Source organism: Pseudoalteromonas xiamenensis, from assembly GCF_030994125.1.
GTDB lineage: Bacteria > Pseudomonadota > Gammaproteobacteria > Enterobacterales > Alteromonadaceae > Pseudoalteromonas > Pseudoalteromonas xiamenensis_B.
Genome location: NZ_CP099917.1, coordinates 1,557,129 through 1,672,471, shown reverse-complemented (window position 1 = coordinate 1,672,471; position 115,343 = coordinate 1,557,129). Strand labels below are relative to the sequence as shown.

Below are 115,343 nucleotides of genomic sequence, written 5' to 3'. Positions count from 1 at the left end.
CATTCTCAAGCTGGTGGTTTTTGAATGCGGAAAGACCGAAGAATGAAGAGGTTGTATCAACAGCTCAGTATTTTGACGCCAGAGATCCCAAAGACGTTAACCTCTCAGACGGTACACTCGTTAACTTAAATCGTCACGCGAAATTGCAGTTCAAAGAAAGCAGCGCACAACGTATGGCCACATTGAGTGAAGGTGAAGCTTATTTTGAGGTAAAACGCGATGAGAACCGCCCTTTTACCGTCTTTACGGGGAATGCGACCGTACAAGTGCTTGGTACAGCATTTAATATTGATAAAACATTAGTAGGAACTCAAGTTGATGTATTCCATGGCAAAGTGTCTGTAAGCACTCAACAAGGCAATAAACGAGTTGAATTAACGAAGGGGATGCGTGCATACGTAACATTAAATGACATCGAAGTCACTGCTTTCTCGGCGTCACAGCCAGATTGGCAAATGGGATGGCTCGAATTGGACGATGTGAGTATTCAAGATGCGATATTTCAGCTAAACCGTTACAGCGATATTCCTGTTGTATTGACGAGGGTGGACCCAAGTATTCGTGTTAGTGGTCGTTTTAAGGCAAATGATGTGCTAGGTACGACTCAATTGATTGCAGAATTACACCAGTTGAATGTGCGAAAGTTTCCCGACTCTATCGCGTTGGAACCTAGATAAGTACTTGTTGTTAAGGCAACTGAAATAGAATGATGTGATTTCTATTTAGTTGCTCTTATATCAATAATTAGTCATATTTTCTTCATCTGTTTTCGTCAAACTAGTCTTTTTCAAAGCAGGAAGGAACAAAGAGCAAATGTCGCCGTTTTGCCGAAATTTACTGTGTTTCGCGATAGTTTTGCCCTTTTCCTGCATTGCAAAGGAAGAAAGCTTAGGCTTTTGCTTAAATCATCTCGCCAAACATTACGATCTCCCGTTAGTGTATGACCAATCTAAGCTTGCCGATGTGTACGTAGACTGTGAACTATCTACTGATAATACGATAGAAAATACGCTTGCACATTGGCTCGAACCCCTTGGTTTACGTTGGCGACAATCGGAGGTGGGCATTGTGATCGATACCGTCGAGCCACTTCAAAGGCAAAACGCGCCGGCGACGCAAGCGACCATAGAGGAAGTGACGGTGGTTGCAGATCCCGTCCGCAACGCGTCAACTCAGCGTTTTCAACATAATTATCAACAAGCTGCGGAATACGCGAGAAAAAACAAACATAATGCCGTCGGCGAACAAGCGTCTTTAGTCGGCGCCATGTTGACTCAGCTTCCTGCCGAAAACTTGGCGGAAGCTTTACAAGTTGTACCAGGTGTTAGCGTCACACGAGATAGAGGCGAAGCTTTAAATGTTAATGCCATGGGGCTGGGGGCAGAATACCAAATGGTTTTACTGAACGGGCTAAGGGTGGCAAATACGGAGAATGTCCGCAACTCGAACCAGTATGGGCAACAATTTCGTTTCGATACGTTGAGCTCAGGGTTGTTCTCAAATGTGTTGGTATATAAAACATCCGATGCGCGTTTACCGCTTGGTGGAATTGGGGCAAACATTGATTTACGAAGTGCTCGTCCGCTAGAGTTTGAACACAGTGCAATGAACATCGGTTTAGATGTAGCTGCATTGGAAGGTGATCGCAACGTTCAGCCAAATATCTCAATGTCAGCCAATACCATGAGTTCAGATAGGGCCATCGCTGGGGTATTCAAAGTCTCGTATGAAAACCGATTACAGCGTCAGTACCAATTCGAGAGTTGGCATTGGGGTGAAAACCAAGGTGCGGCAACGGATTATCACTGGCCTGCATTACCTGATAGCACCTTAGTCCCTACTGACGGGTTGGCACTGACCATTGAAAACGAAGATAGAACGCGTACCTCTGGATTGGCTGAAATGACTTGGCAGTTAAATGACACTGTGCAACTGAATGGGTTGTGGTTTCACTCAAATACGGACTTCGCCTTTGATGAACATAGACTTGCTATCAATCCACTGAGTGCATATGGACAGGCAACGGTCGATGAATCAAGCGGCCAAATTAACCAATTCTATTTGTCGAATGTCGATGCAAAAACCTCTCGTGAAGAGTCGCAGCTGAACTATACCAATCAAACGATGCAGCTAACAGCGACACTCGATATGAAATCATGGCAGGTTTCGCCCTTTTTTAGCCATAGTGCTGCAACGAGCATCACTAAAAAGCCCATTTCGCGTGTACACGTCAAACTAGCGCCCGGAAATGCGTTGGTTGAGTTTCAAGGCAACGCAATCCATCGTTTTCAACTTTCACAATCGCTAGGGCTTGTGGAGAGCTATAGCCAGATTTCTCAGATGCGAAAACGTTTAACCGAAGTGCGAAATCGCGTTGATGAATGGGGGATAGATTCGCGGTGGCAAGCCACTGAACAAGATCAAACATGGTGGGTGGAGTTGGGATTTCTCCATTCTAAACAGCGCCACCAGTACCAACGTCAAGATGTGAGTCTAAGTGCCTCGGCGCTAAGCGCATTACCAAGTCTTGATGGTCGTTGGTTGGAGCCGCTGCCGGAGGCGTTTGAGGCAAAGTTTATAAGTAATACGCCTTATTGGCTAATTCCGAAAAGGGACTTATTCCAGTTGTTTGATATCGCACTTCCATTTAGCGACAAAACAGAAAGTGATTTACTCAACAGTTATGAGGTATCGTTTGAGTCGATAGAAAGTTACTTTAAATCAAACTGGCATTACGCGGAGTTCGAATGGCAAGTTGGAGCCAGATATTCTGACACACGCAGTGCTGCATTGGGCACTCGTCTTGGCGACGGTGGGGGTGCACGCTGACGAACAGGAGCAGCATTACGTAAAGTGGCTCCCCTCAGTCAATATTAAATGGCAAGCATCGGCGCATTGGCAATGGCGTAGCACCTATAGTTGGGCCTTGAATCGCCCCAACTATTCTGACATGAACCCAAAGTTGCACGTCAATTCAGGTGGACTCCCCTATGCAGAGCAAGGCAATCCAACCTTAAAGCCAGTGCTCGGAAAAAGTTATACGTTATCTCTTACGCGTAGCGCTGAAACAACGGATATTCAGGTGTTAGCATTTCAACATGAGATTGATGATTTCATCGTCGAAGACGTTACAACACTGGACTACCAAGGGCAATCCTTTAGCGTACTACAAAAAAACAATTCAGGTCAGGGTCACATCACTGGATTCACGAGCAGTATAGAGTGGCAATTACCTGCACTGACAAAGGTTTTGCGGCAAAATCGATTGTCAGCTAACGTTACTCAACTCGTTGAAGCTGATGTCTACACTGAACTTAACGAGAAGTTCAATCTTGAGGGCGTCTCCGATTGGATGGGAAATGTGCGATTTCTAACGGGCAATGAAGTTTGGCAATTCGCATTCAATTTAAATTATCGCAGTGCGTTTCTTGAACATCGAGACAGAAGCAATAATGCGGATATTTGGGTTGATGCATTCACGAGTTTAGATTTGGGCTTGCTGTGGCATTTATCGCCACGTTTCAGTGTACGATTTGATGTGTTTAATGCGACGAATCAAGTATTACGCCGATTGGCCGTTGTCGACCGTACTTCAAGCCTGATGAAAGTTGAGGAGTTTGGGCGGCGCTTCATGGTGGGATTGGAGTTTTCGTTGTAACAAAGGTGTTTGGTAACAATAAATTCACAAAAATTTCTGTCTCCTTTTTGCTTCAATAGGCGTTAGACATGTGACCTAATTAACTTTACTAAAGGAAAGTCACATGAAAATCCCTGCAACACTAAAGACTTCGGTTATCGCCATCGCGCTCATTTCAATTGCCCACAGCACGCACTCTCATGCTGATGAGCTCCCTCGCTTGGACGAAGCTGTGACGTGGTATAACCAAGCCGCGGTGAGGAACTTCGCACCGGTCTTTGATTTTGATTCGGATGGATGCTATCCCGCAACGCCGTTTAACAAAAATAATAACCTATCACAAAATAATGGATTGGATGCGGCATGGTCAACCCCTTGGGGAAATTGCCGTGATGCTGGCTGGGAACAATTTGCCAATACAATTCACCGCCAGATATGTCACACATCCTCAAATGGAGAGCCACTCAAGTGCGCACATTTTTATGAACTCTATTTTGAAAAAGATCAGGCTGTTCATTGGTCTTTTTTAGGTGGGCATCGTCATGATGTTGAAACCGTCATCGTTTGGACGATTAAACAAGGCAGCAGTGAAAGCATCACGCACGTAAGCACAAGCGCGCACGGTAACTATGACACCAGAGCTTTTGCAAATGTGTTGCAGCAAAACGGGCATCCCATGGTGGTGTATCATAAAGATGGTGCTGGAACACATGCGTTCCGGTTCGCCAATCAGCAAGATAAAGAGAATGTGGAGTTCCAAGGAAATTGGGGTGTGTTTTATACGCCGCAAATATTGAGTCATTATCGTGCAGCGGCAAGCTATCAATCGACGAGTTGGGATAGATATTGGGCAAATCGCCGCTATAGAGAAGCGCTGGCGCAAAGTAACTTTGGCTCAGCGAGTTTTAAAACTCGAAGTGATAACGTGCTAATAGACCAGGCGAACGCCGCTAAACCAACCGACGAGGTTTGGCAATCAATGCAATTCAACACAAATGATGTTGAGCAGACAAAGCGCGCGGAATTCAGTGCAAACTACGCGGATATAGCGAGTGAAATAAACGAATAATTTGATGTACGTATAGCTGGGTGAGTCGATTACCCAGTTATACAAAAGAATTGTACGCAAAAATAAAGCTCTATTAGCTTGCTTATTAGCCGTTTGGAACTTATCGCAGAGCATGCGACATCAACGAGCCGTATTTGGTCGAACGGACAGACAGAGATAGTCGTTGAGTTATTGTTGAGACTTAGACATTCTTTTACTGTGCTTGCGTCACTGTTCTTGATATCGCATAGTGGTTGAGCCATCTTAACGTTAAGGTAGTGCCATATTGCGGTATGGTTTTTTCTCCCGCTTACGAATATCAATCAAGGAAAGTCATTTTGAATTATCACGCATTGGCATGGGTTGGAATTGCAATTTTCGTTTATTCGCTTTCCGTTCGACAGTTACAGCGGGCTGAGTTAACTGGACCAATGTGGTTTGTACTGATAGGCATAAGTTTAGCGCTCGGCTTTGATCAAACGCTTTTATTGAATCAGTTAGACCGAGAAATTTGGCAACCGCTGGTGGAATTGACGTTGGCCATTTTCCTGTTTTCAGATGCAGCCAAAACTCGCTTGCGAGTGCTAATGGAAAGCGTTCATCTACCCGTGTTATTGTTGCTTGTTGGGCTACCTTTAACGGTCGTGTTTGCAACTATCATGGCTCACTTTTCTTTGGGTTTATCGTGGCTCGCTGCAGCCCTCTTAGCCATTATTATTGCACCGACTGATGCAGCGTTGTGTCGAGGGTTTATTACCGCCAAACAAGTACCCGCCAATTTACGTGAAGCTATCAATGTGGAAAGTGGGTTGAATGATGGCTTATGTGTGCCACTTTTCCTTCTGGCAATGAGTGCATTTAATAATCCTGAAGAACTCTCCGGTGCTAGTCTATTGGCTGTGTTTGTGCGTGAAATTGGGATCGCTGTATTGGTTGCTGTGACGTTTACCGCATTAGCGATATTTCTCATTTCAAAAGCAAAAGAGCGACATCTTTTTGCTCAAAGTACGAGCCCATTTTTGTTTGTTGGATTTGCCATTACGGTATACGCCCTTACTCAAAGCCTGCATGGCAGTGGCTTTATTGCGGCGTTCGTCAGTGGCTTGTTGTTCGATAAGTTTTATCATGATGCGTTCAAAGACCAATTGATCGAAGAGGGCGAAAACATTGCAGAATTGGCGTCGGTATTAATCTGGATATTGTTTGGTTTTGTTTCAGTATCTACAATAATGAGCTTGGGCTGGGAAACGATTTTTTATGCACTTTGTGCTGTTACGTTACTCCGTATTATACCGGTTGTATTGGCCTTATATTTTAGTCAGGAAAGCTGGAAAGCAAAGCTAACACTAGCGTGGTTTGGGCCGCGAGGGATGGCGTCTGTCGTCTTTACGATGATGTTGTTGGAGCTGGAACAGCCTGAGGTACAAGCGATCTCCCAAGTTGCGGTGTGTACTATCCTGTTAAGTGTGTTTTTACATGGACTTACCACACGACCTATTTCTTTGAGTTTTTCAAATAAATCATGATGTTGTGACTTTTAAATGTAATTTTCGTGAAATAAAATCGTCATTAAATGTCCCTAGACTGTGCCGCAATTTAGAACAAGAACTCTACTTTGGGGACAATAATGAAAAAATCCGTGCTTGCGCTCAGTATCTCTGCGCTCTTTCTAACCGCTTGTAATGACACTGATACAAAAACAGTTGAAGTGATTAAAGAAGTCGAAGTCATTAAAGAAGTACGAGTGACACCAACTCCCGTCACTTCCGTGAAAAACGTGATCTTAATGATCGGTGACGGAATGGGCGCTCAGCAAGTTGGTTTACTTGAAGAATACGCAAGACGTGCCCCAAACTCGACGTACAATTCAAAAAATAACAAGACAGCGTTGCAGAAGCTGGCAGAAGTAGGTCAATTAGGTCTATCGCTTAACCAACCTTATGGCGCAACGTCCGGTAAGTTGGTTGTCGATTCAGCGTGTTCAGCCACTCAACTGGCAACAGGTAAACCGGCCGGTTCTGAAATGATTGGTTTAGACGACCAAGGCTACGTTGTTGAAACCATCCTTGAAAAAGCAAAGAAAGCAGGTAAAGCAACGGGTCTAGTATCAGACACGCGCATCACACATGCGACACCTGCGGCGTTTGCATCTCACCAACCACATCGTTCACTTGAAGATAAAATCGCTGTTGATTTAGTGAGCTCAGGCATGGTGGACGTGTTGTTATCAGGTGGTGCTCGTGTGTTCATTCCATCCGATATCAAAACGAATACAGCAGCACAAGAAACATTGGCAGCCCTAGGTGTACCAGCCAGTGTTGTGAAAAAATCTAAGCGTAAAGATTCACGTAATCTTATCGTTGAAGCAAAAGAAGACTTTGGATACAGCCTTGCATTTGACAAGACACAACTAGCAAACGCGGATGCAACAAAGTTATTAGGTTTGTTTGCAAACTCGGGTATGGCGGATGCGATTGCGTACAAAGCATGTCAAGAAGCAAACAACTGTTCAGAGCCTTCACTGAAAGAGATGACAGTTAAGGCACTTGATATCCTTTCTAAAGATGAAGATGGTTTCTTCCTTATGATTGAAGGCGGTCAAATCGACTGGGCAGGCCATGCGAATGACGCGGGTTGGATGTTGAATGAACTTTTAAAATTTGATGAAGCTGTTGATGCTGTTTATGAGTGGGTAAAGGACCGAAATGACACGTTAGTCGTTGTTACGGCAGACCACGAAACAGGCAGTTTTGGCTTCAGCTATTCGCGTAAAGATATGCCTGAGGGTAAATCGTTGCCGGGTGATGGTATGGGTGGGCAAGATTACAAACCAAACTTTAATTTTGGGGATCTTGCAAACCTAGACATGCTTTACAAACAGACAGGTACATTCTTCAACATGATGGATGCTGCGAATGCGGATTGGGATTTTGCTTCTGCGACAGCAACAGATTGGATGAATGCAATCAATATGTACAGCGAATACAAAGTCACTATCGACCAAGCGGCAAAAGTAGGTGAGCGCGAAGTGAACGAATATTACGTGCCAGATCACAGCTACCAAAGTGCGACAATGGTGCCTAAATTTGAAGATTTCAAAGAGTTCTATGTTTACGCTGATGAAGACCACACAGGTAAAATTGCACGAGCGCTTGCCGCGGACCAAAACGTCGTATGGGGCACTGGTACGCACACAGCCGCGCCAGTTCCGGTATATGCATTTGGGCCAGAAGGTGTAACGCGTGCCTTCTCTACAATGCAACACCATATTGATATTGCGAATAAAATGATGGTTGCGTTAGGCGTGTCTGAATAACCGTAACGATCCCTAGATCAAAAGCCACTTCTCAATATTGAGGGTGGCTTTTTTGTTTTTAGCCTGCGACCAAAATATCGACTTCCGCGAATGTTTGTCCTCCCTGTAACATTTTTTACTCATCCCTTATTCTAGGTTATTCAATCGACTTTAAATGCTTTTTGGTGGTGTTTTATATCGTCGTATGGCGCTATTTTCGCCAGTTTACGCTGAAAAATAACACGAATTTAGTAGTTTTGTGTGACGTCCATTTCTAATCCCATTTTTGGGATTATTGTGATTTTTCTGTTATTGCACTGTTCATTTTTATGCATCGCCACATTTTCCCACCTAATTCATAGACTTCCTTGGAGGCCTTATTTTTTCTGGCTTTACAGGTGATATTCACCGGGCTATTTCCTTGACAACTAGGTGGTTCAAGCCCTAGACTGTTCCATTGTGGTAAAAAGTGGTTTTAAGTGGATCAAACTGGATCTTGGTATGAGTTTTTAGAGTCATCTGGTAGCAACAATGAATTTTCGCGGTGCAACATCACTGAGTTTGGATGAGAAAGGACGCTTCGCGGTACCAACAAAGTACCGTCATAGCCTGCTGTCTGAACACGAAGGTACCGTGATATGCACTGTGGCATTGAATGAACCGTGTTTGTGGCTCTATCCGCTAAGTGAGTGGCAATTGATTGAAGCCAAGCTTGCGAAACTCTCTAGTATGAATCCGCGAGCTAGACGTATGCAGCGGCTGTTACTTGGTCATGCAACGGAATACCAATTAGATAAAAATGGCCGAATCTTGTTAGCTCCTTCGCTTCGTGCTCACGCAGGGCTTGGGAAAAAACTAATGTTGGTTGGCTTGTTAAATAAATTTGAGATTTGGGACGAAGATCGCTGGGCTGCTCAGATGGAACAAGATGTTGAAATCGAGCGAAGTGGTGATTTCGAATTTGATCCGGATCTTGATTCGATATCGTTGTAAGCAACAATTTTAAGGCATACGCAAAGCACATGACTGCGCAATTTCAGCACATTTCGGTATTGATGGACGAAACCATTGATGCACTAGATATTAAACCGGATGGTATTTACGTCGACGGCACATTTGGTCGCGGTGGTCATTCGGGACAGATCTTAGCTCGTTTGGGAGATAAGGGTCGTTTACAAGCAATCGACCAAGACCCGACGGCAATTGCGGCTGCTGAAAAATTCGCGAACGATGCTCGTTTTTCGATTGCACACAACCGTTTTTCCAACATGCGCCAAGTGGCTACCGAAGCTGGTATTTTAGGCCAAGTTGACGGCATTCTACTGGATATTGGCGTATCGTCTCCACAATTGGATGATGCGGAGCGCGGTTTCAGTTTTATGAAAGATGGTCCGCTTGATATGCGTATGAATCCAACGTCTGGACGCAGCGCAGCGCAGTGGTTAGCCGAAGCCGATTTAGAAGACATTACGTTTGTAATTAAACAGTACGGTGAAGAGAAGTTCGGCCGTCGTATCGCGACGAAAATCATTGAAACGCGGGATCACACGCCAATAACGACGACTAAGCAACTAGCCGATTTAGTAGATGAAGCAGTACCGGTTAAAGATAAGCACAAGCATCCTGCTACACGCACTTTCCAAGCAATTCGTATTTACATCAACAGTGAGTTGGAAGAAATTCAAACGGCGCTGAGCGAAGCGTTGGATGTATTGAAACCGGGTGGCCGTCTTGTGGTGATTTCGTTCCATTCATTAGAAGACCGAATTGTTAAACAGTTTATTAAAAAACAAAGTAAGGGAGAGGCGATACCTAGGGGTCTGCCTTTAACGGATGCACAATTAAAACAAAACTTGACGTTGAAAGCGGTAGGTAAAGCCATAAAACCAAGCGCAGCAGAGATTGCGCAAAATCCACGGGCAAGAAGCTCGGTGTTGCGGGTGGCGCAGAAACTCTAATGAACCAAAAAGCGCAGTTGCGCCAACCCAATTTATTTAACGAAATTATCAAGGGCTTGTTCGCGAACAAGTTCATTGCGTTTTTATTGGTGTTGATTTTTTTTCGAGTTTAGTGCTTGTACAAATCACGCATTTAACTCGTCAGCAACTGATTGAACAAGACAAGCTATTACAACAACGCGACGAGTTGGATCTTGAATGGCGTTATTTGATTGTTGAGGAGGAGTTTTATTCTCAACATGCTCGCATTGAAGAAGTTGCTATCAGCCAGCTCGATATGAAAAGACCAACAAGCAAAGACGAACAGGTGGTGGTACTACCATGATTGCCCCGAAGAAGACCGTGAACAATTTGATCACATGGCGCTTCATTTTAGTATGTGTTGTGCTGGTTTTTGTGTTTGTCACGTTAATGGCAAGGGCTGCCTATTTGCAAGTTATTGAGCCTGACAAAGCGCGTGAAGAAAACGAGAAACGGACCGTCCGTGTTGAAAAGCTTAAAGTTCAGCGTGGAATGATTTTCGACCGCAATGGAAATGAGCTTGCAATCAGTGTTCCTGTAGTGAGTGTGTACGCGGATCCGCTTGCGCTTGATAAAGAATTGGCGAAACGAGTTTTAAAAACGGCAAAAAAATCGGGTGAGAATGTAGATGCACTCGAAAAAAATGAGGTGGAATTAACCCACCGAAAACGAGAACTCTATCAAAATGATCTGCGATGGCGAGAGCTCGCTGACGTATTACAAGAAGACAACACCGATATTAATGGAAAACTGCGCGCCAACACGAGTCGGCGCTTTGTGTATTTAAAACGTCAAGTAACTCCTGCTGTTGCAAACTACATTGACGATCTAAAGTTGCCTGGTATTCATCTTCTCGACGAATCAAAACGTTTTTACCCAAGTGGTGAAGTGTCTGCGCACGTTCTTGGTTTTACCAATATTGATGGTAAAGGGATTGAAGGTGTCGAAAAGCTTTATGACAAAGCACTTACGGGAGCCGAAGGACGACGTACCATCCGCAAAGATGCTCAAGGCCGCGAAATTCAAGTGCTTGATGAGCAACAACGCGTAGAACCAGAGAGCATCACATTATCTATTGATGAACGAATTCAAGCGATTGCCTATAAGGCGCTCAAGTCGGCGGTTTTATCCTACCAAGCGACCTCGGGTTCAGCCATGGTGGTTGATGTGACAACGGGTGAAATATTGGCAATGGTAAACAGTCCATCATTTAATCCCAACAATATGCGTGATGCCGCGCCACACAAAAGACGTAACCGTGCGATCACCGATTTATTTGAACCTGGCTCAACTGTTAAGCCTCTAGCCATATTAGCTGGTTTAGAGTACGGCGCTGTAAAGGCTACTGACACAATAAATACATACCCAGGCTGGATGCGCATCGGTGGGAGTCTTGTCACAGATCCTCGAAATCACGGTGAAATGACGCTACGCGAGATCTTGAAAGTATCGAGTAACATGGGCGTTGCTAAGATAAGCCAAATGATGCCAAAAGATTACTTCGTTGAAACCTACCAAAAAGTAGGGTTCGGTGAAGAGTCAGGCACGATGATGATTGGTGAAAGCAACGGGTTGTTTTACCCAAATCGTCGCTGGTCAGATTTTGAAATTGCAACGCTTGCGTATGGTTACGCGGTAAGCGTGTCGACCGCGCAAATGGCTCGGTTTTATTCGATATTAGGCGCAGGTGGTATTAAACGCCCGTTGACCATTATTAAGCAAGATTCGCCTCCACCGGGTGAGCGTATTTTTCAAGAAAGCAACGTAAAAGCGGTTGTTGAGATGATGGAAAGCGTGTTTGAAAGCGGCGGGACTGCATCCAAAGTGAATGTAGACGGTTACCGTGCTGCGGGTAAAACAGGGACTTCCATTAAGGCGGTCGCAGGCGGGTATGGTAATGAATATGTCGGTTACTTTGCAGGCATCGCACCAGTAAGTAATCCTCGTTTAGCGGTCGTTGTTATGGTTAACGAACCTGGCGGAGATGTTTATTATGGCGGTGCTACGGCGGGCCCTGCATTTGCCGAAATTATCTCAAATGCATTGCGTATATTGAATGTTGCGCCAGACAAAGAGCGTGTGGCGTATTTAACAGGAAAAGATAATGATGCGTGATTTAAAAGATGTACTTACGCATTTTGGGAAAACCATCAAAAGCTTGATGGTCAATGACTTGCGAATTGATAGCCGAGAAGTCAAAGAAGGGGACGTTTTTGTTGCCCTTGACGGCCATCAAACACATGGTGCACAGTTTATTGATACAGCATTTAGTGCTGGCGCAGTGTGCGCGCTAGTCAACACCGCGAACGTGTCGGAACGTCATGACGAACGTGTGATTGGCGTTGATAATTTAGAAGAGCAGATTGCGGCACTGGCGACGGAGTTTTATAGAAAACCGTCTTCAGCAATTAAGCTTATTGGTGTTACTGGGACTAATGGTAAATCCACCACAACGGCACTGATCGCGAATTTAGCAACGTTATGTGCACATGCCGGCGCGGTTGTTGGGACGTTAGGTTATGGTAAGCCGGATGCCCTCGTGCCTCTTGCAAATACGACGCCGAGTCATGTGGACCTCGCACGAATTTTGAACGAGTTGAAAGAAGGACATCAATTAGTTGCAATGGAAGTTTCTTCCCATGGCCTTTCTCAAGGTCGTGTCGCCGGACTTGAATTTGATGTTGGCGTTTTTACGAATTTAAGTCGCGACCATTTGGACTACCATGGCGACATGGCAAGTTACGCGGATGCAAAACTGCAACTATTTAAAAAGCACCAGCCTACTTTTTCCGTCATCAATGTTGATGATGCGATTGGACAAACTTGGATCAAAAACGATCAAGTACAGTCAATCGTTGGATTTGGGCGTATGAGTGCACAATTGAGTGCGCTACCACATTTCGTTGCGTTTCAGCATGAAGAATACACACCGGATGGGATCCATTGTGAATTTGTAACCAGTTGGGGAACGTGCCAAATTGTCACTTCGTTATACGGTGAATTCAATCTTTACAATCTTGCCGCAGCATTTGCCACTTTATTAAGTCTTGGCTTTGAGTTTGATGCACTGGCAAGAGCGGTTAGTAGCTTACAGACAGTCGCAGGTCGCATGCAGCCTTTTAGTGCTGCAGGCAAACCAACCTGTATCGTCGATTACGCACACACCCCAGATGCACTTGAACAAGCGCTCAAAGCGTTGCAACAACACGTACCAGGTAAAGTTACGTGTGTTTTTGGCTGCGGTGGTGATCGTGACAAAGGTAAGCGCCCACAGATGGCTGCAATCGCTCAAAAATATGCGGATAAAGTAATAGTCACAAGCGACAATCCTCGAACGGAATCACCGATAGCGATTATTGACGATATTCTCACCGGCTTTACCTCTTTGCAAGGTGTGCACGTTGAGTCAGACCGAGCTCGTGCGATTGAGTCCGCAATAGCAATGTCTACGCCAGATAGTGTGGTGTTAATCGCTGGCAAAGGGCATGAAGATTACCAAATCATTGGTAAAGATATCTTGCCGTTTTGCGACCGAAAAGTGGTGCAAGCGTTACTCGCAGGAGAGGCATTATGATTGCCGTCGATTTAAATTGGATTGCAAACGTACTGAATACGGACAAACCTGCACATAACCTCGCGGTACACCAAATTAGTACGGATACGCGAAGTGTAAGGCAAGGCGATGTATTTGTTGCGCTTCAAGGCGAACAGTTTGATGCTCATGACTTTGTAGCCCAAGCGGTTGAGAACGGCGCTATTGGCGTGGTGGTCTCAAAACTAGTTGATGTGAACATACCTCAATTTTTAGTTGCTGACACCAAGCTCGCTTTGGGTGAACTGGGCAAGGCTGTTATGAGTCATGTTCAACCCAAAACGATAGCAATTACGGGCAGTGTTGGCAAAACCACGGTTAAAGAAATGTGCGCTGCTATCCTTCGTCAAAAAGGGAAAGTGCTAGCAACCGCGGGAAATTTTAACAATGAAATTGGTGTACCATTAACGTTATTGCGACTCAGTGAAGAGGATGAATTCGCGGTGATTGAATTGGGGGCAAATCACATTGGTGAAATTGCGTACACGGTGTCTTTAACTCAGCCCGATGTTGCGACGGTCTGCAATGTTGCACCTGCTCATATTGAAGGTTTCGGTTCAATCGATGGTGTTGGTCAGGCAAAAGGGGAGATATTCACCGGGCTGAAAGCGACTGGCACAGCACTGTTTAATGAAGAATGTCCTTACATTGTGGATTGGTATCACCATTTGTCTTCACAGTCTGTAGTAAAGTTTCACAGTGAAACACCTAGTGACTTTTACCCTACCGAGATTTCGCTTGACGCTCTAGCGCGTGCAAGTTTTACCTTGAACACGCCTGATGGAACTATACGTATCCAGCTTCCTTTGTCTGGCCGCCATAACGTGATAAATGCGGTGATAGCAGCCGCTTTAACCAGTCGTGTAGGCGCGTCGCTAGACGACATCATGAATGGTCTTATGCAAATGGCAGAGGTGAAAGGTCGGGTAAACGTCAAACAAGTTAATGCTCACCTGACCGTAATTGATGACAGCTACAACGCGAATGTGAAATCGGTAAAAGCTGCAATCGATTTGCTCGCTGATTTACCAACACATCAAGTACTTGTGTTGGGGGACATGGGCGAATTGGGACCAGACGCCGCACAGTATCACTCGGAAATAGGCGAATATGCTAAGCAAAAGGCTATTCCTGCGTTATTTGCACTAGGACCGCTAAGTCGTTCATACGTTGACGCCTTTGGTCCTGATGGGCAGCATTTCACTACGCGTGAAGCATTGCTGCAAACGTTAAAAAATTACCTAGAAGAGCAACAAAAAGAAATTACCGTTTTAGTTAAAGGATCTCGAAGTGCACGCATGGAGTTAGTGGCAGACGAGCTAGTTTCAGAAAGCCGACACGGCAAAGAGGGAGTAGTATCATGTTAGTTTGGCTGGCTGAATATCTGACACAATTTTACAGCGGATTTAATGTATTTTCATACTTAACATTCCGAGCTATTTTGGGCATTTTGACGGCTCTTATGTTGTCACTTTATTTTGGCCCTAAGTTGATCCGAGCACTTCAGCGCATGCAAATTGGACAAACAGTGCGTAACGATGGTCCAGAATCTCACTTCTCTAAAGCGGGTACGCCGACGATGGGTGGGATTTTAATTCTAGGCTCTATTTTTGTCAGCACGTTAATGTGGGCTGATCTGAGCAACAAGTATGTTTGGGTAACTCTATTTGTTGTTGGAAGTCTAGGTATTGTCGGGTTCGTCGATGATTATCGCAAAGTGATCCGAAAAGATTCCAAGGGGCTAATTGCTCGATGGAAATATTTTTGGCAATCCGTTATTGCGATCAGTACCGCTTGTTTTATGTACTTTTCATCTGTAAATCCATCGGAAACGATGTTGGTTGTGCCGTTCTTTAAAGACGTGCTTCCACAACTTGGTATTTTCTATTTAGTTGTGACGTATTTTGTACTTGTCGGTACGTCGAATGCTGTAAATCTCACCGACGGTTTAGATGGTTTGGCGATTGTCCCAACGATTTTAGTTGCTGGCGCGCTCGCAATCATTGCTTACCTATCAGGTAACGTGAACTTCTCGCATTACCTCAATATCCCTCATTTACCCCTTGCGAGTGAATTGGTTGTTGTGTGCACCGCGATTGTAGGCGCGGGTCTTGGCTTTTTGTGGTTTAACACTTACCCAGCGCAAGTGTTCATGGGCGATGTTGGGTCGTTGGCACTTGGTGGTGCGCTTGGCATTATTGCCGTACTCGTCCGTCAGGAGCTTGTGCTTGTTATCATGGGAGGAGTGTTTGTAATGGAAGCCTTGTCGGTCATTTTGCAAGTAGGCTCGTACAAGCTACGTGGTCAACGAATTTTCCGTATGGCACCGATTCACCACCACTATGAGTTAAAGGGATGGCCTGAACCTCGAGTGATTGTACGCTTTTGGATTATTTCATTAATTTTAGTTCTCGCTGGCTTAGCAACGTTGAAGTTACGATAGATGACCTATTTAGATGAGTTAAAGCAAAAAAATATTATAGTCTTAGGCCTCGGCATAACGGGGATAGGGATTGTTCGTTTTTTGCTTCAACATGGTATTACGCCAAAAGTAGTGGACTCTCGCAACGAACCTCCTGGAGCGGCTTGGTTATCGCAACAGAATGTGGATTGTGATGCTGTATTTGGCAATTTAGCGGAAGCATGTTTGCACAAGTGCGATTTGCTCATTGTAAGCCCTGGTATTCCTCTGTATGAGCCGAACATTGCGAATGCGATTGCTCAGGGTGTTGAAGTAATTGGCGATATTGAATTATTTGCTCGTTTTAACGATAAACCAGTGATTGCGGTAACCGGATCGAATGGTAAATCGACCGTCGTTTCACTGGCGGCGGCTGTACTGAAAGAAGCCGGTTTCAATGTCGGCCTTGGTGGTAACATCGGTACTTCTGCGCTTGATTTACTCTCGCTTGATGCTGATGTGTACGTGTTGGAGTTGTCTAGTTTTCAGTTGGAAACTACGCACACGCTGCATTGCGAAAGCGCGATGATCTTGAACTTGTCTGAAGATCACATGGATCGATACGCGGATTTTGCCGCTTATTGTGCTGCGAAACAACGGATCTATTCACATGCAAAACGCGTTGTCGTTAATGCCGATGACGAAAATACGCACTTTTCGATGCAACCAACTCGCAAACAAGAGCTGGTGACAGTGTCGTTGACGCAAGGTGACTATAGCCTAGTTGTGGAGCAACAGCAGGCTAAATTCAGTGCATTTGGACAACCTTGGTTTTCGACAAATTCACTGAGCTTACTTGGCGGCCATAACCAGTTCAACGCGTTGTCCGTGATGGCTCTACTTCAACCGTTTAATGTTCCTGTGAATGTTTTTGAACGCGTTTTTAAGTCTTTTGTTGGGTTACCTCATCGCTGTGCGCTCGTCGCCGAAGTGAACGGGGTGCGCTATATCAATGACTCAAAAGCCACCAATGTGGGGGCGACTATCGCAGCGATTGAGAGTTTATATGACGCACTTGGGCAGATGATTGTCATTGTTGGTGGTGACGCAAAAGGTGCAGATTTGTCTCCTCTTGGGCCTGTGCTTCGCAAATACTGTAAATCGGTATTAGCATTTGGCCAAGACGGAAAAGCCTTTTTAGGACTCCACCCAAATGCTCAGCTTGTGGCTGACTTAGGCGAAGCAGTGAGCACTGCTGCTGCACAAGCAACGAGTGGAGACCAAGTTTTATTAGCACCAGCGTGCGCAAGTTTAGACATGTACAGCAACTACCTTGCTCGTGGTGAGCATTTTGTCTCTCTGGTGGAGGCACTCTGATGCAACTTGTCGATAAAGTGAAAGAATGGTTTTTTCCGGAGCCCTCTAGTGCGCTCTACGATGTGCCATTGTTATATGCCATGTTGTGTTTGATAGGTGTTGGCTTTGTGATGGTAACAAGTGCCTCAATGCCGGCAGGCGAGCGAATTTTTGGCAACCCATATCACTTTACGTTAAGGCATGGTGCTTTTATCGCGTTATCAAGTTTATTGTTTGTAATGGCGACAACCGTACCGATGGATTGGTGGAAAAAAGCAAATCCATATTTGCTCCTTATCGGTGTTGTACTCTTGCTTATCGTATTAGTTATTGGTCGAGAAGTGAACGGTTCTAAGCGTTGGATCCCGGTAGGGCCTGTCGGTATTCAAGCCGCGGAATTGGCTAAGCTATTTTTCTTCAGTTACATAGCCGGTTATCTCGTACGCAAACGGGAAGAGGTTCAAGAAAACCTTAAAGGCTTTGCCAAACCAATGGCTGTGTTTGCCGTGTACGCTTCATTAATTTTGCTTCAACCGGATTTAGGCACGGTTGTTGTTATGTTCGTCACAACGGTGGGGTTACTGTTTTTGGCAGGCGCGAAACTATGGCAGTTCTTTGCACTAATATTGACCGGTGTTGGCATGGTGGTATTACTCATTATTGTTGAGCCATATCGGATGGCACGTGTTGTTAGCTTTTGGGAGCCGTGGAATGACCCATTCGGCAAAGGTTACCAACTGGTTCAATCGCTTATGGCGTACAGCCAAGGCGGCTGGTTTGGGCAGGGACTTGGCAATAGTGTCCAAAAGTTACAATACCTACCAGAAGCACATAATGACTTTATTTTTGCTGTTATCGGTGAAGAGCTTGGTTTTGTAGGCGTGGTCAGCATTTTGATGTTGTTAGCTACCTTAGTATTTCGTGCCTTATTTATTGGTCAAAAAGCCCTTAAAAATGGTCGTGAATATGAAGGATACTTAGCGCTTGGAATTGGGATCTGGTTTGCATTCCAAACCATGGTAAACATTGGCGCAAGCGCCGGTATTTTGCCAACCAAAGGCCTAACATTGCCTTTTGTGTCTCAAGGTGGTTCTAGTTTTATGGTGATGACCGTTGCTGCAGGCGTATTATTCCGCATTGATTTTGAAACAAAAATGGCAACGCGCCAAGCAACGACGCGAGGCTCAAAACGATGAGTAAGCATTTATTGGTTGTTGCCGGAGGCACGGGTGGCCATATTTTCCCAGGAATTGCGGTTGCGGAGACATTAAAACACGCCGGTTGGACTGTCAGCTGGATAGGCACTGCAGATAGAATGGAAGCCGAAGTTGTACCAAAGCACCACATTGAAATCGACTTTATCGAAGTTAAAGGTGTGCGTGGCAATGGTTTAAAGCGTTTGTTGAGTGCACCTTGGATGGTCACAAAAGCAATTAAAGACGCCATCGCTGTGATTAAAAAGCGCCAACCAGACGTGATTTTAGCAATGGGAGGTTATGTTACAGGGCCCGTTGGGATTGCGGCTAGGTTGCTTGGGATACCACTGGTTATCCACGAACAAAATGCAGTTGCAGGGTTCAGTAATCGTTGCCTATCGCGCATCGCGTCAAAAGTGTTAGCGGCTTTTCCTGGTGCGTTTAATGGCGCGGAGATTGTTGGAAATCCGGTCAGAGCAAGTGTTGTAAAGCTTTCACCCAAAGAGGCTGTCGGCGCTTTAAAGGTGCTTGTGGTAGGTGGTTCATTAGGGGCACAAGTCTTTAATGACGTTTTGCCTGAAGCGTTTCAAACTTTAAGTGAACTAGGTGAAATACAGATTCGCCATCAGACAGGTCGCAATAATTTACCAAAAGTTCAATCGTTGTATGACGCCATTGGATTGTCGGCTCAAGTTGACGAATTTATTAGTGACATGGATGCGGCGTATGATTGGGCAGACATTGTGATTTGTCGAGCTGGCGCATTGACGGTGAGCGAAATTGCGGCGGCTGGAAAACTGGCGTTATTTGTTCCGTACCCATATGCGGTAGATGATCATCAGACAGCAAACGCTCAGTTTTTAGTTGATGGTGGCGCGGCACATTTAATCGCTCAAAAAGACTTTAACAAAGAAAGTATTGTGGCATTATTACGCCCTTATTTTTCAGCTCGTGACGCGATTTATGAAAAAGCCTGCATAGCGAAGCAACTTGCAGTGACTGACGCTAGCCAGAAAGTGGCAGCAATATGTGAAGCATTAACGAGTTAATACTCAAATAGATTGATAAGAGAATCACGTGATAGAAACGAACAAACCAAGAGCAATGAGACGGATCAACACGATTCACTTTGTGGGCATCGGTGGTGCTGGCATGGGGGGAATTGCTGAGGTGATGGCTGTTGAAGGTTATCGCATCACCGGTTCTGATCTTGCAACCAGCGCGATGACTGAACGGTTAATCAAAGTGGGTGCAGAAGTGTTTATTGGTCACCATGAAAACAACGTGAAAGACGCCGATGTAGTGGTGGTGTCAAGCGCAATCGACGAGCGTAACCCTGAAATTGCAGCTGCAAAAGCGGCGCGTATTCCAGTTGTTCGTCGTGCAGAGATGCTTGCTGAGTTGATGCGTTATCGTCACGGTATTGCTATTGCGGGTACGCATGGCAAAACCACAACGACAAGTTTGATTGCGAGTATTTTTGCAGAAGCGGGCCTCGATCCCACGTTTGTAATTGGGGGCCTTTTAAATAGTGCGGGTACAAACGCGAAATTAGGCAGCAGCCATTATCTTGTCGCAGAGGCAGACGAATCAGACGCGTCTTTCCTACATTTACAGCCAATGGTATCCGTTGTTACGAATATTGAAGCCGATCATATGGATACCTATGGTGGCGACTTTGAAAAGATGAAAGACACTTATGTCGAATTCATCCACAACCTGCCATTTTATGGTTTAGCGGTGGTTTGCAGTGATTCAGAGGTTATCAATGAGTTGATCCCGCGTTTTGGACGGCCAGTGATCACGTATGGCTTGAATGCTGAAGCGGATTATCGCTTGTGTGAATTTACGCAAACCAGCGGCAGTTCGACTTTTAACGTAGTGACAAAACAAGGTCATAGCTTGAATGTGACTTTGAATATGCCAGGTCTGCATAATGCGCTCAACGCAACGGCTGCAATTGCGGTGGCAAAAGATCATGACATCGCGGATCACGCGATTTTAAGTGCGCTAGTTAAGTTTGCCGGGGTCGGGCGTCGATTCCAGCATTATGGAACTTTTACAACGGAGAAAGGTGACATCATGCTGGTTGATGATTACGGTCATCATCCATCGGAAGTTGCAGCGACGATTCAAGCGGCACGTGCAGGATGGCCTGATAAACGTTTAGTGATGATCTATCAACCGCATCGCTTTAGCCGTACGCGCGATTTATATGAAGATTTCGTAAAGGTACTTGCTGAAGTCGACCAATTAATCTTGTTGGATGTGTACTCAGCGGGAGAGGCGCCAATAGTAGGTGCTGACAGTAAGAGTTTGTGCCGAAGCCTTCGCAAGCGAGGCATCGAACCAATTCATGTGGCAAATCACGTTGAATTGGGCCAAGTCCTTGCGGATGTCATGGAAAACAATGATTTGGTCATTACACAAGGTGCAGGCAATATCGGTCAACTAGTGAAAAAGTTGGCGGCGGCAGAACTTTCAATTTCGGTTTTAAAACAGGTGGATTATGAGCCAGTTTGGTAAAGTAGCAGTCTTACTAGGCGGGCATTCAGCGGAGCGTGAAGTTTCGTTGAAGTCAGGCAGTGCTGTATTAAATGCAATACAGAATGCAGGTATTGATGCGTTTGGGTTTGACCCAAAGGAGCAATCTCTGTCTGCTCTTGAAGATTTGGATGTATCACGTGTATTTATCGCATTGCATGGTAGAGGCGGTGAAGATGGAACGGTGCAAGGTGCACTTGAATATCTGAATTTGCCCTACACCGGTAGTGGTGTGCTAGGTAGTGCGCTTGCAATGGACAAAGTACGTTGCAAGCATCTGTTTAAATCGGCAGGTCTGAGTACAGCACCTTATGAAGTGGTTTCGACTACAGAACCTTTTGATGCAGAAGCAATCATTGCCAAATTGGGCAAAGTAATGGTGAAACCTAGCCACGAAGGCTCAAGCATTGGGATGTCACAAGCTTCAAATGCTCAAGAGCTGGATGTTGCGCTACAAGAAGCATTTAAATACGACAGTCAAGTATTAGTAGAGCAGTGGATTACAGGACGTGAATTTACCGTTTCAGTGCTAGGTGAGCAAGTATTGCCCGTCATTGAGATGACAACACCTCGTGGTTTTTACGACTATCAGGCAAAGTATCAATCTACGACAACTCAGTACCATTGCCCTGCAGCACTTAGCGAAGCTGAGACGGTTGAATTACAAAAGCTTGCCAAGCAGGCATTTGACCTAGTCGGTGCAAGTGGTTGGGGTCGCGTTGATGCAATGCGAGACGAAGCGGGAAATTTCTATTTATTGGAAGTAAATACCGTCCCGGGCATGACAGAGAAGTCACTCGTGCCAATGGCTGCGAAAGCAGTAGGATTAACATTTGAGCAATTAGTTGTTCGCATTTTGGAGCAAACACTTTAATATGCGAGCATTTTTGGGAAAGGTTTACCGCGGCGCAAAACGTCAGAACTGGTCGTTAATTGGCGGGGTAAGCTTTTTCCTTTGTGTAGTGATTGGTATTGGGCAATTGTTCTTTGGTGTGAGTGATTGGTTGGTCACGCATAAAGATGCGCAAATCAAACAGTTAGCTGTTCTTGGAAAGCCGAAGTACACAAACGAAAATGAGATCTTAAAGGCAATTCGAAAAGTTGATTTGAGTAGCTACTTCGAATTGGATGTCAAACAGGTTCAGCGAGAAGTACAAGCGCTACCTTGGGTTGCTACAGCTTCAGTTAGAAAGCAGTGGCCGAATACCCTGCAAGTTTATGTTGTTGAGCATACGCCGGTGGCAATTTGGAACAGTGATTTATTGCTCAATCAGGCAGGGGAAGTGTTTCAAGCAAATAGCGACAAATTGCCAGCGCATCTGCCGCAACTGTATGGCCCCGAGGGGAGTGAACAGGAAGCGTGGGAAGTGTTTGGTCAGCTAAAAGCGCTACTGGCTGTGAATCAGTTTAAATTAGAAAGCCTTGCGTTGTCTGAACGATTTGCATGGCAATTGTGGTTAGACAATGGGATCCGTTTGAACTTAGGGCGGACCGAGAAAGCGAAACGAGTACAACGATTTATAGACGTTTTTCCGCATTTGGAAAAACCTGAAGGCGCGCAGATAGATGTAGTCGATTTGCGTTATGACACTGGCCTGGCGGTCAGTTGGAAATACCCAGATAAAGAACAATCACAAAATAAGAGTGCAGCATGACCAAATCAGTTGAGAGAAATTTGGTAATTGGATTAGATGTTGGAACGTCAAAGGTCGTTGCAACGGTTGGTGAAATCACCGCAGACAATAAATTAAGTATTGTCGGTGTAGGTCGTCAAGTTTCTCATGGTATGGATAAAGGTGGCGTGAACGACCTAAATTTAGTGTCTGACTCCATCCGTCGTGCGATTGACGAAGCGGAGCTGATGGCAGATTGCCGTATAAGCTCGGTGTACTTAGGTATTTCAGGAAAGCACATTCAGTGTCAAAACGAAAGTGGTGTTGTGGCGATTAATAATGCTGAAGTCACCGATGATGATATCGCCAACGTGATCCACATTGCGCGCTCAGTTCCTATTTCTGCTGAACGCAAAATGTTGCACTCGTTACCGCAAGAATACAGCATTGATATGCAAGAAGGGATAAAAAACCCGTTAGGGATGAGTGGTGTGCGAATGGAAGCTCGTGCACATATCATTACTTGTTCAAATGATATGGCAAAAAACATCGAAAAGTGTGTGGAACGTTGTGGATTGCATGTCGACCAACTGATTTTCGGCGCTTTAGCGTCTTCCTATTCCGTATTGACGGAAGATGAAAAAGAACTCGGGGTTGCGGTTGTTGATATTGGCGGTGGCACAATGGATATCGCTATTTTCATTAATGGTGCTCTGCGCCACTCGGCGGTAATTCCAGTCGCGGGTAATCAAGTGACGGGGGATATTGCAAAAATATTCCGTACACCTATCTCACATGCTGAATCGCTTAAAGTACAATACGCATGTGCAAGCAGCCAAATGGCGAGCAGCGAAGAAACAATTGAAGTGCCAAGTGTAGGTGGTCGCCCTGCTAGATTGATGTCGCGACATACGTTGTCAGAGGTGGTTGAGCCTCGTTTTAGAGAATTATTTGAACTTGCCTATGAAGAAATTCGCAGCGCAGGTTTTGAAGAGCAAATTGCAGCCGGTGTTGTCCTCACAGGTGGCACGGCAAAGATGCAAGGGGCTTTGGAAGTGGCGGAAGAAATCTTCCAAATGCCAGTAAGAGTTGGTAAGCCACTCGGTGTAGTGGGTCTTACTGATTATGTTAACGATCCTGCTTTTGCAACGGCTGTTGGTCTTTTACAATATGGCCGTACGTTGCAAACGATGAATGCACAAAAATCGAAGGACAACCAGCAGGATAGTTGGTGGAGTCGCATGACAAAGTGGTTCCAGGGTGAGTTTTAAGACTCAATAGTCGGAGAGTGATGAAGATGTTTGATATTATGGAACAGCACAGCGAAGAAGCTGTCATCAAAGTCATCGGTGTAGGTGGCGGCGGCGGAAATGCCGTTGAACACATGGTAAAACAACAAATCGAAGGCGTTCGTTTTATCGTTGCAAACACTGATGCGCAAGTATTACGTAAGTCAGCTGCTGACATTACCGTTCAACTAGGCAAGCAAATTACCGCAGGTCTAGGTGCTGGAGCTAATCCAGATGTCGGACGTAAAGCAGCCGAAGAAGATGAAGAATCAATCCGTAACGCGCTTGAAGGCGCAGATATGGTGTTTATTGCCGCTGGCATGGGCGGTGGTACTGGTACTGGTGCTGCACCTGTCGTTGCGCGTGTCGCAAAAGACATGGGTATTTTGACGGTTGCAGTAGTTACACGTCCTTTTGACCTTGAAGGCAAAAAACGTATGGCGGCGGCAGAGCAAGGTATCTCTGAACTAGCTGAAATCGTTGATTCACTTATCACTATCCCAAATAACAAACTTCTGAAAGTACTAGGCAAAGGCACAACGCTTCTCGATGCGTTTGGCAAAGCTAATGACGTGTTATACGGTGCGGTACAAGGCATTGCTGAGTTGATTACGCGTTCGGGTCTAATCAACGTCGACTTTGCAGACGTACGAACGGTTATGTCGGCAATGGGCACGGCGATGATGGGGACTGCGTCAGCAACTGGTCCAGATCGAGCACAAGAAGCAGCAGAAGCGGCGATTTCAAGCCCATTACTTGAAGACGTAGATTTAACGGGAGCGAAAGGCATTCTAGTTAATATCACCGCAGGTATGGATATCACGATCGAAGAATTTGAGATTGTGGGGAACCATGTGAAAGCGTTGGCGTCTGAGAATGCAACTGTTGTAGTCGGTGCGGTTATTGATCCTGAAATGAGTGAAGAGCTGCGCGTTACTGTTGTAGCGACAGGTTTAGGCGGTGATCGTCGCCCTCAATTTGGCATTGTGAATAACAATTTCAAAAAGGCGGTGGGTGCAGATACAACTCCAACAATGAGCTCAAGCACAAATGCAGGTATGTTTGTACCAAGTTTCACTAGCCCAGTTTCGGATGATGATCTTGGGATGGTGTCAAAACCTGAAGTGCAAGCAAATGATGCTCCAAAAGCAGAATCAGTAAAACCAGCGGCTAAGAAAGACAATGCAGATTATTTTGATATTCCTGCATTTTTGCGTAAGCAAAGCGATTAATTAACCGTAAGTAGTGCTCGGTGAACATACAATCAATGAAAAATCATTGGTTGATGTTTAAACAATTTGGCAGCTGGTCGTATCTATGATACGATCCGCACCCTTATGTATTAGAGTGGGCGAACCTATGATAAAACAGCGTACGATTGCAGAAGTAGTCAAAGCAACTGGAGTAGGGCTTCACAAAGGCGAAAAGGTCACTATTACTCTCCGACCCGCGAGTGCGAATACCGGTGTGGTATTTCGTCGCGTTGACCTCAACCCTGTTGTGAACTTTGAAACTACACCGGAAGCGGTTGGTGATACGCAGTTATGTACCTGTTTAACAAACAAAGATGGTGTTCGTCTATCCACAACCGAGCATTTAATTGCAGCTGTTGCTGCATTAGGGATCGACAACCTAATCGTCGAACTTGATAGTGCTGAAGTGCCAATTATGGACGGGAGTGCATTACCGTTCATTTACCTTATTCAAAAAGGTGGCATTAAAGAACTAAATGCAGCGAAAAAGTTTATTCGTATCAAAGAAAAAGTACGTGTTGAAGACGGTGATAAATGGGCTGAAATTGAGCCTTACGACGGTTTTCATATCGATTTTGAGATTGCGTTTAACCACCCTGCGATTAACGATAGTCGCCAACGTATTGGTCTTGATATCACGCCACGCAGTTTTACCGAAGAAATCAGCCGTGCTCGTACCTTCGGATTTATGAAAGATATCGAGTATATGCATGCGAACAACCTAGCACTAGGTGGAAGCATGGATAATGCGGTTGTACTAGACGAGTTTAAAGTATTGAACCCGAATGGTCTTCGCTATGCGGATGAATTCGTTAAGCATAAAATCCTAGACTGTGTAGGTGATATGTTTATGGCAGGGCATAACATTCTTGGCAAGATTACGTGTTTCAAATCAGGTCATGGTTTGAATAACAAGTTACTGCGTCAAATTATGGCGACAGAATCTGCATGGGAATGGGCTACATTTGATGAACAAGTTCACATGCCGGCTCCTGGACTGGAACTTGTTACTGCATAATTGAGTTTATGATGAAAGTGGCGCTTAGGCGCCATTTTTTATGCCTGAAAATCTACAAATTCAGCGTCAAAGCGTAACTTCGTTGCGACCAGCTTAAACGTTGGTCTTTCTTATTCTTTGCTGGCGTGTTTGGCAAGACGTTGTAACTTTTCTTTCAAACCATGCGGAGCATTTTCGGCAATCGCGTTTAAATGTTCAGCGGTTTGTTCGCTCATTTGTCGTTTAGCACTGTTGTTAGACGTTTGGTAGGATGTTTGCTTTTCTTTTACTGCAAACCGAGTCTGAGCGTCTGGTGAGCTGGATATTTTCACCTGAATACATTCTGGGTAACCTGCTTGACGTACAGAGGATAGTATATCCATTCTCATGTAATTTAATCGAGTGGCGAGCGTCGCTGAACCTGCTTCAATAAAGAGAGTGCCATTTTGATAATGAGACACACGGCATTTTTTAATTAAAATGGGCCCAAGAGCCTGTTCAACTGCGTGTTGCAATTCAGTTTGTTTCGCTGTCAGTGAAGCAAATGTGCGCAACTTATTACTTACGGACATTCCTTGAAAAACTTCTTCAACAGGTTTTGGTGCGTAACGATTTTTAGCCATTTTTTAATGCGATAAATTGCAGCAGTTGCGTTAAAGTCTAGCAAAGTTCGGGATGAGTGAGAATCGGAGATTTGTTTTTTGGATCAAACTTGAAATTCAGTCATGCCGCCTTCATATCTTACCAATACAATGCACATTTTGTTGTCTCGAATAAGATTTTTAACGTTGTTATGCATTCATTTTCATCAATTGGTTTGCAGCGTCGTTAAGTCTGGTATGATATGGCAACTTTTTAGACTCTAGAGCTATTCAACTTAACATTAAGTTGACGAAGGTGAGCACGCGGCTCATCAAAAATAACGTAACGGTTTTAACATGATAACTAAAATTTTTACCAAACTGTTTGGTAGTCGAAACGACCGCACCATTAGAAACTTAAGAAAAACAGTCGCCCTCATCAATGCATTAGAAAAAGACATCAGTGCCCTTTCTGACGAGCAATTGAAAGCGAAAACCGCTGAATTCCGTGAGCGTTACGACGCAGGTACGAGTCTCGATGACTTATTACCAGAAGCGTTTGCGGTGGTCCGTGAAGCGTCAAAACGTGTGTATGGCATGCGTCATTTCGATGTACAGATGATTGGTGGTATGGTGCTTCATCAAGGTCGCATCTCGGAAATGCGCACAGGTGAAGGTAAAACGTTAACAGCAACGTTACCAGCTTACCTAAACGGTATCACAGGTAAAGGGGTTCATGTTATTACGGTGAATGATTACCTAGCAAAACGTGATGCTGAAAATAACCGTCCGCTTTTCGAATTCCTAGGCTTAAGCGTAGGCTGCAATGTCCCAGGTATGATGGGTATGCAAAAGAAAGAAGCGTATGCAGCCGATATTACTTATGGAACCAACAACGAGTTTGGCTTTGACTACTTGCGCGATAACATGGCGTTTAGTATTAATGAACGCGTACAGCGCCCTCTTCATTACGCAGTTGTGGATGAAGTGGATTCAATCCTTATTGACGAAGCGCGTACTCCACTCATTATCTCTGGACCAGCGGAAGACAGCAGCCAACTTTACACTGAGATCAACACGATCGTTCCTGAACTGATTCAACAAGAAAAAGAAGACGAAGAAGGTGTTGAAGGTGACGGCGATTACACGATTGATGAAAAGAGTAAGCAAGTTCACCTTACTGAACGCGGCCAAGTTAAAGTTGAAGAGCTACTCACTTCACGTGGTTTGTTACAAGAAGGTGACTCTCTGTATTCAGCGGGCAATATTACGTTGCTAAGTCACGTTTATGCGGCACTTCGCGCTCATAAACTGTATCAAAAAGACGTTGATTACGTTGTGAAAGACAACGAAGTTGTTATAGTCGATGAACACACAGGCCGTACGATGGAAGGTCGTCGTTGGTCAGAGGGTCTTCATCAAGCCGTTGAAGCGAAAGAAGGTGTTCGTATTCAAAACGAAAACCAAACATTGGCTTCGATCACCTTCCAAAACTATTTCCGTCTATACGAAAAACTTGCTGGTATGACGGGCACTGCAGATACAGAAGCATTTGAATTTCAATCTATTTATGGTCTAGATACTGTTGTTATTCCTACGAATAAACCGATGATCCGTGATGATCGTACCGACTTGGTTTATCTGACTCAAGAAGAAAAGTACGAAGCCATTTTGGCAGACATTCGCGACTGTCAAAAACGCGGTCAGCCAGTTTTGGTTGGTACAATTTCGATTGAAAGCTCAGAGTATTTGTCTCACTTTTTACGTAAAGAAAAGATTGAGCACAATGTACTGAACGCGAAATTCCATGCGCAAGAAGCTGAAATCATCGCAGATGCGGGTCTTCCTGGAAAAGTAACCATTGCAACAAACATGGCTGGTCGTGGTACAGACATTATGTTGGGTGGTAATTGGCAAGCGGAAGTTGCAAAAATTGAAAATCCAACGGATGAGCAAATCGCGGACATTAAAGCAACTTGGAAAGAGACACAAGCGAAAGTCTTAGAAGCCGGTGGTCTACATATTATCGGTACTGAGCGCCACGAGTCTCGTCGTATTGATAACCAGCTACGTGGTCGTTCAGGTCGTCAAGGTGATGCGGGTTCAAGCCGATTCTACTTGTCGATGGAAGATGCATTGATGCGTATCTTCGCTGGCGAGCGTATGACCAACATGATGCGTAAGCTTGGTATGCAACGTGGTGAAGCGATTGAGCACCCGTGGGTAAACCGTGCGATTGAAAATGCGCAGCGTAAAGTCGAAGCGCGTAACTTTGATATCCGTAAGCAACTTCTCGAATACGATGACGTGGCGAATGATCAGCGAAAAGTGGTTTATGAGCAACGCAATGAACTGCTTGAAGAAGGCGATATTTCAGAGACGATTACTGCTATTCGAGCTGACGTAGTGAACGACGTGATTAATCAATACATCGCACCGCAGAGCTTGGCGGAAATGTGGGATATCTCTGGACTTGAAGAACGCTTACGTGCGGACTTCCTTGTTAGTTTACCGATTACGCAGTGGCTACAAGACGACAATAAGCTTTATGAAGAATTATTGCGTGAACGTATCCTTGAAAACATCGAGGCAGCGTATAAGCAAAAAGAAGAAATGGTTGGAGAATCAGTGCTTCGCCAATTCGAAAAAGCCGTGATGTTGCAAAGCCTAGATCAGCATTGGAAGGATCACCTTGCTGCAATGGATCATTTACGTCAAGGTATCCACTTACGTGGTTATGCGCAAAAGAATCCTAAGCAAGAATACAAGCGTGAATCTTTTGAGTTATTCTCGCAAATGCTTGAAAACTTGAAGATCGATGTTGTCGGAATTCTGAGTAAAGTACAGGTTCGTGCGGAAGAAGATGTTGAGAAAGTTGAAGAACAACATCGTCGCAGTGAGCAAGCGCCACGTGAATATCAGCATGCAGAAGCAGAACACATTGGTGGCGAAATTCCTGAAGGGGCAGTGGTTGCACGTAATGAACCTAAAGTCGGTCGTAACGAAGCATGTCCTTGCCAATCAGGTAAAAAGTACAAGCAGTGTTGTGGTAAGTTGAGCTAATCACAGCGCAATGAAAGAAGCGACGTAAGTCGCTTTTTTTTATGGAGTAAATATGTCTAAAAAGCAAGTTAACGTCGCAGTTGGCGTGGTTGAACACCATAACCAAATACTCATTTGCAAACGCTCAGCAGAACAACATCAAGGCGGTTTGTGGGAATTTCCAGGTGGCAAAATTGAACAGGATGAAAGTGTATTTGACGCACTTAAGCGAGAACTTAAGGAAGAAGTTGATATTACTATTCAAAGTGCAACACCGTTAATCACCATTGATCATGATTATGGTGATAAGTGTGTATCACTTAAAGTTCTTTTAGTTCAAGATTTTATAGGCGAAGCTAAAGGGTTGGAAGGTCAACCTTTGTGTTGGGTTGATAAGCAACAACTTTCTACTTATGAGTTTCCAGAGGCGAACAAGCAAATTATCGCAGCAATCTTGAAATAGAGACACATATCTTGTTACAAAATACATGGTTTTCAGTGTAAACCTTAGAAGGGTACACTACTCAAGTTTGCTTCACTATTAACAACAAACGACTCACGCATTTAGCGAATGGGTTGGGTATACAAAGAGATGGCGATGAAAAAGATTACATTAACGGCAGCAAGTATTGCGCTTGCACTAGGCCTCGTTGGCTGCGGCGAAAAAGTCGCAACAGAACAAGTAAAACCAGCAGCAGAACAAGCACTACAGAAATCAGGTATTGATCTCTCGAATATCGACGAGTCGGTACGCGCGCAAGATGATTTTTATTACCATATCAATGGTAAATGGCTTGCTCGTACAGAAATTCCTGCAGATAAATCAAACTACGGTTCTTTCACTCAGCTTTATGAAAACTCACAGAATGCGATGAAGGAAGTGCTGGAAGCGGCTTCAGCAAAGCTTACTGCTGATACAAACAGCGATGAGTTCAAGTTAGGTGCTTTTTATAAAAGTTACATGAACGTCAATGCGCGTAATGAGCTTGGTATGGCTCCTCTTAAGCCTTACTTAACTGAAATTACTGCGTTGGAAAGCAAAGACGGCTTATCTGAGTTGATGGCGGATTTACAAATCAAGGGTGTAACAATGCCTTTTGGTTGGTACGTAAATAATGACGAGAAGAACTCAAGTCAATATGCGTTATATGTTTATCAATCAGGTCTTGGTTTACCAGACCGCGATTATTACTTAAAAGACGACGAAAAATTCAAAACGATTAGAGAAAAGTACTTAGCTTACATGTCGAGCGTACTTATGCGTGCAGGTATCGCGAATTCAGATAAAGCCGCTGAGCAAGTTCTTGCGCTTGAAACTGCAATTGCACAAGCTCAATGGAGCCGTGTGGAAACGCGCGATGCAACGAAATCGTATAACAAAATGTCTGTTGAAGACATGAACAAGCTACTTGGTGACATTGATGCTTCTGCATATTTGAACGCTGCAGGTGTGTCCATATCTGAACTTATCGTGGGCCAGCCAAGTTATCTCGAAAAGCTAGGCGCTATATACAGTGAAACTGATTTAGCAGTGTGGAAAAACTATTTAGCTTTCCACACAGTAAATGATTTCGCTAATTTACTTGGCCAAGAAATGGTTGATCTAAACTTTGACTTCTATTCAACGACTTTACGTGGTGTGAAAGAGCAATCACCAACGTGGAAAAAAGCAGTGGATGCGAGTAATGAAGTGTTAGGTGAGATTCTTGGTAAAATCTACGTCAAAGAGTATTTTCCACCTGAAGCGAAAGCCCGTATGGAAGGCTTAGTCGCGAATCTAATCAAAGGCTTTGAGCAAGCGATTGATGGTCTTGAGTGGATGAGTGCTGAAACGAAAGTCGCAGCGAAAGAAAAACTCAACAAATTCACGCCTAAGATTGGTTATCCAGACAAATGGAAAGACTACTCAGCGCTTGAGATCAATCCTGATGACTTAGTCGGCAACTATGTTCGACACAATACTTGGGCATATCAAGATATGGCTCAAAAATTAGGTAAACCAGTGGACCGCTCTGAGTGGTTTATGACACCACAAACGGTGAATGCGTACTATAACCCAGTAAATAATGAAATCGTATTCCCTGCAGCCATTCTACAGCCACCTTTCTTTAACTTGGAGGCGGATGATGCGGTTAACTATGGTGCTATCGGTGCGGTAATCGGCCATGAACTAGGCCATGGATTTGACGACCAAGGCGCGAAATACGACGGTGAAGGTAACCTTCGTAATTGGTGGAGTGAAGCGGATCTTGCACAGTTTGAAACTCGAGGTAAGCAATTAGTTGCTCAATACGATGGTTTCAAACCATTTGACGACACGAACGTTAATGGTCAATTGACACTGGGTGAAAACATCGGTGACTTGGGTGGTTTAACCGTAGCGTACAAAGCTTATCATATCTCTCTAGGTGGAAAACAGGCGCCAGTAATCGATGGTTACACGGGCGAACAACGCTTCTTTATGGGATGGGGGCAGATTTGGCGTCGTAAATACCGTGATGAAGAATTACGTAACCGTTTGATGACGGACCCTCATTCACCAAGTCAATACCGTGTAATTGGTATTTTGTCTAATATGCCTGAGTTCTACCAAGCATTTGACGTAAAAGAAGGTGACAAAATGTACATCAAACCGGAAGAACGCGTGAAAATCTGGTAAGTCTTTTTAGCCTATATTTGTACCGAAACCCGCCGTATGGCGGGTTTTTTGTCTCAGTACAGTTAGGATTGGTCGCAATCACGTTGCTGCTTTGAAATTGAGCGATAAAGTGAATACATCAGTTCTCTGTATAACGAAAAAAATAATGATACGTACAAAGTCAGCGGGTTCATTCGCAAAGCGCACTACCTTTATCACCCTGATGCTTCTTTCGAGTTTCTCGGTATTCAGTTTTGACCGGATCACGGGAGAGCACTTTGCGAGTCGTTCGGAAGTCATCGCTCCACATGCCATGGCTGCGACCTCACAACCATTAGCAACTCAAGTAGCACTAGATGTCATGAGGCAAGGGGGAACGGCTATCGATGCAGCGATTGCCGCGAATGCGATGCTTGGCTTAGTAGAACCGACAGGATCGGGGATTGGGGGGGATTTATTTGCGATAGTTTGGGATGCCAAACTGCAAAAGCTATTCGGCCTTAACGCAAGTGGTCGCTCACCAAAGTCGCTCACGTTAGATATGCTCAAACAGCAAGGAAATAAAATTCCATCTTTCGGTCCGCTTCCAGTATCTGTGCCAGGTGCTGTTGATGGTTGGTTTGAACTGCACGCCAAATTTGGCAAATTACCAATGAAAACATTGCTTGCCCCTGCAATTGAGTATGCCGAACAGGGTTTTCCGGTCAGTGAACTTATCGCTTACTACATGCAAAAGAGTGTGGCGATTCGTGGGCAGTATCCGGGCTTTAAAGAAGTATTTATGCCAAGTGGTACTATGCCTAGAAAGGGAGAGCTATTCAAAAATCCGGCCTTAGCCAAAACCTATCAGGAAATTGCGGACACAGGACGAGACGCGTTTTATAAAGGAAGAATAGCGCGAGAAATAGCCCGATATATGAAAGCGCAAGGTGGTTATTTAAGTTACGAAGACTTAGCAACACACCATAGTGATTGGGTTGAACCGATAGGTGTGGATTATCGTGGATACACGCTTTGGGAATTACCACCAAATGGCCAAGGTATCGCTGCACAACAAATTTTAAACTTACTTGAGGGTTTTGACTTAAAAGCAATGGGTTTTGATAGCCCCGAATACGTACATACGTTTGTCGAAGCGAAGAAATTGGCGTTTGCAGACAGAGCAAAATATTATGCAGACCCTGATTTCACTTCACTCCCTATAAAACAATTAGTATCAAAAGGGTATGCAGAATCGCGACGAACGTTGATTGACCCTGATAAAGCCGCTAAGCGTGACCATGCTGGGCCTGTTGAGGGCGATACCATTTACCTGACAACGGCTGATAAAGACGGAAACATGGTCTCACTTATTCAAAGTAATTTTAGAGGTATGGGGTCAGGTATGACACCACCAACACTCGGATTCGTATTACAAAATCGAGGCGAATTATTTAGTCTTAAAGAAGGCCATAACAATGTTTATGCTCCAGGCAAGCGCCCTTTCCATACCATTATTCCAGCTTTTGTGACGAAAGACGGTAAACCCTTTATGAGCTTTGGTGTTATGGGTGGGGCAACTCAACCGCAAATGCATGCCCAGATCCTGATCAATATGATTGATTTTGGTATGAATTTGCAAGAAGCAGGCGATGCACCAAGGATCCTACATTCGGGATCAAGCCAGCCAACTGACGAAATTATGCTCGATGGTGGTTCAGTTCATCTCGAAAATGGTTTTAGCGCTCAAACTCGTCGTAGCCTTATCGAAAAAGGCCATAAGTTACAGGAAATGGTAGGGCCCTATGGCGGCTATCAAGCCATCATGCGTGACCCAACCACGGGTGTTTACTATGGCGCTTCAGAATCCAGAAAAGATGGCCAAGCTGCCGGATACTAGTCTTTTCAGGCGTTTCTGCGACGAAGCGCCTTTTTTATGAGGAAAAATTGATAGCGCTGTCATTTTTGTTTATATATGATGAAAGGGACAAGTTGAGCAAAATATCTGCAATAATTAGAAGGTTGCCTGAAACCACCAAGGTTCGGAGAAAGAAGAATGAAAAAGCAATATCAATGGATTCTGGGCGCGTGTGCTGCGGTCCCGTTGTTTGCCAATGCAAACTTTAACCAACAAAGTTTAAATGCGTTTGCGAAAGACACCACATTCATGTTCACGTCTGAAGATAATTTTTTTGGTAAAACAGGTGAAGTATTAGCTTCAATTACCTTAACCAACAATTCACGCGTTGAGCTGCCCAAAGGCCAAGGTGATTGGCAAATTTACGTTCATTCTATTCGAAAAATTGCGAAAGTTCGCCACCCTGGTTTCAAACTTGAACACGTCAATGGCGATCTCCATCGTCTTGTCCCCACTTCTGAATTTCCAGGATTAGCACTTGGTCAGTCTATCAAAGTGGAATTTGAAGCGGCGGCGTGGATTGCGGCGTACAGCGATTTTATGCCACGTGCCTTCATCGTATCAAAACAATTGCAACCAGCTATTTTTGCTAATACGGACACGGAAGATCTGACCCAATTCGTGACATCGTTTACCCGTGAAAACCAACTAAAGCGATATAACGACCCTGTAGATCAAACGGTGACGCCGACTGCGGCTATCCGTTTTGAACAAAACTTGGCGGTAAATAGCATCGAAATCAAAGACGCGTCCACACGCATTATTCCAAAACCTCAGCAAGTTGAATTTAAACGAGGTTCAACAAGACTCAATAATGAATGGCAGGTTCGCTTTGCAGGTCGTTTGGCATCTGAAGTCAGCGTTTTTAAAGACGATTTAGCTGAGTATGGTCTTTCATTAGCAATGCTAGCCGACCACATACCTTTAGACAAGGGCGTTAAAGCGATAGAGCTTTCTGTGGATAAAAAACTTAAGGATGCCGAAAGTTATACATTGAATATCGATAGTGACCGAATTCGCATTGTGGGTGCGGACAATGCGGGGGTATTCTATGGTATTCAAAGTTTATTGGCTCTGTTCCCAGCGAACGCAAGCAATGAAGTCGCGCTTCCTCGTGGTGAAATCAAAGATGCGCCTAGATTCAATTGGCGAGGTATGCATTACGATAATGGACGTAATTTCCATGGCAAAGACGTGATGTTTAAACTTGTTGAACAAATGGCAAAGTACAAACTTAATAAGTTTCATTGGCATTTTTCGGACGATGAAGGTTGGCGACTTGAAATTAAAGATTTGCCCGAGCTTACTGACATAGGTGCTACACGTTGTTTTGATTTACAAGAGCAAACATGCTTGCTTACTCAGCTTGGCACAGGGCCGTTTAAATCAGGTAGCGGGAATGGATATTTAAGCCGAAATGACTTTATTGAGCTACTGAAGTTTGCCAAAGTTCGACACATTGACATCATTCCTGAAATCGAAAGCCCTGGGCATGCGCGCGCTGCAATTAAAGCGATGGAAGCGCGTTTTAATCACTATTCTGCTAAGGGAGATTTGGTTGCTGCAAAGGCTTACCTACTTAGTGAAGCAAACGACACTTCAACTTACTCAACGGTTCAAAGTTATACCGACAATGCACTGAATGTTTGTATGGATTCCTCGTATGCTTTTATTGAAAAAGTGACTTACGAAATTCAATCGATGTATCGAGAAGCAGGTGTGCGTTTGACGAATTTGCATTTTGGCGGAGATGAGGTCGGGCACGGGGCTTGGACTGGTTCCCCTGCGTGCCAAAAGCTGTTCGAACAAGCTGACAATGGCGTGGCTGGTGTTCAAGATTTAAAGCCTTACTTCACACAACGAGTTGCACAGATATTTTCCCGTCGTGGAATAACGCCGGGAGCTTGGGAAGATGGTTTGATGTACGACGCAACCACCCCATTTAATCGCGAAGAGTTTCCAAACAAATCCTTTACAGTGAATGCATGGGACAATATTTGGGAGTGGGGAGTTGCGGATAGAGCATATCGTCTGGCGAATGATGGATATCAAGTGGTTTTATCTCACGGAACTCATCTGTACTTTGACCACCCTTATGAAGCGCATCCTTTAGAGCGTGGCTACTATTGGGCTGCTCGCGCAACCGATACACAAAAGGTGTTTGGTTATATGCCTGATGATTTGTATGCCAATGCTGATGTGACTCGGAACCTTGATCCGATTGACAACTTAGAAGCATTAGTTGGTCGAGCAATGCCACAGCTTGAAAAGCCAGAAAATATACTCGGTATACAAGGTCAAGTGTGGAGTGAGACAATACGTACTGAATCTCAATTTTTGGAAATGGTATTTCCTCGTTTATTGCCGCTTGCCGAGCGAGCTTGGCATAAGGCTAAGTGGGAAGGCCAAACGATCAACAAGGCACAGCGCTTAGAAGATTGGGCGCAATTCGCAGCGACGTTGAGCGAAAAAGAGTTAGCTAAGCTCGATACTGCTGGGATTAAAGCGCATTTACCTGTACCAGGGGCAATCATTGAAGATGGCAAGCTGCACGCCAACAGCGCATTTCCATTATTACCAATCCAATTTAGTACGGATGGTGGAAAGTCTTGGCAAACTTACTCAGGTCCAACCTCCGTGGTAAAGGGGCCATCGGTGCAACTCAGAACGTACCTTGGTAATAAAAATGTAAGCAGAATTACATACTTACCAAATTAAGGTACGATACTTCCTATTATAAAGGGCTATTGAGCCCTTTTTCACTATTGTTTGGTTAAGAAAAACACACTGGTCAAATAATAAATTTTAACGTAAAGTAAAATGTCAGCGCTGTCATTTTTAAGCGCACATTCATAATAGATAAAAAAACACTGACATTGAGTCGGTGATAACATAACCTCAATTGCAACGAGATGAAGTTTATGGAAGCCACAGTGGAATATGAACAAAACAAAAAAAGCAGTTTAATGCCTATGATTGTTGCTGCGTCGTCGTTTTTCTTGCTTGGATTTATAGCATGGATCAATGGCTCGCTTATGCCATATCTTAAGCAAATGCTTGAACTCACCCCTTTTAAAACCTCGCTTATTATTTTTACTTTTTACATATCGGTGACGTTTAGTGCGATTCCATCTGCGAAGGTGATCCGAAAAATCGGTTATAAGAACAGCATGGCGCTTGGCATGTTAATTATGATGACTGCTGCGCTTCTCTATATTCCTGCAGCCAAAACACATATGTTTGAAGTGTTCCTCGCTGCCCAGATTATTTATGGTATTGGTTTTACATTACTTCAAACCGCCGTTAATCCTTACGTAGTTAAATTTGGCCCAGAAGAATCCGCTGCGGTACGTGTTAGTATCATGGGCATTTTGAACAAATTTGCAGGTGTTATCGCACCGCATATCTTTACTGCGTTAATTGTTGTAAATCTTGATTTTTCTGTGGGTAGCACGTTAACGGAAGAGCAAAAGAACATGATGGCGCAAAGTTTGGTGATGCCTTACATTTATATGGCACTGCTCATTTTGGCGTTTACTCTATTTGTTAAGTTCTCTTCGCTGCCGGAATTACAGTCCGAAGATGATGGAGCAGAGCCAGGCGCTGGCGATATCAAAGAAGCCCTTAAATACCCAAATCTCGCATTAGGTGTACTCGCGCTTTTCGTTTATGTTGCCGTAGAAGTGATTGCCGGTGACACCATCGGTATTTATGCGCTTTCATTGAAGGTCGAAAATTACAGTATCATGACGTCTTACACGATGTTTTGTATGGTAATTGGTTACATTATTGGTATTTTGTTAATTCCAAGGTTTATTTCGCAACAATCGGCATTGACGGGCTCGGCTGTGATTGGTATTTTGCTATCACTAGCGATTGTGTTCGGCAATTCAGAATCTTATGCTATTTCTAATGTGCTGTTAGTTCCATTTGGGCTTATTGCATTACCAGATACGTTGATGTTTATTGCAGCGTTGGGTCTTGCGAATGCAATGGTCTGGCCAGCCGTTTGGCCATTGGCACTTTCTGGACTCGGGCGCTTAACTAGTGTAGGTTCTGGTTTATTGATTATGGGTATCGCGGGCGGCGCGTTTGGTCCATTGATTTGGGGCGGCGTTAGTGCAACGGGTCTCGGTCAGCAAGGCGCTTACATTGTTATGATCCCGTGTTACTTGTTTATATTATTCTATGCGTTGAAAGGTCATAAACTCAAACGCTGGAACTAATGAGTTTTAAAATAATAATAATAGAAACGCATTTCTATCTGTAAATAGAAATAATCCCGTGTGTGATGCCACCGAAAGGTGGCATTTTTGTTTGCTTCTTCCAATCATTAAACGATACCCGCTGTTATCTCGAAAGTATCTGTTTGGTAACCGACCAACTATCCACGAAAGAATAAATGGAATTGAGGCGACGTCCCTAAATTCGTGTTATTGCAACGCAAAGAGCGAGACATAAATACTAGGAGCTTGTATTCACAGGAGCAGGAAAGCGTAACACGAGTCTAAGTAACTTTTGTCACTGCACACTATAGCGTTTTAAAATATCGCTCATTGCACCGGATACTACAAGTTTCTGAATTGCTTGTAGAAGTTCTGAAATATCATTCGCGGATAGTTTTGGCGATAACGCACAGTATAGGTAGTTATGGTCAATTAGAGCGCTATTTTGTGTTTGCGCAGTGTCGACTATGGAGGCTTCAGTCTTTGCAATGACAAACATTGGAAAATCCCCCCGCAAGTAACGTTGATAGCTTATTGAAGGTGAGAGGCTATCTATTCGAACGAGTTTGCCACGGTCAAAAAGTGGCTCCAAGTTTGGATAGCGATAGCCCAGAACCGTGCCAATCAGCGTTGGCGTTGTTTTACTTTCAGCATAATTAATCAACTGCTCAACAGAACTCAAATTGAGGTGGTTGATCAACAAATCTGGATTATCATAAAGCGGCTCACTCCAAATTAAATTAGAGGAGGTAAGCCATTTTGGGTTTGCCGTACAGTTAATATCAACAAATTTGTCTAAAAGTAATTGTTCGAGCCGTGCTCGTGGTGTTTTCAAAAATTCGATTTGAATATTCAGTTCACTACCGATGGCATTCGCCAAGTCAAATAAAATCCCAGATCGAATGTCACCGTCATCACTCAAAATAACTTGAGGGTAAGTGTTTACTTCGCCATAGGAGAAAGTAAGTTTAGGGACAGATGCAAATACGGTATAAGAGTTGAAAAAAACAACTAAACCAAGAAACATCGATTGCAAAGACAACTAGAGAACCAAATGAAAAACGTACAGATAGGCAGCTTAATAAATATTTTATGAAAATGATAGGAATATAGTAAGAAGTGGGGCGACTGATGGGGATTGAACCCACGACAACCGGAATCACAATCCGGGGCTCTACCAACTGAGCTACAGCCGCCACTATAAGAGTTGTACACCTCGTGTGGTGTGGCGCGCATAATACATAAATCATCCTGTAATGGAAAGGAAAAATTTAAGTTTTTTTGAAATTAATAAATTTTTCTGTTGTACAGGCAAAATTCATATACGCTATGTATGATCATTGGATCATATAATAATCAGCTCACATTCAAATCGGAGTGGACATCATGGAATCAATTTTAGATTGGGTTAGAAATAATACTGATTTAATCATACATTACACAATCCAAGGCGTATTAGCGATCGTCATTTTGTTCGTTGGTATGCGAATTGCGCGTTTTTGTGAAGGTCTAACGGAAAAAGCGTTTGCAAAAAAAGGTGTAGATAAAGCGGTTGGCTCATTTGTTGCGAATATTTTTTATGCGTTGGTCTTTGCTGCATCGGTACTTATGGCGCTATCGCAAGTTGGCATTGAGACGACGAGTTTCATTGCGATTTTAGGTGCAGCCGGCTTAGCTGTAGGTCTTGCTCTTCAGGGGTCGTTATCAAACTTTGCATCAGGTGTATTGATTATTATGTTACGTCCATTTAAATCGGGCGATTACATTGAAGCCGGTGGCCGCGCGGGGAGCGTTCAAAAGATTGAAATTTTCTCTACCGAACTTCGCACACCAGATAACAAAGTTATCATTATGCCTAACTCTGCCATTATGTCGGGTCCTATCGTGAATTTCTCGCGCGAAGCGACACGTAGAATTGATTTGGTCATTGGCGTTAGCTATGACTCTGATTTGAAAAAAGCAAAAGAGGTTCTTCAGTCGGTGCTCGACAACGAGGCTCGAGTACTTAAAGATCCTGCCTATACCGTAGCCGTGCTGGAGTTAGCCGATTCAAGTGTTAACTTCGTGGTGCGTCCTTGGGTAAATACGAGTGAGTATTGGCCTACGTATTTTGCTATTGTAGAAAACATTAAGTTAGAGCTTGATGCAAATGACATTACTATCCCGTTCCCTCAAATGGACGTTCATTTACACAAAGATTAATTGAAAAGGGTTTGAAACACATGAAACTACCAGTTTTTACGGTATTAGCGGCTGCTTGTATAAGTGCGAATGCTTTCGCGGATAGCGACAAAACATGGGAAGTCACAAGTGAAGTTGGTGCGATTATTACAAGTGGTAATACCGAAACGACAACACTAAAAGGTGGCATCAAAGCTAAACACAGTTTAGAAAGTTGGGAAAACGAATACAAACTTGATGGAATCTACAAAGAAGATGAAATTGAGAGCGATAACGGCGAAAAACGTTCGCAGCGTACAAACGAAAAATACGCCGCCTCTGTTCAAGGTAACTATAAATTAAACGAAAAGCACAGCCATCTGTACCTGTATGGAAGCTATGTTTCTGATTATTTTGGTGCATTCCGAAGTGAATCAGTTGTTTCACTAGGTTATGGTACTCGTTTCATCAACACGCCTGATATGGTGTTGAATGCGGAAATCGGTCCTGGCTATAAGTATTTTGAACATCAAGAAAGTGATGATGGCAGTGATCCGAAAGCAGGTGAGTTTGAGGGAGAGATGATCGCTCTTGGAAAACTGGATTTTAGTTGGAAGCTTTCAGACAACGCAAAATTCACGCAATTAGTTGCGGTAGAATACGGTGATAGCAACACTAAAACAAAGTCTGAAACAGCGCTTTTGACAAAAATCAATGGCTCACTCCAGATGAAAGTTGCGTACAACATCACAAACAACTCCGATGTTGCGGAAGGCAAAGAAAACACGGATACAGAGACTTCTTTGACTCTGGTATACAGTTTTTAACAAACTAACCAAATCAGGGGCGCACTGCGCCCTTTAATTTCTTTCAAACTCAGGTAGAATTGCCTGCAATAAAATCTATAACGGAAGAGATTTACGTGAATTTCCTCAGAATACTTATCCTTTCAATTTTTGTATTAATGTCGCAAAACAGCTTTGCGATAAATCCAAGTAAACAGCAGATTGAGCAATTTAAAAAGCTCCCAAAAGCTCAACAGGAAGTGCTGGCCAAGCGTTATGGTTTTGATTTAAGTACTTTGGATAACAAGAATAAAGGGGACAAAAAAAATGAGGAAAAAGACACTTCGATCTTACCTCGCGATCAAAAGGGTTTAAATGAAGAGGAAACTGAAGAGGATAAGTTTAAGCCAAAATTAGAGGAACTAAAGCCGTTCGGTTATGAACTTTTTGCTGGTGAGCCGACTACCTTTATGCCATCAGAGTTAGCCGCAATCCCTGATACCTATTTGTTGGGCATTGGCGATACAGTAAAAATTAATTTGTATGGAAAAACGAATGAGGAACATGAGGTGCAAATCGACCGTGAAGGTCGCTTAGCTATTCCTAATTTGAGTCCAATTCATGTAATAGGTTTATCGTTTAAAGAACTAAAAACGCAGATTTCTCAAAAAATATCTGAGGAAATGATTGGTGTTCAAGCTTTTGTTTCTATGGGCGAGCTGAATCCAATGCGTATAATGGTAGTAGGTGAAGCATACAAACCGGGAAGTTACACGGTATCTCCACTTGCGACAGTGACGCATGCATTGTTCGTATCAGGTGGTGTTAGCGACAATGGCTCGCTAAGAAAAATTCAAGTAAAAAGAGCAGGAAAGCTTATAACTACGTTTGATCTTTATGACTTATTGCTATTTGGAGATAGCTCTGATGATGTGGTACTTAAGCCTGGCGATGTTGTATTTATCCCGCCAGCGGCTAAGAAGATTAAAGTAAAAGGCGAAGTTAACCGTCAAGCTATCTTTGAGTTAAAAGAAACCGATTCGCTAGAGAGTGTAATGGCGATGTCAGGTGGATTCAAAGCAAGCGCAAACAAGTCTAAGGTCGTTGTTTCGAGATATAACGGTGATGGAAAACGTATTACTCTAAACTACAACTTTGCAGATAATACGAGTTATAAGCCACAAAACGGGGATGAAATATCTGTAAATGCGGCATCAACGCGTTTTCAAAACACTGTTACACTAGTTGGTGCTGTGACAAGCCCTGGACACTATGAATGGCATTCAGGAAAAACACTTAAAGACGTATTCAGTGCACCACGTGAAGACTTATTAACTATCGCTGATTTTGGTTATTCATTAATTATCCGAGAAGTTAATTTGGAAGGGGATATAGCTATCCATCAATTCTCGTTGCAAGATATTTTCAATGGGAAATCTGGGGATATTGAGCTTGCATCGAATGATACAATTGTCGTCTTTAGCCGCTACCAGCTGAAAGAAGAAGAGGAGCAGTTGCTGGAGGATTTAGCGTTTAACCAAGAACAATTGAAATTGCGTGAAAACGTAAAGCTGTGGGAACAATTCGAGCGTGATGAGTTCTTAAAATATATAGGCTTAAAGGATGATGAACTTTTCAAGCTAGATGAAGATGTTAAGTTAATCACGAGTATCGATGCGCTTTTCGAAGAGCCTAAAGAAGTTGAAGAAGAAGAATACGCCGTCTTTAGTCGTCAAAAACTATTGGCGCCTATATTAGCCAAGCTACAAAGACAGGCAACGCCAACCAAGCCAGCGAAATTATTTGCGGTAAATGGTCAGGTTAAGTTTCCAGGCGTGTACCCTTTGTCTGAAGATGCTAATTTTCAAAAGGCAGTTCAGGCTGGTGGTGGCTTTTTAGAAGCAGCTTACCTTGAACAAGTTGAATTAACTCGTGTTGTCTACAATGAAGGTAAACAAGTAGAGCATATTCAATTCAATGGTATAAATGAATTAGCGAACCCAACAAAATTACTCGCAAGTAAGGATACTATAAATATATTCCCTAGGCCAAATTGGCAGGAGAGGCTTCAGGTAAAAGTTGTGGGGGAGGTCAAGTTTCCAGGCACTTATACAATTAAGCGCGGTGAAACATTAGATAACTTGCTTGAGCGAGTTGGTGGTTTGAATCAATTTGCTCATAAAGAAGCGGCTATTTTTACGCGTGAGTCAATAAAGCGAAAGGAAACATCTCAAATTCAAAGGCTTACTCAAGAATTGAGACGTGACATCATTACAAATACTTTCCAAAAAAGCGCGACAGCAAATAATTCCATGCCATATGAAGATATGGACAAAATTCTAAAAGATCTGTCCAAAGTGGAAGCGTTGGGACGTCTCGTTATCAACCTTGATAAACGTTCAACACAAGCCCTGCAACTGGAAAATGGGGATGCGTTATATATCCCAGCAATGCAAGACTCAGTGAGTGTCATAGGTGAAGTCAACTTAGCGGCAACACATTTGTATGATTCATCCAAGTCCGTTGACGACTATATCAAAGCAAGTGGTGGTCTGAAGCAAAAAGCGGATGATGAGCGAATTTATATTATTAAGGCCAATGGTTCCGTTGAGCTTCCTGGCTCAGGTTCATGGTTTGCGACGAATAATCAAGCTAGCCAGCTAGCTCCTGGTGATACTATTGTCGTTCCTTTAGATGCGCAACACATTGACAGTTTAACTTTGTGGAGTACCGCGACACAGATTATTTATCAACTAGGTTTAGCTGCAGCTTCGATAGCTACACTGAACAATAGATAGTAATTAACGGAACTGAATAAAAAGGGTACGGGAAACATTTGTTTCCCGTATTTACGTTTTATGCAAAAACTTAAAAAGCTTATCATTAAAGTAATAGAAATTACACAAAGCACAGTGAGGCCTCTTTTTATTGCGTCTCCATTTCTTAGCCGCCTTTATTACCTTCTTTTCGATAGAGCATTTGGGTATGAGCAACAGGCTATTCTAAAAGCAAAAATTCAATATGAAACTCGACAAGGTATGCAAGATAACTCAAGTTCTTTACTTAGACGCAATATCCATCGCATAGAGAAAGGTTTGATAATGCGACCTCGTAAGGATGTTTTCGCGTTGGATTATATTGAAGAAACTGTCTCAGTCTATTCGCGTGCTGCAAAAGTGGAACACCTTGACCATGCTGATTTGGTTTGGGCCTATTCTGTGTTGCAACAGTTTTTTACTGTATGCGATCTCAAACACCCAACCATTAAAGCAAGTTTTGAAATTTTTCAAGCTGTAAAATTTCAAAGCGATGCTACCTCGGTGCCTTACTTAAGTAGCGAAAGAGTCGCACACGATATTTCTTCTGAACAGTTAAAAGCGTTATGTAAATCAAGGCGCTCAGTGAGGTGGTTTGAGCAAAAGAAAGTTGACAAGTCGCTGCTTATCGAAGCTCTGACTATTTCAACTGAAGCACCAAGTGCTTGTAATCGCCAAGCATTTGAATTTATGTGGATTGACGACGAAGAAACGAAGCGAGAGGCTGTTGAGCTCCCCGGTGGGACCGCTGGTTTTGCATCACAAATTCCCTGTTTGTTAGCGGTTATTGGGGATTTGTCTGCATACCCATTTGAAAGAGACCGACATGTAATTTATATAGATGCTTCCTTAGCGAGTATGCAATTTATGTTAGCATGTGAAACGCTAGGTCTTTCTACTTGTGTGCTTAACTGGCCTGAATTGCATACATTAGACAAGCGTGCGGCAAAACTGCTTAACCTACCGCAGCACAAACGCATCATAATGTTTATTGCTGTAGGGTATGCTTTAGCTGATGGAGGAATTCCATTTTCAAATAAAAAGAAAGCCGCGACACTACTCACATATGTGGAAACAAAAAAACGTGATTAATATAGAAATTAAAGGTGTTCAGTTTTCTAACAAAGGAGCTGAATTGATGCTGTTGTCTATCCTAGCACAGTTGGAAAAGGAATTAGGTGAATATAATTTAGTATTATCACCTGGACCCAATCTCCCCTATAAGATGAGAGCGAAACTTGGCGCATTTCAAAAGTTGAGTTTTAGACGAGGCCCTCTTGATTTGACGGGGATATTTGGAAAGTTACCGCACTTTATTAAGCGTTTGTTAAAGCGATATGGCATAGTAACTGAAGCTGACGTTGATGTTATATTGAATGCAAGCGGTTTTTCATATGGAGACCAGTGGCCGTTAAACGATCTGAAAAATGCGGCCAAAGAGGCCGTTAGATTCAAAAAGGCTGGCAAACCATATATTTTGTTACCACAAGCATTAGGGCCATTTACTAAAGTAGATCATGCAAAAGCAGCACATTTGATGATCAACTCTTCTACTAAAGTATATGCAAGAGACCGAATTTCATTTCAGGCATGTAAAGTTCTCAATGAAAACGGCTGCTTGGAGTTAAGCCCAGATTTTACGGCTTTGATAGAGCCCAAAATAATTGAACCATTTGACAATAAAACTGTCTGCTTTATTCCAAATAATAAAGTTGTTTCCAAGTATCACAATGAAGAAGCACAGGGCGATATTGATAAATATGTAGCCTTTTGGCGAAACCAAGCTGAGATCTTTATTAAGTACGGCTTTGACGTGATCTTGCTAAATCATGAAGGTGAGGAAGATAAATTACTTTGCAACAAGATCGCAGAAGCTATTGAAGGTGATATTCAGATTGTAGATACACTTGAGGCAATTGAAATCAAAGCATTTTTGGGCGGTTGTCATGCTGTTGTAAGTAGCCGTTTTCATGGTTGTGTCAGCGCGTTGTCACAAGGTATTCCCTGTTTGGCCACTAGTTGGAGCCATAAGTATGAGATGCTATTTGAGGAATATGGTCTAATAGATAATGTTATTGATTTTAAATGTGAAAAGGATGTAGTCGAAGATAAACTTATTAATTTTATTAATACGTTAAAAGAGCAGTCAGTAGTTTGTTTGCAGGTGTCAAATGAGGTTAAAGAAAAGAACATACGAATGTGGAAGAGTGTAATATCTTTAATTAAGACTCCCTTAATCGACACTAAAATTTCTCATTGATATAATAAAATCTATCAAAATAAGGATCTAAATAATGAAAAAAAATAGTGGTTTTAGCTTAATTGAAATGATGATTGTATTAATCATAATCGGTTTGTTGGGTTCTATAGTTGCCCCAAAACTTTTTTCCAAAGTAAGCTCCTCTAAGAAAAAAACAGCTTTGGCGCAAATGCAAATGGTCGAGACAGCAATTGACACTTACCGTCTCGACATGGGAAATGTACCTGCTAAATTGGAGCAACTCGTATCAGGCAGTGCGCCAGGTTGGGATGGACCCTATTTGCCAAAGGCCGTACCTTTAGATCCATGGGGAAAGCCATATATTTATTCGGTTCCTGGTGAAAATGGCAAAGCATTCTCCATTATGACTTATGGCTTAGACGGCGAAAAAGGTGGAGAAGGTGAAAATGAGGACATCGTTTTAAAATGATGAATCTAAAAGAACTTCTTGTAAACAAGTTCAATGTTTCAAAACTAGATTTGGAAAAAGCGTCAACGTACCAAGATAGATATGGTGGCCGGCTAGAAAATGTTCTTGTGAATTTAGGTTGTTTAACTGAAGAAGATTTGACTCAGCTTTATCATTATTTACTGGGATATGAATTGTTCGACCCGGAAACATATTCGCCCTGGTTCCCGTCAAAAAATGTCCCATTTAGTTATCATTCTACGTTGAAGGAATTAAATTGTATTCTTTTGGACGTAATAAATAATCAATGGGTGATTGCATGTAAAGATCCGTTGGATTCGGAACTGTCAGAGTTTTTGAATTCAAAAGGTGTAGAACTCTGCGTCTTGCTGGCAACCGAAAGCCAATTACAAACCTATTTCTATGAAATTCAAAGCCAAAGTGAGCTTTCCGATATTAGTGATGAGCTTACGGGGGCGGAAGAAGCTAAGTTGCGAGAACTTGCATCAGAAGCTCCAACTGTAAATTTATTGAATTCATTAATAACTAGGGCGTTAGCTCGTGGTGCATCAGATATGCATCTCGAACCTTTGAAAGGTAAATTCAGGATCCGGTTTCGTATAGATGGAGTTTTGCATGACGTCGAACTCTTGTCACCAAAAATGCAACTTCCAATTATTACGCGATTGAAAATTCTATCTGGAATGGATATTGCGGAAAAACGTCGGCCACAAGATGGTAAAATTGAAATGCGGATAGCTAATCAAGAGCTCGATATTCGTGTTTCTGCGTTACCACTCAATGATGGTGAAAGTGTCGTGCTACGTTTTCTAAGAAAAGATAGTATTAGGCATGATATGTCAGTGCTTGGGTTGTCCAAAGACACTCAAAATTTGATACTGGATGATCTCAAAAAGACGACAGGGGTAATTTTATTAACTGGACCTACAGGTTCAGGGAAAACGACAACTTTGTATACTTTTTTGAATGAACTTAACAATGAAGATGTAAAAATCATCACGTTAGAAGATCCAGTCGAATATCAGCTTGAGGGGATAAATCAGGTCCAAGTCAATGCTGACATCGGATTCGATTTTGCAGCTGGTTTACGTTCAATCGTACGACAAGATCCCGATATTATCATGGTAGGTGAAATACGCGATAAGGAAACCGCACAGATAGCACTGCAATCCGCGTTAACTGGACATTTGGTGTTTAGCACTGTTCACACCAATGATGCGGCTAGTGCTTACACGCGCTTACTTGATTTGGGTGTAGAAGAGTTTTTGCTAAATGCAGCATTAGTTTCAGTAGTTGCACAAAGACTTGCTCGCAAACTATGTGAAAAGTGTGCTGTCCAGCACCCTAATCCCGATGAACTATTTATTCAATATCCGTTACATCGAATTGTAAAAAATTCAAATATAAGTGAAGTGCAGATTAAAGCACCTGTAGGATGCGAACATTGCAATGGCTCAGGTTTTAAAGGGCGAATTGCGCTAAATGAATATCTGCGATGCGACGATGTGATCAAGTCTATTCCAAAGGATGAACAGTTTATTCCGAAAGCTCATGATCACAACACAAGTCTTAAACGGCGAAATCTGCTTGAAGATGGTTTTTACAAAGTACTTCAGGGAATCACTACTATCGATGAAGTTTTGAGAGTGGCTGGATAGATATGGAATTTGAATATAAAGCTATCGATAATCACGGAAATCGGAATGAGGGGATAATTGAAGCGGAAAATTATGATGAGGCAATGCGTGTTCTTGATAGTAGAGGATTGTCCCCGTTAAAAATATCTGAAATTAATAATACTTCTCCACTTACACTATTTTCATCAAAAAAAGTTGGTTTATCTCAGATTGAGTTTTTTACGAATGAATTATCACTTCTATTAGAAAGTGGTATCAAAGTCGACAAGGCAATTGATATTATAAGACAATCGAACTCAGGTCTGGCATTAGGTACGTTATTAAATCAGATTTCATCTTCATTAAAGAAAGGTGATACTTTAAGTGAAGCCTTTGGTAAACATGAAAAAATATTTGGACCGCTTTATATTCAGCTTCTCAAAATAGGAGAAGCATCTGGTAGTCTATCTGATGTTCTAAAAAAATTGGCAAGAGATTTAAAGTTTCAAATGGATTTGAGGAATCAGATAAATACAGCGCTTGCTTATCCATCTATAATATTTTTTGTTTGTATGGCTGCGATTTATTTTGTGCTCACTTTTATTGTTCCAAAAATGGCTGGCATTATAGTTAACTTGGATGAAGCCCCTTGGTACACTCAATTAATAATAAGAACGAGTAATTATTTTAACGAGTATCAATTTTTTATAATTGGAAGTTTGATTTCAATAATTGTGTCGTTGGTTTACTTATTCCAAAAAGATCACGTCAGGGAATGGCTATATGTTAAGGTGTCACGTTTTCCTGGTCTTGGTAAAATTCTAATTACGTCTGAGCGAATACGTTTTTCACAGTCAATAGCTATGATGCTTGATGCGGGCTTACAATTAGATGTAGCGTTGGAACTTACACGAAACACAATGAAACATCCTGATTTCCGTCGGGATTCTAGCTTAGCCCTTAAACAGCTAAAGGCAGGGAAGCAACTAGGTGAGGTATTGAGCAAGACTAGAATTTTTCCATCTTTTTTCCTTTCGATTATAAAAGTTGGAGAAGAAACTGGACGTTTGTCAGTTGTTTTCGAGGATATAGCAACGAGATCTAGAGTTGACATGGAAAACGCAATTCGTAAATTTACCACAATGCTCGAACCAATGATGTTACTGTTTATGGGAGGATTTGTTGGAGGTGTTGTGATTGTGATGTTGATGAGTATGGTGTCTATGAACGATGTGCCGATCTAAAACTAATAATATAGGCTTTACGCTTATTGAATTACTTGTAGTACTTGCAATCATGGCTTTGACTATGAGTTTGACCGGCGGATTAATATTAAAAAATATAGGTAAACAGCAAAGATTTGTTGAAATTGAAAAAGTTAAAAATTTATTGAAAGTCGTGAGTTATGAATCCTTTTTTAATGGTAGAAATACAGTTGTGTCTTTTAGAGATAAAAGTATCCTTATCAAAGGTAATAACCGAAGGGAGATTGAATTTAAAGAGCTGATTTTTTTGCCATCTGAAATCAACTTCAATATGTACGGTATGTCCTCAAAAACAAGTTTTTCCATTATTGTAAATGGGGGGTAAAGGAGTTTGAGCTTGAAAATCTATACAATGAAAAGCGTTGAACAAGGTTTCACTTTAATAGAAGTGTTGATTTCTTCAGTTATATTATTTAGTTCAATAGCATTGACCTCCCAATTATACAACCAAATCGATTACCTATCAAAAAAAGCATCAAATTCAATGGTTTACAATCAAATTGGTAATGTTGCAATTGATCTCGTGAAAACAAAAATACAGAACTCTAAATTGGCATCGAATAATAGAGATATAGCCGAAGGTTCGGAGATGATAAATGGAGTTTCTTTTCTTTGGACTGCTCGTTTGGTTAGAAGAGTTAAGCCGCCTAGAGATATTGATGATATTATAGAACCAAAAGAACGATTCTCAGTATTTAAAGTTACTATTATGATAAGTCAAAAGCAAAACGTGGAGTTTAACGTTGTCGTCTGGGATTAAAGCTAGCAAGCAAATTGGTTTTACATTAGTTGAATTGATGATTTCGACATCCATTCTTATGGTTGTTATTTTTACTGGTTATTATTCTTACAGTTTGTATTCTAATTCGTGGGAGAAGAGGGCGGGTGTTTTTTGGCAAGAAACAAACGCTGGTATATCGATTGAACTCCTGAATAAAGTAATTTCTTCTTGTTTCCCATATATAGTTGAGTCAACGAACGAGCCTAACCTTAATACTTTTTTATTTCAAGGAACTAATGATGATATAACTTGTATTTCAAAAGAAGCTCTTTTCTCTTCAAAAGAGGCGTTGGTAAATATTGTTTTTGATGGAGGGGAAAAAAGTATTTATTATAGAGAGTTACCTTTTGATGACTATTTTTTAACGAAGTGGCCGAGTAAAAGCTTCAGTTGGAAACATCGGATTTTGATTTTAGGTAATGTTGATAAGGTTAATTTTAGATATTTTGGTTACAAGGGTATAGAGCAGGCGGTAGATTCTAATTCAGATAAAGCTATTGGTGAGGTTTTAGATTCAGCTAATCAAGCTGCTTATTATTCAAGTTATAATTCGGTTGAAAGGCGAGTCTTTCCTTTGAGTATTGAAATTGAACTGTACAGTCCAAAATTACTCGAACCCACCACTATGTTACACTATAACTTTGACCGGTTTTCATTTGAATCATTGCTTAATTACCGTCAATATCAGGAGTAGCTGTGAATAAGTCTCTAGGGGTTGCTTTAATTCAAGTTCTTATAATCTCAGCTGTTTTGGCGGTATTTTGTCTTTTCTTACAACAAAATATCCGTTTTCAAATTGATTTAGCTGCTAAGGCTAAATCTAGAATTGATTTACGTGTAAAACTAGAAAATGCTGAGTCCTTGCTATTTCAATCTTTGTTGGGTCATAAAAAATACCAAGATAAAAAAGATACAGATCCCATCGTAAGAAATTGGAATTTCTATGGGGAAAGCTTCTCAATATCAGATTCGGTTCGTGTCACAATTCAGGATAAGCTTGGATTAGTAAATGCAAATTTAGCAAATAAGAACCTATTAACTAATATGCTTGTTGAGCTAGGCTATGAATATAAAGAAGCGAATCATTTTTATGACTCACTCGAAGATTGGAAAGATTTGGACACTATGCGCCGTTTAAATGGTGCAGAGAAAGATGATTATACTGATTCAAGTTACCCTCGAAACGGCTTAATACAGAGTGTTTTTGAACTAACCCATATAAAAGGTGGGCAAAGTCTAAAAGCGCTTAAATTTAGCCAATATTTTACGACAGAAATCGCTAGTGGGTTTAATCCAATGAATGCCCCAGATAGAGTATTAAAAGCGTATCTTAGAAATGGTAAGTTCTTTCAACAAGTAAAATCCTATAGAGATAAAGGTGAACTTACACCATTGCTGTTTTATCAAATTACAGGTGTGGATTCAGACGAGTACATAACTTTTGCTACGAGTGGCTTCCTTGCTGTAGAATTGAGCGCCGTTGATGGGGAACTGCAAATAACAAAACGGATAGATTTGAAGCTTCAACCGAAATCTATGCAAAGGCCAATTATTATTAAGAGCGTATCGTGGAAAGAGAGTTAAGTTTAAACATGTTGCTTGGAGAAGGATTCAAGAATCGAATCGCAAATTTCTTAACATACTACTTCGAGCAGCCTTTTAAGCTAGTCGATGACAAACTAGTTGCTACGGAACAAACATCACTTATATGTGTTGTTTCAAAAAAGAACACTGTCGTAACGAGAAAAACTTATCAATCTGTTAGCCGTTCTGAAATTAGGACTATAGTCAATTTACAGAAAAAGTCATCATCTAAGCTAACTCACTTCAATATTATAGCTAAGTTAGATGATGAGTTTGAAGTGGTGAAAACGGAATTTCGAATTGATGAGCAGTATCAACGACAATTTGGTTTTTTAATAGCGGAAGATTCTTTACTTTCGAATACATATTCTGACACCGCCATGTCGATAGATACTCCTGGAGGTAGACTGTTTATCTTTGGTGAGAGTGGGAAAAGTGCTTATCGAGGCGGGCTACTGAATTCAATAGAGCAATTCGGTCACAGCATAGGTGCAATAGGTAAAAAAAATCTTGAAGTTGGTATTCATCAATTTGCACCTCTTTTAGTTTCTTCAATCAATGAAGTGAATCTCACTAAGTTGTTCAATCAAGTTCATTCTTACTTAAATGTTGGTAAGCTAAGTCGAATAGCGCATATGTTTATATGGGCTCCGCTATTAAGCTATACTGTAGGGTTGTGCTTAGTGAGTTCCGTTACTTACTTGATGTTAGGGCGTTTGGAAGCCCAGGTATTGGAAAACGGCGATGTTGCCAGTAATGTTTTAAAACAAAAAGTTGAACTAGATTTAATTAATCAATTATCTCGAAAAGTGAACGGGATAGCACAACAAAACCGAGATGTTTATCCACATTGGAGCTTACTAGCAATAGCGTTGGAGCACGGCGCGCTTATGAATTATTTTCGCTATGATAACGGTGTTATGAAAATAGATGGTGCAATTGAAAATGCAAATGAACTTATTGCAAAATTCAATGCCAGTCCTTTAGTTGGATCAGCTGTTTTTGATGGTGCTGTGAGAAAAAGCAACAACCTCGATAATTTCAGTATCCAAATTACTTTCAAAGAAAACGAGCTAGCCAAATGAAATATATAAAGAAGTATAGCTATTATATAAGCTTGACTGCTGCTTTGTTATTTTATGTTTATATAACAGAACCTCTCTATTCGTTTTCTGAAGAGCTCATCAGTAATTATCGGCTCCAGTCAAAACGACTAACCAAAACAGAAGATTTATTGGATAAGGCAGGTATGGTTGGTGAAGAGTTAAGTAAAGCGCAAAACAACAAAGCTGCTATGGAGGCATTCTTCTTTGGAGCTGAAACTGAAGGACAGTTTAAACTCCAGATTCAACAACAGCTGGATCAGTTATTTAAGCAATCTGAATGTAGGTTAGATACGCTAACATGGTTAGAAGGTGATGTGCTTTCAGAAAATATTCGTCAATGGAAAGTTAAGATTGAGTTTCAAGGTTCACCTCTTTGCTCAATAAAATTGACTCGTTTAATTGAAGAATCAACCCCCAGTTTGGAAATAGAACATTATGCATTTGGTGGGCAAAATTGGACCGGCGTCATTTCTGAAGTGCTTAATGGTGAATTTACGATCAATGTTTGGCGTATGAGGAAAGATTCGTGAGATTGTTCATTGGTATTGTATCTCTCATCTCTTTTTTAGTTGCACTGAGTCCGGTCTTCGAATTCGGAAAGACGGAAAAAAGCAATAGCACAGAACTTAGCGTAGAAGAGGTCTTAATCCCTGAAAAAGGGGGAAGGTAATGTCTTTAGAATTGAAGTGGGAAGAAGAACTTAAGCAAGTAGGGATTCAAAATACAGATATTGGATCGGAAGTTCAACGATTTAACAATGTCGCCGATAATGCCTCTAAAGTGCAATTTGAAGGGAGTACATTTGAGTTACTTGGTATATTCAAAGTATCTAGTGAGCCTTTTATTTTGCTTCGTTCTTCGTCAGACGGTCTACTTAAGCTTAGTGAAAATGAACACCTAACTGAGCGTGTTTATGTAAAGCAAATATCAAGTGATGCAGCGGTGTTTTTTGATGAAAATCAAATGGTTGCAGAATTAAAACTTTTTAAATGGCAAAGAAACAATGAAGCAGTTGAGTAAATTTTCGATATTCATCATTACAACCTTAACTTTACAGGGTTGTCAGAGTGTTATGGATCCGAGTAACACGACGAAAGCCAAACAAGTTAACATAGGTGCATCATTCCTGGCATCGGACTCACCTGATGATAAATCGCCAAGTGTAACTACTGAAAGCGGGAATTTTGCGCATGACAGTGAGTTCGAGCGGTTAAAACAGCTCTCTAACTCCTCAAAAAATTTAAAGTTAGAGCTTGATTTGTCGCAACAATTCGATAATAAAAATCAGCTTCAAGTCTCGGCAAATGCATTACCCATGAGTGATTTTATTCATTATGCGTTGGGAGAGTTATTAAATGTTTCTTATGTTGTCGAACCTACCATCAAAGAGAATACTACGCCAGTAACTCTTGAACTTAAAACAGCGGTAAGTGCACGTCGCTTCTATCAGTTGGTGCAAGAGGTTCTCGCTCGAAACAACGTTAGCATTTCGTTGAATGAGGGAATTTTTTACATATTTCCTAGTCGAAGCGGAAATACAAACTCAGAAAGAGCGTTTGGATTCGGCCGCTCTAGAGAGAGTGTGCCAAATGTTGCTAGCGAAATCATACAACTAGTACCAACTAAATACGGCGTTTCGCCAGGTCTTCGGAATTCCGTGGCTGGTTTAGTAGATGCAAGCGTTGCGATTGACACTCAGCAAGGTTTATTAACAATTCAAGGAAGAAGAGAGCAAATATTAAGAGCTTTAGATTTAATTTCGATTATTGATAGTCCTGCGCTGAGTGCAAAGTCGATTGCTCTTATGAATTTTACATACATCGATTCACAGACGTTTATTGAAAAAGTTAGTAAGCTATTACAAAACGAAGGTATTAGTACCAGCAATACACTAGGCAACGCTTCGAGTTTGCAGTTTGTGCCAATTGAACATCTTGGAAAGGTAGTCGCCTTTGCAACAGCAGACGAAATAATTGACCGAGTAGAGTTCTGGGCAAAGCAATTGGATAAGCCAGCTACAGGCTCTGAACAAAGCTTCTTTATTTATCATCCTAAGTATGCACGCGCGTCAGATCTTGGTGTTAGTTTAGCTCCTTTGTTAGGTGCTACAGCAACCGGAGGTAGAATGACTCAATCCGTTCCAACTTCCGGAGAGCCTAGAAACAACTCAAGTAGTGATACAGTTAAAGGTAGAACCAGTTCGAGTAAAGAAAGCTTTTCCATTGAAGGCGATAACCTAAAATTAGTTGTCGATGAACGCGCGAATGCACTAATTTTTTACTCCTCAGGGAAATACTACCAAGACTTACAGCCTATTTTAAGGCAACTGGATGTTATGCCCAAACAGGTTATGATGGAGGTAGTCATAGCGGAAGTAAAATTGACGGGGAGTTTTGCTAAAGGGGTTCAATTTGCCTTAACTAGTGGCCCTGAATCATCACGACAAGAAAAGTTTAATTTTAGTTCAAAAAATGGATTTAGTTATGAGATTGTGGGTCTGCCTGGATCTGTAACACTCAATTTGGCACAAAAAGATGGCCAAATAAATGTCTTATCTCGGCCCACTTTACTTGTTCGAGATGGTGTAGCCGCTAACATCAGTGTGGGTGATGATATACCAACAGCGGGAAGTACGATCTCTGATCCAATAAACAGTAATCGCGAAACAACCACGATTCAGTACAGAAAAACGGGTGTTGAACTTAATGTGACCCCCACTATTAATGCCCAAGGCACGGTAATAATGTCAATAGAGCAGAAAATATCGAGTGTAAATAAGGAAGCAAGTGTTGGGATAGATTCGCCAGCTATTTTTGAAAGGACGATAAGTACAGAAGTCGTTGCTGGAAATGGCCAGACTGTATTGTTAGGTGGATTGATTAGGCAAGAGCAATCTTCTGGTGCGTCATCGGTACCAATGATGGGAAGTCTTCCTATTATTGGTCATCTATTTAGATCGGATGAAAGCAGTTCTGATAAAACAGAGCTTGTTGTGTTGGTGACACCAAAAATAATTCAAAGTAATGAAGATTGGATGAAAGTTGAACAAAGCTTTAAAAAAGGATTGGAAAATTTGGTGTTTTAGCTTGATTCAAGAGAAAATAATCGGTATTTTAGCAACGTTTGCGTAACGGTGATTGTATAGATGAAACTAGCAGTTCTAGTTACGAAGAATTAATTAAAGCTGATTCCGTTTGTCACACAGTTAGAACGTTAACTATAATGTGTTGCACAAATGCAAAAAAAGCTAACATTTCTATGTTGTTACTTGACAGATTTTAAAGTAAAACATAGATTGACAACATCTCGATAGAAGTCGAGAATGTAGGTTCTTGGTTTATTGACATTCCTAATCAGTAAACCTGTTTCATGAAACTAGGAGAATGGAAATAATGAAACTATTCAAACAAGCACTTTTAGCGTCAGCTATTCTAGGTGCGTTTGGCGCTCAAGCTGCTGACTTAACGGATGCAGTAACTAAAACATCAAAGCAAGGTCTTGAAATTGCTGCTGCAGCAGATAACACATCTATCCGTGTTATCGTTCGTGAGCAATTGGAAGCTGGTGACCGTATCACTCTTACTTTCGGTAAAGGTGTAACAGGTCTTACTGCTGTTGCTACAAATGCTGCAGGCGAGGCACAAGCTACTTCTACTAACAACGAGCTAGGTATCGTATACGGTTCTGGTACTTATAAAATCAAACCAATTTCAACTACAACAACTAGTGGTGTAACAACGGTTGTTCTTGAAGTAATGACTGGTGACCCGGTTACTAAAGATTCTTCTTTCGAAGTTCAAGTTCGTGGTGCGAATATCGATAAGTCAAAAGCATCTGAAGCAACAGTTACTTACTCAGCTAAATCTGGCTTGACTGGTAATGCTAAAGATACTACTGGTGACAATACTGGTAACTTCATCGTTCTAGCTGATCAGTATGGCGCATCTGTGTCAACTAAAGCGAACGGTGTAATCCAACGTAACCCTGCAACTTTATTCATCAGCGGCGCTGTAGATACTACAAATACAGACGCAGATACTATTGCTGTTAAAATCACAGATACTCAATCTCTATTGTCAAAAGCAGCGGGTGTAAACGTTCAAGCGACAGTTACAATTGAAGGTGATTTCTCTTCTACTACTATCGCAGGTGCGGTAGCAGCTGTAGCTGGTACAACTATCAGCGCTCCAGCTATTGCAACTGATAAAAAGTCAATCAGCTTCACAGTTACTGATACAGCTGGTGCAACTGGTATTGAAGGTACTTACACGCTAACTCTTGACAACAATGCTACTGCAGCAAGCCCAATTAAGGCTTCTGAGTTTAAAGCTACTGTTGTTGTTGATGCAGACACTACTTCTGCTACAAACACTAAGCTAGAAGCACTTGTTAAAGCTGACGCGGGTGAGTGGGTTCTTGATGCAACAATCATCAACATTCCTTACTTCCCAGTAGGTTTCGAAGGTGTTAACACTTCTGTTCACTTTGCAAATGAAACTTCTTCAGAAGTTGATGTAATCATCACTGCAAACGATGATAAGGGTGTTTCTTACTCTACTACTAACCAATCTAAGTTCCTTGCTAAGAACTCTGTAACTAAAGTATCTCAAGTACAAGTTATGGATCTTCTTAAAGACAGCAAAGGTAACAAAGTTCCAGCTGGTTCTAAGTTAAGCATTACTTTCAACTTCGACGTTGATAAAGGTAAAGTAAACGCTTACGCATTCAGCGAAAAAGCAGGTGCTGGTCGTCAGTCTCTAGTGACTTCTCAGCAAAAAGGTTCAGACAAGTAATAACTACTTGTAATGAATATAAAGCCCAGCATTTGCTGGGCTTTTTGCTTTAAATCCTATTTATTCCTTATGTATCTATGTTTTTGGCTCATTAGTGTGTATATGTATATCGAAAACACAGATATAAAGCGTATAACTCTTATTTGATGACTCTGTTTATAAAATGAGAGAGTTAAAGACGGTTCTGTTATGTTGAAAGATTTAATAGGCCCGACTTATTGATATTAAGTTTAGTTACCTTAAGGTTCAGGATTACCATATGGAAAGTCCTGTGTATTTAAATTGAGGATTCCCTAATGAAAATGTTTAGAGTACTAATCGCCGTTTCTCTTTTTAGCACCTTGTCCGTATATGCTCAGGAGTGCGACTTTGAGTCACTTTTCCCAAAAAGCGTTAAAAAGACCCAGCAACAATTTAATATGAATAACGGCGGCAAGTTGAGTATGACACAGTGGCTAAATGTTGAGACCATTTCAGAATCTCGGGCAAAAATAGCCTCAAATATAATTTGCCAATCTTTGCAAGGTGCTTCCTATACGGGCGAAGATGAGGAATGGAGTCAATTTATTCAAGGTGCGGCTCGTGGATTAGTCGACGCAAATGCTACAAACATAGAGTTCACGCTTGTAGGCACGGACGACGCCACTTATCATGGTAAGCTAGATAATCGAGAATATCAATTTATAGCCACAATGGATGACTATAAGCAAATGATGAGAAATATTACTTTACTCAATAAGTCGAGAAATCAGGTTATTACGGTTTCAATAAGTGGAAATACGGTTATTGCCGAGGAAATAAATAAAGAGTACCGTCGTATTGTCTCACAGTTGAATTAATATAGTATAGCAGGAGCTGTTTAATCTTTACTTTGGAGTAAATTTGAAATATAGCTCCTGCCATCACGGAACAGGAATAAAAATAAAAAACTTGAGCTAAAATAAGCGAAAACGCTCGCGATAGCGGCACCAGAAATACCATAGCTTGGGATTAAAATGCAGTTCAATATAATATTAATTCCCGCACCAAATAAGTGGCTGTAAAGACTTAAATTGTAGTTTTTAGAAAGTATCAGCCATTTGCTTACAAAAGCTCTAAAAAAGACAAAGATTACAGCAAAAATATGTATTTTCAGTACATTTACTGAGTCAGTATAGCCCGTTCCATAAAGATTTTTAACTACCAAATCTGCAGTGAAATAGATGCTTATAATCAAAACACAACATATAGAAAACGCGATTTTAAACAGCTTTTGTTGAAATCGCCAATAAGTTGAATTTGAGCTATGAAATAAATAGACAAACTTTGTCATAAATACATTTGCTATCACTACAGGAAAAATGAACCAAATTTCAGAAAATTTTAGAGCTGCAGAGTAGTAACCAACCTCCTCATTTCCGAGTATTGAACCAATCATAAGTTGATCGATTTTGAGGTACAAAATAGATGCAATACTAGAGAGTGCTAGCCATTTTGATTGATGAAAGAGCCGTTTTGCCGTTCTAACAACATCCGTGTTAACGCGATTTTTAGTAGGCAAGTTACTAGAAAAATATAAATAACAATATCCGAGGGCACTAAATATGTATTCTACACCTGTAAGTAGGACTAAAATAAACAAAGGAGAGTCGTTCATTACAGCAAAAAGCAACATAGTTCTTGAGAGCAGTTTTGCTGTTACACGTATTATAGAACACTGTTTGGTTAAACCTTTGGATAGATATATGAATTCGATTAAATTAAAGCAATTGAATGATTGAAGAAGGACAAGTAAAAGAAGAGATGACTTTTCAACTATCAGCCCATCATTAATCTCAGCTAAGCAGAAAGAAAGCAGTATTGCGAGTATCGAAAAAATCGCCCGAACGAGCATTGCCGCTTTAAAAAAATGATGCGCATTATTTGGATAAAGATTGAAGTACTTTCCACATAGGTTATTTAGCCCCACTTGCGTAAATGGAAGGAGTAGAAATCCAGAAGCCAAAATAAAGGAGTAGAGGCCAAACTCTTCAGGTCCCAATGACCTTGCTAGTAATATTGTAGTTGCAAAACCGATTGACAATACAACGATTTTCTCTAAATACAATATAGCAATGTTGGCAATATCTCTATTTATCAAAATGCCACTCTTTTGCTTTTTCTACATTTTCTCTTTCAAATCTAGACATTTCACGAATGTGCTTCTCTACATTAGGCTCCGATAGATAATTGTTTAAAATCGAAATGATACTTTTTCCATCTGCTTTTTGTTGACTTGATGTTTTGTTCTTCTCTCTAACTTGAAGCTTCATTCCATATATGGATTTGAACTGACTTTCGAAGTTCGTTATGTCCTCCAGAAATCCAACGAGTTTGAACTTTTTGATATTAAGCAGAAATTGCTCTTGTAAATTTTGGCAATCATCTACGTTTTTTGGATATTGTCCGACAATATATGCTGTTTGCGTATTAGCCATTTGCCAGCCTCTTCGGCCAAATATGATCTCCCGGGCTTCTGCAATAAGATCGTCGGTTTTTAGGTTGTTGGGTTTCATTATTGATAAAGGGTTTGAAAGCTTATTGAATATATAATTTGATTTAAATCGAGAAACAGGATCTCGTAATAATGTAATAAAATCTGTTTTGTGGCTAAAACTCTCGATTAGTGTGCTATCTACCGGCCAATGACCACTGATGTACTGATGATTTAGTGTTAAAAAGTGGTCTAGAATACCTTTCAATATTTTCAGGTGATGTTCACTAAAGTCACATGTATCATCAATGCTGTCCATTAACCCTTTATAAGTGGCCACACTTGCTGCAATTGAAGTAGTACGACATAGACGAGGTTGTTGCGGCTGTGCGAGTAAACGTCTAAGTGCACTGTCTACAGAAATACCGCCGCATTTTGCTATGTGGATAAAAGCAATCTGTTTGTTTAATTTAACATGGCCGACAGGTGAGAGGTTTATTTCATACCCTATTCGATAGAGCGATTCTCTAATTAAATTTTTAAGCATACTTATGGAATGGATCTTTCTTGTTATAGTAGCATTCTAGTAAATTCGTACCAAGCTGAATGTGTGCTAACTACGTTTTTTGATGTAATAGGTCAGCTTGCGTGTACAGTTTCGAAAAGACACTAGGAGCATAGTGTTAATTCTCCTTTGTCTAGGACTTCCAATTTTCATTGAGATTCAGATGATAATTTAAGGCGAAAGTAAATGTGGTCATTAGCGTTCAACAAGATTCTATGTATGCAATTAGCGAAAGTGACTCTCAATTGCACCTGCTGTATAATGGCGCGTTAGTTCGTTCAATCCGGTTATGGATGAATTATTCTCTTATAGGTTATCTAAATTGGTACTAAGTAACATTGTCATTTTTTTTGCGTCTTTCCTAAGTTTGTTTCTTTTTAGAAAGTTAGCAAAAGTTGTAAATCTAGTTGATGTTCCCAGTGAGCGAAAGAACCACAAGGGTCGTATACCTTTGGTTGGAGGTGTCGCTATTTTCGTAATTGTGTGCGGCTACCTATGGTTGTCTGATAATGGTATGACAAATATCGATGTTTACCTCATATGCGCAATTAGTTTACTTATCATTGGTGTCATTGATGATTTGATTGATGTTTCATTCAAGTTACGACTTGTTGTTCAGGCTGGCGTCGCTTTTGCGATGATTTATTTCGCAGGCCTGAGTTTATCTCAAGTTGGAAATTTAATAGGCCCTTTTGAACTCAATATTGGTCTTTTTGGAGTTATAGCAACCCTTATTGCTGTTGTTGGTGCAATTAATGCGTTCAATATGGTGGATGGCATTGATGGGCTTTTAGGTGGGCTTGCTACAGTTTCTTTCAGTTCTATGGCTATTTTATTTTACTTCGCTGGCCATGTTGAGCTATTTGCCTTCAGCATTGCTGTTGTAGTCGCTACTTTGCCTTACATATTGATGAATTTAGGAGTCCCTTTTGGTAGACGATTTAAAATTTTTATGGGGGATGCTGGTAGTACGGTAATTGGTTTCACAGTCGTATGGTTACTGCTAGAAGGCTCACAGGGAAGCGTTGTTGCAATACGTCCTGTCACGGCGTTATGGATTGCGGCGATCCCAATTATGGATGCTGTTTCAACTATTATGAGGCGGATCAAGAAGGGACAATCCCCTTTTAAGCCTGACCGTGAACATCTGCATCATATTCTGCAAAGGCTCGGTGTTGGTCCTAAAATGACACTTTTCGTTATTTGTTCAATAGCCAGCTTGTTCGCATTAGTAGGGATATTAGCTCAACTTAATAGCATCCCAGACTATTTCATGTTCTATGGATTTATCCTCTGTCAGGTTTTATACAATCAAATAATGCATAATATTTGGAAGATAACGGTTATTGCTCGCAAACTACTAAATGTACCTCATAAGCAAGAACAAAAAGAGAACGAAGAAAGAACAGGACTATGAACCTGAGTTGCAACTCCTATTTTCTCATTAATAAATTTTACTGCAATGATTACGAAATTAATTCGGCAAGCTAGCATTTTACTCAGTGGAAATCTCTCTGCTTCTATTCTCAACTTTTTATCGGTAGCAATTTCTTTAAAAGCTTTGGGTGTTGAGTCATTTGGACAGGTAACGTTATTGCAAGCTTATATTCTTGTGATTAGTCTCGCCTTCAACCCTCAAGCTTGGCAAGGCATGATCCGTTATTTTAATCTCGGACAAGATAAAGCCGGATTGATAGTTGCAACGCTAAAGTATGATCTCTTTTGTGCTATCTTAGGTACGAGTGTGGCCATCTTATTTGCACAGGTCTATGCGGATAGCTTTAAGTTGAGTGAATACACTCAGTTACTGCAATGGTGTTCGGCTTACATTCTTTTAAATCAAACAAGTGTCGCTATCGGTGTTTTACGATATCAAGAGCGTTATAAAGCCTTGGCACTTCAAAACATAATTAGTGCAGTTCTATTTTTTGGTTGCACAGTTATTGGTTATTGGAAAAACTTGAGCATTAGTTTTTTCGTTGCTACTTATTTGATTACTTTAGGCCTTGGCGTTGTATTTATTCAGTTGCAATGCAGTCGTTGTGCGATCTCAATATTAAAATCGAATGATCGCGCTTGTGAACAACTTTCAAAGATGCAAAAAAACGAATTTAATCATTTCAATTTCACCGTTCATATGACAGCTTTATCCGATATACCTGTAAAACAGTTAGATAATATTCTAGTTGGCGCGGTAGTGTCTGTTGGTGCTGCGGGTGCTTACCGAGTTATAAAGCAAATAGCCACTATTTCTACTAAAGTGACCGGACCATTAAACCAAGTTTTGTATCCAGAAGTGAATCTACTGCTAGCTGAAAAAGCATATGAAAAAGTAAAAAATGCAATGTTAAAAATCATTTTTTTACTGCTTGTTCCTTCATTAGTTGTCGTTGTATTGGCAAGTGTTTCTATAAGTTACTGGGTTTCTGCGATTTTTTCGGATGATCTATTAGTGTATAAATGGGATATCGTTACATTCCTGCTAGTTCATGCTATTGCAACAGCATTTACACCAATTCATCCAGTCTTCCTAGCTTTAGGGTATGTAAAGCGCTTATTCATTATTACATTTTTTTCCAATGTTATTTTATGTGTTGGTATTTTGCTCTTAGGCCAACATCTAGGGTTGTTGGGGGTTGTAATTGCAATATCTTTACAATACCTATTAACTATTGTCTTTAAGCTACCACTGATTTTGCGTCGACTGGCAAAGGAAATTGATGAGAGTATTACATTACATACCTAGTTTTTCTGTGACAACAGAGACTTTCATTTATGATCAAGTTGTAGAGCTTGAGCGAAGTGGCATTGAGTCTGCAATCCTAACAGCTAAGCGACTGAATGAGCAAAGCCGTCCATTCGCACCGGTCTACCTCGCACCAATTAAATCAATCATTAATGAACGCGTTACACAAGCTTTTGCGCTACGCCTTCAGTTGCTCCCTTACATGATCGATTACAGAACATGGGGGCGAGTTATTAGTGAGTTTAAACCAGACGTTATCCATTGCCACACGGGTAATGCAGTTAAAACATGGATGCATGTAAATGATAAGTTGGGCCTTAATATTCCGACTGTTGCATCGTTACATGGCTCTGATGTAAATAGTGAGCCTTTGATCAGAGAAAAGTATCGAACGGTGCTTGAAAGGGCTGGTAGTAAGGATTTTATAAAATGGACCGTGCCTTCTCGGTTTTTAAAGTATAAAGCTACGCTAAATTTACATGTGCCAAGCGAAAAAATAGAAGTGGTTCATAATTCATTTAATCCATTGTTTTTAAAAGAAAAAAAGAAATTACTTTTGAGGGGGTACGAATTATCTCGGTTGGGCGCTTCATTGAATGTAAAGGTCATAAATTTCTGATAGAGGCTTTGTCCCTTGTTTTAAAAGTATACCCTAACGCGTATTTAACATTAGTTGGAGGCGGACCGCTAGAGGAAAGGCTTAAAGAGCAAGCGAGTAGATTAGGTATAAGCAACCAAGTTCAATTTATAGAGAAAGTGAGTCACGATAAGATACCTAGTTTGCTTGGTTTACATAACGTATACATACAACCTTCAATAAAAGATGAAGAAACATTTCAGGAAGAGTCTTTTGGTGTTGCTGCGTTGGAGGCTATGGTCTCAGGGCTTGCCACGGTTGTATTTGAATGTGGTGGTTTAACTGAACTTGCCAGTTTAGTTAATACTCCAGCAGTTAAGGTTGTTCCACAAAAAAATGTAAGTGAATTAGTTAAAGCTATTATTTATATATTTGAAAATAAATTAGTTATTAGCCATGCTGAGCGAGTGAAAATAGGAGAACTGTTTTCATCTACGATGAATTCTTCGCAGATCCTGAGAATTTATGGTGAATTGACTCAGTAGGTGTTGCCCCTAACGAATTGTCCACATAGAATTTCGGGCCTTTGCTTAAGATTATCATAGCGAATCAAAAATTATTTTGAGAAAATCCTAACTAACTCTTCGGCTAAAAAAAAACGCTCTTTTACGTAGGGCTTTGGGTGGTAATTTTCTGCCTCTAATATCTGCTCAGCGATAGAATCGATGTCTTTGCAAACAATAGCAAAGTTGTTTTCCTCAATATATATTGCCAGATCAGATTGATGTTTATCTATTCTGTCCATATTTGGCACGATGATAGATTTCTTACCTGTTTCTAAAAGTTCGAAGACTGTTCCAGCGCCGGCATGCGTAATAACTAGATCTGCATTGTCTAATATACCTGAGAAACCTTCTGTAAAAGAAAAATAATCACCGTTGGATGGCTTATACCTTCCATTTCCTATTTGAAATGTGAAATTGTAATTTTGAAATGATTTAGAGGCCTCATCGACAGCCTTTACCAAAGCGTCAAATGATGAAGAACCCACAGTTACCAGAATGTTCATAGCCTTCCACAATATTTTGCATTTCTATAGAGGGTTAGTTGCGCCTTGTTTTGCACCCAAAACTCAGTGCAAAGCTTGCTCATTATTCTTCCTGTAAAGGAACGAGTATAAAAACGGCAAAACGTTTCAATGAACACGACTTTTTTTCCGAGTAGTCGAACAATAATAGAGGGGATTATGGCCACTCCCGGGCCCGTAGATATCAGTCCGGTTATATCGTATTGATGGGAGATTCTAAAAGTTGTAATTATCGCCGAAAAGGTTCCAGAAATAGCCATAAGAAGAGATTTAAAACGACTTTGTTTATCTCGAACATCTTTAAGATGGAAATGCTTTATTGAATGACTAATTGGACTAGGGCCTATCGAAATGAACCTCAAATCTGCGTTAGCTATTTGTTGAAACAATAAGCTCATTTCCATTTTATGTCCGCCTTCTCCATAGAGAAGAATGACAACAGCTTGCTTAGACATATTTACTGCTTTTTACTCAACTTTGTTGTAATGCCAAAAAACCTACGTATTTTAACCGTAATTCGCCAAATTCGGCTCATAATATAGAAATATGCTAAGTTTACAACAATAAAGCTCCAAAACATCAAATAGTTGGGTACGTGCATTGATTCTGCGACAACACCTATTGTTGATAGTAGCAGAGCAAGAAAACAAATAGTTAATAGAGCCTGCTGAGACGATAGTCCTAAACGCATCATTATGTGATGTAAATGTTCTCTATCTGGTTTAAACGGAGATTGACCTTTCTTGATTCTTCTCAATATTGTTGATAGGGCATCCATAATAGGTATAGCTGCAATCCAGAGCCCCGTTACGGCACTGAATGACTTGTTGGAGCCCTGAGAGCCTTCTATCAACATCCAAACAACCGTAAAACCAATCACCGTACTGCCTGCGTCGCCCATAAATACCTTGAAACGTTGTCCAAAGGGAACCCCGACATTCATAAGAATATACGGAATAGTTGCAATTACAATCACGATTGAGAATGACAACAGTTGGGTATGTCCAGATATAAAAAATAACATGGACATAGCGCCGAATGTCACTGTGGCCATTCCCCCAAGCAAACCGTCAATGCCATCAACCATATTGTAAGCATTAATTGCTCCGATCACGGCAATGAATGTAAGAAAATATCCAAGAGTCGGAATGTTAATTTCTGAAGCGCTAAATAGTTGACCAAGATTTACTAGGATTAGTTCAGCATTTAGCATCATAACCAAAGACATCATTGCTTGGATTAGAAGTCTAAACTTAAAGTTTAAATCTTTGAAATCATCCCATACGCCGATTATAAGTAGGAAACCAGCACAGCACAGGTAAATATACGAATGAGACAATGTACCTGGAAAGACATATAGATAACTAAATACAACGACGAAAATGGCTAACCCACCGACCAAAGGAACTGTCCCAGAGTGCGCCTTTCTTTCGTTAGGTGTATCAACAAGATTGATTACTTTTGCAAGTTTTCTGAATAAAAACAAGCTTATAAATGTAGCAATAAAGACGCTTATATTATGTATTATCACTTTAAATAGTGCCTAAAATTAGATTGAACCATTAAGTCAGTAGCTAAGCGTAAATTACAATCTTCCCAGAGCACAAAACTTCTAAAAAGTCGCGCTAACCAGTCATCATAACGTATTGCTAGCTGTTAGTCACATCTGTATATCAAAGTCATTTTGGTTAGCAATCAGAATACATGATTAATGTAGCTGTATTCGTTTCTTTTTGTAAACAATCATCAATAAAATGAAATAGAGTTCGACAAAGATGTTCTTAGTGGGCTTGTTGGTGATACATTGGTCTTCAAAAGCAAAGACTAGCTATCGACTTTTTTGAGTTCACCTTTAGGGAGATTCCCTGTTACCTTTGAATCAAAAAGACTGTTTCAATAAAATGCTTGTTTGCTATAATGCCCACCTTTTTAGTTGGTTAAAGTTGGTTGGGGGAGTTCATGGAAAGTAACGTTGTAACCACAGAACATAATATTAACTCAATATTTTCTAGGTTGTTGATATATAAATGGGTTGTTGTTGTTGGGACATTGCTCTCTGTTGTGGCTTCTATTTACGTAGCAAAAGACCAACCGAATAAATACACCACTAAAGTTTATTTGGTTCCTTCTAATTCAAAAGAGGGAGGGGGACTCTCTAAGTTGGCTGGTCAGTTTGGTGGTTTAGCCAGTATGGCAGGAATATCGTTAGGTGGCTCCGAAGGCAATGATGTTGATACTGCGATTGAGTTTATGCTAAGCAGAGGATTCTTACAGCCATTTATCGAGAAACGGAAATTACTTCCAGATATTTTGGCATTGGAAAAGTGGGAACGAGATACTAACGTCTATGTATATGACCCAAAAATTTATGATGCAAAAAAACAGCTGTGGGTGCGAAGTGCTCCGCCTGGTAAAAAAGTCATCCCCACCGCTTGGGAGGGGTATATATCCTTGTTAGGGAACATCGATATCCTCTATATGAAGAAAAAAGGACTTGTTGAATTAAAGGTTACTTCACTTTCTCCAGAATTATCGGTCAACATAGCAACTTGGTTAATCGAAGACATAAATGAATTTTGGCGTGTTAAAGATAAACGAGAAGCTGAAGAGGCCATTAATTATTTAAAAGAAAAAGCAGCTGAAACCAGTGTTGCTGAATTACGCTCAGTATTTTATGAACTAATAGCAGAGCAAACTCGTTCTAAATTACTTTCATCTATAGGTGATTATCATCTACTTAAGCCACTGGCCCCTGTGGTTTATCCAGAGGAAAAGTCGGGCCCATCACGTGCTCTTATTTGCCTTGGTATTTCGTTTTTAGGTGGTTTGTTCTCTTTGATAGTCGCATTTATTTTGGCACTAAAATCTAAGGTATAACCTTCAATGGCAAATGCTTCATTAAAACCTTGTGTGGTGCTGACGAGTAACCAGTATAAGCCTAATATTGGAGGGATCGAAAACTCGCTTTATCATCTCGCTCAAGAATATAAGAATCTAAATTACGAAGTTATCATTGTTGCTAGCGACTTAAACCCTGAAAACAAATTACTACCAGAAGTTGAAATCGAAGATGGCGTAACTATCTATCGATACCGAGCTGAACAGAGTATAAGATTTGGTCGAGGAATTAAGCATATTTATAATGCGCTTAAGCTCTACAAACAGATTTTAAAAACATACTCTCCGGAAGTGACGGTTTGTAGGTTTCATTTTAATGTGGTTTACCTAAAGGTGCTTGGCTACAAAAACGTTGTTTATTTGGTCCCCGGCGTGGTTGAAAATGAGACGAAAGCAAGTCAACGACTTCCTACTAAAACTCTAGCAAAGATTAAAGATAAAATCTCTTTCTTATTGCATAAAACAGTGCAGCGGGTGGCTTTTTATAGCGCCGATAAACTGTATGTATTTAGTGAGAATATGCTGCAGCAGATAAAGAAAATTAATAGTTCTAAAAGTATCGCAACTTGCAAACCAGGAGTTAGTTTATCTCGATTCAACCTAGAGTCACGTACAAATAAACTTCAGCTGCGGAAAGAGTTAGGTTTACCTCATGAGGGTAAAGTATTTTTATGTATTGGTCGGTTTGTAAAAGCAAAAGGGTTTGATACTGCGATATCTGCCCTAATGCGGCTTGGAGACAATAGTGTGTCACTTTGGCTATTAGGGGAAGGAGCCGAGGAGTCCGAATTGAAAGCGTTGTGCGAACGCTTAAATATTGCAGATAATGTAAAGTTTCTCGGTCGCCAGAGTTGCCCTGAAATATATTACAAAGCTGCAGATTTTTTCATTATGTCATCTACTTATGAACCTTTAGGTCAAACAATTTTAGAAGCGTTATCTTGCGGATTACCAATCATAGGTGCAAGGTCAAGCGAATATATTATTACTGCAACAAGTGAAATATTAGACTCGACTAATAATATTTTAATAGGAGAGCATTCAGTTGAAGCCTTCGCAGAAGGAATGAGAAATTTAACAACACTAAGTGAGAGTGATTATATTCAACTTCAACAGCAAAATAGAGCTCTAGCGGAACAAAACTTTAGTTGGCATAAGTTAGCACTGGAGTTGGCCAATGATAACTAAATTACATTATGTTTTTTTGAAACTAGTGAACTACGTCGTCAAATCAGATAAGTTGCAGAGAAAACTTGAGAAGTTGGGATATATGTTGGCAATGCAACGTTATCGAAATCAAGGAGCTGAAATTGGTGAGAATACGATTATTATCGACACCAAACTATCCTCTTCAAGTAAGGGAGATCAATTCTTTATAGGAAGGGGTTGCACTATTACAGGAGCTACATTGCTTGGACATGACGCTTCCCCTACATTGTTTATAAACGAACTTGTGGTTCATCAAGAAAGTTATAAAAAGGGCTCAAGGCTTTCTTACCGAGCTCCTATTCGAATTGGCGATAATGTGTTTGTAGGCTGGGGAGCAATAATTCTGCCAGGCGTTAAAATTGGAAACAATTGTGTTATAGGTGCAGGAAGTGTTGTTACTCGAGATGTGCCTGATGGCATGGTTGCCGCAGGGAATCCGGCGCGTGTGATTAAAACGACTGAAGAATATATAAAAGCTTATAGAGTTACTTTAGAAAAAGAGCCTGGAAGATTTTGATGTTAAGGCAATTTTTTGTTAGTTCTGTAGAACCATCACTAGCACACAAATTGTGTTTGTTTATGATGAGTGTGTATTTAATTGCTGATGTTGCCGCTGGCTTTACTGTTATTCAGCTTGGGATAGATTTGAAATTGTCACTTTTATATAAGCTGCCTTTAACTATTTTGGTACTCATTCTAGTTCTTTTTATGGACGTCAGATATTTTCTTGGCTTATGTGGGCTACTATTCCTTTTGCTCCTTGGACCTGTATGTCAGCTAATCATGAACACGAATTCAGCGTTATTTATCAATGATTTTTCAAACGTATATAAAATAATTATGCCAATAGCTATTTTTATCTATTTTGGTCTATTATCAATGCGTTGGAAGTCTTTTTCTGCGAAATGGCTCGAAAGAATATTAATCAGTAACTTTGCTATTTTGTGTTTTAACTTGATGCTAGGAGCATTAGGGCTTGGGCGTTCAAGCTATCAACTTAGGGACGATGAAACTGCAGGTTCTAACGGCTTCATTTATGCAGCAAATGAACTAGGTGCGACTATGGTTGTACTCTTCTCGTTTATGTTACACATGTGCTGGAATTATCATCGTAGATGGTACCCTGTTTTAGCTTTGTTTACCGTACTTTGTGGTTTACTTGTTGCGACTAAAACAGCAATGCTTGCGGCAATGCTTCTTGTATTTGTTATACCATTAGCAAATGAGCGGGAGAACTTTTTTAAAATCACTGCACTTAAATTATATATTGTAGTACCTATGATGGTCAGTGTTGGGTTTATTGCATTTATCATCAACGATTTATTGCAGGCACTAGGGCTATATGATCGTTTTATGTGGGTACTCAGTCAAAAGGGGGTTTTAGGAATCATTTTGTCCGGCCGAGACGAATATGCACGACAACTTTTTGTCGTTTATATCGACTATTTAGATTTTTGGCAACAAGCAGTAGGTGTTGGAAGCGCCGGTATTGCTGAATTTCTCCCAATCAAATATTCTGCTGAAATTGATTTCATTGATGTTCTCGCATATTTTGGGTTTCTTGGATTAATAATATGTTTTTGTTTTTACTTTCTTACTTTTGTGAAAGCAGCGATGCTATTTACAAAATATAATGCTGTTTATAGTCCAAGTGTCGTGGTAGGAACCTTTATTCTATTATTTTTAGCTCAGTTAAGTGGGCACGTCTGGATTTCAGGAACGTTAGGTGTTTCACTCGGATGCTTTGTATCACTCTTGTGGGTCGACAATGAGAAAAGGAGTAACTCATGAAGTTGGATTCACCTCTAGTAACTGTTTGGATCCCTACTTGTAATCGCCTGAAATTATTAAAAAGAGCTGTGAGATCGGTGCAACAGCAAACTTATGAGAATTTAGAACTGTTTATTGTTGATAATGGTTCGAATGATGGTACGGTTGAGTATCTACATCAATTGGCTATTGAAGATAAGCGTGTTCGATTTCATTGTTTCGATGTGAATAGAGGAGCGTGTTGTGCTCGAAACTACGCCATAGAACATGCGTCCGGTGAATATGCAACAGGACTTGATGATGATGATGAATTTTTACCGTCTAGAGTGGAAGATTTGGTAGAGGCCTATGACGATCAATACGCGTTTGTATGTAGTGGCTATATCTGGGATTATGGGAAGATTAAACGATTGCTCTTAGACTCCAACTTGATTATTAAAATCGATTCTCAGCTCAATTACAACCAAGCTTCAAATCAGGTACTGACTAGGCGTAAAAGACTTATTGACTCAGGTCTATTTGAGGAATCTATGGTGTCTTCTCAAGATTGGGAACTTTGGACTAGAATGATTTTAAAGTATGGCGCAGCTAGAAGAATTGGTAAGCCTTCATATATTGTTCATACCGCACACGATAAACCTAGAATAACAGATAGTTTAAATAATCGCATTGTAGGATTTCAACAATTCCACAAGCGATATGGTCATTTAATGTCTAAAACAAATCAAAAATGTTTCGATTTTCTTGTCCATTATAACAAGGGAGGAAAAATAGACTTTGCCTGCGTAGTTAGGTTCTTTACTCCTGCGATAGCAAATAAATTACTTAGGGCATGGCTTGCGTCTTTGTTTCCGAAAATTGCTAGAAAGCGCTTAGAACTTTTCAAAAGGGATTAAAGTGAGAAAAATCTGTTTTATTGCTAATCTCTTTCCTTCAGAAAAAGATCCTTCTTTTGGAAGTTTTGTAGGTAAAAACTACGAGCAATTAAAGAGTCATGGAAATGAAATCGTAAGTAAGATAGTTATTGATTATAGGACCCATGGAATTTATAAGCTACTCACTTACGTGAAGTTTGTTGCTAGAGGTATACGGGCTATTGCAAAGCGAGATTATGACTATGTTTATTTTCATTATCTAACTTACTCGACTTTGTGTTTAATACCGTTTCTATTCATTAATAGACCAAAATATGTAATCAATATTCATGGTGATGATCTTGTAGGAGTGTCGCTCACACACAGAGTTATGGGATTTTTCTCTGCTCTTATCTTGCGACATAGTGCCGCTGTCATTGTACCTTCTACTTATTTTAAAGATTGTTTACTTGATCTTTACCCTTGGTATCAGAAAAATAAAATTATAGTTTCCCCATCAGCAGGGGTTGAATTTGCTCTCTTTAAGCCCACTTTGTGTTCTGACAGAGAAGGATTCGTATTAGGGTATGTATCGAGGATCGATGAAGGGAAAGGGTGGCAAGAGCTACTTGAAGCACTCGCACTTATAAAAGAGACTCAGCCTCATGTTCTTAGTAATTTTAAATTAAAAATGTATGGCACCGGATCTCAGGTGGGTGAACTAACGGAAAAGATTCTGAACCTCAAATTATCTTCATTAGTATCTTATTTTGGAGCGTTGAAGCCAAATGAGCTTGTAGAGAAATACCAAGAGATGGACGCTTTTATCTTTCCTACACATAGAGAAAGTTTTGGCTTAGTTGCAGTTGAGGCTCTTGCTTGTGGTATTCCAGTTCTAGCTTCAAATATAAATCCGGTTAATGAAATTGTTATTGATGGCAAAAATGGTTTGCATTTTGAAGCGAAAAATGAAGCTTCAATTGCTCAAAAAATAATCGAGATTGTAACTATGAAATCTAGTGACTATCGTATTCTTTGTTCTAATGCTCGTGAATCGGTGAGTCAATACAATTCAACCCAAGTAGCATCAGATTTAGTCAACGAGCTAAATCAGCGAATATATAATCAGGAATATTGATGAAAATAGTTGTTGTTGGAACTGGATATGTGGGTTTATCTAACTCGATTCTGTTGGCCCAAAATAATGAGGTTATCGCTTTAGACATAGATCAAAAAAAAGTGGATCTGATTAATAGAAAAAAATCACCTATTGTCGATAATGAAATCAGCAACTTTTTGGAAAATAAACAATTAAACCTAACAGCAACAACGGATAAGACTTTATCTTATCGTAACGCTGACTATGTTGTGATTGCAACACCGACAGACTACGACCCACAAACTAACTATTTTAATACTAAGTCGGTTGAATCTGTTATAGAGGATATAAACCACTTTAATTCCAACTCTATTGTAATTATTAAGTCGACAGTGCCGGTAGGTTATACTCAGAAGTTACAGAGTCGCTATCCGCATATGAAGATTTTGTTTTCACCTGAGTTCTTAAGAGAAGGGAAAGCTTTATACGATAACTTGTACCCTTCGAGGATAATCGTTGGTGGGCAGTGTAATGGCGCTAAAGTATTTGCAGAACTCTTGAAAGAAGCCGCAATTAAAGAAGATATTAGGATACTATACACCGATTCTACAGAAGCAGAAGCCATCAAACTCTTTTCGAATACTTACCTTGCAATGCGTGTAGCTTTTTTCAATGAGTTGGATAGCTATGCGGAAAGTCATGGGTTGAATAGCCGTCAAATCATTGATGGGGTAGGGTTAGATCCTAGAATAGGTAATCATTACAATAATCCTTCTTTTGGTTATGGCGGTTATTGTCTACCAAAAGATACCAAGCAACTTCTGGCAAATTACGAAGATGTACCTAATAATCTTATTCGAGCTATAGTAGAAGCAAACACAACTCGTAAAGATTTCATTGCTAATAGTATTCTGAAGCGCAATCCGAGTGTCGTCGGAGTATATAGACTGATCATGAAATCTGGGTCGGACAATTTCAGAGCATCGTCAGTCCAAGGGGTTATGAAACGATTAAAGGCAAAAGGTATCACCGTCGTGGTATTTGAACCTGAGTTGAAAGAAGCTGAATTTTATCGCTCTGAGGTTGTTCGTGATTTGAGTGAATTTAAGAAGCGTTGCGATGTAATAATTTCTAATCGTATGTTTACGGAATTAGAGGATGTGGTTGAGAAAGTCTACACTAGAGACTTATTCAATAAAGACTAAATTTATTGGTTTTCAAATTTTAATGAGAATTTAGCGGAAACTTTTGGAGTTTACCATACTCAAGAACGAGAGCCTTGGGTAATCGTTAGCTTTGTTGGCAAAGCTGTGTTTTCAATATTTACATCTAACAGAGATTAATTCTGTAGTTATTGAACTTCACTAGAGAATAGAGTAAACAACCCTAAACTTAATGGTATGGGGTTGTTTTCTGAATCGTAAGTCATCCTTTTGAGAGTGGATAATGTAATTAAATTAGATAAATACAGCGTTATATGCGTACACTCGAAAAATGCAGCGCGCACCGAAAAAGCAATTCATAGAAGCTAAATTAGCCTCTAGGGTCTGTAACTTGGGTGTGGTAGCCTACAAGTAGCTGATGCCATAGCTATATTGTCTTGTAGTTGCAGACTATTCCAATAATAAAACAAAGAGATAACTAATATTTCAAAAGTGATGGATAAGATTTATGTAATTAAAAATGGACTGAATGAAAATATCACTAATGGACAACGCGAGCCGATCTGTTGTGACTTTCGAGCGGATGATGTAGGGCAATTTCAGGCTGATTTTAGCATGGCAACAGGCAATTTAAGCGACCATCATACTCATCGAATCAAGGTGGAGCTCTCTGAAACGATGTCTTGGTATAGGGAATATTTGGTTTAATTATGAAAATACTCATCACTGGTGGTGCAGGGTTTATCGGATCTGCTGTTATTCGCCACATCATTCAAAACACAACAGATAGAGTAGTTAATGTCGACAAGCTTACGTACGCAGGGAATTTAGAATCCCTAGCTGAAGTCGAAAATCATAAACGCTATACATTTGAGAAAGTGGATATATGTGATCGCGCAGAATTGGATCGCGTATTTAGCGAACATAAGCCGGATGCTGTGATGCATCTAGCAGCAGAATCGCATGTTGATCGTTCCATTGATGGTCCTACCGCTTTTATTGAAACTAATATTGTTGGCACATACACACTGCTAGAAGCGGCCCGTAGCTACTGGAATAGCTTAGACAGCAAGTGCAAAGCTTTGTTTCGCTTCCACCATATCTCCACCGATGAAGTGTATGGTGATTTGCAAGGCAGCGATGACCTATTTACAGAAACTACTTCTTACACGCCATCTAGTCCTTATTCTGCTTCCAAAGCATCGAGTGATCACTTAGTCCGTGCATGGTTGCGTACTTATGGCTTACCTACCATTGTTACCAATTGTTCGAACAATTACGGCCCGTACCATTTCCCAGAGAAATTAATTCCTTTGATGATATTAAATGCGCTTGAGGGTAAAAGTTTGCCTGTTTATGGCGATGGGATGCAAATACGCGATTGGTTGTTTGTAGAAGATCACGCTCGTGCTCTTCATAAGGTCGTCACAAAAGGAGTTGTCGGTGAAACTTACAATATCGGTGGTCATAACGAGAAAACCAACATAGAGGTTGTGAAAACCATTTGTTTACTGCTCGAAGAAATGGTACCTGATAAACCGCTCGGTGTTGTTCAATATCTAGATCTTATTACGTATGTAAAAGATCGGCCTGGGCATGATGTTCGTTATGCCATTGATGCTAGTAAGATAGATCGTGAACTCAGCTGGAAACCGCAAGAAACCTTTGAGTCAGGTATTCAAAAAACAGTGGAATGGTACTTAAATAATCGAGAATGGTGGACCCGAGTGCTAGATGGCTCCTATTCTCGAGAACGTCTAGGCAAAAACTAACTTTAATTTCTTTAAATGACTGTTTCTATGCTCTTACTTTTCTTAGGTACTGAACCTAGAAACTTAGAACTGAATACTCAATGAAAGGAATTATTCTGGCAAGTGGCTCTGCTCGCACTGACGTTTATCCAATAACGATGGGGAAGCCGTTGAGTGAATGGATATGTCCACTTCCCTTAACATGAGACATGTTTAATTAGCGTTTTCTGTAATATCACAAACAGGAGACAACGATGAAAAAGTCACGTTTTACAGAATCTCAGATCATAGCTGTGCTTAAAGAAACTGATACGGGTATGAAGGTTGAAGAAGTGTGCCGCAGGCATGGGATCAGCAGTGCTACGTATTACAACTGGAAAGCCAAATATGGCGGTATGGAAGCGTCAGATGTTAAGCGCCTGAAAGAGCTTGAAGAAGAGAATGCCAAGCTTAAGAAGATGTACGCAGATGTCAGCCTAGAGAACCATGCGATAAAGGAGTTATTCGCAAAAAAGGGTTGGTGACAGCGCAGAAGCGAAGTAGCGCCAGCACACTGGTTCAAGCGGGTTTAAGTATTCTAAAAGCGTGTAAGTTTGTGGGTATTGGTCGCGCTACCTACTACCGCTCAGAACGAGACTGGCGAAAGGCTGACGCAGCTGTCATTGATGCCATCAATGCAGAATTAAAAAAGTCCCCCAGAGCTGGATTCTGGAAATGCTATGGGCGTCTTCGTTTTAAAGGTTATCCGTTTAACCATAAACGCGTATATCGGGTGTATTGCCAAATGGGTTTGAACTTAAAACGCAGAGTGAAACGCGTGTTGCCAAAACGAGTTGCGCAGCCATTGGAAATTGTCGCTCAAGCGGATCATCAGTGGGCCTTAGATTTTATGCATGATTCTTTATACTGCGGTAAACGATTTAGAACGCTCAATATTGTTGATGAAGGCACTCGGGAGTGTTTGGCTATTGAAGTAGATACTTCGCTGCCAGAAGAACGAGTTGTTAGAACACTTGAACAACTCAAAGTAGAGCGCGGTTTACCGAAACAAATTCGAGTAGATAACGGGCCCGAATTAATCTCAGCACGTTTAACCGATTGGTGTGAAGCACATAACATCGAATTAGTTTATATCCAGCCTGGCAAACCACAGCAAAACGGGTTTGTTGAACGGTTTAATGGCTCATTTAGACGAGAATTTTTAGATGCTTACTTGTTTGAAACACTCAATCAAGTAAAAGAAATGGTATGGTTCTGGCGGTTGGATTACAACGAAGAACGAACACATGAAAGCCTTGGTGATCTGCCGCCCCAGCTTATCGAGCAAAGTTGGAAAACTCTAGTTTACAGGTGTCTCACTGATGGGGGAGTGGACTGATATTTTGGGAGCCAAATACATTGTTTTTAGATCAACATAGCGAAGTTGTAGCGGGTGATTTTGATCTGGTAGCTAAAGTAAAAAAACAAAAACTGACTTGGTGACATTAATATCTAACAGTTGTTTGCGCTAGTAGTTACTGAATTCGACCAAAGAACAATGTAAGTATCTCTACATTTTTGTCCTGTGAATAGTTTTGTTTTGCTGATTAATTACTCACACTTTTTTGGGGGGGGCATGTATCAAACACCATTCCTCTCTATGATTGTGTAAGTTGTAAGATAGTGTAAAATGCCAATTCATAAGTATTACAATGGATGTAAGAACAAATGGAACAGTGGTATTTGCTCTACTGCAAACCGAAGCAAGAGCAGAGAGCGCTCGAAAACCTCGCCAATCAGGGGATTGAATCCTTTTTTCCTGCACATTTGCATTCAAAACTATCGCGCGGAAGACGCGTTGACGCCCAAAAGCCTCTTTTCCCAAATTACCTGTTTGTAAAACTTGATGTTAATTCAGGTCTTTTTTCACGTGCTAAAAATACTCGGGGTGTTTCTTCTTTCGTGATGTATGGTGCTGAATTTCAAGTGGTGTCGAATGCAATTATTGATGCTTTAAAGGCAATAAATCCGAAGGACTATCATTTCGATGAGTTACCGAAAAAAGGCGAAGCTGTGGTGCTGAATAATGATGCCTATCATGAGCTCGACGCGATATATCTTGAAGCCGATGGCGACAAACGATGTATTCTGCTGCTCCAACTACTTAATAAAGATGTCAAAATTAGCGTTAAGAATAGCGATATAGCTAGACGCGCATAGTTACAAAACGACTAATAAAAACTTGGATTTTAATATTATCAGCATAGTAGGGGCTGCAACCTAGGGGCGGTAGCGTGCCTGATTGCTGCTTAAGAGTCATGTTTGAATGAGAAAAGTAAGTGTTTAAGCCCTTAAAGCGTTTTATTACAGAGCAAAGTCATCAAAATTATGGTTTGGAATTATGTAAACGAACACCGGCACGGTGTATAGTCACGCCTACGTCGTAGGTTTTAGCCTGTAGGCGCTGACTATTCCCCGATATTGAGTAATTAAACCATATAGTTGAATTCAATTTGATACACTACAGCAAACGCATTTCATGATTTAGTCTGCTTGCTCCATGGTTAGATGCGTGGTTTAATTTTATGAATACGAAAAATTACTTAACAAAGTAAAAAGAATAACTTAGGAAAACGTTATGGTTTTACGTTGCAAATCGCTCATAGCGACATTCATTACGCTTACAGTCAGTGGCTGTAATATTATCCCTGGTAGCCATTTTGAAGGGATTGAATCGTCTACAGATGCTGAACAATATCAGCATGAACTCGATAAGGTAAACATTCAACTCATTGATTCAGCATTAATTGCATCAGAGCGCACGAAAGAGCCTGGTAAAAAGAATGCTTCAGTAAGCAAAACGTTAGATGTGAGCACGTATGAGTATCGATTAGGCGTGGGGGATGTACTTACGATTGGTGTTTGGGATCATCCTGAGTTAACTATCCCTGCAGCGGTGCAACGTACCGCTGAATTTGATGGCTTTCGTGTTCAAGCCGACGGCACAATCTCGTATGCGTATGCTCCTAATATTAAAGCTGAAGGTAAAACGGTGAACGAAGTTCGCGCGGAGTTGGTTAAACGTTTAAGTCGCGTAATTGAAAATCCGCAAGTGGATGTCAAGGTAGTTGGATTTAAAAGCCAGCGTACGTACGTTACAGGCGAGGTTGAAAAACCAGGCGTGTTTCCAATCACCGAAGTCCCGACAACCTTAATTGACGCGATTAATCAAGCTGGCGGTCTTACAGAGAAAGCAGATTGGACTTCGGTGACGTTTTCTCGTGGAGAAAAAACCGAAGTGATTTCACTGAACGATTTTTATGAGCGTGGCGATGTGTCTAAAAATCGTCTACTTCAACACGGTGATATCGTCCATATTGCACGTAATGACCAACAAAATGTATTTGTGTTAGGCGATGTTAAAAAATCAGGGACTGTGACGATTAACCGCTATGGCTTAAGCTTAGCGCAAGCATTGAGCGAGTCGGGTGGTTTGAATGAAAATACAGCGAACGCAAGCGGAGTGTTTGTTCTTCGCAAACGTGACTTTGAAAAAGAGGGCGTCATGGCGGATGTCTATCAACTGGATGCGAAAAGTATTACCGCTTTAGTTCTTGCTGATAAATTTAAGTTGCAACCGAGTGATATCGTTTATGTAACGTCTGCTCCTGTCGCGCGCTGGAATCGTGTGATTAGTCTATTATTACCTTCGGTCACGGCAGTTGAGCGTGTGGACAATTTAGGCAATTAAGGTTTAAACATGTTTGATTCGGTGCTCGTGGTGTGTGCAGGCAATATTTGTCGAAGCCCTACTGCGGAATATGTCCTTAAGCAAAAGCTAGAGGGGAAAAACATCGCAGTAAGTTCAGCAGGACTTACTGCATTAGAAGGCAAACCCGCTGATGCGATGGCACAACACGTTGTGGCAGAGCATGGTCTAGATTTAAGTGGTCATGCTGGGCGTCAGCTCACTAGTGCATTAGTGGCACAAAATGCGGTGATTTTAGTGATGGAACAGCGCCATTTGACGGATTTGTGTTTGCGCTACCCACAAGCACGCGGTAAAACCTTCCTGCTTGGTAAATGGCTTGGTGATAAAGAGATCCCGGATCCTTATAAGCAAAGCCGAGAGGCTTTTGAGCACGTCTACCAACTAATTGAAAGCGCAACCAGCGCTTGGTCAAAGTATTTATAGGGATCGTGGTCACATGAATGTTCCGCCAAATGTAATTGTTAATAATGCGAGCAAATCGTCGCAATCTGATAGCCAAGAAATTGACTTGATGGCGCTCATCGGCGCGTTGCTTGACCGTAAATTGTTTATCTTTCTAATTACTACGTTTTTTGCGTTATGCGGTATTGCGTATGCGGTTTTCTCGACGCCAATCTACCAAGCAACCGCGATGATCCAAGTAGAAGAAAAATCGGGCTCAGTACCTGGTTTTGATGACGTATCGGGTATGTTTGAAAGCACATCTGCTGCGGTCACAGAGATTGAGCTTTTAAAGTCACGGAGTGTGATTGGCGAGGCCGTTGATAATTTAAAATTAGACATTTCAGTTGAACCCAAGCTATTTCCAGTCATTGGCGGACGAATATACCGTCAATTTAAAGCAAATCAATTAGGTGACCTCTCTATAGCCCGATTTGGTGCAAGCTCTTATGCATGGGGTGGAGAAAAAGTCGAAATTTTCAAATTTGAGGTTCCTGATTACGCAATCGGTAGCGAATTTACTTTAGTCTCGCTGGAAGGGAATCAAATTCAATTATTCGATAATGAAGGTGAAATGGTATTAAGCGGTCCTGTTGGTCAACAACTCGAGCGTGGTCCTTTTGTGCTGACAGTCAAAACACTGATCGCACGCCCTGATACGGAATTCCATTTAATCAGACGAGATAGACTTAATACCATTTTGGAACTGCAATCTGAGATTTCAGCAAGCGAAAAAGGTAAAGACTCCGGTATTATCAATCTGGCGTTTCAACACGCCAATCCTGAGTTTGCTCAAAAGGTTTTAGATAAAGTTGCTGGCATTTACGTACGCCGAAATGTAGAGCGTAACAGTGCTGAAGCTCAAAAATCGCTCGACTTCTTATCTGTACAGCTTCCTGAAGTTAAAAAACAATTGGAAACGGCTGAACAGCGCTTTAATAATTATAAAGTTAAGCAAAAGTCGGTTGATATTAGCCTGGAAACACAAGGTGTTCTTTCTCAAGTAGTGGAGTTAGATACCAAGCTTCAAGAGCTTGAATTGAAACGATTGGAGCTCAGCCGAAAATTTAAGAAAGACCACCCAACTTACCAAGGCATGCTGGAACAAATCAACGCAGTTAAGGAACAAAAAAGGCAATTGACTGGCGAAGTGAGTAGTTTGCCAGAAACGCAACAAGAGCTTTTGCGTTTGACGCGTGACGTTGAAGTGAATAACGAAATATACACCTTGTTACTTGGCAAAACGCAAGAACTTGACATTGTACGTGCTGGTACTGTTGGTAATGTACGTGTAATTGACACTGCTGCGGTAAATCGGTCGGTGCCAGTTAAACCGAAAAAGACCTTAATTGTTGTTATGGCGACGATGCTTGGTGGTATGTTGGCGGTTGCGATTGTACTCGTTCAGCGTGCATTGCATCGTGGAATTGAAGACCCTAGTGACATTGAAGCGTTGGGCATTCCGGTCTATGCCAGCGTACCTTACTCGGAATATCAGGATAAACTAACTGGTTTTGGCCGAGTTCGAAAAAGTAAATCGACAACCGCAAAAGCCAAAAGCATATTAGCGGTAGATAACCCTGCCGACCTTTCAATCGAAGCGATGCGAAGCCTGCGTACCAGCTTACACTTTGCAATGTTAGAGGCTAAAAACAACATTATCGCTATCTCAGGACCAAGCCCAGGTGTAGGTAAGTCTTTCATCTCCGTAAACTTGGCGACAGTGTTAGCCCAGAGTGGCAAAAAGGTTTTGGTTATTGACTCAGATATGCGAAAAGGTTACATCCAAACTCAGTTTGGTATGCGTTGGGAAGATGGTTTGAGCGACTATTTATCTAATCGACTACCTCTTGAATTAATTTTGAAGCCTTCGAGTGTCTCAGGGCTAGATGTCATAACGCGTGGGCAAATACCGCCAAATCCTAGTGAGCTATTAATGCACGAAAACTTTACTCGCTTAATTGACGAAGTAAAGAACAAGTATGATTTAGTCATTGTGGATACGCCTCCTATTTTAGCAGTAACCGACCCCGCGATTGTTAGTGCTCATGCTGGTACTACTTTATTGGTGACACGCTATGGTCAAACCCATGCCAAAGAGCTCGAAGTAACTCGCAATCGCTTTGAGCAAAACGGTATCGATATAAAAGGTGTAGTATTTAACGGTGTACTTCGCAAAGCAAGCAACGCTTATGGGTATTACGGCTATTACTATAACTACGAATATAAATCAGACAAGTCTTAGCTCAAAACCCTGTAGGCGCGATTTGATATCGCGCTTTCAGACCCCAAAGCTGCTAGAAGGGCAGAACCCAGAAAAAGCGATTTTATATCGCGTCTCTAAAAATAATCAGTATCCTAAACACGTCGTCAATTGACGTGTTTAACTAATTAGTAAATTTAGCAATTAGGAAGTATCATGAAAGTACTAACCGTTTTTGGTACTCGCCCAGAAGCAATAAAAATGGCTCCGCTCGTCAAAGCATTAGAGAGCGATTCGAGATTCGAAGCCAAAGTCTGCGTCACGGCTCAGCACCGAGAGATGCTTGATCAAGTGCTTTCATTATTCAAAATCATCCCCGATTACGATTTAAACATCATGAAAGCAGGCCAAACGCTGCCAGAGGTGACAAGCCGCATATTGCTCGAACTTACACCTGTTTTAAAAGAATTTAAACCCGATGTAGTTTTAGTTCACGGTGATACAGCTACCACATTTGCTGCAAGCCTAGCTGCCTATTACGAACAAATTGCAGTAGGCCACGTAGAGGCGGGGCTTCGTACTGGCAACATATACTCACCTTGGCCAGAAGAAGCAAACCGCAAGCTAACAGGTGCACTAACAAAATACCACTTTGCACCAACAGAAACCTCTAAACAAAACCTACTTGCCGAAAATTACCCAGAAAGTTCAATTTACGTTACAGGTAATACGGTAATTGATGCCTTATTATGGGTGAAACAGCAAATTGAATCAGATGCAGACTTAAATTCAACGCTCGCCGCAAACTTCCCATTTTTAGATGAAAATAAAAAGTTAATATTAGTTACAGGCCATCGTCGTGAAAGCTTTGGTGGTGGCTTTGAGCGTATTTGCGAAGCATTAGTAAAAGTTGCTAATCAGCACTCTGATGTACAGATTGTTTACCCTGTACACTTAAACCCTAACGTACAAGAGCCCGTAAATCGTATACTTAATTGTGTAAACAACGTTATTTTAATTGAACCCCAACAGTACTTACCTTTCGTGTATTTAATGAATAAAGCGCACATTATTTTAACGGATTCTGGCGGTATTCAAGAAGAAGCGCCAAGCCTAGGTAAACCAGTTTTAGTTATGCGTGATACAACTGAACGCCCAGAAGCGGTTGAAGCTGGTACAGTAAAATTAGTAGGCACAAATATAAGTAAGATAGTTAATGAGTTAGAGCAACTGTTAACCAATCAAGATGCATACAATGCCATGAGTTTTGCACATAACCCATATGGTGATGGTAAAGCCTGTGAGCGTATTTGCGATACGCTAATTCAACAAGATTCAAATTAGCACTTAGTAAATCAGCTAAAAAGTTCCAAAGGGATTATATGTCTTTTAACAATATTTCAGTAATTGGCCTGGGTTATATTGGGTTACCAACCGCCGGCATGTTTGCGTCACGAAAAATAAAAGTAATCGGTGTAGATGTAAACCAAAAAGCAGTAGATACCATAAACCGTGGTGAGATTCATATAGTAGAGCCAGAGCTTGATATGATAGTGCGTGCAGTGGTTGCAGAGGGGTATCTAAAAGCAACCACGAAGCCAGAGCCTGCAGAAGCATTCTTAATTGCTGTGCCAACACCTTTTAAAAAGAGTGATAATCCAATTCCTGAGCCGGATTTAAGCTACATAGAAGCAGCAAGTAAAGCGATTGCTCCAGTACTTAAAAAAGGCGATTTAGTTATACTTGAGTCGACTTCGCCTGTTGGTGCAACCGAGCAAATGTCGGCATGGCTAGCAGATGCTCGCCCCGATTTAACTTTCCCTCAACAAGCGGGTGAAGAGTCTGACATTCGTATAGCACATTGCCCTGAGCGTGTATTACCCGGGCATGTCGTGAGAGAGCTAGTTGAAAATGACCGTGTAATTGGCGGTATGACGGCAAAATGCTCAACTCGTGCAATCGAATTATATAAAACCTTTGTGAAGGGCGAATGTGTGGTTACAAATGCGCGCACTGCTGAAATGGCAAAGCTAACCGAAAACAGCTTTCGCGATGTAAATATTGCATTTGCTAATGAGCTTTCAATGATTTGCGATAAGCTAGATATTAATGTGTGGGAGTTAATAAAACTTGCTAACCGTCACCCGCGTGTAAATATTCTACAGCCAGGCCCTGGTGTCGGTGGGCACTGTATTGCGGTAGATCCTTGGTTTATCGTTTCAAAAACGCCAGATGATGCGAAGCTAATTCTCACAGCTCGACTTGTGAATGATAGCAAACCTGAATGGGTGATAAATAAAGTTAAAGTAGCAATTTCTGATTTTTTACAAGCAAACCCGACTAAAACAGCTAAAGATGTTACCATTGCTTGTTATGGTCTAGCTTTTAAGCCTGATATTGATGACTTACGCGAGAGTCCAGCTCTTGATATTGCAATGAAATTGGCTGAAATGCATGTTGGTACAGTTTTAGCTGTTGAACCAAATATTGACTCCCTACCCCTGTATGTCGATTATATATCTCTCGGCACGTTAGATTACGTTAGAGATAAGTCAGATATCCATGTTTTGCTCGTAGATCATAAAGAATTCAAAGTAAATTTAGTCAATAATTTAAATTTGATTGATACAAAGGGTATTTGGTAATAATTTAGGAAGTAAACGGAATGTTAAGTAAAAAAACTGTTTTAATTACAGGTGGCACGGGGTCATTTGGTAAAAAATTTATCGAAACAATTTTGCACAGATATCCTGATGTAAAAAAAATTATCGTTTTTTCTCGCGACGAACTCAAGCAATCAGAGCTCAGAATGAGCTACCCGCCGCAGCAGTTCCCGCAACTGCGTTTCTTTATCGGCGATGTGCGTGATAAAGAGCGTGTAAAACAAGCTTGCGAAGGCGTTGATGTAATCATTCATGCTGCTGCTATGAAACAGGTAGATACAGCTGAATATAATCCAACTGAGTGTATTCGTACCAATGTTGACGGTGCAGAGAATGTAATTCATGCGGCACTAGAGTGCGGAGTTAAGGACGTTGTTGCTTTATCTACAGATAAGGCGTGTGCACCAATAAATTTATATGGGGCAACTAAGCTAGCGTCTGATAAATTGTTCGCAGCAGCAAACAATATTAAAGGCTCAAAAGATATAAAGTTTAGTGTTGTGCGTTACGGAAATGTAATGGGATCGCGCGGTTCGGTAATACCATTTTTTTTAAGCAAGAGAGAAGAAGGCACTTTACCTATCACGCATGAAGAGATGACGCGGTTTAATATTTCACTTCAAGATGGCGTGGATTTAGTGATGTTTGCTATTGAAAACCACTTAGGAGGGGAAATATTCATTCCTAAGATCCCATCATATAAGATTTTAGATGTTGCTAAAGCTGTTGGACCTGAGTGTAAGACTACTGTTGTTGGTATTCGCCCCGGTGAAAAACTACATGAAGAGATGCTAACAGAGACTGACTCAATTAATACGATTGATTTAGGTGATAAATATGCCATCTTACCGTCTGTTTCTTATATGTACACAGAAGAGCAGTTCATGAAACATCACAATGCGCAAAAAGTACCGTTTGGATTTAAATATAACTCAGGTACAAATACTGAATGGGAAACAGTAGAAAGCTTACGAGTGCTAGTAAAAGAACACGTAGATCCAACGTTTGAAGTTTAAGAGGGCGATGCGATGATACCTTATGGTAAGCAAGACATAACCCAGGCAGATATTGACTCAGTTGTTGATGCCTTAAAGTCTAACTTTTTAACACAGGGTCCTCAGGTTCCTGCGTTTGAGACGGCTTTAAAGTCGGCTACGGGAGCTGATTATGCCTTGGCAGTCAATAGTGCTACCTCAGCACTTCATATTGCATGTTTAGCGCTTGGCTTAGGTGAAGGTGATAGATTATGGACAACGCCAGTCACTTTTGTGGCTTCGGCAAACTGCGGACTATATTGTGGTGCGCAAGTTAGCTTTGTAGATATAGATCCTGATACGTACAACCTATGTCCAAAGGCCTTAGCTAAAAAACTCGAAGAAGCAAAAGCGCAAAATAAGTTACCTAAAATTTTAGTTGCTGTACATCTATGTGGTCAGCCTTGTGATATGAAAGTAATCCATGCGTTGTCTATAAAGTATGGTTTTAAAATAATAGAAGATGCATCGCATGCGATAGGTGGGCGTTACTTGGAATCACCGATTGGTGCTTGTGAATATTCTGACATTACAGTATTTAGCTTTCATCCCGTCAAAATAGTCACCACTGCTGAAGGGGGGCGGTGCTTACAAACAATAAAGCGCTGGCAGACAAAATGGCACTGTATAGAAGCCATGGTATTACTCGTGATGAATCTTTAATGGAAAACCCATCTCATGGTGGTTGGTACTATGAGCAAATAGACTTAGGGTTTAACTATAGAATGACTGAGTTACAAGCTGCTTTAGGTGTGTCGCAAATGGCCCGTTTGGAAGAGTTTGTACGTGCAAGGCATGTTTTAGCCCAAAGGTATAATGAGCTATTAAGAACATTGCCATTAGTGCTTCCATATCAATTACCAAATACTTATTCTGGCTTACATCTTTATGTTATTAAGTTGAAGTTAAGTGAAATAGGTAAATCTCACAAAAAAGTGTTTGATACGCTCAGAGAGTCTGGAATTGGCGTTAACCTACATTATATTCCGGTGCACCTTCAGCCGTATTACAAAAGAATGGGTTTCAAGAAGGGGATTACCCAAACGCAGAGCGTTACTATGAAGAAGCTATTTCAATTCCAATGTTTCACGGTATGACTTTTGAGCAGCAGGATGAGGTTGTTAATCAGTTGGCTCGGATTTTGATGGAGCACTAGATGAACATAGCGATAATCCCTGCAAGAGCTGGAAGCAAGCGGATTCCTAGAAAGAACATTAAAGCTTTTCATGGCGCACCTATAATTTTCTACTCTATTAAAGAGGCATTAGAAAGCGGCTGTTTTGATAAAGTTATTGTTTCCACTGATGATAGAGAAATTGCGGAAATAGCGGCTCAATATGGTGCGGAAGTGCCTTTTATTAGGCCTAGTGATATATCAGATGATTACGCTACCACGCTTGATGTCATTCAGCATGCTGTTAAGTGGTATTTAGATAGTGGTTACGTACTAGACAAGGTTTGCTGTATATATGCAACAGCTCCATTTGTTAGCTCTGAAAGTATCAAAAATGCGTTGAGCACATTAAATGCCGATGACCTATTGGATTATGTATTCAGTGCAACCTCTTATGCTTTTCCTATTCAAAGAGCACTATTTATGAGAGAAGATAAGACAGTTCAGATGTTCCAACCTGAAAATTTTAATTCTCGCTCACAAGACCTGCCAGAAGCATACCACGATGCGGGTCAATTTTATTGGGGAACAGTGGACGCATTCTTGAATAAGCGCCCAATTTTTGGCGATCGATCAAAAATTGAGCTCTTACCAAGAAAGTATGTACAGGACATTGATACCCCTGAAGACTGGGAGCTAGCTGAAGCACTTTTTAAGGTTATGAAATGTTAAAGTTTGCATTTCGAGTCGATGCATCCGTCCATATTGGCAGTGGTCATGTAATGAGATGTCTTGTACTGGCGGATGAGCTTAAAAAGCAAGGCAATCATGTGGTTTTTTATACTAGGCCTCAGCCTGGCGACTTAGTTGAATTGATAAAGAGCAGAGGTTATGCAGTTTATAGCTTAATACAGCCAAAGTCTTTGAAAAAGCCAACAAGTTCTTCGGACTACTTAGCTTGGTTACAGGTAACACAACATGCAGACGCTGAAAACTTCTTAGAGAATTGTAACGATGTAGATGTGGTCATTTGCGATCATTATGGAATTGATATTGAGTGGCAAACCATAGTAAGGCAGAGAAAGTTTTGTAAAATAGTCGTTATAGACGATCTTGTACGCACTCATGATGCTGATTTGATTATTGATCAAACCCTAAACAGAAATGTGCTTGAATATCGTTCAAAGAATGTCAAGTCAAAAATATTGGCTGGCACTCACTTTGCTCTTTTAGCCTCTAAATTCGCAAGTTTAAGAAACTCAAAAGTTTGCCCTAATAAGACTCTATTTGGTAATCCAAGATTATTGATAACTATGGGAGCTATTGATGAGCCGAATGCAAGTTTGAATGTTTTAAATACGCTCAAGGCATGCTTAAAAAAATTACCTTTAGCTACTGTGTTGTTAAGTGATATATCTCCTAACTATCAATCAGTAAAGTTATTTGCCGAAGAAAATAAGGATTGGGTCACACACATTGATTATGTTGATGATATGGCATCTTTAATGATCTGCAACGACATATCAATTGGAGCAGCAGGGTCGACTTCTTGGGAGCGTGCATGTCTAGGTTTGCCTAGTATCTTAATACCTTTAGCTGATAATCAACGAGATATTTGTGAAAATCTAACTAAGTCTGGTGCCGCATTGTCGTTAGAGCTTGTAGATGTACCGAATTATTTGTCCAAACTATACTGTCAATTAATTATAAATTATGCAAGTGTGAGAAATGCCTGCCTTAGTGTCTGTGATGGGATGGGGGTGGAGCGTGTAGTTAATGAGATTAATAAGATGATGACTCAAGATGATTAAAATTACGATTTTATGTTCAAGTAAAGAGCATCCAATTTACCCTGTGCTTGCTGAGTGGTGCTTAGCTAACAAAAAAAATTATCAACTCTCATTGATAAACAGTGTATCTGAAATTGAAGAAAAAGGAGATATTCTTTTTCTTGTATCTTGTAACGAGATAATCACGCAAAAAATTCGAGAAAGATATAAGTATGTCTTAGTAATTCACGCTAGTAATCTACCCGTTGGAAGGGGGTGGAGCCCGCATATATGGCAAGTGGTTAATGGGGAAAGCGAAATTGTAGTAAGTCTTTTAAATGCAGAGGATGCAGTTGATACTGGTGATATTTGGAAACAAGAGCGCTTTCAATTAGTAGGCACTGAGCTATATGACGAAATAAATGCGTTACTTTTTAAAGCCGAAGTTAATTTAATAAATTGGGCCTGTAAAAACTTATTTTACGCAAATTCGTATCCCCAAAACATGAATGTTGAACCAACGTATTATAGAAAAAGAACTCCAGCGGATAGTGAATTAGATGTTAATCGTACAATAGTTGAACAGTTTAATCTGTTAAGAGTGTGCGATGAAGAACGCTTTCCTGCATTCTTTGTAATTAATGGTGTTAAATATAAAGTAAAGCTAGAGAAAATGGACCCTGACAATGAATAAGTACATTCAGATTGATGGCCGAAAAATCGGCCCGGACTACGCCCCTTATATTATCGCGGAGTTATCTGCCAACCATAATGGGCAAATTGAGCGTGCATTTCAGATTATTGAAATGGCGAAAAGATGTGGTGCAGATGCAATCAAATTGCAAACGTATACTCAGGATACATTGACTATTGATTGTGACAAGGAAGATTTCCAGATTCAAGGAGGCCTTTGGGATGGTAGAACTTTATATGACTTGTATAAAGAAGCGCACATGCCATGGGAATGGCACAAAGCATTGTTTGAAAAGGCCAAAGAGCTAGGCATAACCATTTTTAGTTCGCCCTTTGATGCAACTGCAGTAGATTTACTTGAAGAATTAGGTGCTCCGGCATACAAAATAGCATCTTTTGAAGCGATTGATTTGCCTCTGATTGAGTATGTTGCTAAAACAGGCAAGCCAATGATCATTTCTACAGGCATGGCAAATGAGGAAGAGATCAGAGAGGCTGTGGATACTGCGAAAAATGCTGGTTGTAAGGAGTTAGTGGTATTACATTGTGTAAGTGGTTACCCGGCTCCTGCTGCGGATTATAATTTAGCAACGGTTGCTGATATGGCTGATAGATTTGATGTATTAACAGGGTTATCAGATCATACAGTAGATAATACAACAGCAATTGCATCAGTTGTATTGGGTGCTTGTTTGATTGAGAAGCACGTTACGCTCGATAGAAATGGTGGCGGCCCAGATGATAGCTTCTCATTAGAAGAAAAAGAGCTTAAACAGTTATGCGTTGATTCTAAAACAGCATGGCAGGCGCTTGGCAGGGTAAATTACATGCGCAAAGAGAGTGAAAAAGGGAATATGATTTTCAGGCGTTCTCTGTACGCAGTTGAAGATATCGCTGAAGGTGAGTTGATAACAGAAACAAATGTTAGAAGTATCCGCCCGGGCTATGGTTTGGCGCCTAAGCACTTAAAGGAAATTTTAGATAGGGTTGCAATACAACCAATAAGTAGAGGAACTGCAATGTCATTTGAACTTATCAAGGAGGATAAGTGAAAAGTTTATTCATAGTTGAAACTCCGCTACAACTCATGTGTGCTTATGAGGCTATCATGGGTAAGCACAAAGATAATTATGTGCTTGTTTTAAGAGAGTCTGGAGCAGGTAATAACGATGAACAAATGACGAGAGTTGCTCAATTATTGCAATTGGAATATATCAAATGTAAGGTTCATATTGACAGCGTTTTTCGAGATACTCTTAAAGAGTTATTCACATTAACAAGATTGCTTTGTGTAAAGTATCAAGAGCTGTATCTAGGTAGTTATTTCTCCCGTTGGCAAATGATGTTGCGTCGAGTGATAAGGTTTAACAAGTTGAACTTGATGGATGATGGTGTTGCGACTTTTCTAGCACAAAAAAATGGCCTCCTCGGGTAATGTTCATGACTTATTCACATATTTTGACGTAGACAATTTAAACTCTCAAGAAATACAAACTCATAGCTTTGAGCATTTAAGAGCACTCTATCAATTAAATGGGCCCACAGGAGAAACTATCTTTGTTGGGCAAATACTAGTTGAGATGGACTTCTTGTCACTTGGTAATTACAAAAAGTTAGTTGCTAAAGTAGCAAAGCAGTGTGATACCTTAGTTTATATTCCGCACCGTTCCGAAAAACAAACGACAGTAGATGAAATCGCTACAATAGAAAATGTAACAATTCTAAGAAGTGACTGCAGTATAGAAGTTTACCTTCTCGAAAAGCGTATTTATCCAACGTATATTTACTCATGTATTTCATCAGCACTATTTACCTTAAGTAAAATATTTTTAGAGTCGAAGATTACTTCAATATTGCCATCTGACCTAGCAGAAGAAAAGGTAGAGCATTTTAATGAAATTGTTGTTGCTCTAAGAAAAGTTAAAAATATAGAAGTCAATAAAGGCTAAGAGAGTATATTTGTGTGTGGAATATTTGCTGTTATTTCTAACAGAAGATCGGAAGAGGAAGTATCAGCTCTGCTGAATAATGCCAATGTGATACAATCCCACCGAGGCCCAAATTCAACAGGTGAATATGTCAGAACCTGTGGAAATACTGTAGTTGGCCTTGCTCACCAAAGACTATCAATATTAGACCTCAGTGAAGCTGGTAAGCAACCCATGATGAGCTCCAGCGACAGATATACAATTGTATTTAATGGTGAAGTATATAACTACCTAGAGTTAAAAAATAATTTTGGCTTACAAAACCTTAAAGGTGGCTCAGACACTGAAGTTATTCTCGAAGTTGTTGAGCGTATAGGTTTTGAACGTGCGGTTCATTCGTTTAATGGAATGTGGGGAATAGTGCTAGTAGATTGGCATGAGAAACGCGTGTTCATTTCTAGAGACAGGATGGGTGTTAAACCTGTTCATGTTTACCAAAGGGAAGGTGAGATTTTTATTGCTTCAGAATTAAAAACGTTGCTACCACTACTAAATAATAAAGCTAGACTAAATAAGTTGGTGGTCGATCAATTTTTAGTTCATTCATTACAGAATGCCGGAAATGAAACATTTGTAGAAGGTATTGAGCAGCTTTCACCGGCGACCATTGCAATCGTTGACCTTAATGATGAAGTATATAAGCTTACACAGTCTATTTTTTGGAACCCATTAAAAGTAGAGCAATTTAAAGGGAGTTTCGAAGACTACTGTAACGATTTAAAGGCACTTTTGGATAGTTCCGTTGAGTTGAGAAAACGTGCTGACGTTCCCATAGGTTTATGTTTGTCAGGAGGTTTGGATTCTTCCATTATTGCTTCTGTTGTTGCTAGGCGAGACAAAGAAAAGTTGACTGTTTTATCAGGAGTAAGCCCTGGTCATAAGGACAATGAAGAGCCATATATAGATGTTGTTTCTCAATTCCTTGGATTGGATATTGAAAAAATAAGCTTGAATGAGGTTTCGGGTGATGAGCTGCTAGAAGAAATCACTGAAGCAAGTTACTACAATGACGCGCCGCTGCCTTCGTTTTCTAACTTGATGTTCTTAAAGTTGATGCGCGTAGCACAAAAGCGTGGTGTTAAAGTGATTTATAGTGGCCAGGGAGCTGACGAGCTCTTTTGTGGTTACAGAAAATATTTATTCTTCTATTTGAAACAGCTTGCTAAGCAGAAAAAATTTGCTAGTTTTGCCGCCAACGCGCTAAAAATGTCAAAAAACAGTGGCCTTGTAAATCAATTCAAGCTATCTGAAGCTAAAAGGTATCTCAATAAAAAGCCTTCTTTGAAAGTAACGCAAAGAGAGGCTCCACCGGTTGAGTTTGGCTTGAATGGTAGTCTTAAATCTAGGCAGCATAAAGATTTAAGCTCATTAAGTGTGCCTTACCTACTGCATTACGAAGATCGCCTTTCAATGGCTCACGGCTGTGAGATTCGCTTACCTTTTATGGACTATAGAGTAGTTGAGTTCGCGCTTTCTTCACCAGATCGCTTTAAAATGGCCAATGGATGGACCAAATCTGCCATGCGACATGCGTACGATGGTGATTTACCTGACTCCATTATTTGGCGTAAAGACAAGCAAGGCTTTGTAAACCCGCAGGACCATATTTTTAAAACTCAATTATTCTCAAAGGTTACAGACATATTGTCTGATGATGAGTCACTAATTTTTCAATTAGGGCTCGTCGACAAAGCTTTATATAAAGATCTTATCGATAAATACATGGACGGGGACCCTGGCATTTGGTTTCGGCAGGCTTTTGCGCCGTTATCACTTGAGTTATGGCTACAAAGAAATAGGGAATTCTTTGAATGCTAGGTATTTCCAAACGGTTTTCTTGGGTCAGTGAAAAATTATTGATACTGGCCTTTGGAATGGCTTCGGCCTTAGCTTTTCCTGCATTGTTGGCGTACACAAGATATTTTGATGTGGAGGCTGTTCCTTATATTATATTTATGCAGGCAAGTACAGCATTTGGGGCGTTTATAATCCAAGCTGGCTTGAGAGCCGGTCTAAGGAAAGAGTTTGTAGAGGGGCGCATTCGAGTAGTTGATAGCGCCACCTTTACCTTTGTAAAGCTAATTATAAAGTATGGGTGGCTCATCTCATTCATATCAATATTTATAGTTGATGCAGAATACACCTTCTTACCTCTATTAGCGGGTTCTAACGCTGTATTTACAATGCTAATCGGCTTGTCTTCTTTAAAAGAGAACCGTCGGTTAGTGCTGATATTTTCACTTCTTCTCCTTTTATTGAATATGGTTGCAGGTATACTGGAAATTACATTTGACCATGACTTCTTACATTATGTGCTAATTGAACTTGTCTCTATGGCGATGTTAATTACTGTAAAAGTTGCATTGTGGCCAAAACTTAGATCTGGGTCAAACGTATTATTGAGAAAAGTTGCTACAAAATATATAGGGCTTCAAGTTACCTCTTTCTTTATAATGGGTTGTGTTTATTGTCTCTCAATGAGCATTGTGCTTATATCAAAGGAGCAGCCTTGGTTGGCTTTGCTTTATGCAGATGTGACGATTATATCGAACATTGCAATTTTGCTTTTTGCTCGAAGCTCATTGGTTTTCGAAAGGGATATATTAAGTGGGAGAGTGAATTCATACTTGCTTTTCCTTTTTTTGTTTTTCTTATTGTTCTCGGTTTTTATGGCTTTTATAAAGCCAGAAGAGCAGCAGTACATTACGTTTTTCCTAACGTTGTCTTTTGTTGGGCAGTTTACTTTGTCAAGCTTATCCCAATATTCTCTGGAAAGTGAAAGAAGGATTTTTGTACTCCTGTCTGGTTTAATGTTTGGATATTATCTTTTTATTATAGCTTTGGAAAAGGTGTCGGTTTCTTTACTGGTGGTGAATTTATATTTTGTTTCATTGGTTATTTATTTGCATTTAGTTAAGTCTAAATTCGGTGGTTTTATTAATGCAAAATAGTTCTAGTTCATACCTTAATTCTGTTGGTGCAAAAGTAATATTCTTTGAATTTCTCTTATCTTCATTTGTGGCTTGGTTTGCAATGGAGGTGATTCCGAGTTCTTATACCCCTCCTTTAAAGTACGTGGGTATGAGTGCCCCTTTACTTATCCAAATGATGCTTTCACTTTTGGTAATGTTCGCATTTGGCTCTTTACTCCACTCAATGAGAACATCTTTACTTTTGATGCTATTGGAGCTTTTTGGTAAAATCCGGATCAAGCCAAGATATTTAATTTTAGGCTTTTCATTATTTGCAATCAGCTTTTTTATTTCAGATTTAAGTCGAGGCCGCTATGTAGGCAGTGCTTCGGAAAATATGCAAGGAACCTTTATTGCACTAGCTGTACTTTTTGCGAAGGCTTACTTTGGTATACTTGCCTTTATTGAATTGGTAACGGAAAAGAGAATACTTTCTAAATATCAATGGCTAACAGTTTTGGTATGTATGGTGCTTACTATTGATGGTATGGCACATATTATGCTGGTCGGTTTGCTTTTTTTACATATCTTTTTCTTTCGAGCCTTTTCCGGTGAGAACAACATTACTCTTAAGGTATTGTTTTTATTAATTCTTTGCGTGTTATGTTTCTTTCTCTACTCGATTGGCATGGCTTGGAAGTCTGGTAGTGATGATATTTACACTGCGTTTAGTGGAGGTCTTGAGTCCACGTTGCATAATATTTACTGGCTGGTTTACCGACTTTCCTCCGTTTTTATATCTATGTGTGTAGTTGCAATAGAATCTTTCGATAATGTTAGTTTCTTTTATTATGGGTGGGATATTACATATAAGGAGGTAGGGTTTAGGGCTTGTAAGATTTTTGTGGGAGGAGGTTGTGAAGCTTATATCCATGAGTATCAATCGATAGGTAGGTATAACTTCTCTATGATATCTCATATAGACCCAGGTCGAGGAGGCGCTTCTCCCGGCGTACTTGGTTCTGCTATGTATTTATCCCCTTGGTTGTTTTCTGGCTTGGTTGCGGGTTTCTATTATTGTTTAGTTGCACGTTTGATAAATGTTTCTCTTATATATACTTCATCAATAAAAAGAATGACAATATTTAAGATGGTTTCGGCGGTTTATTTGATAAGGGAATTTTTCCTCAACCCTGCATCTTTACTTGATCCTTTCTCTGGACCGTTTGTTTCAATGGTTGCTATATTTTTTGCGTTATCTTACTACTATTATCTAACGAAAAATAATACATAAAGGAAAGTATTATGCTTAATATTTCAAGCTTTAAAAATAGTTACTCCGTGTTTGCTACAGGGTTATCGTTTTACTCTTTATTACATCCAATTAAAAAGGTAAAGGGTTATACGTCGCTATACAATGATGGCTTTTATGTTATAGAAGATTTGTTTAGTCAGAAGCAATGTGAAGAGTTGATAGAGTTATTTGATAACTTCGAACCGAGTTGTGCCGTCTCGTACGGCTCAGATAAAAGGATCTTTGGACTTGATTTGGTGAGTAACATCCACAGAGATTTAGTCGGAGGTAACCAAAAGGCATATGAGATAGGAACTAGTTATATAGGTTCAGATCTTGAATTGGTAACAACATTGGGCGGTAAAGTTAAGCGCGATCCTGAAAACTTAGGTTCTGGGGGGTGGCATAGAGATTCATTTCTTTCTCAGTTCAAAATGATCGTGTATCTGACAGACGTTGATGAGGACAATGGCCCATTCCAGTACGTAAATGGGTCGAACTTATTACGGGGTAAACTTAAAGATGCATCCTGCAGAGACAAAGGCGATATACGGAATCCAAGGTACAAAGATGAGTATGTTAGAATGCTCGTTAATAAAAAAGGCTTTGACCTTACTACCTTTACTGGAAAAGCAGGCACAGCTATTTTATGCGACACAAGTGGTATTCACAGGGGCACACCTGTTGTCAATGGAACACGATATGCTGTTACAAACTACTATAAATCGAAAAGTTCGCTCTGGAAAAGGGATGGAGATGGCATAATCGATAAGCTGGCTCAAGAAACTGCAGTTAAAGCAAATAAACAAAAATCTAATAATGATTAGTATGCGTTATATTTAGGAGCTCTTTTTGAAAGTTTTATATTTTCACCAGCATTTCTCTACCCCGAAAGGGGCGACAGGCATTCGCTCATATGAAATGGCTATTCGGCTTGTTACACACGGCCATCAAGTCACTATGGTTTGTGGCAGCTATGGTGGCGGAGAAACAGGGCTGACCGGTGACTTTAAAGCTGGTCGGCGTGAAGGGCAGGTTGATGGTATAGATATAATTGAGTTTGATTTGGCATACTCAAATAGTGACGGCTTTCTCAAAAGAACGGGCACATTTTTAACTTTTGCTCTAAAAAGCATTGGTATTGCTTTGACCCATAAGTACGATATTGTATTTGCGACAACAACACCGCTTACAGCAGGTATTCCTGGAATTTTTGCGCGATGGATTAGAAGAAAGACATTTGTATTCGAAGTCAGAGATTTGTGGCCTGAGATACCGAAAGAAATGGGCGTGATAAAAAATCCTGTTGTATTGGCTGCAATGTCGGTGCTCGAATGGTGTTCATATAGATCCGCAAATAGAGCAATCGGCTTATCACCAGGGATAGTCAATGGAATTTTGAGGCAAGGTGTGCCTTCAACTAAGGTAGCTTTGGTTCCAAATGGATGTGATTTGGATATTTTTTCAAAAGAAGTAAACCCTTGGCGACCGAGTGGCGTCGAAGATAACGATTTGATGGCTGTTTTTACAGGTACACATGGTATGGCTAATGGCTTGGATGCAGCAATTGACGCGGCTATTGAACTGAGAAAGCGAAATAGAAGCGATATCAAGCTTGTTCTTGTAGGGGAGGGAAAACTGAAAGCGTCATTAGAAGAGAGAGTTGAACGAGAGAAGTTAAAGAACGTTATCTTCCACCCTCCAGTCAACAAGGCTAAGTTAGCCGGATTAATGCGCTCTGCGGACATTGGTATGCAACTTCTCGCAAATGTGCCTGCATTTTACTATGGCACATCTCCTAACAAGTTCTTTGACTATATTTCTGCAGAGTTACCTGTGTTGAATAATTACCCTGGTTGGTTAGCTGATATGATCACTTCTGAAAAATGCGGTTATACCATTGCCCCTAATGATGCTGGGGCATTTGCAGATGCATTGGAACATGCGGCAGATAACAGAGAGGAATTACCTAGAATGGGTCAAAATGCCTTATCTTTGGCTAAAAAGAAGTTTGATCGTAATAATCTTGCTAATGAATGGATGAACTGGGTACTGGAGCAGAAGCAGTGAAAAGGTTGCTTGATTTTTTCATCTGTGGCGTCGTGCTGGTTTTACTATCGCCTTTATTAATTATATCGGTTGTTATGATAAAGTTAACAAGCAAAGGGCCTGTGTTTTTTCTCCAAGAAAGGCTCGGGAAAGATGGGCAACGATTTCAAGTATATAAATTTAGAACGATGACCGATGTCGCGAGAAAGTTTGATGTTCAGATAGACAACTCAAATAGTGAAGTCACGTTGTTCGGCAAGTTTGCTAGACGTTTGAAAATTGATGAGCTTCCTCAGCTGTTGAATGTTTTAAAAGGAGATATGTCTATTGTAGGTCCTAGGCCATGCTTACCTTCACTTGAAAGTGAGTTTAATGAAGACGGGCGTGCACGCTTACTGGTAAGACCAGGATTGACAGGGTTAGCTCAAGTTAATGGCAATATATACCTATCTTGGGAAGAACGTTGGCGGTTGGATAGAGAGTATGTTGAACACCAATCACTCTTACTGGACATTAAAATAATTTTGAGAACAGTTATGGTTGTCTTTTTGGGTGAAAAATGGGGTAGAAAAGCATGAGAGTGGTCTTTATAGGTGGTGTTAACTCAAGTGCTGTGACGTTGCATAAACTTATTGAACACGATCTTGATATTGTAATGGTTTACGGCTTCGAACCGAAAGACACGGGGTTAGTTAGCGGCTATCATAACTTTTCTACGCTGTGTTCTGACAATAGTATAAATTACACACCTTTTCAAAAAATTAATGATCACATAAATGAAATAGAAAAGCTGGATTTTGACGTATTATTTGTCGTTGGAATTTCCCAGCTAGTATCAGAGGGAATTATTGATTCAGCAAAAGTGGGTGCAATAGGATTTCACCCCACTCAACTTCCTAAGGGACGAGGTCGGGCACCAATAGCTTGGCTGGTTGATGAAGTTCAAGATGGTGCGGCGACATTTTTTGTATTAGAGGAAGAAGCTGATTCAGGCGCTGTTTTTGAGCAAGAATGTTTCGAAGTAATTGAAGCGGACACGGCTCGCTCCGTCGAGGGTAAGTTACTAGATGCTATGGCAATAGCGCTAGATCGCTTGCTTCCTAAGATTAAACGGGGAGAATGGCGCCCTGTACCTCAAGATGAAACTTTAGCTACTGAATACGCAATTAGAAAGCCTGACGATGGTCTTATCTCATGGTCATTACCTGCGCATAAAATTGACAGATTAATCAAAGCAGCATCAGAACCGCACCCTGGAGCATTTACTTTCTTTGAAGAAAATAAAATCAAGATACTTGCTTCAAGAATTGAGAATGCACTGAAAATAACTGGAGTGCAAGGCAGGGTACTAAAAGTTAATAAAAATGAAGCTCTGGTGCAAAGTGGATCTGGTTTAATTTGGATTACGCCAGAGCATCAGTATATGAAACAGCTTAAAGTTGGCCACCTTCTTGGTTACAGGATTGAATTGGAAATCTTTAAGTTAAAACAGGAATTACAGCAATTGAAGTCTACCTTGGGAGACAAAATATGAATAATGTGTTGGTCGTTGCTCCTCACGCGGATGATGAGATACTGGGGTGTGGCGGCGTCATAGCAAAGCACGTGGAAGCTGGGAACAAGGTTTTTGTTGCTGTAATGACAAATGCATCAGTTGGAGCTCCAGAGCTTTTTAGCCGAGAATCAATAGACGATATTAGGTCTGAGGCCAAGCGTTCACATGAGCTCTTGGGTGTAACAGAAACTGTTTATTATGATTTTCCAGCACCTCAGTTGGAACAGTATCCACAGTATAAAATAGCTTCAGCTCTAAATAAGTTAATGAGAGATAAACAAATTGATACATTATTCATCCCTCACAAGGGAGATCTTCATCTAGATCATGGGGTGATCTACAATGCTTGCCTCGTAGCGGCAAGGCCTGTTCCTGGTCAGTGTGTAAAACACATTTATGCCTATGAAACTTTATCTGAAACTGAATGGGGACATCCTACAGCTGAAGCTGTCTTTGTTCCAAGAAAGTATATACCCCTTAGTAAGAAACACTTTACACAAAAGCTAGCTGCAATGGAGTGTTTCGCAAGCCAGCTTAAAGACTTTCCTAATACTCGCTCTTTGGACGCTATACGCAGTTTAGCAGCGCTTCGCGGAGCGACAGTGGGTGTAGAGTATGCTGAAGCATTTGATATTATTAGAAGTATCGATGACTAAGAAGTTAGCAATATTAGGAGCCAGTGGTCATGGTAAAGTTGTTGCAGAAATCGCTGAACTTTGCGGATATAGTGTAGAGTTTTTTGACGACGCATATCCATCAAAAAGAACTTTAGAGCATTGGCCGGTTTTGGGTGATACTGAAGCGCTTTTACGCTTAGTTTCCGAGTACTCTGGTGTCGCTGTGGGGATAGGTAATAATACCATCAGACAACAAAAATTTATGCTTTTGTTAGAAAAGGGCATAAATTGCCCTGTATTAGTTCACCCTCTGGCATCAATTAGTCATTATTCTCATTTAGCTTTGGGTACTGTCGTAATGTCTGGCGCCACAATCAATCCTTTTGTTGAGATAGGCAAGGGGGTCATTATCAATACAAATGCGACTATCGATCATGACTGTGTTATAGGGGATTATGCGCATGTTTGTCCTGGTGTGAGTATTGGGGGCGGGTGTTCTGTTGAAAGGTCGACTTGGATAGGCATTGGTTCTGCAGTAAAACAGGACATCAAAATAGGTGAATCTAGCATAATAGGTGCAGGTTCCGTGGTTGTTAGAGATATTCAAGCTGGGGTAACCGCTTTTGGTAATCCCGCTAAAGTTCGTAAGGTTTAATATGTTAAATACACCATTTTCTCCATGGCCTAGTTTTACTCAGCAGGAAGCAGACGCAGTAAGTAAAGTTGTACTTTCTAACAAAGTGAATTACTGGACAGGTACAGAAGGGCGAGAATTTGAAAAAGAATTTGCCGCTTGGACTGGTGCTGAATACGCGATTGCACTTGGTAATGGCACATTAGCGTTAGATCTTGCGCTTAAAGTGTTGGGTGTTGGTGCTGGCGATGAGGTTATTACAACACCTCGTACTTTTTTGGCTTCAGCATCAAGTATTGTAACTGCTGGTGCAACACCAAAGTTTGCTGATGTAGATTTAAATAGCCAAGCGATTACAGCTGAGTCCATCAAAGCGGTTTTAACACCTAAAACCAAAGCAGTTATTGTGGTGCACTTAGCAGGTATGCCTGCTGAAATGGACGACATTATGGCACTCAGCCAAGAGCATGGCTTTTATGTTGTAGAAGACTGTGCACAAGCGCATGGTGCTAAGTATAAAGGCCGCTCTGTTGGGACAATAGGCCATGTTGGTGCGTGGTCATTTTGCCAAGATAAAATTATGACGACAGGTGGTGAAGGTGGAATGGTAACCACTAACGACAAAGCCCTTTGGTCTGCTATGTGGTCTTATAAAGATCATGGTAAGAGTTTTGATGCGATATACAATCGTGAACATCCACCAGGTTTCCGCTGGTTACATGAGAGCTTTGGTACGAATTGGCGCATGACCGAAATGCAGGCCGTTTTAGGTAGAATTCAATTAACTCGTATGGCGGATTGGACTACAGCGCGGCAAGCAAACGGTAAGTTAATTGATGAAGCTGCAAGTAAATTTGATTTAGTCCGTTTAGTTGACGTGCCAGAGTATGTAGAGCATGCCGAATACAAGCATTATCTGTTTATTAAGCCAGAACGTTTAGCTAAAGGTTGGACGAGAGACCGCATCGTAGAAGAAATCAACAAGTTGGGCGTGCCTTGTTACCAGGGGAGTTGCTCTGAGGTGTATTTAGAAAAAGCGTTCGATAATACCGGGTGGCGCCCAAGCAAGCGTTTACCAAATGCAGTTGAATTGGGTGAAACTGCTTTGATGTTTTTGGTGCACCCAACATTAACAGTAGAAGAAATGAGTAAAACATTAGAAGCGATGGCAACTGTGTTTAAAGCAGCGAGCGCGATGTAAAATCGCGCCAGTAGGCAGGGTTTTACACTGCGTATTTTATCTGCAGGTTTTTATCTGTAGGGTAAGGTGTGGTTGGTTAGAAGCGCGATATAAAATCGCGCCTACACGCGGAATGTTTTGTCCCCGCATTTTATCTTGACGTCAAACCCTTATCTTTAAAAGTGCCATTTCCCCATACTTTGTTCTAGTAACAATCATTACAAAATCACTCGCTGAGATCATTTGTTTTTGCACAATTCGCGATTATAGTTAAAGCATCTCAGCGTTTTGTTTTTTGGGCGTGGATGCGCCCAAGCAGTAAGGAAATACAGTGGATAGTGTCCTCAATTCTTTATTTAGTGCCTCTCGTACGCAAAAAAGGTTAATTACCTTATTTTTCGACTCTTTATTTATCGTTATTGCCTTTTGGTTGGCCTTGATTGTCAGGCTCGATAGCCTCGCGCCACTGTCCAAGTTAGAAAATTGGTTGGTGCTGCTGGCGTTAGTGCCGTTAAGCTTATTTGCGTTTATTAATCTTGGTTTATACCGAGCGGTGCTTCGTTATGTGACTACGCAAGCAGCTTGGGCCATCATCGGTGGGACATTAGTGAGTACCATAGTGCTGGTCCTTGCGTCGTTTTTTGTTCAATTGAATATTCCACGTACTATGCCGTTTATCTATGCGTGGTTGGTGTTGCTTACCGTCGGTGGATCGCGTATTTTCGCGCGAGCACTGTTGAGTCGTTTAACTTTATCTAACAAAGAGCCGGTGGTGATTTATGGTGCGGGTGACGCTGGTCGTCAGCTCGCTAATGCTCTTTGGTCAAGCCCTGAATATTATGTCACTGCGTTTATCGATGATAGTACAGTAAAACAAGGTGCAATCTTGCAGGGCATTCCTATTATGCCATTTCATCAGCTGTATAAGTTGGTTGATCAAGGCAAAGTAGAGAAAGTGCTATTGGCGATGCCATCAGTCAAGCGATCAAAACGTAAAGAAATTCTCGCTAAGCTTGAGCAATTCCCGGTTAAAGTAATGACAGTACCGGGTATGGCTGATGTGATAGAGGGAAAACCACTTGCTGAGTTTAAAGACGTTGAAATTGAAGATTTGTTAGGTCGTGACTCTGTTGACCCAAAACCTGAACTAATGGCAGAAAATATAACCGCGAAAGTGGTGATGGTGACTGGTGCGGGTGGCTCGATTGGCTCGGAGTTATGTCGCCAAATTGTCCTCTACAAGCCAAGTAAATTAGTATTGTTTGAGCTTTCGGAATATGCGCTTTATGCAATTGAAAAAGAGCTAAGCCTGATAGTGTTAAACAAGGGCCTAAATGTAAAGATAGTGCCAATTATGGGATCGGTGCAGCACATAAACCGCATTGAAAACTGTATGAAGGCGTTTGCAGTGCAAACCGTTTACCACGCTGCGGCTTATAAGCATGTACCTTTGGTTGAGCATAATGTAGTTGAAGGGGTGCGCAACAATGTGTTTGGTACCTATTTTACCGCTAAAGCTGCTGTGAATGCAGGTGTTGAGACTTTTGTACTTATTTCTACCGATAAAGCGGTGCGCCCAACCAACGTAATGGGTGCCACTAAACGTATGGCTGAGCTTGTATTACAAGCCTTTGCGAAAGATAAGGCCTTTAACAAAACTCGTTATTGTATGGTTCGGTTTGGCAATGTTTTAGGCTCATCAGGTTCAGTGGTGCCGCTGTTCCGTAAGCAGATTATGCAAGGTGGGCCTATTACGCTCACACATCAAGATATTACACGTTTTTTTATGACTATCCCCGAAGCAGCTCAGCTGGTGATTCAAGCAGGAGCAATGGGCTCGGGTGGAGATGTGTTTGTCTTGGATATGGGCGAGTCGGTTAAGATTAAAGACTTGGCTGAAAAGATGGTGCGTTTGTCAGGATTAGAGGTGAAATCAGAGAGTAATCCTCATGGCGATATTGAAATTGTCTGTACAGGCCTACGCCCAGGTGAAAAGCTCTATGAAGAGTTGTTGATTGGCGAGAATGTCGAGCAGACCAGCCACGAGCATATTATGACCGCAAAAGAGGTGATGTTACCGCTAGCTGAGTTGAATGTATTTTTAGAAGCATTTGATATTGCGTGCCATAACTTTGATCACGAAACGATTCGTCGTTTACTACTGGATGCACCTACTGGGTTTAACCCAACCGATGGCATTGGCGATTTAGTGTGGAATGCTAAGCAAAGTAAGCAAGATAAAAGTAATGTGGTCAGTATTAAAGCCAGTTAGTAATTTAAGCCAGAAATTTGAAATTGAATGCGGGGTTTACACCCCGCAGCTCAAAGTAGCTTATTTGAACGTACTATACGCTTCTTTTAATCGCCCTAAATGGCTAAATACGTAGCTTGTCGATAATCTATCTTGGTTCAGGTAAGTGCGCTCAATACTTTGATTTGTTTTGGGTTCTACTGCTGTACCAAAACTCAAGTAGTTAGCATCGTTACCTATCCGCGTTCGAATTTGATGACGCCAGTTTTTATTCCCCGTAATTTGACCAAACTCGGTTGCTGAGTAATCTTTCCGCGGGGTAAGCGGGATATTCAAACCAATGCCGACCATTTGAACGTCTGTATTTTGGTAGAAAAGGTCAATAGCGGTATCGCCAAACCAGAATTTACTTTCGAGCTTAAAGCCCGTATCACCATAGAAAAACTTTCCCGCTTTGGCTGACAGTGTGATGTCGTAGTCGCTCAAGTTATAGCGGTATCCACCTAGATAAGTTTTGCGGTTACCTGAGTAATCTTTGTATTCAAAATAACCCGCTTCAAAGCTAAATTGGTGTGTACCTTGCGGGCTTTGCCAAACGCTTTGGTTTTTTGCACCGTAATAGTCGTAATATTCGTTGTAAATACCAACTTGGGTTTGGTTATAGATGTTAAATGGGAGTTTGAGTGTTTGTGTGAAGAGGATGTCTTTAACACCGCTCTTGTGCTCGTAGTAATGGAATGGTTTGCCTTCTTTGTAGTCGTCAGAGCTAGCCACGTGTTGACGTGCTGAGACATCGATGGAAGCACCTTGCCAAAGAGGCAGACTTACGTCTGCTTGCAATGCCAATGAATAATCAAGCACACCGAGTTCAGTTGCAAAGCCAGTCACAAGAGCTGGGCTTAGGCTGACTCTCGGTTTCCAGTACGGCGTATTTTTAACGCCGTGATGCACCCATTTTAATCCACCACGTTCAACATAATCGTTTTGGTTCACAGCTAAATCAGGAAGACTGCCATTTTCTAAGAATACTTGGTAACTTGCGACTAAGCCTTTTAGTTGAATTTGTTGGATATCAAACTTTTTCATTGTGACCGTAAAGCGAAGCTCCGACGGCATTGATGCTTGAATACGGCCAAGTACTAGACCAAGTGCGTCGACTTCATTGCGGTTGAACACATGGTTTTCAAAGATAACGCTCACTTCTTGGTTATTAAAGCCAACTTCTACATTTTCAAAGCCGTCTTTTAATAACCTGTATTTTAACTCTATCACCTGTTTTTCTAAGTCAGATGCTGGTGTGTCTTGGCTGTCATGCTCGTTAATGTAGTACGATTGCTTTGTTAACGAATTTGCTTGAATTAATTTGGCGTCGGTAACAGGCATTGGAGCGGCAAAAGCCGTGGCTCGATGCTCGCTTTTCATCACATTAAATTTGGCGTTAATACCGAAGTAAGCACTGTCTTCGTTTCGGTGATCATCAACGTCACTATATAGTTTACCACTGAGAGTTAAATCAACCCAATCACCAGTCCATTCAGACGGAACATGTACTTTAACACCGGCATTTAATGCCTGAGCATCGTGCTCGGCTGCAATTGTTAGCCATTCAAATGGCATCCATTCCACACCCCCAAAGGCTCCATCTAAGCGCCCTGTGGCGTTTTCAGTTGTACCACCGCCCAGTGTAATTCGAAAATCGCCAATCTCTTTGCTTGCAGCAACATAATATGCTTCGAAATTATTGGCAGCGCCCCCTAAGTCTTGTGCACCAATCGCGAGTGAAAACCAGTCTTTAGGAATGTAAGGAATTTGAAATTTGGCATTAAAAGAAAGGTCTCGGATCTCTTCTCCTCTATATGGAGAGTAAAATACATTGTGATTCATTGAAGATGCAGCCACTTTACCTGCAACTTCCAATCCGTCGAATAGCCCTGCGGCAAAGTTAAAGTTATGGCCGTCAACGTATTTGCCTCTAAACTCTAACTGATTGTTATAACCGACGGCCATTTCGCCTGTTTTCAGCGTTTCAGCGTTGGGAATGTTGAACAGGCCGGTAAAGCCATAATAGGCTTGGTCTGTTTGATTATTTGCAAAAGAAGAAAAGGTCGCGCCTGCACAGAGGCTGGCTAAAAGAAGCTGAGCTTGACGAGAGTGTTTCAAGGTGATGCCCTTTATAAATTATTGTTTCGCCCGCATTTGCGGCGTGTCCTATAGGTGTTTATTATGCCTGCTAACCACGTTTGTTCAAGTTTAATTCGGTGTAACTCCTGAACAGGTTGAGCAGAGTTTTGGAGGTTGTGTGCTTAAACGAATTCATCATGTTGCTGTAATTGGCAGCAATTATGAAAAGTCGAAATGGTTTTATTGTGAGGTGTTGGGTTTTTCCGTTCTTGCAGAGCACTATCAGGCGCATCGCGATAGTTATAAAATTGATTTAATGTTCCCCAGTCTATGTCAGCTTGAATTGTTTATCTTTAAAAGTGCTCCGCCCAGACCCAGTTTTCCAGAAGCCTTGGGGTTACGTCATCTCGCATTTCAGGTAGACAGTTTAGATGAAACGATTTCACGAGTGAGACGTTTTGGAATTGAGTGTGAAGAAGTTCGAATAGACCCCTATACGAATAAGCGCTTTTGCTTTTTTGCTGATCCGGATGGACTACCTATTGAGTTGTATGAGGCAAACTAGCTAAACGCCAAGATTTGGCTGCCTTTTATGATAGTCCAACATAAAAGGATTGATAATAAAGCGCGAAATCCTAAAGATTTGGAACGCGTTATACTACGCTTGATATAGGCACAAAACTAGGAGGTTTGGATGTGGAATAGAGGATTAGGGGGTTTGCTTGTACTCATCGGGTTGGTCGTCAACCCTGTATTTGCATCCGATGTGGTTCGCTATAATCGGTCGCAAACGGTCATTGACCCGAAACAAAACTATTACATCGCACTGCTCACGCTTGCATTGCAAAAAAGTAAGGACAGGTTCGGTGATTTTCAACTGCAAGAAGTGTTTATCGAAGAGGCGAATCAAGCGCGAACGCTCGAATTCTTAGAAGCTGGGCAATTTATCGATGTGCACTGGACGATGACCTCGCTTGAACGAGAGCGTAAGTTAGGCACTGTTTATATTCCTCTGTTGAAGGGGATGATGGGAGCACGCCTATTCATCATCCACAAAGACGCGTTACCACAGCTAGGCCAAATAGAAAATCCATTGAAACTGAAAGAATTATCGGTGGGGAGTGGATTTGCTTGGCCTGATACGCGAATTTTGAAAGAAAATGGTTTTGACGTCACGGCAGGGTCATCAGAGAACCTGCTCAATATGCTTGAAAAAAAGCGTTTCGTTTTGTTTCCGCGCGCTATTCATGAACCTTGGTCTGAGGTGAATGGCAGAACTGAGTTGGTTGTAGAGGAAAATTTAGGACTATGCTATCCCGTCGCCATGTATTTCTTTACTAATCAACATAACTCGAGGTTGCGAGAACGTTTACAACATGGTCTAGAAAAAGCGATAGAAGATGGTAGCTTCGATACGTTGTTCGCGACGCATCCAATTACCGCAGAAGTGTTAACGTTAGCGCATTTTGAGCAACGCAAAATATTACCACTTCAAAACGATGGCATTACAGCAAGAACGCGACAGGTGTTCAATACACCGTCCTTAATTTGGCAGCCAGTATTTGACTGTGTAAAAAGGTTTAACCCGCAACTTTGAAACCGAGGCCGTTGGTTTTGGCTTCATACATGGTTTGATCTGCTTGACTCAATAGCGTCTCTTCGCTTATTCCATCTTCTGGATAAAGTACGCCACCAATGCTCAGTTCTAGTTGGATCTCAACAATTTTGCCACTTAAGTCTTCCACGCAATACGTATCAGCCAGTTGCTCGTATTTTATGCGTGTTAACTGCTCTAATTCATCGACGGAATTAATGTGTTTCGCGATAATGACAAATTCATCGCCTCCGTACCGTGCAATGTAGTCGGATGCACGATTATTCATTTTCAATTTTGCCCCTATGAGTTTCAGCAGTTGATCTCCCGCTTGATGTCCATAAAGGTCGTTTACCGGTTTAAACTTATCTAAATCAATAAATAAAAGCGCAAAGCGAAGCTGGTGGCGTTGCGCCTCTCGGATGGCCAGTTGGATTTGTTCATCGAACGCGCCGCGATTGTATAGCATGGTCAGGCGGTCCAGCTTAACGAGTTGTTCCAAATTTTTGTGCAGTTCGAATCGTTCTTTTGAAATGACAATCGTCCTACTTAAAAGTGGTCCATTAATGTCCCCTTTGGGCAAGTAATCTTGGGCGCCCAGCTGAATGGCTTTTTCGCCAAAGTGTTCTTCTGCGTTACCCGTTAACACAATAATGGGAACATCCTGTGCAAACTGTTTTACCGTGACTAAAGTATTGAGTCCTAAGCTTTCAGGTAAGTTGAGATCAAGGAGGAGTGCATCCGGTCTCACGCTCCCCAAGGTTTGTTTCAGTGACAGTATGGAGTTGAACACTTTCACTCTAAAGCGGCGTTTACTTTGAATATTAGCAAGATACTCTTGCACTAAATAAGCATCGTCTTCATTGTCTTCAAGCAAGTAAACTAACCAACTGTTCATTGCACTTCCTTATAAAAGCGGTTGAACTTAAACCAATATCTACTGAGTGTTTGTAATAGGTCTATCATCTCAACAAGTGTGGCAGGCTTGCTGATGAATGATTTAGCACCCAATTCGTAAGCTCGTTTTACATCATTTTGGTTGCTCGAAGTAGTAAATCCGATGAAACACAGCGTGTCTTTTTCTGGAAGCGTATTCAACTTTGCCATGGTCTCTAAACCATCCATAACGGGCATGTTTAGATCTATTAAAATGACTTTATCTCGGCAGTCTTCTTGTTCAATTAATTCCACCAGTTCTGCACCGTTTCCAAGTACAGCGACATGGGGTTGTGGCGCGAGATGCTCACAGGCGCTCATAAAGAGGTACACGTCATCAGGGTCGTCTTCAACGAGAATAATTTCCGCTTTAGTCATCATGAGTTGCTCCTCTCCTTTTTCGGTAAGTCAATTTGAAATTGAGCGCCAATTTTATCGATAGGGTCAATACAGGTAATGGTGCCGCCATGGCGTTTAATAATTTGTTTGCAAATCGCAAGCCCCATCCCGCTGCCAGGAAAGCGACTTTGTGCATTCAAGCGTCGAAAAGGTTCAAACACTTGTTGCCGAAACTCTTGAGCAATGCCCATGCCGTTATCTTGATAACTTATCTTCCAACTGTGGCTGTTTTCAGTGACGCTGATTTTAATAATTGGTACTTCTTCTGATTGCCTAAACTTAATGCTGTTAGCAATCAGATTTTGGAATACTTGAATGAATAACGAATGGTCGAGTTTTAGTTCAATATTTTCACCGGTATAAAATATCTTTGTTTTACTTTCATGCAGTACATAGCTAAGTTGATCTTGCGTGTCATCCAAAACGGCTTTGAGTGTCGTTGGTCGACGAGTGAGTTCTGTGGAGTGGATGCGGGAGAGTTTGAGCAAGTCTTGGATCATTGTCCGCATTCGTGATGCAGAGTCGACTAATCGAGAAAGCTCAAATTCAATTTTTTCGTCTTGCTCTGCGTGCGCCTTGAGTCGACTTCGAAGGCTATCTGAAAACGCAGATATTTTTCTGAGTGGTTCTTGTAAGTCGTGAGAAGCGACAAAAGCAAACTGTTCGAGGTGTGCATTTGACTCCTGCAGTTGATTGAGCAATAAAGTTTGTTCAGTAATGTCTACAAACGTACCCAGCACAATCTCTGGGGTGGTTTCATTCTTGAACGTAACAACCGTATTAACGCAATAGCACCATACCCAGCTGCCGTCTTTGTGTTTAAATCGGTACTTAATTGGCAGTAGTTGACCTTCAATACCTTGCTTAACGGCTTGCCAATGAGCTGTCATATGCTCAATATCATCTGGGTGATAACAGTCGCTCTGCGTTTCTACTGCTTGTAGCTCGTCTAAATCATAGCCAAGTAAATCACTAAATCGTTGATTTATTCTTACTGTTTTACGTTTACCCAGATGAAATAGGTAAAGACCACAGACCGCAGAATTAATCATTTTTTCCAAAAACTGTTGGTTTTGATTTAACGCATCTTCTATTTCGATTCGGGCACTGATATCAATTGCCGAGCCAACAATTTTGGTGATACTGTTTTTTTCAAACAAGGGGTAGAGTGTTGTTTGATACCATCGGGGCTCGTTGTCTAGAGGGATGCATTCGACGTATTCAATTGGTTTTGCTTCTTGTACACAACGTCGATAATTGTCATTGAGTTGAATCGCGAGTTCCTCTGAAATGACCGTTTTGGCGAGCTCGGAAAGTGGTTTACCGATAATGTCGTTGACCGCGATACCACTTCGAGTTGATGCGGTTTCATTAAATTCAAGAAACGTGAAATCATTTTCGTGAACTTGTAGAAGCCAAATTGCTTGGCTTGAACCGTTATAAATTGCATTGAGAATGTCCGTTTTTTCTTTTACTTGGAGTTCTAACTGTTTACTGCGCTGTATATTTCTTAATGAGCCAGACATGACAATCGCGTTGCCTTCATCATCAAACTGACTGTCACCAATGGCTGAAAACCAACTGTATTCGCCGTCTTTATCGAGTCCAAGATATTGGATTTGATATTTATTTTTTGAGGCAAGATGATTGTTGACCGCATCCATGACCTCCGAACGGTGGTTGGGGTGAATGTGCGAAAACCAATCTTCAAATTGTGGTTTTTCAATGTGCGCTTTTCCAATGAGTTTCATGAGCGTTGTTGAGTAGACGACGCGTTTCTCTTGTACATACCACTCCCAAATACCATCTTCTGTAGCCTCGATAACTCGTTCCATTCGTTTGTGATATTCGATAAGTTGAGCTTCAATTTGGCGCTGCTCGGATAAGTTCAGAAAAGAAATCAATATCATGTCCTGTCCGTGCAGTTTCTCTTGGACTACCGTCATGCTCATCGGGATCTTGGTGTCTTGTGCTGTCATTACATGACAAAGGGTAGTTTGCGTTACCGAAGTGGTGTTTTCTAATAATTCACCTAGCGAGCCGAAGCTGATATTTGGGTCATCAATCGAAATAAAGTCGCTTAAGTGCTTACCGATGAGTGCGCGTTTATGTGGATAATTCAGCTCGCGCAATATTGCCGGATTGCAATAGACGATTGTTAAACTGTCATCAATCAGTAACGTGCCTGCTGGGTGGGCATTGAGCATAAACTGAGTCAGTTGGTTTTCAGCCACTTGATTTTTAAGATTGGCACTTTCTTTATTTGCATGGACAAGCTCTGCTTGCACACCTTCAAATTGATTGAGCGTAGGAAGCTTTATCGCTTCGGGGATAAGTCTGAATAAATACACTGCCGTGATCAGCGACACAATAGCAGTAGCCGCTTTTGAAATACCTTGAAGGCCGTATGTGCCGTTCCAGACGGTGTAAATGCCCATTAAATGGGTGACTCCACACAGCAAAATAAACGCCGAAAACAGCCAAAACAGCCAATGAAACCCTACATCTTTACGTTTATTGGCAAAAATTAGAATCGCGATGGGAATGGAGAAATAGGCAGTGGCTATCACCAAATCAGACACTACGTTTGTCCACAAAATGTGTTCCTGCCACAAATAACAGTGTCCGTGCGGCATATAGGCATTGCTAAAGAATGATTTAACGGAATTAAGCTCCATCTCACGTGTCCCTAATTAGCTGTTTTTTATAGTGCTTTTCTAGTTTAAAAGTAGCTCTTTGGCGTGGAATATCAACCAGCAGCACAACAAGAAATTGTAAATGCGTAGGGGCGTGATTTTAGCTGCACAAAAGAAGATGGTAAGGCCACGGCAATGTGCACAAATCACTTTGGTATTTAATTGACCACGAGCTACCCGAATGAAAATTTCGCAACTATACTCATCATGAATGGAGGTGGGTATGTTAAAAGTGAATGTTTACTTCGAACAAATCGAAGACGCGTTGGAAGAGCGACAAAACCCCGATAGAAGAAAACGGCAGATCCCGATTTCCCCAGAGCAAGAAAGACGAAGGTCACAACGGCGTAAGAAAACGTCAACAATGGACAGGAGAGGGCTATTCGCCTGATGTGGGCTTACGTTGGTTAGTTGAAAAGCCAGTGGTGCCGTTTGATTTGGGAATTTGAATATTCTAAAGAAGCAGGAAAACGAGGCTTTCCTCGTTTTCCTGCTTGGCCTGAGGTGTAAAAATTGCTTCTGCTAGTTCATCGAGTGTTTCGCTACTCAAAATAGGGTTTTACGCAATCAATGAGGTTGACGCGCATACAAGTTAGTATGTCATTGGCAAAAGAGAAATGCGAAATCTGGGCAGAGGATGGTCTGCGTCGTTGAATTTGTCTCGAGTGTTGTATGATCGAGTCCTTCAAGAATTACTTTCCTATATCAAAGAGTGATTCTCCTACGTGGTGGTTTGGTTCCGATAGGGCGTTTGCTTCGGGTGAAATGGAGGCTAGGCCTAATGGTTTAACTTGCGATGAGTTGTATGCAATTAATAACTGAGGAATAAAGCCTGCCGGATGACATTTATTCTCTACACATCGCGTATCTCTGATAAACTTATAACATACTCATTTTTAACACCTACTATGAACGTTTTTGACACCCAAATCCACGATGTGAAGTTAATCCAACCGCAGGTTTTTAGTGACGAACGAGGTTACTTTCTTGAAACGTTTCAAAAAGAACGTTACGAGGCGCTTTTAGGTTGCTCGCTGCAATTTGTTCAAGACAATTATAGCCGCTCGAAGCAAGGTGTGCTTAGAGGTTTGCACTTTCAAAAAACGCAGCCGCAAGGTAAGTTGATTCGCGTGAGCGAAGGCGAGATTTTTGATGTGGTGTTTGACCGACGAGCGGGTTCCCCGTCATTTGGTCGGTGGGTTGGTCGCATACTTTCTTCGTCAAATCACCATCAATTATGGGTGCCACCAGGGCTCGCGCATGGTTTTCTCGTGTTGAGTGAGTCCGCCGACGTCGAGTATAAATGCACGACCTTTTACAACCCAAGTGATGAAGGCGCGATACGTTGGGATGACCCTGAAATAGCCATTGAGTGGCCGTTGAACGGAAAACCGTTGGTGTCTGAAAAGGACCAAAATGCCCCGTTTTGGACGACGATAAAGTGACGTGGATGATTGTCGGAGCAAGAGGGCAACTTGCGTCCTGCTTAATCGATAGACTACCTCGAAGTGTGGTTGTACACGCATTTTGTCGGGAGAAGCTCGATATCACTAATGAAGAAAGATTTTTGCAGGTGGTTGCACAAATAAGACCTTCGGTAATCATCAATTGTGCAGCCTTTACGCAGGTGGATTTAGCCGAAGAAAATCAAGGACAAGCGTATTCTGTAAATGCGTTGGGTGTTGAAATTATTGCTCGTTGTGCCAATCAGATCGGCGCGTTGGTTGTGCATGTTTCAACAGATTATGTCTTTGCGGGAGATGCTCACGCTCCTTATGAAGTTGACGCTTTTTGTGCCCCAAAAACGGCTTATGGAAAAACAAAGCTTGAGGGCGAGAGGTTGCTAATCGCGACGGCATTTGATTTTGTGATTGTGCGTACGGCATGGTTGTTTAGTGAATATGGGCAAAACTTTGTCAAAACGATGTTGAAGCTCGCCAACACACAATCCTCTTTAAAAATCGTCGATGATCAAATCGGCAATCCTACTTATGCTGGGGATTTGGCGAGGTTTATCATTTGGCTGGTGGAGTCAAAACAATATCGCAATCAAATCACGCATTTTGTCGGAGACAAGTCGCTCAGTTGGGCTGAATTTGCGAAAGTGATTTTTAATCACGCATTAACGATTGATGTACTTGATAAAGTTCCCGAAGTTATTCCTATAACGTCTAGCGATTATCCAGTTAAAACACCAAGGCCGTCTTACAGCGTATTAGCGACTACGCCGTCACCTGTACCGAATGACTGGCAAGCATCCTTAGTGCAGGTTTTAGGCTGTGTGCAACGGTAGGTAAAAGTATTTTCTTCGCCAGATTGAGTGAATTTGACGTTATCTTGAATTTGAGAAGCGAGGCCTAGGCCTCGCTTACAGGAGTTGATGTCAGTTTTGCGTTAGCCTTAAGAACTTCTCGGCTAATTCATCGAGTGTTTCACGCCGTTCCGGATCGGGTTTTACGCAATCGATAGGGCAGACACTGACACACGTTGGTTTGTCGTAATGACCTACACATTCCGTACACTTATCGGGATCGATTTCATAAATCTTTGCTCCCATATAAATGGCTTCGTTCGGGCATTCCGGCTCACACATGTCACAGTTGATGCATTTTGAGTTGATGAGCAATGCCATTTATTAGCCCTTCTTAAACGGGTTACGAGTGTCCTCATGATCGTTTAAATTACGCATCAAAATAGCGTGTGACAAGTCGATATCTTCAGGCAATGGAATTTTCACAATGTGGCCGGAACCTTTTGCGTCGTCAATTTTTTCGCCTTTGCGGTTTTCCATGTGCTCAAGGTTAAAATGAATGTTGCCTTGAGGAGTCATCAATTCAAGTCGGTGACCGGTACAGAACTTATTTTTTACATCAATTTCGACTAATCCATTACTCGTGCGGCCCAGCACTTCCCCAACAAATTGTTGCTGGTCCGAGACAGAGTGACCATAGTCGTAGTTTTGATATTCTTGATGTACGTGACGTTTTAAGAAGCCTTCTGTGTAACCACGGTGAGCAAGGTTCTCTAATGTACTCATTAAGCTGGCATCAAATGGGCGACCAGCAACGGCATCGTCAATCGCGCGACGGTAGACTTGA

The 115,343-nt window shown here is 41.2% G+C and carries 98 protein-coding genes, 1 tRNA gene and 3 pseudogenes (2 of these 102 cut by a window edge); 88 read left to right on the top strand and 14 right to left on the bottom strand.

Features of this window, described 5'->3' with window-relative positions; translation table 11 throughout:
- From NI389_RS07695 to lpxC, 22 genes and pseudogenes are all read left to right on the top strand, one after another.
- Positions 1-677 carry the 3' portion of a FecR family protein gene (locus NI389_RS07695; protein WP_308362294.1) on the top strand. The gene continues 196 nt to the left of window position 1, outside the view, so the window shows 677 of its 873 coding nt (coding positions 197-873); its start codon lies beyond the left edge, outside the window; its stop codon occupies positions 675-677.
- Between the two features lie 136 nt (positions 678-813).
- Complete coding sequence (locus NI389_RS07690) at positions 814-2,829, top strand: TonB-dependent receptor plug domain-containing protein (RefSeq protein WP_308362293.1); 2,016 nt, start codon at positions 814-816, stop codon at positions 2,827-2,829.
- Positions 2,756-3,658 (top strand): TonB-dependent receptor domain-containing protein, encoded by a 903-nt coding sequence (locus NI389_RS07685; protein WP_308362292.1) that lies wholly within the window; start codon positions 2,756-2,758, stop codon positions 3,656-3,658. The genes NI389_RS07690 and NI389_RS07685 overlap by 74 nt, the downstream gene beginning before the upstream one ends.
- A gap of 103 nt (positions 3,659-3,761) precedes the next feature.
- Positions 3,762-4,706: an NPP1 family protein gene (locus tag NI389_RS07680; protein ID WP_308362291.1), complete on the top strand. Its 945-nt coding sequence runs from the start codon at positions 3,762-3,764 to the stop codon at positions 4,704-4,706.
- Positions 4,707-5,023: 317 nt separating this feature from the next.
- Entirely contained in the window at positions 5,024-6,211 is a 1,188-nt protein-coding gene (locus NI389_RS07675) for a cation:proton antiporter (protein WP_308362290.1), read from the top strand.
- Positions 6,212-6,312: 101 nt separating this feature from the next.
- Positions 6,313-8,001 (top strand): alkaline phosphatase, encoded by a 1,689-nt coding sequence (locus NI389_RS07670; RefSeq protein ID WP_308362289.1) that lies wholly within the window; start codon positions 6,313-6,315, stop codon positions 7,999-8,001.
- A 510-nt stretch (positions 8,002-8,511) separates the two neighbouring features.
- A complete protein-coding gene (gene mraZ, locus NI389_RS07665; RefSeq protein ID WP_208844243.1) occupies positions 8,512-8,973 on the top strand; it encodes a division/cell wall cluster transcriptional repressor MraZ in 462 nt (153 codons plus the stop codon).
- 29 nt (positions 8,974-9,002) lie between these two features.
- Entirely contained in the window at positions 9,003-9,938 is a 936-nt protein-coding gene (gene rsmH / locus NI389_RS07660; protein WP_308362287.1) for a 16S rRNA (cytosine(1402)-N(4))-methyltransferase RsmH, read from the top strand.
- Positions 9,938-10,263, top strand: a pseudogene (ftsL, locus tag NI389_RS07655) (cell division protein FtsL). The gene rsmH and the pseudogene ftsL overlap by 1 nt, the downstream one beginning before the upstream one ends.
- Positions 10,260-12,074: a penicillin-binding transpeptidase domain-containing protein gene (locus tag NI389_RS07650; protein ID WP_308362286.1), complete on the top strand. Its 1,815-nt coding sequence runs from the start codon at positions 10,260-10,262 to the stop codon at positions 12,072-12,074. Before ftsL ends, NI389_RS07650 begins: the two are co-directional and overlap by 4 nt.
- Complete coding sequence (locus tag NI389_RS07645; protein ID WP_308362531.1) at positions 12,067-13,533, top strand: UDP-N-acetylmuramoyl-L-alanyl-D-glutamate--2,6-diaminopimelate ligase; 1,467 nt, start codon at positions 12,067-12,069, stop codon at positions 13,531-13,533. The genes NI389_RS07650 and NI389_RS07645 overlap by 8 nt, the downstream gene beginning before the upstream one ends.
- A complete protein-coding gene (locus NI389_RS07640; RefSeq protein ID WP_308362285.1) occupies positions 13,530-14,918 on the top strand; it encodes a UDP-N-acetylmuramoyl-tripeptide--D-alanyl-D-alanine ligase in 1,389 nt (462 codons plus the stop codon). Before NI389_RS07645 ends, NI389_RS07640 begins: the two co-directional genes overlap by 4 nt.
- A complete protein-coding gene (gene mraY / locus NI389_RS07635; protein WP_208844239.1) occupies positions 14,912-15,994 on the top strand; it encodes a phospho-N-acetylmuramoyl-pentapeptide-transferase in 1,083 nt (360 codons plus the stop codon). The genes NI389_RS07640 and mraY overlap by 7 nt, the downstream gene beginning before the upstream one ends.
- Complete coding sequence (gene murD / locus NI389_RS07630) at positions 15,995-17,329, top strand: UDP-N-acetylmuramoyl-L-alanine--D-glutamate ligase (RefSeq protein WP_308362284.1); 1,335 nt, start codon at positions 15,995-15,997, stop codon at positions 17,327-17,329.
- Positions 17,329-18,504, top strand: a complete 1,176-nt coding sequence (gene ftsW / locus NI389_RS07625; RefSeq protein ID WP_308362283.1) for a cell division protein FtsW — start codon at positions 17,329-17,331, stop codon at positions 18,502-18,504. Before murD ends, ftsW begins: the two co-directional genes overlap by 1 nt.
- The gene (gene murG, locus NI389_RS07620; RefSeq protein ID WP_308362282.1) at positions 18,501-19,553 is read left to right on the top strand and encodes an undecaprenyldiphospho-muramoylpentapeptide beta-N-acetylglucosaminyltransferase; all 1,053 of its coding nucleotides are present in this window, start codon (positions 18,501-18,503) and stop codon (positions 19,551-19,553) included. Before ftsW ends, murG begins: the two co-directional genes overlap by 4 nt.
- A 55-nt stretch (positions 19,554-19,608) precedes the next feature.
- The gene (gene murC, locus NI389_RS07615) at positions 19,609-21,030 is read left to right on the top strand and encodes a UDP-N-acetylmuramate--L-alanine ligase (protein WP_308362530.1); all 1,422 of its coding nucleotides are present in this window, start codon (positions 19,609-19,611) and stop codon (positions 21,028-21,030) included.
- A complete protein-coding gene (locus NI389_RS07610; protein WP_308362281.1) occupies positions 21,014-21,922 on the top strand; it encodes a D-alanine--D-alanine ligase in 909 nt (302 codons plus the stop codon). Before murC ends, NI389_RS07610 begins: the two co-directional genes overlap by 17 nt.
- 1 nt (position 21,923) lies before the next feature.
- The gene (locus tag NI389_RS07605) at positions 21,924-22,703 is read left to right on the top strand and encodes a cell division protein FtsQ/DivIB (RefSeq protein WP_308362280.1); all 780 of its coding nucleotides are present in this window, start codon (positions 21,924-21,926) and stop codon (positions 22,701-22,703) included.
- A complete protein-coding gene (gene ftsA, locus NI389_RS07600) occupies positions 22,700-23,932 on the top strand; it encodes a cell division protein FtsA (protein WP_308362279.1) in 1,233 nt (410 codons plus the stop codon). The genes NI389_RS07605 and ftsA overlap by 4 nt, the downstream gene beginning before the upstream one ends.
- Positions 23,933-23,958: 26 nt before the next feature.
- Positions 23,959-25,182: a cell division protein FtsZ gene (gene ftsZ / locus NI389_RS07595; RefSeq protein ID WP_308362529.1), complete on the top strand. Its 1,224-nt coding sequence runs from the start codon at positions 23,959-23,961 to the stop codon at positions 25,180-25,182.
- Positions 25,183-25,309: 127 nt separating this feature from the next.
- Entirely contained in the window at positions 25,310-26,221 is a 912-nt protein-coding gene (lpxC, locus tag NI389_RS07590) for a UDP-3-O-acyl-N-acetylglucosamine deacetylase (protein WP_308362278.1), read from the top strand.
- A gap of 110 nt (positions 26,222-26,331) precedes the next feature.
- Here the strand turns inward: lpxC and NI389_RS07585 are convergent, their stop codons facing one another.
- Positions 26,332-26,823, bottom strand: a complete 492-nt coding sequence (locus NI389_RS07585) for a DUF721 domain-containing protein (RefSeq protein ID WP_308362277.1) — start codon at positions 26,821-26,823, stop codon at positions 26,332-26,334.
- 315 nt (positions 26,824-27,138) lie between these two features.
- On the opposite strand from NI389_RS07585, the gene secA reads away from it, so the two are divergent.
- The 6 genes from secA (at position 27,139) to nagP (ending at position 38,584) form a co-directional block, all read left to right on the top strand.
- Complete coding sequence (secA, locus tag NI389_RS07580) at positions 27,139-29,844, top strand: preprotein translocase subunit SecA (RefSeq protein ID WP_308362276.1); 2,706 nt, start codon at positions 27,139-27,141, stop codon at positions 29,842-29,844.
- Positions 29,845-29,896: 52 nt separating this feature from the next.
- Positions 29,897-30,286, top strand: coding sequence for an 8-oxo-dGTP diphosphatase MutT (gene mutT, locus NI389_RS07575; protein ID WP_208844230.1), 390 nt, complete (start codon positions 29,897-29,899; stop codon positions 30,284-30,286).
- 135 nt (positions 30,287-30,421) lie between these two features.
- Positions 30,422-32,482, top strand: a complete 2,061-nt coding sequence (locus NI389_RS07570; RefSeq protein WP_308362275.1) for a M13 family metallopeptidase — start codon at positions 30,422-30,424, stop codon at positions 32,480-32,482.
- A gap of 202 nt (positions 32,483-32,684) precedes the next feature.
- The gene (gene ggt, locus NI389_RS07565) at positions 32,685-34,340 is read left to right on the top strand and encodes a gamma-glutamyltransferase (protein ID WP_308362528.1); all 1,656 of its coding nucleotides are present in this window, start codon (positions 32,685-32,687) and stop codon (positions 34,338-34,340) included.
- Positions 34,341-34,496: 156 nt separating this feature from the next.
- Complete coding sequence (locus NI389_RS07560; RefSeq protein WP_308362273.1) at positions 34,497-37,076, top strand: family 20 glycosylhydrolase; 2,580 nt, start codon at positions 34,497-34,499, stop codon at positions 37,074-37,076.
- Between the two features lie 203 nt (positions 37,077-37,279).
- Positions 37,280-38,584: an N-acetylglucosamine MFS transporter NagP gene (nagP, locus tag NI389_RS07555; RefSeq protein ID WP_308362271.1), complete on the top strand. Its 1,305-nt coding sequence runs from the start codon at positions 37,280-37,282 to the stop codon at positions 38,582-38,584.
- A 295-nt stretch (positions 38,585-38,879) separates the two neighbouring features.
- Here the strand turns inward: nagP and NI389_RS07550 are convergent, their stop codons facing one another.
- On the bottom strand, positions 38,880-39,626 hold the full coding sequence (locus NI389_RS07550; RefSeq protein ID WP_308362270.1) for a hypothetical protein: 747 nt from the start codon (positions 39,624-39,626) through the stop codon (positions 38,880-38,882).
- Between the two features lie 78 nt (positions 39,627-39,704).
- Positions 39,705-39,780, bottom strand: a tRNA-His gene (locus NI389_RS07545).
- 190 nt (positions 39,781-39,970) lie between these two features.
- Here NI389_RS07545 and NI389_RS07540 point away from each other — a divergent pair.
- From NI389_RS07540 to NI389_RS07455, 18 genes are all read left to right on the top strand, one after another.
- Positions 39,971-40,786, top strand: a complete 816-nt coding sequence (locus NI389_RS07540) for a mechanosensitive ion channel family protein (protein WP_308362269.1) — start codon at positions 39,971-39,973, stop codon at positions 40,784-40,786.
- 20 nt (positions 40,787-40,806) lie between these two features.
- Positions 40,807-41,571, top strand: coding sequence for a DUF481 domain-containing protein (locus NI389_RS07535; RefSeq protein ID WP_308362268.1), 765 nt, complete (start codon positions 40,807-40,809; stop codon positions 41,569-41,571).
- A 137-nt stretch (positions 41,572-41,708) separates the two neighbouring features.
- Complete coding sequence (locus tag NI389_RS07530) at positions 41,709-44,327, top strand: SLBB domain-containing protein (RefSeq protein ID WP_308362527.1); 2,619 nt, start codon at positions 41,709-41,711, stop codon at positions 44,325-44,327.
- A 60-nt stretch (positions 44,328-44,387) separates the two neighbouring features.
- Positions 44,388-45,437 carry a nitroreductase family protein gene (locus tag NI389_RS07525; protein WP_308362267.1) on the top strand — a complete coding sequence of 350 codons (1,050 nt, stop codon included), beginning with the start codon at positions 44,388-44,390 and terminating at the stop codon, positions 45,435-45,437.
- Entirely contained in the window at positions 45,430-46,605 is a 1,176-nt protein-coding gene (locus tag NI389_RS07520; RefSeq protein ID WP_308362266.1) for a polysaccharide pyruvyl transferase family protein, read from the top strand. The genes NI389_RS07525 and NI389_RS07520 overlap by 8 nt, the downstream gene beginning before the upstream one ends.
- Positions 46,606-46,639: 34 nt before the next feature.
- Entirely contained in the window at positions 46,640-47,035 is a 396-nt protein-coding gene (gspG, locus tag NI389_RS07515; protein ID WP_308362265.1) for a type II secretion system major pseudopilin GspG, read from the top strand.
- On the top strand, positions 47,035-48,693 hold the full coding sequence (locus NI389_RS07510; RefSeq protein WP_308362526.1) for a GspE/PulE family protein: 1,659 nt from the start codon (positions 47,035-47,037) through the stop codon (positions 48,691-48,693). Before gspG ends, NI389_RS07510 begins: the two co-directional genes overlap by 1 nt.
- A 2-nt stretch (positions 48,694-48,695) precedes the next feature.
- Positions 48,696-49,895: a type II secretion system F family protein gene (locus NI389_RS07505; RefSeq protein ID WP_308362264.1), complete on the top strand. Its 1,200-nt coding sequence runs from the start codon at positions 48,696-48,698 to the stop codon at positions 49,893-49,895.
- Positions 49,882-50,241, top strand: coding sequence for a pilus assembly FimT family protein (locus tag NI389_RS07500; RefSeq protein WP_372588620.1), 360 nt, complete (start codon positions 49,882-49,884; stop codon positions 50,239-50,241). Before NI389_RS07505 ends, NI389_RS07500 begins: the two co-directional genes overlap by 14 nt.
- Positions 50,242-50,253: 12 nt before the next feature.
- A complete protein-coding gene (locus tag NI389_RS07495; RefSeq protein ID WP_308362262.1) occupies positions 50,254-50,676 on the top strand; it encodes a prepilin-type N-terminal cleavage/methylation domain-containing protein in 423 nt (140 codons plus the stop codon).
- A complete protein-coding gene (locus tag NI389_RS07490) occupies positions 50,660-51,391 on the top strand; it encodes a prepilin-type N-terminal cleavage/methylation domain-containing protein (protein ID WP_308362261.1) in 732 nt (243 codons plus the stop codon). The genes NI389_RS07495 and NI389_RS07490 overlap by 17 nt, the downstream gene beginning before the upstream one ends.
- A 2-nt stretch (positions 51,392-51,393) precedes the next feature.
- Complete coding sequence (locus NI389_RS07485; protein WP_308362260.1) at positions 51,394-52,281, top strand: type II secretion system protein GspK; 888 nt, start codon at positions 51,394-51,396, stop codon at positions 52,279-52,281.
- Positions 52,266-53,366, top strand: coding sequence for a hypothetical protein (locus tag NI389_RS07480; protein WP_308362259.1), 1,101 nt, complete (start codon positions 52,266-52,268; stop codon positions 53,364-53,366). The genes NI389_RS07485 and NI389_RS07480 overlap by 16 nt, the downstream gene beginning before the upstream one ends.
- A complete protein-coding gene (locus NI389_RS07475; protein ID WP_308362258.1) occupies positions 53,363-53,917 on the top strand; it encodes a hypothetical protein in 555 nt (184 codons plus the stop codon). The genes NI389_RS07480 and NI389_RS07475 overlap by 4 nt, the downstream gene beginning before the upstream one ends.
- 139 nt (positions 53,918-54,056) lie before the next feature.
- Positions 54,057-54,407 carry a hypothetical protein gene (locus tag NI389_RS07470; protein WP_308362257.1) on the top strand — a complete coding sequence of 117 codons (351 nt, stop codon included), beginning with the start codon at positions 54,057-54,059 and terminating at the stop codon, positions 54,405-54,407.
- Entirely contained in the window at positions 54,391-56,472 is a 2,082-nt protein-coding gene (locus NI389_RS07465) for a secretin N-terminal domain-containing protein (protein WP_308362256.1), read from the top strand. Before NI389_RS07470 ends, NI389_RS07465 begins: the two co-directional genes overlap by 17 nt.
- A 307-nt stretch (positions 56,473-56,779) precedes the next feature.
- Positions 56,780-58,180, top strand: coding sequence for a hypothetical protein (locus NI389_RS07460; protein ID WP_308362255.1), 1,401 nt, complete (start codon positions 56,780-56,782; stop codon positions 58,178-58,180).
- Between the two features lie 296 nt (positions 58,181-58,476).
- A complete protein-coding gene (locus NI389_RS07455; protein ID WP_308362254.1) occupies positions 58,477-59,019 on the top strand; it encodes a hypothetical protein in 543 nt (180 codons plus the stop codon).
- A 20-nt stretch (positions 59,020-59,039) separates the two neighbouring features.
- Here NI389_RS07455 and NI389_RS07450 read toward each other — a convergent pair whose 3' ends face one another.
- Positions 59,040-60,299 (bottom strand): flippase, encoded by a 1,260-nt coding sequence (locus tag NI389_RS07450; RefSeq protein WP_308362253.1) that lies wholly within the window; start codon positions 60,297-60,299, stop codon positions 59,040-59,042.
- Positions 60,289-61,179: a hypothetical protein gene (locus tag NI389_RS07445; protein ID WP_308362252.1), complete on the bottom strand. Its 891-nt coding sequence runs from the start codon at positions 61,177-61,179 to the stop codon at positions 60,289-60,291. The genes NI389_RS07450 and NI389_RS07445 overlap by 11 nt, the downstream gene beginning before the upstream one ends.
- Before the next feature lie 307 nt (positions 61,180-61,486).
- On the opposite strand from NI389_RS07445, the gene wecA (NI389_RS07440) reads away from it, so the two are divergent.
- From wecA (NI389_RS07440) to NI389_RS07425, 4 genes are read left to right on the top strand one after another with little or no spacing between them, the layout of a single operon-like run.
- Entirely contained in the window at positions 61,487-62,614 is a 1,128-nt protein-coding gene (gene wecA / locus NI389_RS07440) for a UDP-N-acetylglucosamine--undecaprenyl-phosphate N-acetylglucosaminephosphotransferase (RefSeq protein WP_308362251.1), read from the top strand.
- 45 nt (positions 62,615-62,659) lie between these two features.
- The gene (locus NI389_RS07435; RefSeq protein ID WP_308362249.1) at positions 62,660-63,943 is read left to right on the top strand and encodes a lipopolysaccharide biosynthesis protein; all 1,284 of its coding nucleotides are present in this window, start codon (positions 62,660-62,662) and stop codon (positions 63,941-63,943) included.
- On the top strand, positions 63,918-64,562 hold the full coding sequence (locus NI389_RS07430; RefSeq protein ID WP_308362248.1) for a glycosyltransferase family 4 protein: 645 nt from the start codon (positions 63,918-63,920) through the stop codon (positions 64,560-64,562). The genes NI389_RS07435 and NI389_RS07430 overlap by 26 nt, the downstream gene beginning before the upstream one ends.
- Positions 64,469-65,065 carry a glycosyltransferase gene (locus NI389_RS07425; protein WP_308362525.1) on the top strand — a complete coding sequence of 199 codons (597 nt, stop codon included), beginning with the start codon at positions 64,469-64,471 and terminating at the stop codon, positions 65,063-65,065. Before NI389_RS07430 ends, NI389_RS07425 begins: the two co-directional genes overlap by 94 nt.
- A gap of 71 nt (positions 65,066-65,136) precedes the next feature.
- On the opposite strand, the gene pssE is transcribed toward NI389_RS07425, so the two are convergent.
- The 3 genes from pssE to wecA (NI389_RS07410) are packed head-to-tail and all read right to left on the bottom strand — an operon-like array spanning position 65,137 to position 67,138.
- Positions 65,137-65,589, bottom strand: a complete 453-nt coding sequence (gene pssE / locus NI389_RS07420; protein ID WP_308362247.1) for a PssE/Cps14G family polysaccharide biosynthesis glycosyltransferase — start codon at positions 65,587-65,589, stop codon at positions 65,137-65,139.
- Positions 65,586-66,062, bottom strand: a complete 477-nt coding sequence (pssD, locus tag NI389_RS07415) for a PssD/Cps14F family polysaccharide biosynthesis glycosyltransferase (protein WP_308362246.1) — start codon at positions 66,060-66,062, stop codon at positions 65,586-65,588. The genes pssE and pssD overlap by 4 nt, the downstream gene beginning before the upstream one ends.
- A gap of 2 nt (positions 66,063-66,064) precedes the next feature.
- Positions 66,065-67,138, bottom strand: coding sequence for a UDP-N-acetylglucosamine--undecaprenyl-phosphate N-acetylglucosaminephosphotransferase (gene wecA / locus NI389_RS07410; protein ID WP_308362245.1), 1,074 nt, complete (start codon positions 67,136-67,138; stop codon positions 66,065-66,067).
- Between the two features lie 428 nt (positions 67,139-67,566).
- On the opposite strand from wecA (NI389_RS07410), the gene NI389_RS07405 reads away from it, so the two are divergent.
- From NI389_RS07405 to NI389_RS07240, 34 genes and pseudogenes are all read left to right on the top strand, one after another.
- A complete protein-coding gene (locus tag NI389_RS07405) occupies positions 67,567-68,484 on the top strand; it encodes a hypothetical protein (RefSeq protein WP_308362244.1) in 918 nt (305 codons plus the stop codon).
- Between the two features lie 6 nt (positions 68,485-68,490).
- The gene (locus tag NI389_RS07400; RefSeq protein ID WP_308362243.1) at positions 68,491-69,693 is read left to right on the top strand and encodes a glycosyltransferase family 4 protein; all 1,203 of its coding nucleotides are present in this window, start codon (positions 68,491-68,493) and stop codon (positions 69,691-69,693) included.
- A complete protein-coding gene (locus NI389_RS07395; RefSeq protein ID WP_308362242.1) occupies positions 69,683-70,231 on the top strand; it encodes an acyltransferase in 549 nt (182 codons plus the stop codon). The genes NI389_RS07400 and NI389_RS07395 overlap by 11 nt, the downstream gene beginning before the upstream one ends.
- A 62-nt stretch (positions 70,232-70,293) precedes the next feature.
- Positions 70,294-71,505: an O-antigen ligase family protein gene (locus NI389_RS07390; protein WP_308362241.1), complete on the top strand. Its 1,212-nt coding sequence runs from the start codon at positions 70,294-70,296 to the stop codon at positions 71,503-71,505.
- Positions 71,502-72,380 (top strand): glycosyltransferase family 2 protein, encoded by an 879-nt coding sequence (locus NI389_RS07385; protein ID WP_308362240.1) that lies wholly within the window; start codon positions 71,502-71,504, stop codon positions 72,378-72,380. Before NI389_RS07390 ends, NI389_RS07385 begins: the two co-directional genes overlap by 4 nt.
- A 1-nt stretch (position 72,381) precedes the next feature.
- On the top strand, positions 72,382-73,476 hold the full coding sequence (locus tag NI389_RS07380; protein WP_308362239.1) for a glycosyltransferase family 4 protein: 1,095 nt from the start codon (positions 72,382-72,384) through the stop codon (positions 73,474-73,476).
- On the top strand, positions 73,476-74,642 hold the full coding sequence (locus NI389_RS07375) for a nucleotide sugar dehydrogenase (RefSeq protein ID WP_308362238.1): 1,167 nt from the start codon (positions 73,476-73,478) through the stop codon (positions 74,640-74,642). The genes NI389_RS07380 and NI389_RS07375 overlap by 1 nt, the downstream gene beginning before the upstream one ends.
- 668 nt (positions 74,643-75,310) lie before the next feature.
- On the top strand, positions 75,311-76,372 hold the full coding sequence (gene rfbB, locus NI389_RS07370; protein ID WP_308362237.1) for a dTDP-glucose 4,6-dehydratase: 1,062 nt from the start codon (positions 75,311-75,313) through the stop codon (positions 76,370-76,372).
- 233 nt (positions 76,373-76,605) lie between these two features.
- Positions 76,606-77,713: pseudogene (locus NI389_RS07365) on the top strand (IS3 family transposase).
- 345 nt (positions 77,714-78,058) lie between these two features.
- Positions 78,059-78,550, top strand: a complete 492-nt coding sequence (gene rfaH / locus NI389_RS07360) for a transcription/translation regulatory transformer protein RfaH (RefSeq protein ID WP_308362235.1) — start codon at positions 78,059-78,061, stop codon at positions 78,548-78,550.
- 418 nt (positions 78,551-78,968) lie between these two features.
- The gene (locus NI389_RS07355; protein ID WP_308362234.1) at positions 78,969-80,081 is read left to right on the top strand and encodes a polysaccharide export protein; all 1,113 of its coding nucleotides are present in this window, start codon (positions 78,969-78,971) and stop codon (positions 80,079-80,081) included.
- Between the two features lie 9 nt (positions 80,082-80,090).
- Positions 80,091-80,525, top strand: coding sequence for a low molecular weight protein-tyrosine-phosphatase (locus NI389_RS07350; RefSeq protein WP_308362233.1), 435 nt, complete (start codon positions 80,091-80,093; stop codon positions 80,523-80,525).
- Positions 80,526-80,538: 13 nt separating this feature from the next.
- The gene (locus NI389_RS07345; RefSeq protein ID WP_308362232.1) at positions 80,539-82,788 is read left to right on the top strand and encodes a polysaccharide biosynthesis tyrosine autokinase; all 2,250 of its coding nucleotides are present in this window, start codon (positions 80,539-80,541) and stop codon (positions 82,786-82,788) included.
- 174 nt (positions 82,789-82,962) lie between these two features.
- Entirely contained in the window at positions 82,963-84,090 is a 1,128-nt protein-coding gene (gene wecB, locus NI389_RS07340) for a non-hydrolyzing UDP-N-acetylglucosamine 2-epimerase (RefSeq protein ID WP_308362231.1), read from the top strand.
- A 38-nt stretch (positions 84,091-84,128) separates the two neighbouring features.
- Positions 84,129-85,391 (top strand): UDP-N-acetyl-D-mannosamine dehydrogenase, encoded by a 1,263-nt coding sequence (wecC, locus tag NI389_RS07335; RefSeq protein WP_308362230.1) that lies wholly within the window; start codon positions 84,129-84,131, stop codon positions 85,389-85,391.
- 20 nt (positions 85,392-85,411) lie between these two features.
- The gene (gene pseB, locus NI389_RS07330) at positions 85,412-86,425 is read left to right on the top strand and encodes a UDP-N-acetylglucosamine 4,6-dehydratase (inverting) (protein WP_308362229.1); all 1,014 of its coding nucleotides are present in this window, start codon (positions 85,412-85,414) and stop codon (positions 86,423-86,425) included.
- Between the two features lie 12 nt (positions 86,426-86,437).
- Positions 86,438-87,599 (top strand): annotated as a pseudogene (gene pseC / locus NI389_RS07325) (UDP-4-amino-4,6-dideoxy-N-acetyl-beta-L-altrosamine transaminase).
- Positions 87,600-88,289 carry a pseudaminic acid cytidylyltransferase gene (gene pseF / locus NI389_RS07320; RefSeq protein ID WP_308362228.1) on the top strand — a complete coding sequence of 230 codons (690 nt, stop codon included), beginning with the start codon at positions 87,600-87,602 and terminating at the stop codon, positions 88,287-88,289. It abuts the pseudogene before it with no gap.
- Positions 88,283-89,368: a UDP-2,4-diacetamido-2,4,6-trideoxy-beta-L-altropyranose hydrolase gene (pseG, locus tag NI389_RS07315; RefSeq protein ID WP_308362227.1), complete on the top strand. Its 1,086-nt coding sequence runs from the start codon at positions 88,283-88,285 to the stop codon at positions 89,366-89,368. Before pseF ends, pseG begins: the two co-directional genes overlap by 7 nt.
- Complete coding sequence (locus tag NI389_RS07310; RefSeq protein ID WP_308362226.1) at positions 89,361-90,020, top strand: formyltransferase family protein; 660 nt, start codon at positions 89,361-89,363, stop codon at positions 90,018-90,020. Before pseG ends, NI389_RS07310 begins: the two co-directional genes overlap by 8 nt.
- Entirely contained in the window at positions 90,013-91,071 is a 1,059-nt protein-coding gene (gene pseI / locus NI389_RS07305) for a pseudaminic acid synthase (RefSeq protein ID WP_308362225.1), read from the top strand. Before NI389_RS07310 ends, pseI begins: the two co-directional genes overlap by 8 nt.
- A complete protein-coding gene (locus NI389_RS07300) occupies positions 91,068-91,454 on the top strand; it encodes a hypothetical protein (protein ID WP_308362224.1) in 387 nt (128 codons plus the stop codon). Before pseI ends, NI389_RS07300 begins: the two co-directional genes overlap by 4 nt.
- The gene (locus tag NI389_RS07295) at positions 91,438-91,968 is read left to right on the top strand and encodes a polysialyltransferase family glycosyltransferase (RefSeq protein ID WP_308362223.1); all 531 of its coding nucleotides are present in this window, start codon (positions 91,438-91,440) and stop codon (positions 91,966-91,968) included. Before NI389_RS07300 ends, NI389_RS07295 begins: the two co-directional genes overlap by 17 nt.
- A gap of 12 nt (positions 91,969-91,980) precedes the next feature.
- Positions 91,981-93,825, top strand: coding sequence for an asparagine synthase (glutamine-hydrolyzing) (gene asnB / locus NI389_RS07290; RefSeq protein WP_308362222.1), 1,845 nt, complete (start codon positions 91,981-91,983; stop codon positions 93,823-93,825).
- Positions 93,819-94,958: a hypothetical protein gene (locus NI389_RS07285; RefSeq protein WP_308362221.1), complete on the top strand. Its 1,140-nt coding sequence runs from the start codon at positions 93,819-93,821 to the stop codon at positions 94,956-94,958. The genes asnB and NI389_RS07285 overlap by 7 nt, the downstream gene beginning before the upstream one ends.
- A complete protein-coding gene (locus tag NI389_RS07280) occupies positions 94,948-96,213 on the top strand; it encodes a hypothetical protein (RefSeq protein WP_308362220.1) in 1,266 nt (421 codons plus the stop codon). The genes NI389_RS07285 and NI389_RS07280 overlap by 11 nt, the downstream gene beginning before the upstream one ends.
- A gap of 11 nt (positions 96,214-96,224) precedes the next feature.
- The gene (locus tag NI389_RS07275) at positions 96,225-97,040 is read left to right on the top strand and encodes a phytanoyl-CoA dioxygenase family protein (protein ID WP_308362219.1); all 816 of its coding nucleotides are present in this window, start codon (positions 96,225-96,227) and stop codon (positions 97,038-97,040) included.
- Positions 97,041-97,065: 25 nt separating this feature from the next.
- Complete coding sequence (locus tag NI389_RS07270) at positions 97,066-98,283, top strand: glycosyltransferase family 4 protein (protein WP_308362218.1); 1,218 nt, start codon at positions 97,066-97,068, stop codon at positions 98,281-98,283.
- On the top strand, positions 98,250-98,840 hold the full coding sequence (locus tag NI389_RS07265; protein ID WP_308362217.1) for a sugar transferase: 591 nt from the start codon (positions 98,250-98,252) through the stop codon (positions 98,838-98,840). The genes NI389_RS07270 and NI389_RS07265 overlap by 34 nt, the downstream gene beginning before the upstream one ends.
- The gene (locus NI389_RS07260; RefSeq protein WP_308362216.1) at positions 98,837-99,796 is read left to right on the top strand and encodes a methionyl-tRNA formyltransferase; all 960 of its coding nucleotides are present in this window, start codon (positions 98,837-98,839) and stop codon (positions 99,794-99,796) included. The genes NI389_RS07265 and NI389_RS07260 overlap by 4 nt, the downstream gene beginning before the upstream one ends.
- A complete protein-coding gene (locus NI389_RS07255) occupies positions 99,793-100,473 on the top strand; it encodes a PIG-L deacetylase family protein (protein ID WP_308362215.1) in 681 nt (226 codons plus the stop codon). Before NI389_RS07260 ends, NI389_RS07255 begins: the two co-directional genes overlap by 4 nt.
- Positions 100,433-101,089 carry an acetyltransferase gene (locus tag NI389_RS07250; protein WP_308362214.1) on the top strand — a complete coding sequence of 219 codons (657 nt, stop codon included), beginning with the start codon at positions 100,433-100,435 and terminating at the stop codon, positions 101,087-101,089. The genes NI389_RS07255 and NI389_RS07250 overlap by 41 nt, the downstream gene beginning before the upstream one ends.
- A 1-nt stretch (position 101,090) precedes the next feature.
- A complete protein-coding gene (locus NI389_RS07245; protein ID WP_308362213.1) occupies positions 101,091-102,269 on the top strand; it encodes a DegT/DnrJ/EryC1/StrS family aminotransferase in 1,179 nt (392 codons plus the stop codon).
- A gap of 310 nt (positions 102,270-102,579) precedes the next feature.
- On the top strand, positions 102,580-104,520 hold the full coding sequence (locus tag NI389_RS07240; protein WP_308362212.1) for a polysaccharide biosynthesis protein: 1,941 nt from the start codon (positions 102,580-102,582) through the stop codon (positions 104,518-104,520).
- 60 nt (positions 104,521-104,580) lie between these two features.
- On the opposite strand, the gene NI389_RS07235 is transcribed toward NI389_RS07240, so the two are convergent.
- Positions 104,581-106,659, bottom strand: a complete 2,079-nt coding sequence (locus NI389_RS07235; protein WP_308362211.1) for a YjbH domain-containing protein — start codon at positions 106,657-106,659, stop codon at positions 104,581-104,583.
- 139 nt (positions 106,660-106,798) lie between these two features.
- Here NI389_RS07235 and gloA2 point away from each other — a divergent pair, with 139 nt between their 5' ends.
- Positions 106,799-107,185 carry an SMU1112c/YaeR family gloxylase I-like metalloprotein gene (gloA2, locus tag NI389_RS07230; RefSeq protein WP_308362210.1) on the top strand — a complete coding sequence of 129 codons (387 nt, stop codon included), beginning with the start codon at positions 106,799-106,801 and terminating at the stop codon, positions 107,183-107,185.
- 129 nt (positions 107,186-107,314) lie between these two features.
- Positions 107,315-108,217 carry a hypothetical protein gene (locus tag NI389_RS07225; protein ID WP_308362209.1) on the top strand — a complete coding sequence of 301 codons (903 nt, stop codon included), beginning with the start codon at positions 107,315-107,317 and terminating at the stop codon, positions 108,215-108,217.
- On the opposite strand, the gene NI389_RS07220 is transcribed toward NI389_RS07225, so the two are convergent.
- Genes NI389_RS07220 through NI389_RS07210 form a run of 3 tightly spaced genes read right to left on the bottom strand, consistent with a single transcriptional unit; the run spans position 108,201 to position 112,227 of the window.
- Positions 108,201-109,112, bottom strand: a complete 912-nt coding sequence (locus NI389_RS07220) for a GGDEF domain-containing response regulator (RefSeq protein ID WP_308362208.1) — start codon at positions 109,110-109,112, stop codon at positions 108,201-108,203. The two genes, NI389_RS07225 and NI389_RS07220, sit on opposite strands and share 17 nt — an antisense overlap.
- A complete protein-coding gene (locus NI389_RS07215; protein ID WP_308362207.1) occupies positions 109,109-109,531 on the bottom strand; it encodes a response regulator in 423 nt (140 codons plus the stop codon). The genes NI389_RS07220 and NI389_RS07215 overlap by 4 nt, the downstream gene beginning before the upstream one ends.
- Positions 109,528-112,227, bottom strand: coding sequence for a PAS domain-containing protein (locus tag NI389_RS07210; protein WP_308362206.1), 2,700 nt, complete (start codon positions 112,225-112,227; stop codon positions 109,528-109,530). Before NI389_RS07210 ends, NI389_RS07215 begins: the two co-directional genes overlap by 4 nt.
- Positions 112,228-113,153: 926 nt before the next feature.
- Between NI389_RS07210 and rfbC the strand changes: the two genes are divergently transcribed.
- The gene (gene rfbC, locus NI389_RS07205) at positions 113,154-113,690 is read left to right on the top strand and encodes a dTDP-4-dehydrorhamnose 3,5-epimerase (protein ID WP_308362205.1); all 537 of its coding nucleotides are present in this window, start codon (positions 113,154-113,156) and stop codon (positions 113,688-113,690) included.
- A 5-nt stretch (positions 113,691-113,695) separates the two neighbouring features.
- On the top strand, positions 113,696-114,538 hold the full coding sequence (rfbD, locus tag NI389_RS07200) for a dTDP-4-dehydrorhamnose reductase (protein WP_308362204.1): 843 nt from the start codon (positions 113,696-113,698) through the stop codon (positions 114,536-114,538).
- Between the two features lie 90 nt (positions 114,539-114,628).
- On the opposite strand, the gene NI389_RS07195 is transcribed toward rfbD, so the two are convergent.
- Positions 114,629-114,877 carry a YfhL family 4Fe-4S dicluster ferredoxin gene (locus NI389_RS07195; protein WP_308362203.1) on the bottom strand — a complete coding sequence of 83 codons (249 nt, stop codon included), beginning with the start codon at positions 114,875-114,877 and terminating at the stop codon, positions 114,629-114,631.
- Positions 114,878-114,880: 3 nt separating this feature from the next.
- A protein-coding gene (gene trhP, locus NI389_RS07190) for a prephenate-dependent tRNA uridine(34) hydroxylase TrhP (RefSeq protein ID WP_308362202.1) crosses the window boundary here: on the bottom strand, positions 114,881-115,343 show its end. It continues 896 nt past the right edge of the window; only the last 463 of its 1,359 coding nucleotides appear in the window; the start codon falls outside the window, past its right edge; its stop codon occupies positions 114,881-114,883.

Bases quoted from the DNA above. Each gene is read 5' to 3' on its own strand.
- NI389_RS07400 (WP_308362243.1), top strand. From the start codon at position 68,491: ATGGCAAATGCTTCATTAAAACCTTGTGTGGTGCTGACGAGTAACCAG.
- NI389_RS07525 (WP_308362267.1), top strand. From the start codon at position 44,388: ATGCAAAAACTTAAAAAGCTTATCATTAAAGTAATAGAAATTACACAA.
- NI389_RS07405 (WP_308362244.1), top strand. From the start codon at position 67,567: ATGGAAAGTAACGTTGTAACCACAGAACATAATATTAACTCAATATTT.
- mraY (WP_208844239.1), top strand. From the start codon at position 14,912: ATGTTAGTTTGGCTGGCTGAATATCTGACACAATTTTACAGCGGATTT.
- NI389_RS07265 (WP_308362217.1), top strand. From the start codon at position 98,250: ATGGATGAACTGGGTACTGGAGCAGAAGCAGTGAAAAGGTTGCTTGAT.
- NI389_RS07215 (WP_308362207.1), bottom strand. From the start codon at position 109,531: ATGATGACTAAAGCGGAAATTATTCTCGTTGAAGACGACCCTGATGAC.
- murD (WP_308362284.1), top strand. From the start codon at position 15,995: ATGACCTATTTAGATGAGTTAAAGCAAAAAAATATTATAGTCTTAGGC.
- wecA (WP_308362251.1), top strand. From the start codon at position 61,487: ATGGATGAATTATTCTCTTATAGGTTATCTAAATTGGTACTAAGTAAC.
- pssE (WP_308362247.1), bottom strand. From the start codon at position 65,589: ATGAACATTCTGGTAACTGTGGGTTCTTCATCATTTGACGCTTTGGTA.
- NI389_RS07255 (WP_308362215.1), top strand. From the start codon at position 99,793: ATGAATAATGTGTTGGTCGTTGCTCCTCACGCGGATGATGAGATACTG.
- NI389_RS07395 (WP_308362242.1), top strand. From the start codon at position 69,683: ATGATAACTAAATTACATTATGTTTTTTTGAAACTAGTGAACTACGTC.
- NI389_RS07455 (WP_308362254.1), top strand. From the start codon at position 58,477: ATGAAAATGTTTAGAGTACTAATCGCCGTTTCTCTTTTTAGCACCTTG.
- NI389_RS07585 (WP_308362277.1), bottom strand. From the start codon at position 26,823: ATGGCTAAAAATCGTTACGCACCAAAACCTGTTGAAGAAGTTTTTCAA.
- NI389_RS07345 (WP_308362232.1), top strand. From the start codon at position 80,539: ATGAATGTTCCGCCAAATGTAATTGTTAATAATGCGAGCAAATCGTCG.
- NI389_RS07510 (WP_308362526.1), top strand. From the start codon at position 47,035: ATGAATCTAAAAGAACTTCTTGTAAACAAGTTCAATGTTTCAAAACTA.
- murG (WP_308362282.1), top strand. From the start codon at position 18,501: ATGAGTAAGCATTTATTGGTTGTTGCCGGAGGCACGGGTGGCCATATT.
- pssD (WP_308362246.1), bottom strand. From the start codon at position 66,062: ATGTCTAAGCAAGCTGTTGTCATTCTTCTCTATGGAGAAGGCGGACAT.
- NI389_RS07650 (WP_308362286.1), top strand. From the start codon at position 10,260: ATGATTGCCCCGAAGAAGACCGTGAACAATTTGATCACATGGCGCTTC.
- pseG (WP_308362227.1), top strand. From the start codon at position 88,283: ATGTTAAAGTTTGCATTTCGAGTCGATGCATCCGTCCATATTGGCAGT.
- NI389_RS07350 (WP_308362233.1), top strand. From the start codon at position 80,091: ATGTTTGATTCGGTGCTCGTGGTGTGTGCAGGCAATATTTGTCGAAGC.
- NI389_RS07280 (WP_308362220.1), top strand. From the start codon at position 94,948: ATGCAAAATAGTTCTAGTTCATACCTTAATTCTGTTGGTGCAAAAGTA.
- lpxC (WP_308362278.1), top strand. From the start codon at position 25,310: ATGATAAAACAGCGTACGATTGCAGAAGTAGTCAAAGCAACTGGAGTA.
- NI389_RS07500 (WP_372588620.1), top strand. From the start codon at position 49,882: ATGTGCCGATCTAAAACTAATAATATAGGCTTTACGCTTATTGAATTA.
- secA (WP_308362276.1), top strand. From the start codon at position 27,139: ATGATAACTAAAATTTTTACCAAACTGTTTGGTAGTCGAAACGACCGC.
- NI389_RS07560 (WP_308362273.1), top strand. From the start codon at position 34,497: ATGAAAAAGCAATATCAATGGATTCTGGGCGCGTGTGCTGCGGTCCCG.
- mutT (WP_208844230.1), top strand. From the start codon at position 29,897: ATGTCTAAAAAGCAAGTTAACGTCGCAGTTGGCGTGGTTGAACACCAT.
- NI389_RS07435 (WP_308362249.1), top strand. From the start codon at position 62,660: ATGATTACGAAATTAATTCGGCAAGCTAGCATTTTACTCAGTGGAAAT.
- NI389_RS07645 (WP_308362531.1), top strand. From the start codon at position 12,067: ATGCGTGATTTAAAAGATGTACTTACGCATTTTGGGAAAACCATCAAA.
- NI389_RS07540 (WP_308362269.1), top strand. From the start codon at position 39,971: ATGGAATCAATTTTAGATTGGGTTAGAAATAATACTGATTTAATCATA.
- NI389_RS07470 (WP_308362257.1), top strand. From the start codon at position 54,057: ATGTCTTTAGAATTGAAGTGGGAAGAAGAACTTAAGCAAGTAGGGATT.
- ftsZ (WP_308362529.1), top strand. From the start codon at position 23,959: ATGTTTGATATTATGGAACAGCACAGCGAAGAAGCTGTCATCAAAGTC.
- NI389_RS07445 (WP_308362252.1), bottom strand. From the start codon at position 61,179: ATGCTTAAAAATTTAATTAGAGAATCGCTCTATCGAATAGGGTATGAA.
- NI389_RS07220 (WP_308362208.1), bottom strand. From the start codon at position 109,112: ATGAACAGTTGGTTAGTTTACTTGCTTGAAGACAATGAAGACGATGCT.
- pseF (WP_308362228.1), top strand. From the start codon at position 87,600: ATGAACATAGCGATAATCCCTGCAAGAGCTGGAAGCAAGCGGATTCCT.
- rfbC (WP_308362205.1), top strand. From the start codon at position 113,154: ATGAACGTTTTTGACACCCAAATCCACGATGTGAAGTTAATCCAACCG.
- wecC (WP_308362230.1), top strand. From the start codon at position 84,129: ATGTCTTTTAACAATATTTCAGTAATTGGCCTGGGTTATATTGGGTTA.
- NI389_RS07690 (WP_308362293.1), top strand. From the start codon at position 814: ATGTCGCCGTTTTGCCGAAATTTACTGTGTTTCGCGATAGTTTTGCCC.
- NI389_RS07460 (WP_308362255.1), top strand. From the start codon at position 56,780: ATGAAACTATTCAAACAAGCACTTTTAGCGTCAGCTATTCTAGGTGCG.
- NI389_RS07260 (WP_308362216.1), top strand. From the start codon at position 98,837: ATGAGAGTGGTCTTTATAGGTGGTGTTAACTCAAGTGCTGTGACGTTG.
- mraZ (WP_208844243.1), top strand. From the start codon at position 8,512: ATGAATTTTCGCGGTGCAACATCACTGAGTTTGGATGAGAAAGGACGC.
- NI389_RS07535 (WP_308362268.1), top strand. From the start codon at position 40,807: ATGAAACTACCAGTTTTTACGGTATTAGCGGCTGCTTGTATAAGTGCG.
- ftsA (WP_308362279.1), top strand. From the start codon at position 22,700: ATGACCAAATCAGTTGAGAGAAATTTGGTAATTGGATTAGATGTTGGA.
- gspG (WP_308362265.1), top strand. From the start codon at position 46,640: ATGAAAAAAAATAGTGGTTTTAGCTTAATTGAAATGATGATTGTATTA.
- NI389_RS07355 (WP_308362234.1), top strand. From the start codon at position 78,969: ATGGTTTTACGTTGCAAATCGCTCATAGCGACATTCATTACGCTTACA.
- NI389_RS07430 (WP_308362248.1), top strand. From the start codon at position 63,918: ATGAGAGTATTACATTACATACCTAGTTTTTCTGTGACAACAGAGACT.
- NI389_RS07390 (WP_308362241.1), top strand. From the start codon at position 70,294: ATGATGAGTGTGTATTTAATTGCTGATGTTGCCGCTGGCTTTACTGTT.
- nagP (WP_308362271.1), top strand. From the start codon at position 37,280: ATGGAAGCCACAGTGGAATATGAACAAAACAAAAAAAGCAGTTTAATG.
- NI389_RS07195 (WP_308362203.1), bottom strand. From the start codon at position 114,877: ATGGCATTGCTCATCAACTCAAAATGCATCAACTGTGACATGTGTGAG.
- NI389_RS07570 (WP_308362275.1), top strand. From the start codon at position 30,422: ATGAAAAAGATTACATTAACGGCAGCAAGTATTGCGCTTGCACTAGGC.
- NI389_RS07295 (WP_308362223.1), top strand. From the start codon at position 91,438: ATGGCCTCCTCGGGTAATGTTCATGACTTATTCACATATTTTGACGTA.
- ggt (WP_308362528.1), top strand. From the start codon at position 32,685: ATGCTTCTTTCGAGTTTCTCGGTATTCAGTTTTGACCGGATCACGGGA.
- NI389_RS07245 (WP_308362213.1), top strand. From the start codon at position 101,091: ATGTTAAATACACCATTTTCTCCATGGCCTAGTTTTACTCAGCAGGAA.
- NI389_RS07640 (WP_308362285.1), top strand. From the start codon at position 13,530: ATGATTGCCGTCGATTTAAATTGGATTGCAAACGTACTGAATACGGAC.
- NI389_RS07285 (WP_308362221.1), top strand. From the start codon at position 93,819: ATGCTAGGTATTTCCAAACGGTTTTCTTGGGTCAGTGAAAAATTATTG.
- NI389_RS07475 (WP_308362258.1), top strand. From the start codon at position 53,363: ATGAAATATATAAAGAAGTATAGCTATTATATAAGCTTGACTGCTGCT.
- NI389_RS07210 (WP_308362206.1), bottom strand. From the start codon at position 112,227: ATGGAGCTTAATTCCGTTAAATCATTCTTTAGCAATGCCTATATGCCG.
- rfbB (WP_308362237.1), top strand. From the start codon at position 75,311: ATGAAAATACTCATCACTGGTGGTGCAGGGTTTATCGGATCTGCTGTT.
- wecB (WP_308362231.1), top strand. From the start codon at position 82,963: ATGAAAGTACTAACCGTTTTTGGTACTCGCCCAGAAGCAATAAAAATG.
- NI389_RS07605 (WP_308362280.1), top strand. From the start codon at position 21,924: ATGCGAGCATTTTTGGGAAAGGTTTACCGCGGCGCAAAACGTCAGAAC.
- pseI (WP_308362225.1), top strand. From the start codon at position 90,013: ATGAATAAGTACATTCAGATTGATGGCCGAAAAATCGGCCCGGACTAC.
- NI389_RS07670 (WP_308362289.1), top strand. From the start codon at position 6,313: ATGAAAAAATCCGTGCTTGCGCTCAGTATCTCTGCGCTCTTTCTAACC.
- pseB (WP_308362229.1), top strand. From the start codon at position 85,412: ATGTTAAGTAAAAAAACTGTTTTAATTACAGGTGGCACGGGGTCATTT.
- rfbD (WP_308362204.1), top strand. From the start codon at position 113,696: ATGATTGTCGGAGCAAGAGGGCAACTTGCGTCCTGCTTAATCGATAGA.
- rfaH (WP_308362235.1), top strand. From the start codon at position 78,059: ATGGAACAGTGGTATTTGCTCTACTGCAAACCGAAGCAAGAGCAGAGA.
- NI389_RS07250 (WP_308362214.1), top strand. From the start codon at position 100,433: ATGCTGAAGCATTTGATATTATTAGAAGTATCGATGACTAAGAAGTTA.
- ftsW (WP_308362283.1), top strand. From the start codon at position 17,329: ATGCAACTTGTCGATAAAGTGAAAGAATGGTTTTTTCCGGAGCCCTCT.
- NI389_RS07680 (WP_308362291.1), top strand. From the start codon at position 3,762: ATGAAAATCCCTGCAACACTAAAGACTTCGGTTATCGCCATCGCGCTC.
- murC (WP_308362530.1), top strand. From the start codon at position 19,609: ATGAGACGGATCAACACGATTCACTTTGTGGGCATCGGTGGTGCTGGC.
- NI389_RS07310 (WP_308362226.1), top strand. From the start codon at position 89,361: ATGATTAAAATTACGATTTTATGTTCAAGTAAAGAGCATCCAATTTAC.
- NI389_RS07610 (WP_308362281.1), top strand. From the start codon at position 21,014: ATGAGCCAGTTTGGTAAAGTAGCAGTCTTACTAGGCGGGCATTCAGCG.
- NI389_RS07225 (WP_308362209.1), top strand. From the start codon at position 107,315: ATGTGGAATAGAGGATTAGGGGGTTTGCTTGTACTCATCGGGTTGGTC.
- NI389_RS07530 (WP_308362527.1), top strand. From the start codon at position 41,709: ATGTCGCAAAACAGCTTTGCGATAAATCCAAGTAAACAGCAGATTGAG.
- NI389_RS07385 (WP_308362240.1), top strand. From the start codon at position 71,502: ATGAAGTTGGATTCACCTCTAGTAACTGTTTGGATCCCTACTTGTAAT.
- rsmH (WP_308362287.1), top strand. From the start codon at position 9,003: ATGACTGCGCAATTTCAGCACATTTCGGTATTGATGGACGAAACCATT.
- NI389_RS07375 (WP_308362238.1), top strand. From the start codon at position 73,476: ATGAAAATAGTTGTTGTTGGAACTGGATATGTGGGTTTATCTAACTCG.
- NI389_RS07505 (WP_308362264.1), top strand. From the start codon at position 48,696: ATGGAATTTGAATATAAAGCTATCGATAATCACGGAAATCGGAATGAG.
- NI389_RS07275 (WP_308362219.1), top strand. From the start codon at position 96,225: ATGCTTAATATTTCAAGCTTTAAAAATAGTTACTCCGTGTTTGCTACA.
- NI389_RS07465 (WP_308362256.1), top strand. From the start codon at position 54,391: ATGAAGCAGTTGAGTAAATTTTCGATATTCATCATTACAACCTTAACT.